This window comes from Nitrobacter sp. TKz-YC02 (assembly GCF_049852135.1).
Lineage (GTDB): Bacteria > Pseudomonadota > Alphaproteobacteria > Rhizobiales > Xanthobacteraceae > Nitrobacter > Nitrobacter vulgaris.
In genome coordinates, this window is sequence record NZ_CP180728.1 from 1293364 (window position 1) to 1408706 (window position 115343).

At 60.3% G+C, this 115343-nt stretch carries 101 protein-coding genes and 5 pseudogenes (2 of these 106 only partly in view); 67 read left to right on the forward strand and 39 right to left on the reverse strand.

The genetic code is table 11. The features are described 5' to 3' along the window. Together ACM561_RS06050 and ACM561_RS06055 are read left to right on the forward strand one after the other, a co-directional pair. Positions 1-755, forward strand: the 3' portion of a protein-coding gene (locus ACM561_RS06050; RefSeq protein ID WP_425908787.1) for a flagellar biosynthesis protein FlgL. It extends 751 nt beyond the left edge of the window; only the last 755 of its 1506 coding nucleotides appear in the window; the start codon falls outside the window, past its left edge; its stop codon occupies positions 753-755. Positions 756-1085: 330 nt separating this feature from the next. Then, entirely contained in the window at positions 1086-2543 is a 1458-nt protein-coding gene (locus ACM561_RS06055) for a pyridoxal phosphate-dependent decarboxylase family protein (RefSeq protein ID WP_425908789.1), read from the forward strand. Positions 2544-2699: 156 nt separating this feature from the next. Here the strand turns inward: ACM561_RS06055 and flbT are convergent, their stop codons facing one another. Continuing rightward, positions 2700-3128: a flagellar biosynthesis repressor FlbT gene (flbT, locus tag ACM561_RS06060; protein WP_425908790.1), complete on the reverse strand. Its 429-nt coding sequence runs from the start codon at positions 3126-3128 to the stop codon at positions 2700-2702. A 357-nt stretch (positions 3129-3485) separates the two neighbouring features. Between flbT and ACM561_RS06065 the strand changes: the two genes are divergently transcribed. The 4 genes from ACM561_RS06065 (at position 3486) to ACM561_RS06080 (ending at position 8279) form a co-directional block, all read left to right on the forward strand. Further along, on the forward strand, positions 3486-5069 hold the full coding sequence (locus ACM561_RS06065; RefSeq protein ID WP_425908791.1) for a flagellin: 1584 nt from the start codon (positions 3486-3488) through the stop codon (positions 5067-5069). Positions 5070-5553: 484 nt separating this feature from the next. Continuing rightward, positions 5554-7170 (forward strand): flagellin, encoded by a 1617-nt coding sequence (locus ACM561_RS06070; protein ID WP_425908793.1) that lies wholly within the window; start codon positions 5554-5556, stop codon positions 7168-7170. 351 nt (positions 7171-7521) lie between these two features. Further along, positions 7522-7887 carry a flagellar biosynthesis regulator FlaF gene (flaF, locus tag ACM561_RS06075; RefSeq protein ID WP_425908795.1) on the forward strand — a complete coding sequence of 122 codons (366 nt, stop codon included), beginning with the start codon at positions 7522-7524 and terminating at the stop codon, positions 7885-7887. A 26-nt stretch (positions 7888-7913) separates the two neighbouring features. Next, positions 7914-8279: a hypothetical protein gene (locus ACM561_RS06080; RefSeq protein WP_079446155.1), complete on the forward strand. Its 366-nt coding sequence runs from the start codon at positions 7914-7916 to the stop codon at positions 8277-8279. Positions 8280-8289: 10 nt separating this feature from the next. Here ACM561_RS06080 and ACM561_RS06085 read toward each other — a convergent pair whose 3' ends face one another. Beyond that, complete coding sequence (locus tag ACM561_RS06085; protein WP_425908797.1) at positions 8290-8655, reverse strand: hypothetical protein; 366 nt, start codon at positions 8653-8655, stop codon at positions 8290-8292. Between the two features lie 228 nt (positions 8656-8883). On the opposite strand from ACM561_RS06085, the gene ACM561_RS06090 reads away from it, so the two are divergent. Beyond that, entirely contained in the window at positions 8884-9006 is a 123-nt protein-coding gene (locus ACM561_RS06090; protein WP_425908799.1) for a hypothetical protein, read from the forward strand. Between the two features lie 26 nt (positions 9007-9032). On the opposite strand, the pseudogene ACM561_RS06095 reads toward ACM561_RS06090, so the two are convergent. The 4 genes and pseudogenes from ACM561_RS06095 to ACM561_RS06110 all read right to left on the reverse strand — a co-directional run. After that, a pseudogene (locus ACM561_RS06095) lies at positions 9033-9548 on the reverse strand (TonB-dependent receptor domain-containing protein); the annotation flags it as partial. A 23-nt stretch (positions 9549-9571) separates the two neighbouring features. Further along, complete coding sequence (locus ACM561_RS06100; RefSeq protein WP_425908801.1) at positions 9572-10063, reverse strand: hypothetical protein; 492 nt, start codon at positions 10061-10063, stop codon at positions 9572-9574. Continuing rightward, positions 10060-10449 (reverse strand): flagellar assembly peptidoglycan hydrolase FlgJ, encoded by a 390-nt coding sequence (gene flgJ / locus ACM561_RS06105; protein ID WP_425908803.1) that lies wholly within the window; start codon positions 10447-10449, stop codon positions 10060-10062. Before flgJ ends, ACM561_RS06100 begins: the two co-directional genes overlap by 4 nt. Then, positions 10449-11573 (reverse strand): flagellar basal body P-ring protein FlgI, encoded by a 1125-nt coding sequence (locus ACM561_RS06110; protein WP_425908805.1) that lies wholly within the window; start codon positions 11571-11573, stop codon positions 10449-10451. The genes flgJ and ACM561_RS06110 overlap by 1 nt, the downstream gene beginning before the upstream one ends. A gap of 306 nt (positions 11574-11879) precedes the next feature. Here ACM561_RS06110 and ACM561_RS06115 point away from each other — a divergent pair, with 306 nt between their 5' ends. Together ACM561_RS06115 and dksA are read left to right on the forward strand one after the other, a co-directional pair. After that, entirely contained in the window at positions 11880-12293 is a 414-nt protein-coding gene (locus ACM561_RS06115; RefSeq protein ID WP_425908807.1) for a flagellar assembly protein FliX, read from the forward strand. 261 nt (positions 12294-12554) lie between these two features. Continuing rightward, entirely contained in the window at positions 12555-12920 is a 366-nt protein-coding gene (dksA, locus tag ACM561_RS06120; protein ID WP_244553437.1) for an RNA polymerase-binding protein DksA, read from the forward strand. A 141-nt stretch (positions 12921-13061) separates the two neighbouring features. On the opposite strand, the gene ACM561_RS06125 is transcribed toward dksA, so the two are convergent. From ACM561_RS06125 to flgF, 6 genes are all read right to left on the reverse strand, one after another. Next, positions 13062-14930 carry a patatin-like phospholipase family protein gene (locus tag ACM561_RS06125; RefSeq protein ID WP_425908808.1) on the reverse strand — a complete coding sequence of 623 codons (1869 nt, stop codon included), beginning with the start codon at positions 14928-14930 and terminating at the stop codon, positions 13062-13064. A 321-nt stretch (positions 14931-15251) separates the two neighbouring features. Further along, positions 15252-15539 carry a hypothetical protein gene (locus tag ACM561_RS06130; protein ID WP_425908809.1) on the reverse strand — a complete coding sequence of 96 codons (288 nt, stop codon included), beginning with the start codon at positions 15537-15539 and terminating at the stop codon, positions 15252-15254. Positions 15540-15795: 256 nt separating this feature from the next. Further along, entirely contained in the window at positions 15796-16554 is a 759-nt protein-coding gene (gene flgH / locus ACM561_RS06135; protein ID WP_425908811.1) for a flagellar basal body L-ring protein FlgH, read from the reverse strand. A 5-nt stretch (positions 16555-16559) separates the two neighbouring features. Then, a complete protein-coding gene (gene flgA / locus ACM561_RS06140) occupies positions 16560-17663 on the reverse strand; it encodes a flagellar basal body P-ring formation chaperone FlgA (RefSeq protein ID WP_425908813.1) in 1104 nt (367 codons plus the stop codon). A gap of 11 nt (positions 17664-17674) precedes the next feature. Beyond that, positions 17675-18463 (reverse strand): flagellar basal-body rod protein FlgG, encoded by a 789-nt coding sequence (gene flgG, locus ACM561_RS06145; RefSeq protein WP_079446165.1) that lies wholly within the window; start codon positions 18461-18463, stop codon positions 17675-17677. A 12-nt stretch (positions 18464-18475) separates the two neighbouring features. Beyond that, entirely contained in the window at positions 18476-19243 is a 768-nt protein-coding gene (gene flgF, locus ACM561_RS06150; RefSeq protein WP_309774245.1) for a flagellar basal-body rod protein FlgF, read from the reverse strand. 517 nt (positions 19244-19760) lie between these two features. Between flgF and fliL the strand changes: the two genes are divergently transcribed. The 5 genes from fliL (at position 19761) to ACM561_RS06175 (ending at position 26801) form a co-directional block, all read left to right on the forward strand. Continuing rightward, positions 19761-20252, forward strand: a complete 492-nt coding sequence (fliL, locus tag ACM561_RS06155) for a flagellar basal body-associated protein FliL (protein WP_425908816.1) — start codon at positions 19761-19763, stop codon at positions 20250-20252. A 123-nt stretch (positions 20253-20375) separates the two neighbouring features. Next, positions 20376-21581, forward strand: a complete 1206-nt coding sequence (gene fliM, locus ACM561_RS06160) for a flagellar motor switch protein FliM (protein WP_425908817.1) — start codon at positions 20376-20378, stop codon at positions 21579-21581. Then, the gene (locus ACM561_RS06165) at positions 21578-22012 is read left to right on the forward strand and encodes a DUF6468 domain-containing protein (RefSeq protein ID WP_425908819.1); all 435 of its coding nucleotides are present in this window, start codon (positions 21578-21580) and stop codon (positions 22010-22012) included. The genes fliM and ACM561_RS06165 overlap by 4 nt, the downstream gene beginning before the upstream one ends. Then, positions 22009-22812, forward strand: a complete 804-nt coding sequence (locus tag ACM561_RS06170) for a MotE family protein (protein ID WP_425908820.1) — start codon at positions 22009-22011, stop codon at positions 22810-22812. The genes ACM561_RS06165 and ACM561_RS06170 overlap by 4 nt, the downstream gene beginning before the upstream one ends. A 263-nt stretch (positions 22813-23075) precedes the next feature. After that, complete coding sequence (locus ACM561_RS06175) at positions 23076-26801, forward strand: tetratricopeptide repeat protein (RefSeq protein WP_425908822.1); 3726 nt, start codon at positions 23076-23078, stop codon at positions 26799-26801. Between the two features lie 240 nt (positions 26802-27041). Here ACM561_RS06175 and ACM561_RS06180 read toward each other — a convergent pair whose 3' ends face one another. After that, positions 27042-27257, reverse strand: coding sequence for a hypothetical protein (locus ACM561_RS06180; protein ID WP_425908824.1), 216 nt, complete (start codon positions 27255-27257; stop codon positions 27042-27044). A gap of 526 nt (positions 27258-27783) precedes the next feature. Here ACM561_RS06180 and ACM561_RS06185 point away from each other — a divergent pair. Together ACM561_RS06185 and ACM561_RS06190 are read left to right on the forward strand one after the other, a co-directional pair. Then, positions 27784-29316: an alginate export family protein gene (locus ACM561_RS06185; RefSeq protein ID WP_425908826.1), complete on the forward strand. Its 1533-nt coding sequence runs from the start codon at positions 27784-27786 to the stop codon at positions 29314-29316. A 737-nt stretch (positions 29317-30053) separates the two neighbouring features. After that, the gene (locus ACM561_RS06190; protein WP_425908828.1) at positions 30054-31625 is read left to right on the forward strand and encodes an alginate export family protein; all 1572 of its coding nucleotides are present in this window, start codon (positions 30054-30056) and stop codon (positions 31623-31625) included. Positions 31626-31784: 159 nt separating this feature from the next. Here the strand turns inward: ACM561_RS06190 and fliP are convergent, their stop codons facing one another. Both fliP and ACM561_RS06200 read right to left on the reverse strand, forming a co-directional pair. Further along, positions 31785-32540 carry a flagellar type III secretion system pore protein FliP gene (fliP, locus tag ACM561_RS06195; protein ID WP_425908830.1) on the reverse strand — a complete coding sequence of 252 codons (756 nt, stop codon included), beginning with the start codon at positions 32538-32540 and terminating at the stop codon, positions 31785-31787. After that, a complete protein-coding gene (locus tag ACM561_RS06200) occupies positions 32537-33421 on the reverse strand; it encodes a flagellar biosynthetic protein FliO (protein WP_425908832.1) in 885 nt (294 codons plus the stop codon). Before ACM561_RS06200 ends, fliP begins: the two co-directional genes overlap by 4 nt. Positions 33422-33795: 374 nt before the next feature. Here ACM561_RS06200 and flgB point away from each other — a divergent pair, with 374 nt between their 5' ends. From flgB to cckA, 7 genes are all read left to right on the forward strand, one after another. Next, positions 33796-34203: a flagellar basal body rod protein FlgB gene (flgB, locus tag ACM561_RS06205; RefSeq protein ID WP_425908834.1), complete on the forward strand. Its 408-nt coding sequence runs from the start codon at positions 33796-33798 to the stop codon at positions 34201-34203. 29 nt (positions 34204-34232) lie between these two features. After that, positions 34233-34658: a flagellar basal body rod protein FlgC gene (flgC, locus tag ACM561_RS06210; RefSeq protein WP_425908836.1), complete on the forward strand. Its 426-nt coding sequence runs from the start codon at positions 34233-34235 to the stop codon at positions 34656-34658. Between the two features lie 14 nt (positions 34659-34672). Continuing rightward, positions 34673-34984 carry a flagellar hook-basal body complex protein FliE gene (fliE, locus tag ACM561_RS06215; protein WP_425908837.1) on the forward strand — a complete coding sequence of 104 codons (312 nt, stop codon included), beginning with the start codon at positions 34673-34675 and terminating at the stop codon, positions 34982-34984. 63 nt (positions 34985-35047) lie between these two features. After that, a complete protein-coding gene (gene fliQ / locus ACM561_RS06220) occupies positions 35048-35311 on the forward strand; it encodes a flagellar biosynthesis protein FliQ (protein WP_079446200.1) in 264 nt (87 codons plus the stop codon). 14 nt (positions 35312-35325) lie between these two features. Next, positions 35326-36096 (forward strand): flagellar biosynthetic protein FliR, encoded by a 771-nt coding sequence (gene fliR, locus ACM561_RS06225; protein ID WP_425908839.1) that lies wholly within the window; start codon positions 35326-35328, stop codon positions 36094-36096. A gap of 10 nt (positions 36097-36106) precedes the next feature. Beyond that, on the forward strand, positions 36107-37186 hold the full coding sequence (flhB, locus tag ACM561_RS06230; RefSeq protein WP_425908841.1) for a flagellar biosynthesis protein FlhB: 1080 nt from the start codon (positions 36107-36109) through the stop codon (positions 37184-37186). 149 nt (positions 37187-37335) lie between these two features. Beyond that, on the forward strand, positions 37336-39888 hold the full coding sequence (cckA, locus tag ACM561_RS06235; RefSeq protein ID WP_425908843.1) for a cell cycle histidine kinase CckA: 2553 nt from the start codon (positions 37336-37338) through the stop codon (positions 39886-39888). A gap of 67 nt (positions 39889-39955) precedes the next feature. On the opposite strand, the gene ACM561_RS06240 is transcribed toward cckA, so the two are convergent. Further along, positions 39956-40921: a DUF2336 domain-containing protein gene (locus ACM561_RS06240; RefSeq protein ID WP_425908845.1), complete on the reverse strand. Its 966-nt coding sequence runs from the start codon at positions 40919-40921 to the stop codon at positions 39956-39958. A gap of 138 nt (positions 40922-41059) precedes the next feature. Here ACM561_RS06240 and ACM561_RS06245 point away from each other — a divergent pair, with 138 nt between their 5' ends. Together ACM561_RS06245 and ACM561_RS06250 are read left to right on the forward strand one after the other, a co-directional pair. After that, a complete protein-coding gene (locus ACM561_RS06245) occupies positions 41060-41263 on the forward strand; it encodes a hypothetical protein (protein WP_079446205.1) in 204 nt (67 codons plus the stop codon). Positions 41264-41302: 39 nt separating this feature from the next. Beyond that, positions 41303-42058, forward strand: coding sequence for a hypothetical protein (locus tag ACM561_RS06250; protein WP_425909660.1), 756 nt, complete (start codon positions 41303-41305; stop codon positions 42056-42058). 80 nt (positions 42059-42138) lie between these two features. Here ACM561_RS06250 and ACM561_RS06255 read toward each other — a convergent pair whose 3' ends face one another. The 3 genes from ACM561_RS06255 to ACM561_RS06265 all read right to left on the reverse strand — a co-directional run bounded on the left by ACM561_RS06255 (position 42139) and on the right by ACM561_RS06265 (position 45728). Next, positions 42139-42717, reverse strand: a complete 579-nt coding sequence (locus tag ACM561_RS06255) for a DUF1254 domain-containing protein (protein ID WP_309774696.1) — start codon at positions 42715-42717, stop codon at positions 42139-42141. Further along, positions 42714-43289 (reverse strand): DUF1214 domain-containing protein, encoded by a 576-nt coding sequence (locus ACM561_RS06260; RefSeq protein ID WP_425908846.1) that lies wholly within the window; start codon positions 43287-43289, stop codon positions 42714-42716. The genes ACM561_RS06255 and ACM561_RS06260 overlap by 4 nt, the downstream gene beginning before the upstream one ends. Before the next feature lie 156 nt (positions 43290-43445). Then, positions 43446-45728, reverse strand: a complete 2283-nt coding sequence (locus ACM561_RS06265) for a transglycosylase domain-containing protein (protein ID WP_425909661.1) — start codon at positions 45726-45728, stop codon at positions 43446-43448. Between the two features lie 329 nt (positions 45729-46057). Here ACM561_RS06265 and ACM561_RS06270 point away from each other — a divergent pair, with 329 nt between their 5' ends. The 6 genes and pseudogenes from ACM561_RS06270 to ACM561_RS06295 form a co-directional block, all read left to right on the forward strand. Further along, the gene (locus tag ACM561_RS06270; RefSeq protein ID WP_425908848.1) at positions 46058-46573 is read left to right on the forward strand and encodes a YcgN family cysteine cluster protein; all 516 of its coding nucleotides are present in this window, start codon (positions 46058-46060) and stop codon (positions 46571-46573) included. A 154-nt stretch (positions 46574-46727) separates the two neighbouring features. Then, entirely contained in the window at positions 46728-48287 is a 1560-nt protein-coding gene (locus tag ACM561_RS06275; RefSeq protein WP_425908850.1) for an MDR family MFS transporter, read from the forward strand. A gap of 169 nt (positions 48288-48456) precedes the next feature. Continuing rightward, positions 48457-48621 (forward strand): Flp family type IVb pilin, encoded by a 165-nt coding sequence (locus tag ACM561_RS06280; protein ID WP_425908851.1) that lies wholly within the window; start codon positions 48457-48459, stop codon positions 48619-48621. A 279-nt stretch (positions 48622-48900) separates the two neighbouring features. Beyond that, positions 48901-49053 (forward strand): hypothetical protein, encoded by a 153-nt coding sequence (locus ACM561_RS06285; protein ID WP_425908852.1) that lies wholly within the window; start codon positions 48901-48903, stop codon positions 49051-49053. Positions 49054-49168: 115 nt separating this feature from the next. After that, complete coding sequence (locus ACM561_RS06290; protein ID WP_425908853.1) at positions 49169-49405, forward strand: hypothetical protein; 237 nt, start codon at positions 49169-49171, stop codon at positions 49403-49405. A 140-nt stretch (positions 49406-49545) separates the two neighbouring features. Next, positions 49546-49701: pseudogene (locus ACM561_RS06295) on the forward strand (phage portal protein); the annotation flags it as partial. Between the two features lie 184 nt (positions 49702-49885). Here ACM561_RS06295 and ACM561_RS06300 read toward each other — a convergent pair. Further along, a complete protein-coding gene (locus tag ACM561_RS06300; protein ID WP_425908854.1) occupies positions 49886-50173 on the reverse strand; it encodes a hypothetical protein in 288 nt (95 codons plus the stop codon). Between the two features lie 163 nt (positions 50174-50336). On the opposite strand from ACM561_RS06300, the gene ACM561_RS06305 reads away from it, so the two are divergent. From ACM561_RS06305 to ACM561_RS06315, 3 genes are all read left to right on the forward strand, one after another. After that, positions 50337-51590 (forward strand): phage major capsid protein, encoded by a 1254-nt coding sequence (locus tag ACM561_RS06305; protein WP_425908855.1) that lies wholly within the window; start codon positions 50337-50339, stop codon positions 51588-51590. Positions 51591-51738: 148 nt separating this feature from the next. Then, positions 51739-52611 (forward strand): hypothetical protein, encoded by an 873-nt coding sequence (locus ACM561_RS06310; RefSeq protein ID WP_425908856.1) that lies wholly within the window; start codon positions 51739-51741, stop codon positions 52609-52611. Continuing rightward, on the forward strand, positions 52608-52985 hold the full coding sequence (locus ACM561_RS06315; RefSeq protein ID WP_425908857.1) for a DUF2019 domain-containing protein: 378 nt from the start codon (positions 52608-52610) through the stop codon (positions 52983-52985). Before ACM561_RS06310 ends, ACM561_RS06315 begins: the two co-directional genes overlap by 4 nt. Position 52986: 1 nt before the next feature. Here ACM561_RS06315 and ACM561_RS06320 read toward each other — a convergent pair whose 3' ends face one another. Then, positions 52987-53109 carry a hypothetical protein gene (locus ACM561_RS06320; RefSeq protein WP_425908858.1) on the reverse strand — a complete coding sequence of 41 codons (123 nt, stop codon included), beginning with the start codon at positions 53107-53109 and terminating at the stop codon, positions 52987-52989. A gap of 239 nt (positions 53110-53348) precedes the next feature. On the opposite strand from ACM561_RS06320, the gene ACM561_RS06325 reads away from it, so the two are divergent. The 3 genes from ACM561_RS06325 to ACM561_RS06335 all read left to right on the forward strand — a co-directional run bounded on the left by ACM561_RS06325 (position 53349) and on the right by ACM561_RS06335 (position 54965). Continuing rightward, a complete protein-coding gene (locus tag ACM561_RS06325; protein WP_425908859.1) occupies positions 53349-54017 on the forward strand; it encodes a hypothetical protein in 669 nt (222 codons plus the stop codon). Continuing rightward, positions 54014-54388, forward strand: coding sequence for a DUF2019 domain-containing protein (locus ACM561_RS06330; protein ID WP_425908861.1), 375 nt, complete (start codon positions 54014-54016; stop codon positions 54386-54388). Before ACM561_RS06325 ends, ACM561_RS06330 begins: the two co-directional genes overlap by 4 nt. 202 nt (positions 54389-54590) lie before the next feature. After that, positions 54591-54965: a DUF2019 domain-containing protein gene (locus tag ACM561_RS06335; protein WP_425908862.1), complete on the forward strand. Its 375-nt coding sequence runs from the start codon at positions 54591-54593 to the stop codon at positions 54963-54965. 113 nt (positions 54966-55078) lie between these two features. On the opposite strand, the gene ACM561_RS06340 is transcribed toward ACM561_RS06335, so the two are convergent. After that, a complete protein-coding gene (locus tag ACM561_RS06340; protein WP_425908863.1) occupies positions 55079-55840 on the reverse strand; it encodes a S1 family peptidase in 762 nt (253 codons plus the stop codon). Positions 55841-55905: 65 nt separating this feature from the next. On the opposite strand from ACM561_RS06340, the gene ACM561_RS06345 reads away from it, so the two are divergent. From ACM561_RS06345 to ACM561_RS06360, 4 genes and pseudogenes are all read left to right on the forward strand, one after another. After that, positions 55906-56943: a head-tail connector protein gene (locus ACM561_RS06345; protein ID WP_425908865.1), complete on the forward strand. Its 1038-nt coding sequence runs from the start codon at positions 55906-55908 to the stop codon at positions 56941-56943. Positions 56944-56954: 11 nt separating this feature from the next. Then, positions 56955-57401, forward strand: coding sequence for an NlpC/P60 family protein (locus ACM561_RS06350; RefSeq protein ID WP_425908866.1), 447 nt, complete (start codon positions 56955-56957; stop codon positions 57399-57401). Continuing rightward, positions 57401-58114, forward strand: a pseudogene (locus ACM561_RS06355) (baseplate multidomain protein megatron); the annotation flags it as partial. The gene ACM561_RS06350 and the pseudogene ACM561_RS06355, both read left to right, overlap by 1 nt. A gap of 46 nt (positions 58115-58160) precedes the next feature. After that, positions 58161-59438 carry a DUF2793 domain-containing protein gene (locus ACM561_RS06360; protein ID WP_425908867.1) on the forward strand — a complete coding sequence of 426 codons (1278 nt, stop codon included), beginning with the start codon at positions 58161-58163 and terminating at the stop codon, positions 59436-59438. A 21-nt stretch (positions 59439-59459) separates the two neighbouring features. Here ACM561_RS06360 and ACM561_RS06365 read toward each other — a convergent pair whose 3' ends face one another. After that, the gene (locus ACM561_RS06365; RefSeq protein WP_425908868.1) at positions 59460-60143 is read right to left on the reverse strand and encodes a class I SAM-dependent methyltransferase; all 684 of its coding nucleotides are present in this window, start codon (positions 60141-60143) and stop codon (positions 59460-59462) included. 64 nt (positions 60144-60207) lie between these two features. On the opposite strand from ACM561_RS06365, the gene ACM561_RS06370 reads away from it, so the two are divergent. The 16 genes and pseudogenes from ACM561_RS06370 to ACM561_RS06445 all read left to right on the forward strand — a co-directional run bounded on the left by ACM561_RS06370 (position 60208) and on the right by ACM561_RS06445 (position 77764). Next, positions 60208-60873, forward strand: coding sequence for a glycoside hydrolase family 19 protein (locus tag ACM561_RS06370; protein WP_425908869.1), 666 nt, complete (start codon positions 60208-60210; stop codon positions 60871-60873). A 14-nt stretch (positions 60874-60887) separates the two neighbouring features. Next, complete coding sequence (locus ACM561_RS06375) at positions 60888-61184, forward strand: hypothetical protein (protein ID WP_425908871.1); 297 nt, start codon at positions 60888-60890, stop codon at positions 61182-61184. Positions 61185-61238: 54 nt separating this feature from the next. Continuing rightward, positions 61239-61334, forward strand: a pseudogene (locus ACM561_RS06380) (hypothetical protein); the annotation flags it as partial. Between the two features lie 163 nt (positions 61335-61497). Next, positions 61498-61890 (forward strand): hypothetical protein, encoded by a 393-nt coding sequence (locus tag ACM561_RS06385; protein WP_079446235.1) that lies wholly within the window; start codon positions 61498-61500, stop codon positions 61888-61890. 3 nt (positions 61891-61893) lie between these two features. Further along, positions 61894-62145, forward strand: a complete 252-nt coding sequence (locus ACM561_RS06390) for a hypothetical protein (protein ID WP_079446236.1) — start codon at positions 61894-61896, stop codon at positions 62143-62145. Between the two features lie 133 nt (positions 62146-62278). Further along, positions 62279-62950, forward strand: coding sequence for a response regulator transcription factor (locus ACM561_RS06395; RefSeq protein ID WP_425908873.1), 672 nt, complete (start codon positions 62279-62281; stop codon positions 62948-62950). Continuing rightward, entirely contained in the window at positions 62940-64337 is a 1398-nt protein-coding gene (locus ACM561_RS06400; protein WP_425908874.1) for an ATP-binding protein, read from the forward strand. Before ACM561_RS06395 ends, ACM561_RS06400 begins: the two co-directional genes overlap by 11 nt. 228 nt (positions 64338-64565) lie before the next feature. Beyond that, positions 64566-65957, forward strand: coding sequence for a hypothetical protein (locus ACM561_RS06405; protein WP_425908875.1), 1392 nt, complete (start codon positions 64566-64568; stop codon positions 65955-65957). Positions 65958-66119: 162 nt separating this feature from the next. After that, on the forward strand, positions 66120-67223 hold the full coding sequence (gene ccmI, locus ACM561_RS06410) for a c-type cytochrome biogenesis protein CcmI (protein WP_425908877.1): 1104 nt from the start codon (positions 66120-66122) through the stop codon (positions 67221-67223). 31 nt (positions 67224-67254) lie between these two features. After that, positions 67255-67743 carry a cytochrome c maturation protein CcmE gene (gene ccmE / locus ACM561_RS06415; protein WP_079446240.1) on the forward strand — a complete coding sequence of 163 codons (489 nt, stop codon included), beginning with the start codon at positions 67255-67257 and terminating at the stop codon, positions 67741-67743. After that, the gene (locus tag ACM561_RS06420; protein WP_425908878.1) at positions 67740-69722 is read left to right on the forward strand and encodes a heme lyase CcmF/NrfE family subunit; all 1983 of its coding nucleotides are present in this window, start codon (positions 67740-67742) and stop codon (positions 69720-69722) included. Before ccmE ends, ACM561_RS06420 begins: the two co-directional genes overlap by 4 nt. A 100-nt stretch (positions 69723-69822) precedes the next feature. After that, the gene (locus tag ACM561_RS06425; RefSeq protein WP_425909662.1) at positions 69823-70293 is read left to right on the forward strand and encodes a cytochrome c-type biogenesis protein; all 471 of its coding nucleotides are present in this window, start codon (positions 69823-69825) and stop codon (positions 70291-70293) included. A 367-nt stretch (positions 70294-70660) separates the two neighbouring features. After that, positions 70661-72211 carry a Do family serine endopeptidase gene (locus ACM561_RS06430; protein ID WP_425908880.1) on the forward strand — a complete coding sequence of 517 codons (1551 nt, stop codon included), beginning with the start codon at positions 70661-70663 and terminating at the stop codon, positions 72209-72211. A gap of 368 nt (positions 72212-72579) precedes the next feature. Next, complete coding sequence (locus ACM561_RS06435) at positions 72580-73272, forward strand: winged helix-turn-helix domain-containing protein (protein ID WP_425909664.1); 693 nt, start codon at positions 72580-72582, stop codon at positions 73270-73272. Positions 73273-73343: 71 nt separating this feature from the next. Continuing rightward, on the forward strand, positions 73344-74804 hold the full coding sequence (locus tag ACM561_RS06440) for an ATP-binding protein (protein WP_425908882.1): 1461 nt from the start codon (positions 73344-73346) through the stop codon (positions 74802-74804). Then, positions 74801-77764 (forward strand): bifunctional [glutamine synthetase] adenylyltransferase/[glutamine synthetase]-adenylyl-L-tyrosine phosphorylase, encoded by a 2964-nt coding sequence (locus ACM561_RS06445; RefSeq protein ID WP_425908884.1) that lies wholly within the window; start codon positions 74801-74803, stop codon positions 77762-77764. Before ACM561_RS06440 ends, ACM561_RS06445 begins: the two co-directional genes overlap by 4 nt. A gap of 7 nt (positions 77765-77771) precedes the next feature. On the opposite strand, the gene ACM561_RS06450 is transcribed toward ACM561_RS06445, so the two are convergent. The 3 genes and pseudogenes from ACM561_RS06450 to ACM561_RS06460 form a co-directional block, all read right to left on the reverse strand. Continuing rightward, the gene (locus ACM561_RS06450; RefSeq protein WP_425908886.1) at positions 77772-80078 is read right to left on the reverse strand and encodes a PAS domain-containing sensor histidine kinase; all 2307 of its coding nucleotides are present in this window, start codon (positions 80076-80078) and stop codon (positions 77772-77774) included. Between the two features lie 204 nt (positions 80079-80282). Further along, the gene (locus ACM561_RS06455; RefSeq protein ID WP_425908888.1) at positions 80283-81665 is read right to left on the reverse strand and encodes a cation diffusion facilitator family transporter; all 1383 of its coding nucleotides are present in this window, start codon (positions 81663-81665) and stop codon (positions 80283-80285) included. Between the two features lie 145 nt (positions 81666-81810). Beyond that, positions 81811-82155: pseudogene (locus ACM561_RS06460) on the reverse strand (VanZ family protein); the annotation flags it as partial. A 279-nt stretch (positions 82156-82434) separates the two neighbouring features. Between ACM561_RS06460 and ACM561_RS06465 the strand changes: the two are divergent. Then, positions 82435-82734 carry an HU family DNA-binding protein gene (locus tag ACM561_RS06465; RefSeq protein ID WP_079446299.1) on the forward strand — a complete coding sequence of 100 codons (300 nt, stop codon included), beginning with the start codon at positions 82435-82437 and terminating at the stop codon, positions 82732-82734. Between the two features lie 120 nt (positions 82735-82854). On the opposite strand, the gene ACM561_RS06470 is transcribed toward ACM561_RS06465, so the two are convergent. From ACM561_RS06470 to ACM561_RS06495, 6 genes are all read right to left on the reverse strand, one after another. After that, complete coding sequence (locus ACM561_RS06470; RefSeq protein ID WP_425908890.1) at positions 82855-85350, reverse strand: glycogen/starch/alpha-glucan phosphorylase; 2496 nt, start codon at positions 85348-85350, stop codon at positions 82855-82857. Between the two features lie 190 nt (positions 85351-85540). Beyond that, on the reverse strand, positions 85541-87304 hold the full coding sequence (treZ, locus tag ACM561_RS06475; protein WP_425908892.1) for a malto-oligosyltrehalose trehalohydrolase: 1764 nt from the start codon (positions 87302-87304) through the stop codon (positions 85541-85543). Next, positions 87301-89379, reverse strand: coding sequence for a glycogen debranching protein GlgX (gene glgX, locus ACM561_RS06480; protein WP_425908893.1), 2079 nt, complete (start codon positions 89377-89379; stop codon positions 87301-87303). Before glgX ends, treZ begins: the two co-directional genes overlap by 4 nt. Then, a complete protein-coding gene (gene glgB / locus ACM561_RS06485) occupies positions 89376-91526 on the reverse strand; it encodes a 1,4-alpha-glucan branching protein GlgB (RefSeq protein WP_425908894.1) in 2151 nt (716 codons plus the stop codon). The genes glgX and glgB overlap by 4 nt, the downstream gene beginning before the upstream one ends. After that, entirely contained in the window at positions 91523-94807 is a 3285-nt protein-coding gene (treS, locus tag ACM561_RS06490) for a maltose alpha-D-glucosyltransferase (protein WP_425908895.1), read from the reverse strand. Before treS ends, glgB begins: the two co-directional genes overlap by 4 nt. A gap of 8 nt (positions 94808-94815) precedes the next feature. Beyond that, positions 94816-96789, reverse strand: coding sequence for an alpha-1,4-glucan--maltose-1-phosphate maltosyltransferase (locus ACM561_RS06495; protein ID WP_425908896.1), 1974 nt, complete (start codon positions 96787-96789; stop codon positions 94816-94818). A gap of 149 nt (positions 96790-96938) precedes the next feature. Between ACM561_RS06495 and malQ the strand changes: the two genes are divergently transcribed. Next, on the forward strand, positions 96939-98882 hold the full coding sequence (gene malQ, locus ACM561_RS06500) for a 4-alpha-glucanotransferase (RefSeq protein WP_425908897.1): 1944 nt from the start codon (positions 96939-96941) through the stop codon (positions 98880-98882). A gap of 124 nt (positions 98883-99006) precedes the next feature. Here the strand turns inward: malQ and ACM561_RS06505 are convergent, their stop codons facing one another. From ACM561_RS06505 to ACM561_RS06515, 3 genes are all read right to left on the reverse strand, one after another. Beyond that, entirely contained in the window at positions 99007-99519 is a 513-nt protein-coding gene (locus tag ACM561_RS06505; RefSeq protein ID WP_079446256.1) for a TIGR02281 family clan AA aspartic protease, read from the reverse strand. Between the two features lie 46 nt (positions 99520-99565). After that, complete coding sequence (locus tag ACM561_RS06510; RefSeq protein ID WP_425908899.1) at positions 99566-101176, reverse strand: sensor histidine kinase; 1611 nt, start codon at positions 101174-101176, stop codon at positions 99566-99568. A 181-nt stretch (positions 101177-101357) separates the two neighbouring features. Then, positions 101358-102227, reverse strand: coding sequence for an NAD(P)-dependent oxidoreductase (locus ACM561_RS06515; RefSeq protein WP_425908900.1), 870 nt, complete (start codon positions 102225-102227; stop codon positions 101358-101360). Between the two features lie 330 nt (positions 102228-102557). Here ACM561_RS06515 and ACM561_RS06520 point away from each other — a divergent pair, with 330 nt between their 5' ends. From ACM561_RS06520 to ACM561_RS06530, 3 genes are all read left to right on the forward strand, one after another. Further along, positions 102558-102947, forward strand: coding sequence for a VOC family protein (locus tag ACM561_RS06520; protein ID WP_425908902.1), 390 nt, complete (start codon positions 102558-102560; stop codon positions 102945-102947). A gap of 148 nt (positions 102948-103095) precedes the next feature. Next, positions 103096-104235 carry a P-loop NTPase gene (locus ACM561_RS06525; RefSeq protein WP_425908903.1) on the forward strand — a complete coding sequence of 380 codons (1140 nt, stop codon included), beginning with the start codon at positions 103096-103098 and terminating at the stop codon, positions 104233-104235. 188 nt (positions 104236-104423) lie between these two features. Further along, a complete protein-coding gene (locus ACM561_RS06530; RefSeq protein WP_079446261.1) occupies positions 104424-105512 on the forward strand; it encodes a TRAP transporter substrate-binding protein in 1089 nt (362 codons plus the stop codon). Positions 105513-105559: 47 nt separating this feature from the next. Here the strand turns inward: ACM561_RS06530 and ACM561_RS06535 are convergent, their stop codons facing one another. From ACM561_RS06535 to gph, 4 genes are all read right to left on the reverse strand, one after another. Further along, positions 105560-107170 carry a TRAP transporter large permease gene (locus ACM561_RS06535; RefSeq protein ID WP_425908904.1) on the reverse strand — a complete coding sequence of 537 codons (1611 nt, stop codon included), beginning with the start codon at positions 107168-107170 and terminating at the stop codon, positions 105560-105562. Continuing rightward, on the reverse strand, positions 107167-107706 hold the full coding sequence (locus tag ACM561_RS06540; RefSeq protein ID WP_425909666.1) for a TRAP transporter small permease subunit: 540 nt from the start codon (positions 107704-107706) through the stop codon (positions 107167-107169). Before ACM561_RS06540 ends, ACM561_RS06535 begins: the two co-directional genes overlap by 4 nt. Before the next feature lie 467 nt (positions 107707-108173). Further along, positions 108174-109205, reverse strand: coding sequence for a GTP 3',8-cyclase MoaA (moaA, locus tag ACM561_RS06545; RefSeq protein WP_079446264.1), 1032 nt, complete (start codon positions 109203-109205; stop codon positions 108174-108176). A gap of 266 nt (positions 109206-109471) precedes the next feature. Next, positions 109472-110170, reverse strand: a complete 699-nt coding sequence (gph, locus tag ACM561_RS06550) for a phosphoglycolate phosphatase (protein ID WP_425908905.1) — start codon at positions 110168-110170, stop codon at positions 109472-109474. 177 nt (positions 110171-110347) lie between these two features. Between gph and rpiA the strand changes: the two genes are divergently transcribed. From rpiA to ACM561_RS06575, 5 genes are all read left to right on the forward strand, one after another. After that, a complete protein-coding gene (rpiA, locus tag ACM561_RS06555) occupies positions 110348-111046 on the forward strand; it encodes a ribose-5-phosphate isomerase RpiA (RefSeq protein ID WP_079446266.1) in 699 nt (232 codons plus the stop codon). 22 nt (positions 111047-111068) lie between these two features. Next, positions 111069-111578 (forward strand): DUF2059 domain-containing protein, encoded by a 510-nt coding sequence (locus ACM561_RS06560; protein WP_079446267.1) that lies wholly within the window; start codon positions 111069-111071, stop codon positions 111576-111578. A 19-nt stretch (positions 111579-111597) separates the two neighbouring features. After that, on the forward strand, positions 111598-112983 hold the full coding sequence (gor, locus tag ACM561_RS06565) for a glutathione-disulfide reductase (protein WP_425908907.1): 1386 nt from the start codon (positions 111598-111600) through the stop codon (positions 112981-112983). Between the two features lie 239 nt (positions 112984-113222). Continuing rightward, positions 113223-114611: a class II 3-deoxy-7-phosphoheptulonate synthase gene (locus ACM561_RS06570; protein WP_425908909.1), complete on the forward strand. Its 1389-nt coding sequence runs from the start codon at positions 113223-113225 to the stop codon at positions 114609-114611. Positions 114612-114636: 25 nt separating this feature from the next. Continuing rightward, positions 114637-115343, forward strand: partial view of an NAD+ synthase gene (locus ACM561_RS06575; RefSeq protein WP_425908911.1) — the 5' end (the start) only. Its footprint extends 1045 nt past the window's final position; only the first 707 of its 1752 coding nucleotides appear in the window; the start codon lies at positions 114637-114639; its stop codon lies off the right edge, out of view.

Genomic DNA, 115343 nt, shown 5'->3' on the forward strand with positions numbered 1-115343 from the left:
CGGACGGCACCAGCGAGACAGTGCAACTGACAGCCTCCAGTGCAGTCCCGACGCCTGCCGGCAGCTTCGCGATCGGCGCGACGCCTGCCGCAACCGCTGCCAATCTCAACGCCGCACTGACGAGCTCGGTCGGAACGCTGGCAAAGACATCGTTGGTCGCGGCCTCCGCTATCCGCGCGACGCATGATTTCTTCGATCAGCCGCCGCAGCGCGTCGACATTACGCCGCCCGCGACACTTGCGACCGCCACGGCCGCGGTGAACGGCACCGCCGCCGATACCGTGCAGTGGTACACCGGCGACGCCGGAGCCGGGTCGGCGCGCGCAACCTCTACCGTGCGGGTCGATCCTTCGGTGACGGTGCAGTATGGTATGCGCGCGAACGAGGACGCCATCCGTTCGCTGATGGAATCCGTTGCGGTTCTCGCGGCGGTGACGACATCGCCGACCGATCCGAACGCGGCTGACCAGATTTCGGCGCTCAACTCGCGCGTTGCGCAAAATCTGACGATCGCGCCCGGCAGCCAGAATATCCGGGACATCCAGGTCGATCTCGCCAACGCGCAGACCGTGATGAAGGATGCGACCGCGCGGCAGAAACTGACGCAAGCGACGATGCAGAATATCATCGACCAGGCGGAGAATGTCTCTACCGACGAGGTTGCGAGTCAGTTGTTGGCGCTGCAAACCGACCTGCAGGCGTCATACCAGACCACGGCGATGCTCTCGCAGCTCAGCCTGGTAAAATTCATCTGACGTTATTAGTTACGTCCGGAGCAGGATAGCTTCAGCCCTGACGAAGGAACGATAAACCCGTTCCAAAACCCGTCATGGTGCGTTACTCATTGGGAATTCCGCGCTGCCGGGACTTGCCCGCCTCCCTATAGCGTTTTCGAACGAAGATGCTCTAAGTGGAACTGGAGCGGGTAGGCGCGACGGTTTATCAGCCTATCGGGAAATGCCGGTCAGAAGCCCTTTTGCGCGCGGCAAGGAAGCACGTTTTATGCGCAGCTTTGAGATTGAATTCGTCCTTCGTCATTTCGATGCGCCGTGCACGATGATCGCGTGCGGTGGGGAGCGCGCATCATGAAGCCTGCATCGCGCGACACGCTGCCGGAAGCCGATGAAACGCTCGATCCAGACGACTGGAACAAGCTTCGAGCGGAGGGGCACCGGATGCTCGATGATATGTTCAATCATATCGCCAAGGTTCGCGAGCGCCCGGTATGGCGGCCGATACCGGCGGAAACGCGCGCCCGTTTTCGCGAAGAGCTGCCGCGAGAGGGCGCCGATGTCGCCGACATTTATCGGGAGTTTGCCGAGTACATCGCTCCGTACACCGCCGGGAATGTCCACCCCGGATTCATGGGATGGGTCAACGGCGGCGGCACGGCTGTCGGGATGCTGGCCGAAATGCTGGCGGCGGGGTTGAATACCAATGTCGCCGGCCGCGATCAGATGCCGATCGAAGTCGAGCGGCAGATCGTTTTGTGGGTACGACAGATGTTCGGCTTTCCCGATGCCGCGAGTGGCATCTTCGTCACGGGAACGTCGATGGCGAACCTGATGGGAATTCTGGTGGCGCGTTCAGCGCGAATCGGCCCGTCCGTGCGCCAGCGGGGCTTGATGGATCGCGGCGCCGGTCTCATCGCTTATACATCGGTTGCGACGCATGGCTGCATTGCACAGGCCATAGACCTCGCAGGCTTCGGCACCGACGCTCTGCGGCGGATTCCGGTTGACCGCTGTCATCGCATCGATGCCGATGCGTTGCGTGCGCAGGTCGCAGTCGATCGCGCCGCGGGACTTGAACCATTCCTCGTGATCGGGTCGGCGGGAACAGTCGACATTGGGGCGATCGACGATCTTGCGGCGCTGCATGGCGTGTGCCGCGACGAGAAACTATGGCTGCATATCGACGGCGCATTCGGCGCTCTCGGGGTCTTGTCGCCGGAGATTGCACCTCGCCTCGCGGGAATTGAGAGCGCCGACTCCATCGCTTTCGATTTCCACAAATGGGGACAGGTGCCCTACGACGCGGGCTTCCTTCTCGTTCGCGACGGCGAGCAGCACCGCCGCACATTTGCGGCGCCGGTCGCCTATCTGCGCCGGGAAACGCGCGGGCTTGCGGCGGGCTCGCCGTGGCCATGCGACTACGGCCCGGATATGTCCCGCGGCTTTCGCGCGTTGAAGACGTGGTTCACGTTGAAAGCCTACGGCACCGAAAGGCTCGGCGCGATGATCGGCCGGACCTGCGCGCTGGCGCGCTGCCTGGAAGCGAAGATCGCGGCCGAACCAAAACTCGAAATGCTCGCGCCGGTGCAACTCAACATCGTGTGCTTCCGCTATCGGGCCGACGATGCCGACAGGGTCAATGCGGAAATCGTCGCATTGCTACACGAGTCGGGAATCGCAGCTCCGTCCACGACCATGCTGGACGGTCGGCTCGCGATCCGCGCGGCGATCGTCAATCATCGCACCGGAATGCGCGACATCGAAGCGCTGGTATCAGCGGTGCTGGAATTCGGCGCGCGCGCAACCTGAAGCCGGGACGGCCGCGCGCCCGCGTCGGCGCGTATTATGGCGTTTTCGAGCGAAGTGGATACCGGTTCGCGATCGAAATACGCGCAGATTGATCGAAAGCATTTTCTTTCGGCTAACCGGATTCCACCTGACCGGAAATGCTCGTGCGGCGTGATGTCAGGCGGAGCGTCGCCTGCTGTCGACGTGATCGGCGGTGCTGTCGCTCATACCCGCCAGCTTCTTTTCGTAGGCGATCAGTTTCTTGACTTCCTTCAGCGCCTTGTAGAGGTCGCCGTTGAGGATGTCGTTATTGATGCCCTCGATGATCGGCCACGCGCCCGGCATGGTGGTGATGATGTCGCGCAGCAGGCTGAAATACGTGCCGTGATTGATCTGTGGCTCCGGCGACAGGTACATCAGTTGCACCGAGAGGTAGATCAGCTTGGCGGGTGTGTCCGCCGTTTCGGGCGTCAAAATGTCCTTCTCGCGAAGGATCGGAATCTTGTCGCCGTCGATCAAAAGTCGCGCGCGCTGGTCGGTGTTGGTGACAACGCAGGCGCCGATGATGATGCGTTCATGCGGCTTCAGTTCGACTTTCAGCGCCATGACGGTTTCCTGTCATTGAATGAAGCGTGCCGGAACGCACGGCACTGCCATTCGCTGCGAAATGCGGCGGACGGCCGCGTCGGCGCGAGCATCGCGGACAGTCTGGCCGTGATCCTTCCCGATTGTGGTTAACGTCGGGTAAACGTCGGCGACGGCCACCGGATAAGGGAATTTCCTTGAATCCCGTCGATACCGGCGCAAATCAAGGCCATGCGCTCGCTTCGACCGCCGGCCGAACAGCCGCGCGAGTCTGCGATTGGCTTCATGCTTTCTTAGAGTCTTCACACCAGTGTGGCGCCTCGCCGAGGATCTTCGGCGTATGGGCGTATGTGTATTCACACCAGAAAGGTATGAAAGATGTCCGAAATCGTTCTCTCCGCATCGGTTCGCCAGAATCTGCTTTCCCTCCAGTCAACCGCTGATCTGCTCTCCACCACGCAGAACCGTCTTGCCACCGGCAACAAGGTCAACTCGGCGCTCGACAACCCGACCAACTTCTTCACCGCGCAGGGCCTCAACAACCGCGCCAGCGACATCAATAACCTGCTCGACTCCATCGGCAACGGCGTGCAAGTGCTGCAGGCTGCCAACACCGGCATCACCTCGCTGCAGAAGCTGGTTGATACCGCCAAGTCGATCGCCAACCAGGCGCTTCAGGCGACCACGGGATATTCGACCAAGTCGCAGGCAACCACTGCCGCCATCACCGGCGCGACGGCGGACAACCTGCTCGGACCGGGCGGCGCTCCGACCGACGCCACCGTTGCCGGCGCAGCATCCAATGGCAAGGACACCAACGCCATCACTGGCGCCACGGCGCTGTCGGGCGCAGCGGCCAGCAACTCGATCACGACCGATTTCGTCGCGGGTGATACGATCACCGTCAACGGTCAGACCCTGTCGTTCGTCGCGTCCGGCGCGGCCGGCGCAAACCAGATCAACGTGACCGACACTGTCACCACCTTGCTCAGCAAGATCGACGGCCTGTCGGGTGGTTCGGGCTCCGCCGCCGCTGCCGGCGTCGTGACTCTGCATACCGGCACGTCTTCGGATCTCACCATCACGAGCTCGAACGCGGCAGCGTTCAATTCGTTGGGCTTCACTGGCGGTGGCGTCACCCAGGCCCGCACCCCCGGCGCTCCGGCTGCGCTCGATGGCAAGACGTTGACGATTGCCGCGACCGACGGCGGCACCGCGACCAGCATCACCTTCGGTACGGGCGGTGTGACGACCCTCGATCAGTTGAACACGGCGCTTGCCGCGAACAACCTGACGGCCTCGATCAGCACGGCTGGCGCGCTGACCTTCACCACCACCAACGATCACGCTCATGCGACGATCGGTGCGTTCGGTGGTACGGCGGTTGCCGCTGGTGCAGGCCTGTTCGGAGCTTCCGTGACGGTGAGTGCGCCGGTGGAAGACGCCAACGCGCAGAACAACCGCGCCACGCTGATCAGCCAGTACAACGCGGTGATCGACCAGATCAAGACCACCGCGCAGGATTCGTCCTTCAACGGCGTCAACCTGCTGAACGGCGATCAGCTCAAGCTGGTGTTCAACGAAACCGGCAAGTCCACCCTGACCATTCAGGGCGTGACCTTCGATCCGGCTGGCCTCGGCCTCGCGTCGCTGGTCAAGGGCACCGACTTCCTCGACAACGCCTCGACCAACAAGGTTCTGGACTCGCTCAACAACGCGTCCGGTACGCTGCGCTCGCAGGCTTCCACCTTCGGTTCGAACCTGTCGATCGTGCAGATCCGTCAGGACTTCTCGAAGAACCTGATCAACGTGTTGCAGACCGGCTCGTCCAACCTGACGCTGGCTGACACCAACGAGGAAGCGGCGAACAGCCAGGCGCTGGCCACCCGCCAGTCGATCGCGGTGTCGGCGCTCGCGCTGGCCAACCAGTCGCAGCAGAGCGTGCTGCAGCTGCTCCGCTGATCGCAAACGCATCTCAGACGACGGAAACGGCGGGGGAAACCCCGCCGTTTTTTTGGGTTTCGAGCGAAGTGGACAGGGGCTCGCGTGAAGAAACCCATCAAACAAAAAAGCTAAGGGTTCGGGTTTGATTTCATCAAAGCGGAATAGCTTTAGCTGGCTGTTCAATTCTCCTGAAAGCGGATTGTCAGTGCTTGTTCATGAAGTCTTGAAAGTACGACGAAATTGCTCGTGGGACGATGCTTCCGAACTGCTGAATTTCGCAGTCAACATAGTAGGACAAAACCCTCATCCGCCTTGCATTCTGCCGCTTGAGTTCAGAAAGCACTGACGCGCCGCGAACGTCACGATTGCTTCTTGTGGCCGCGACGATCGAGCGGGGATTAATCCGGGATTAACCATAAATTAAAACGTCTTGTTCACCTTTCCGACCAGGGACCGGCTCTCGGGGCGAGTTGGCGTCCGCGCAGGTTAGGGAAGGCCAGTCATGTCCGACATCGTTCTCTCGGCATCCGTTCGCCAGAATTTGCTCTCGCTGCAGTCTACCGCCGATCTGCTGGCGCAAACGCAGAACCGTCTTTCCACCGGCAAGAAGGTCAACACGGCCCTCGACAACCCGACCAATTATTTCACGGCAGCAGCGCTTGACAACCGCGCCAACGATATCAGCAACCTGCTCGACGGCATCGGCAACGGCATACAGGTGCTGCAGGCGGCCAATACCGGCCTGACCTCGCTGCAGAAGCTGGTGGACACGGCGAAGTCGGTCGCCAATCAGGTTCTGCAATCCCAGGTCGGCTATTCACAGAAATCGTCGGTGGAAAGTCTTCCCGTAACGGGCGCGACCGCGCTCGATCTCAGAGGTACGACACCGTTCACAAATGTCGCCGCAACGCCCGGCACCGCCCTGAAGACCGGCACCGCCAACGCCGCTGCGACCGGCGCCACCCTTATCAGCGCGCTGACCGACGGCGCGGTTGCGACGCCGACCGGCCCCGCGGCTGGCGAGAGCTTTTCCGTCAACGGCAAGACCATCACGTTTGCGGCGTCCGGCGTGGCGACGACCGACCCTTCCGGAAACGTCACGATCGGCATCGACCAGACACTCAGCGCGTTGACCGGCGTGATCGATACGCTGAACGGCAACACCACGCCTGCCACGGCATCGACAGTCAACGGCAGCGGGCAAATCGCGCTCAACACCGGTATCGCTCATGACCTGACGCTGACGGATTCCACGCCGGCCGGCGTGCTCGCAAAGCTCGGCCTCACCGCGGGAACGACGGCGCGCGGCGGGGGCGCGGGAAACCTCGACGGCAAGACGCTGACGATCGGGGCAACCGGCGGCGGCGTTGCGACCAACATCACGTTCGGAGACGGCACCAACGGTACCGTCAGGACCCTTAACGACCTGAATGCGCAGCTTGCTTCAAACAATCTCCAGGCCACGATCAATTCGGCAGGCGTCATCACGATCTCGACCGCCAACGAGGCTGCCGCCGAGACCATTGGCGCGATCGGCGGGACCGCAGCTGGCGCGGGATATGCGTTCAACGGCCTTGTCGCCGGCGCGCCCGTTCAAGATTCAGCGGTTCAGGCGGCTCGCGCCGGCCTCGTCAGTCAATACAACAATATCATTCAGCAAATAAACACGACGGCAGCGGACTCGTCTTTCAACGGCATCAATCTGCTGAGCGGCGACACGCTGAAGCTCATCTTCAACGAGACCGCAAAGTCCACGCTCACGATCACCGGCACAAACATGAATGCAGCTGGTCTTGGACTGTCGGCCCTGACGGTGGGCATCGATTTCCTGGACAACGGCTCGGCTAACAGCGTGATCGCCAGCCTCGACAGAGCGTCGACCACCCTGCGCACGCAGGCCTCGACGCTTGGTTCGAACCTGTCGATCGTGCAAATCCGTCAGGACTTCTCGAAGAATCTTATCAACGTGTTACAGACCGGCTCGTCGAACCTGACCCTCGCCGACACCAACGAGGAAGCGGCAAACAGCCAAGCGCTGGCCACCCGTCAGTCGATCGCGGTGTCCGCACTGGCGCTGGCCAATCAGTCACAACAGAGCGTCCTGCAATTGCTACGCTGATGACGTAAGCTCGGGCAGGATGTTGCCAGGGTCGCTTTCGAAATTCGCATCCCGCTTCAGCGCATGCTCCGGCGAATGTGAAAATTGAAAGAGCCACTCGCAACGAGGCTTTATAACGTTTTCGAGTGAAGTGGATACCGGTTTGCGTGACGAAAACGCGTCAGAATAACAATCTAGAAACTTTGTTTCTAATTCCAGTCAGGAGCAAAGCGGCACCATTGCAGAACCCGCTGCATTTGCCACTTTTTCGACGCATGTGAAAACACCGGGTAACCCATTTTAAAGGTGGTGCTGATAGACATTCGGCAACGCGAAGTTGCGTGCGCCCTTTCTTTTTCCCCCGAGGTTTAGATGTCGAATGCTGCTCAAGCCTATGCCCGGACGGCTCAAACCTCGTCGTCTCCGCGTGAAATCGAGGCGCAGGCATTACTGAAGGCGGCGCGGCAGCTTCGGGAGATCCAGGACAACTGGAAAGGGCCCGACAATGACATGCAAAAGGCGCTGCTGTTCAACCGCCGTTTGTGGTCGATCTTCATGAGTGCGGCGGACAGCGAGAGTAACCCGCAGCCGTTGGAGGTCCGTCAGAACATCGCCAACATCGGCGTTTTCGTGATGAAGCAGACAGTCGACATGCAGATAAATCCAGACCCTGCAAAGCTGACGGCGCTGATCGACATCAACTGCAATCTCGCAGCCGGCTTGTCGGGTCGAGCGTAATCCCCGTCACAGACGGAGCCGGATCATTGGCCGACGTCCTGAACATCCTGGCATCGAACTACACAACGGTCGGTCAGAACGTCAATCTGAACACCGGAAGGTATGTTAACGTCGATCCCAAGGTTTTCGAAGGCACATGGAGCGGCAAGTACGCCAACCAGAAGCCGTTCTCCGTGACGATTTCGGGCGTCAATGGTTTCCGCGCCAAAGCAAAGTACCAGTATGGAAGCACGATCAAGTATCAGGAAGTTCTGATAAAGAACAATTCGTTCCGGGTCGGCGATTCAAAGTTCGTGCTGACAAAGGCTGGCACCGCGAAGGTCAGCACAGTCATGAGCAACCCGGCGACGGGTGCAAGCACGCTCGAGAACGCCTACGTCCATCAGAACTGAGCATAAGACTCTAGGCTCGCCGGTCGGTGGCGGCCGAGGGTTCGCGCTCAGTGTTCATCAAATCCAGCGTGCGGAAATATGCGCGTCGCCGCAACATCGCCTCTTCGGGAAACTGCTTCACGACGAGGCTCGTCCGGCGATCGACGACCTGGTAGACGAACGAGGCGGCATCACGATCGACCACCACCTGCCGTGACAGCGTATCACCGGAGGTCCGCAGGTCGTTGCGGGCGCGCGCGCTGACGTCCGTCGCCGTGACGCTTTTGCTCGGCGGAAGTTGAGTCGCCACCGCATCGTCCGCGGCCGGGCTCGCCGGCTGAACGACTGGTGCCGCCACCGGCGCGCCAACCGGCTTGATACTGAAATCCGTACCCATGGTCGCCTCCAGGCTCCCGTCGAGTCAAATCCCACCCCCCTTTAGAACGCAAGCCTAGCGCCTGTCTCTCAACGCCGCGTTAGAAAACGTGTTCAATGAGGTGATGCTGTGAGTGCAGAAGTTTGAATCAAACTGGATGGAATATGCGAGGGTAGGGCTTTCGTCTCGTATTTGCGAAGCCGAGCGTTCTTATCGAGCTTGCGTTTGCTACCGATCGGCTAATTGACGTTGAGTCCATCGGCAGCCGCGCTGAACTACCATGTGGGCGGCGGCGACGAGGCAGCAGTGGTGCTTGAGCTGACCACGCCATTCGCGCTTGTGGTCAGAACTGGAAAGTTGTTGAGAGCCTAAAAGTGCGAGGATCGTTGGGGGTGAGGTTACCGAAGGTGCCCCCAATCCAAGCTCTGGTATCGAAAACGTTCTGGACGTTGGCGCGAATTATGATGGGCATGCCGTAACCCCTCGATCGTATAGCGGCCACCAAAATCGACGCGCGTCCATCCCGAAATTTCCTGGGTATTGGCACGATCCACAAACTGAGAGCCGTTGTATATGCGGCCAGTGAAGGTCAGTCCTCTGACGAACGGCGTATCCCACTCTGCGCCGGCAACGAGGCGGTACTCCGGCACACCGACACCTCTCTTTCCTTCAGTTAAGGTGTTCGCGGTGTTTAATTGCACCGACTCGATATAGCTTGCTCCTCCTAGCAGCCGCAACGACTCTGTGTTTCGGCCGCAAGATCGACCGTCGATCCGTCGGCGAGGGTCGCGGTGCGGCGTTCGCCGGTCGATATCCGCATAGGCTTCAGCGTGGCGCGGATCGGCCGCGAGCCACGTCTTCAATGCGTTCTTGTCGCTGCCGGAAGGCTTGCCGCCATGCATCGTGGCGAACCAGACCGCCGCCGCCGGTTCGCGCGTTAAAGCGAACGGCTGACCGCGAGGGGGCTCATGTGCTGACGCGAGGGTGCGCTGCGCTGTCCGCTTGCCGTATAGGTCTGCGGCGTGGCGCGGCGTTGCGCTTCGGCACTGACGCCGCGAACGATTCCTTCCGAAACCGCGTGCGCGGTAGCGAGCACCGTGAGATTCACCTGGAGCATGGCGCGGAATGTGTCGTGGTGGCGTTGCAGCGCCGTGAGCAGGTCAGGCGTCGACTGAGTCATGTAGGCTTGGCTGGTTTTGAATTGCCTGATGGCGTCGACGTAGCGGCGCGACAGTTCTGTCTTCCGGCTCTCGAGCGCCATGCCTTCGCGAATCTTGCCGGCGCGCACCAGCTCGGTCTCGCGCTCGATGACGGCAAGCAGCGCGTTCATGATGTCGAGCATGTCGTCGGCGAGCTTGCGTGCGTCCGCTGGCGTCGATACCGGAGGCGGGACAAGGGACGCCTGCGGATCCCGGGATTTCGGTGTCATGCGCTCTCCTTTGAGCTTGGCTTGGTCTGGCTCGCCTGTTGCATGATCAGGGCGCGGAACACCGCGTCGGAGACGCCGACGCCGCCGGCCTTGGCGAACGATCTGGAATACTGCTCGGTGAGCATCGAGCGCCACACGCCGGTGCCTGGCGTATCGCCGAACGGGCCTTCGCCCTTCAGCCCGGACGTCATTTGCGAAAACATGGAATTGAGGAACATCGCCTCGAAATCCTCCGAGGTTGCTTTGGCTTTCTCGATTGACCGCGGAGGGACGTGTTCCAGCGCTCGCGCGAGTTGCGGATCGGGACGGCCGTTCAGCATCGGCTTCATGCGCGGGATGCTGCGATAAGCGGTGGTTATCAAGTCATTGACAGCGTGAGCTTCCATCACATCACCTCGATATCGGCTTCGATCGCGCCAGCCGCCTTGATCGCCTGTAGAATGCCGATCAGGTCGCGTGGCCCGATGCCGAGGCCGTTGAGTCCGTCGACAAGCTCCTGAAGCGAGACGCCGTTCTTGACCAGCGCGAGTTTCTTGCCGTCCTCGCTCACGCCGACGTCTGTGCGCGGTGTCACCACCGTCCGCCCGCGTGCCAGCGGATTAGGCTGGCTGACCTGCGGGCTTTCGGAAATGGACACGGTGAGATTGCCTTGCGCGACCGCGACGGTGGCGACGCGGACGTCGCGTCCCATCACGATGATCCCGGAACGTTCGTCGATAATGATCTTTGCCGCGATGTCCGGCTCGACCTGCAACTGCTCGATCTCGGTCAGGAGTGCGACGACGTTGCCCTTGTATTCTCCTGGGATGGAGAGTTGCACCGTGGACGGATCGATCGGCTCGGCCGTCTTCGTGCCGAGGAAATCGTTGACTGCGGCGGCGATGCGCTTGGCGGTGGTGAAGTCGCCGTTGCGCAGCGCCAGCCGGACATTCGGCATCCGATTCAGTGCGAATTCGATCTCGCGCTCGACGATGGCGCCGTTGGCGATGCGCCCATTGGTTGGCACGCCCTTGGTGACGCTCGCGGCGGCGCCTTCAGCGGCAAAGCCGCCGATCGCAAGCGAGCCCTGCGCCACCGCATAAACATTGCCGTCGGCGCCGAGCAACGGTGTGACGAGCAAGGTGCCGCCTTGCAGGCTTTTGGCATCGCCCATGGCCGAGACTGTGACGTCCATGCGGGTGCCTTGGGTGGCGAAGGCGGGCAGGTTGCCGGTCACCATGACGGCCGCGACGTTGCCGGTTCGGATGGTGGCGCCGCGAATGTTGACGCCCATGCGTTCCAGCATCGCCTGCAGCGACTGCTTGGTGAAAGGAATATTGTTGAGGGTGTCGCCGCTGCCGTTGAGGCCGACCACGAGGCCGTAGCCGATCAACTGGTTTTGTCGCACGCCTTCGATATTCGCGAGGTCCTTGATCCTCGAGGTGGCATGAGCAGGAGCTCCGAAAAACGCCAGCGCGAAAAGCGCGATGGCGACGATCCGGACGGCGCCCGTGAAAACAACGCCAGACATCCTCTGCTCCCCGCTGAGGTAAGGTTAGGCTGCGCCACTCCCATGACCGCCATTCGCCCATTAACTATGCGAGACGCGTGCCATCGTGATCGTTCGCGTTATCACGTTGTTTCTATTGGATGATTATGAGGTATGGCACGCCGCGTGCAAGGGCGAGAGGGGTGGCGAAGTTGCCCGCGTCGGCAGAATTTGCCGGGCATTCACGCTTCGTTAACCATAACGGCTCACGGTTCCTCTTGCTGGAGTCATCCGGCGCGCACTTCTTGGCCGGCATGGCGCGCCATCAATATTCGGGCGAGATGATCGATGCGAATTTACGGACCGAACGGCACAACGCCGGGAACGCAGGCCCCGTCCGCGCGGCGAACGGGGGGAAGCGAATTTTCTCTGCCGGACATGGCCGCTACAATGGAAAGTAGGGCCGCGGCCGCGCCGAAGGCGCCTGCCACCATCGATGCTTTGCTGGCGTTGCAGGGCGTCGAAGACGATCCGGCGGAGCGGCGCAAGCGCTCGGTACAGCGGGGCAGGGGTGCGCTGGACGTGCTCGACGATCTCAAGATCGGGCTGCTTTCCGGCAACTTCGACGCGTCAACCGTGATCCGGCTGCGCGCTGCCGCTGCCGAGCTGAAATCGTCCTCCGGCGATGCCGGTCTCGACGCGGTCCTGGCTGAAATTGAATTGCGCGTCGAGGTGGAACTGGCCAAGGCGGGGCAATTCTGAAAGCAGCCGGGACGCGATGGAACCCGTTGAAAAGATGGCCTCGATACGCTGCGCAGACCGGGTTCCACATCGGGCAGAGGAAGCAGGAACGCGAAAGCCCCGAGCTGTCAAGGATGGGTTTTGGTGCGACGATATTGTCTGTCACAAACGGCCGCTATATAAGCTCCGCCGCAGCCGGACCGTCCGTCCGGTGCCTTGCACCGAGCAGGAATGCATTTGGAAAAGTTGAAGAACTACAGGCCCTCCGAAAAAGAGCCTTTCATGAACGAGCGCCAGCGCGAATATTTTCGCGCCAAGTTGCTGGCATGGAAGGACGATATCCTCCGCGAATCGAAGGTTACGCTGCAGACTCTTCAGGAAGAGAACGTCAACCTTCCCGACCTCGCCGATCGCGCGTCCTCGGAAACCGATCGCGCCATCGAGCTGCGAGCCCGTGACCGGCAGCGGAAGCTGATCTCCAAGATTGACGCCGCTTTACAGCGAATTGAAGACAATACCTATGGCTATTGTGAGGAAACGGGCGAGCCGATCTCGCTGAAGCGGCTCGAAGCGCGGCCGATCGCGACGCTTTCTGTCGAAGCCCAGGAGCGCCACGAAAAGCGGGAAAAGATTTATCGGGACGAGTAGGGCGGGCGGCGCCTTGGCAGCGCGGACCGCGGTATAGGCGTGAGTTCGCGAGCGAAGCATGTCCTGGTGTCCGATATGTCAGTACCGGTTCGGCGCAAGGAAACGCGTCAGAATAATCGTCGGCGGCTCGCCGGCAACGGCTTACCTGAACATCTCTCGCTGCGCGTCGGTCAGGCCGGCCAGCATCTGCCGGGCCTGGCTGTAGCCGGCGGCGACCATCTCGTCGAAGCGGCTCCAATCCAGCAAGCGGCACTCGGGGACGCGCGGCTGAAACAATAGGTCGGTGAACTTTCCCATCTCCTTTTGTTTGGAGATCGAAGTGATGAACGATGACCGCAGCATCGTCTCGGGCACGCTCGGCAGACGGTAACGCCGCTTCGCACGCGGTTTCAGTTTGTCGCGCAGCAAGGCGAGCGTTCCAGGAACGCAGTCAATGTCGAACACCTGTCCGCGATCGACCGAGAGATCGACGCCAATGATGCGACCGGCGCCGAGCCGAGCCATCACGTCGACCGGGAAATTGTTGAACGTGCTGCCATCATACATCATGTGCCCGCCGACGAAGACCGGCGGCAGCGCACCGGGTATTGCGTAGCTTGCGCCGACGTTGCGGGTCAGGTCGCCTCGCAGCAGGACGGCTTCGCTACCGGCCGAAAAGTCTGACGCGATAGTGAAGAAGGTGGTCCAGCAATCCTCGCTGTCGATTGCGTCCCGGCCTGTTGCATCGCGCACGGCCTGCGTCATCGCGCTTCGCGTGCGCGCACCCTTGATCAGCGACACCAGCGGAATGAAATTGTAGTCGCCGGTGACGTTGCCCCTCGGGTGTTCGAGGAACGCCTTTCGGACGGCGGCTGCGACTTCATCCGCACTGCGCCCGAGCGCCAGTACCATCCCCATGACCGCGCCGATTGAGCTGCCGCCGAGCATGTCGACGGGAATGCCCGCCTCTTCCAGCGCCTTGATGACGCCGAGATGAGCGAAACCGCGCGCGCCTCCGCCCGACAGCACAAGTCCGACACCGCGTCCGGATACGATGCGAGCGAGCCGACGCATGTCCGCAGGCAATTGCGGGCGAATGTGAAAGTGCCGCGCATCCGGCCGCGCGTTCAGCCAACGCGCCGTGCCGGTGGGGATTGTCGTATCGGCCTTGTGCAGCAGAACCAGCGTCTGTCGCGCGATCGAAATGGGAGCGGCGGGTGACAGGAAAGCCTGCTCGACAGCCGAGAGACCGGGATCGTGGCCGGCGTCGGCGAGCAGCAGCACCTCGTCGGCGTGTCGAAGGCAAAACCGGGTCCATGCGGTGTCGCCTCCGTCGGCGGCAAGATACACGCCGCGGCTCTGAGCCTCGATTTCGTCGATATAGCCGGCAAGCGCATCGTTGCGCTGTTCAGACGAGGGATCCCGAGTGATCCCGAAGTGTCTGGCGACGTCATCGGCGGTGACGACCGTCACCGACCCGGCCTTTGCGGCTTGCGCGTTACGCAGGCTTCGCGCAAAATCGGCGGCATCCGCTCCGGACGTGACCGGCAGGATGCAGATGTTCACTGGCACCAGCGGCGCTTGTCGCTCGCGCTCGCGGAATCGCCGGATCACGACCCGCATCATCGACATTTCGATTTCCGGATGTTGCAGGATTGCGCGCTCGATCATCGCGCGCGTTACTTTGACCAGCAGCGTATCGCGCACCGCCACGATGGTTGCCGAGCGTGGCTCACCGGTGAACAGCGCGAGCTCGCCTATGGTTTCACCGCGCCCGATCTCGCCGAGAATTTTTCTCGCGCCGGAGTCTGTCTCGGAAAATGCGTGCAGCCGTCCCGACAGGACGAAGTACACGTCGTCACCGATGTCACCTTGGCGCAGTAGAATCGCGCCGGAGACGAGATCGACATATTCGGCCTCGGACCGAATGGTGTTCAGGATCGCAGCGTTGTCGGACGCAAAGTAGTCGCGAAGCACGGTCTGGAGCAGCGCGTCGCGTTGCTGAAGATCGGGATCGGGTTTTGGCGTCAATACCGCAACTCCTATTGGTTCGTTTAAGAATTTTGCATTCCGTTGCGGCAAAAGCTCTGATTTTGACACTTGCCCACAGGGTTTGCGGCAACGTGAAGCGAATGTGGAATCCGCTCCCTAGAGTCCGATTCAACCGCGTTGAATCAAACTCTGTTTTATTCTTTCATTGAGCATGATCTTGTCCGAAAACTGGTGTCCACTTTTCTGGATCATGTTCTAACGGCGCACGCGCGGCGCGCTGCGGCGAACCCAATCCCGTCCTTTCCCCGGCTTGATCCGAGCATAGCCTTCGGACCCTGCGGCTGAAACCTTCGTTCTGGTCTAGTCGCGCCCGACCCTGCCGGGAAATCCTGGCGTGGTTGGGCTGTCGCCACGCAGGCCGCTTGGCACGGCGCCTGTGCCGATCGTTCCAGGCCACGTTGTGTTCGGCACGCCCGGCATATTGACCCCGCCGGTGCTGAGGCGCGGTGAGGGCGCTGGCATCACGATAATGGGTGCTGAAGGCATAAGCGTGTAGACAGGGCGGTGCCGGTGGCGCGCTTGTGCCGTGTCGGACAAGCCGATCAGGCAGGCGGCAATGACAAGCAGGGTTCGGACGGCGAGGGTCATTGGACGCTCCGGCAGTCTCGACTTGCGGAATGTCACGGATATATAGCCATCGCAAGTGCGACGCACAGACCAAGGGTTAATCAAAATTTCGCTGCTCATTGGCGAACGAACGAGACCTGTTCTCTGTTCTTGAAGATAGACACGGCCTCCGGCAGGGGAGCCGCCGGAGGCCGCATCCCCCGAACGATGCATGGCATCGCCGGGGTCGTCGCCGTCTCGCGCCTGGGATCGCGATCCGGTGGGGAGCTCTCGAAATCTAGAACGGCAGCAGCACGTCCATCACCTGTTGACCGTAGCGCGGCTGCTGGACATCGCTGATCTGGCCGCGGCCGCCGTAGGCGATGCGGGCCTGCGCGATCTTGCTTGAATCGATAGTGTTGTCGCTCTGGATATCCTCAGGTCGCACGATGCCGGCGACGATCAATTCGCGGATTTCGTTGTTGACGCGGATTTCCTGCTTGCCTTCGACCACGAGATTGCCGTTCGGCAGCAGTTGCGTCACGACCGCGGCGACGCTGGTCTGCAAGTTCTCCTGACGTTGGACCGAGCCCTTGCCGTCGCTCAACGAGGTGGAGTCGGTGGTCAGGAGACGGCCAGGCAGGACCGCGGTTGCTGGATTGCCGATGGTTTTGCTGCCAATGAAATCGGTGATGCCGGAATCTTCCTTGCTGGTGCGGCTGCGCTGGGTCTGGTTGGCGATGTTGGCCTTGTCGGTGAAGTTCACGGTCACGGTCAGAAGGTCGCCGACCCGCGCCGCGCGCTGATCCCTGAAGAACGCGCGCGAGCCGTTCCGCCACAGCGAGTTGGCGTTGTAGGACACCGTCTCCGGTTTTGGCATCGGCATCTGCACGGGTTTGTAGCCGGGCTGCGTCGTCGGATTGTCGATCGCGGTCAGCTTGGGTGACTCGCCGATCTGCGAAAGGCGATCGATGGACGAGCATCCGCTGGCGAGGCCGGCGGCTGCTAGCAATGTGCCGGTTAGGACGATGCGGTTGATGCGCGCGAACTTCAACATGAAGGTTACTCGGCTTTTGAAGATGTGGGCGCGCCGTTCTGGGCGGAGATGTGGGCTGTTGCCGCTGCCGACGGCTCGGCGCTCGCCAGCTTGCGTGGTGCAACCGGCGTGATGGGAGACACCGACACCTGACCTCGCCCGACCACCACGCCGGACACGGTGCGCTTCGATTGCAGGTTGAGAACAGTGACGATGTCCCCCTCGGTGCCGGCTTCGGTCGCCTGGCCGCGCACGGTGAGATAAATTCCCGCGGCCTGGTAGATCAGGGTCACCGCCTCGTCGCGTTGCACAAGGTCTGGCCTGGCCAGGTCGGCGCCGTGCAGTGCCTGACCGGCGCGCATCTGCCGCCGCATCTGCATCCCGACGGCGTGGTCGCGGCTCGCGGCATCGTGGCCGACCTCGGCCTTGGGACGACGCTCCATGACGATGTCGGAAAATTTCAGCTGGGCGTTACGGTCCACGTCGCGAGCCAGCACCGCGGTCTCGACAGTCTCGACGGCGACTCCGGTGAAGCGGAGGCGGGCCGGTGCGGCGCCGGTGTCGTTGCCGACCTCGAGCGTGACGTCGAAGCGACCGTTGCGCGGGTCGAACCGGGTTACCATCGGATTGATGGCGCCGTTGTTTGCGGCGTCGAGATGGATTGCCGTAAAATCCTTATCGAAGGTCAGCAGCAGGTTCTTGGCGTCGCCAAGCCCATTGCGGTGTTCGAGCGCGACCGCGATCCGCAATTCGACGTCGTCCGGTTCGAGGGTGCGCGCGAGCCGTGTCACCGCGACGTTGCGGATGCCGTGAGTCTCGACGCCGATTACCTGATGCGCGCGGAGAACATCGAGCACCTGGGTAGCCAACAGGCTGCCCGTGGTGCCGGGGTTGGGAGAGCGGTAGATCGCAACCTGCGCTGCGTCACCGGCGTTATCGACAAGGTCGCCGATTCTCACCACCTCGTCTGTAATGTCGACACGGCCGCGAAGCACAGGGGCCGGAATGGCGGCCGCGGTCTGCATCGTGCTCGCCAGGACGACGCGGCGCGGAGCCACGTCATTGCCGGCCAGCGCCGGAATGGACGCCGCCAGCAGCGCGCCAGCGATGAGAAAGGAGCGGACGGCCATGATCAGTCTCCTTAGCGGAACAGCGCGGCTGCGGATTGCAGCATCTGGTCGGCGGCGCTGACGACTTTGGCGTTCATCTCGTAGGCACGTTGCGCGGCGATCAGGTCGGAGATTTCAGAGACCACCTCGACATTGGCCTGCTCAAGGTTCGACTGCTGCATGTCGCCGAAGCCGTCGATGTTTGCGATGCCGTCCTGAAACGGGCCGGAGGCGGGGGTCTCCTTGAAGTTGTTGTCGCCGACCGGCTGCAGGCCCGCCTTGTTGATGAAGCGAGTCAGGCCGATCTGGCCAAGCACCGTGGGAGTGGTCTGCCCCGGCAGCGTCACCGAGACCTGGCCCTGCGCGTTGATGGTAATGCCAGCGGAGTTTTGGGGAATTGTGATCGTCGGCTGCACCGGATTGCCCTGTGCATTGACGATGCGACCCTGGTTGTCCATCTGGAACGTGCCGTCGCGAGTATACTGAAAGGTGCCGTCCGGCATCTGGATCTTGAAGAAGCCTTCGCCGCGAATGGCGATGTCGAGATCGTTGCCGGTCTGCGACAGCGTGCCTTGACTCATCTGCCGCGGCGTTCCGACTGTTTTCACGCCGCCGCCGAGATCGATGCCTACGGGCAATATGGTGCCCTGAGCTGATGCCTGCGCGCCGACGCGGCGGACGTGGTCGTAGATGAGGTCTTGAAACGCGGCCCGTTGCTTCTTGTAACCGGTGGTGCGCAGGTTCGCGATATTGTTGGAGATGACCTGAACGTTTAGTTCTTGAGCCGCCATTCCGGTTGCTGCGGTATAGAGAGCACGCATGATGTGGTTTCCTTATGCCGGAACGTCGGCGAGTTTTTCGATGGCGGATCGTTGCAGATCGGTTTGCTGCTGCAACAGCGTCGCCATCTGCGTGTAGGCGCGGGACACCTCGACCATGCGGCTCATCTCGGTCACCGCATTGACGTTAGAGCGCTCAATGAAGCCCTGATGGACTTGCGCATTCGTATCCGGCTGAGCGGAATTGCCTGCGCCCGCGGCGTAGAGGTTAGAGCCCTCCTTGATCAGCTTTTGGGCTTGCGGGAAGGAGACCAGCCGCAGCGTGCCGCGGATCGAGTTGGTCGCATTGTTGATGCCCTCGATCACGGTCACGGTGCCGTCGGCGGAAATCGTAATGTCACGGTCGGTTTGCTGGAACCTGATCGGGCCGTTGGAGCCGAGCACCGGAAAGCCAGATGCCGTTACCAGTTGTCCCTGTGAATTGAGCTGTAATCCGCCGTCACGGGTGTAGCGCTCGCCGTTCGGTGTCTGCACCACCAGAAACGCCTTGCCGTCGATGGCGACATCGAGTGGGCTCTTGGTCTGCTCGGTCGGGCCGCCGGCGAAGTCGTGGAAGGTGGCGCGGTCCTGGACAAAGCTTAAGCGGCGGTCGCGGCCCACGAAGTTGTCTTCGTGCGCTCCCGGCATCAGGTATTCCTCGAACAGTGAGCGATCGGCCTTGTAACCGTTGGTGTTGACGTTCGCGACGTTGTTCGCAATGACGTCTATCCGCCGTTCGAGCATCATCTGCCGCGACAGTCCGATGAGGAGCGTATTCTCCATCGGTTGTTCTCCCCTTGAGACTCCGTGTGAAGAAGGCCCTCCCAGGCCGCGACACCGGATCGATCGAACCTCGGGGCTCTCCCAAGCCTGCGGTTCAAGAAAGGGATAGCGAAAGCCGTGCCAGCTTCAGAAGCGATGGATTATCAGTCGTTTATTGAAATCTGCCCCGTGGGGGACCGGGTAATTAAGGCCCTGTTGACCATATCGGCCCGGCAAAATCTTCCTAGTTATGGTTAAAAGAAAGGTTCCGTTAACCATTGCGTACCTAGTGTGGCAGCCCAGAAGTTCTCCGCATTTTCGCCACTACCTCGAAAGCGAACTTCTGACCAAAACACACCAGAATGGATGCTGGTGAACGTCGAATTCGAAGTTCGCTAGCCGTTGCGGGAGCGACGAGCTTCGGATCCGGGCACGAGTGTCAAGGCAATAGGGCGCGTGCGCGCCGGCGGCATCTGTTCTGCGTATCCAGCCTGCTCGGCGGCATCGGACCGACCCTGGGTGAAAGGGCGAGCTGACGATGGCAGAGAATGATCAGGCTGAAAAAGCGGCAGATCGAGACGCGCCGCCGGCCAAGAAAAGGTTCAAGCTGATTGTCGCGGTCGGCGCCGTGCTGCTGATTCTCGTCACCGGCGGCAGCATCTGGTTCTTTTTATTCCGCCATCACGACGGCGTGCAGCTTGCCGAAGCGCCGCCGCCGAAGCCGCCGTCCTTCGTCGACATACCGGACATGCTGGTCAACCTGGTTGGCGCGCCCGGAGAGCGGGTGCAATATCTGAAAGTGAAGGTCGTTCTTGAGGTGAAGGAGGAGCCGCAGGTCGAGAAGATCAAGCCGGCGCTGCCGCGGGTTACCGATCTGTTTCAGACTTATATGCGCGAGTTGCGTCCAAGTGATCTCAACGGTTCTGCCGGGTTATTCCGCCTGAAGGAAGAACTGACCAAACGGGTGAATGCTGTGATCTCGCCTGATCATGTCAATGCGGTGCTGTTCAAGGAAGTCGTCATCCAGTGAGGAGTGCCGCTGTTTTTGAAGTTGCTACATCATATGCCGCAAGCTCGTATCAGGAGCTTCAAATCGCAAGCGGCACTCCAAGGAACGAACTTCGGAAACGGGCGCTAGCGCGGAAAAGGGATCATGGCGGACGACAGTGATCAGATCGATCAGGATGCAATCGCAGCCCAGTGGGAAGCCTCGCTCGACTCGGAGGATCCAGCCGAAGCTGCGAAGTCCGCTGCCGCGAATGAACTCACGGATGCGATGGCGGAACAATGGGCCGCCATGGTCGACGACGGCGGCCGCGATTTCGGCAGCGGCAAAAACGGCGGCGAGCGGGTTCTATCGCAGGAGGAAATCGACAACCTGCTCGGCTTTAGCGTCGGCGAGATCAACATCGACGACAATTCGGGCATTCGGGCGATCATCGACTCGGCGATGGTGTCGTATGAGCGCCTGCCGATGCTGGAGATCGTGTTCGACCGCCTGGTGCGGCTCATGACGACGTCGCTGCGCAATTTCACTTCCGACAACGTCGAGGTCTCGCTTGATCGCATCACGTCGGTCCGTTTTGGCGACTACCTGAATTCGATACCCCTGCCGGCGGTGCTCAGCGTGTTCAAGGCCGAGGAGTGGGAGAACTTCGGGCTGGCGATGGTGGATTCCAGCCTGATCTACTCCATGATCGACGTGTTGCTGGGTGGCCGTCGCGGCCAGACCTCGCTCCGCATCGAAGGGCGGCCCTACACGACGATTGAAACCAATCTGGTAAAGCGGCTGGTGGAAGTTGTTCTAGCCGACGCGGAGCAGGCGTTTCGGCCGCTTTCGCCGGTGTCGTTTTCGATCGACCGTCTCGAAACCAATCCGCGGTTCGCGGCGATCACCCGTCCGGCCAATGCGGCGATCCTGGTCCGGCTGCGGATCGACATGGAAGATCGTGGCGGCACCATCGAACTGCTGCTTCCCTACGCCACCATTGAACCGATCCGCAACGTTCTGTTGCAGATGTTCATGGGTGAAAAGTTCGGCCGTGATCCCATCTGGGAAAGCCACCTCGCCACCGAGATCTCGCAGGCGCAGATCGCCGTGGACGCTGTGTTGTATGAGGCCGAAATCCCGCTCAAGCAGCTTATGACCTTGAAGGTCGGCGACACCCTTGCGCTTGAAATGCGGCCCGATGCGTCGGTGGCGGTTCGGTGCGGCAGCGTTACGCTCACCGAAGGCCGCATGGGGCGGGTCGGTGACCGCGTCGCCATTCGCGTGTCGAGACATTTGCGCAAACCGAACACCACCTTCGCCATGTTCGAGAGAGCGGACGAGCAGACCAAGATGATGGAGGCCCAATGAACCACTCTTTCGGATTAGCGATCGAGAGCCTTGTTGCGGTTCTTCTCGTTCTGACAATCGGTTACTGCATGCTACTGAACAAGCGGCTGAAGCGGCTGAGGTCGGATGAACAGTCGCTCAAGGCGACGATCAGCGAACTGATCACAGCGACCGAGATCGCCGAGCGCGCCATCGGCGGGCTGAAGCACACCGTGCGCGACGTCAACGACAATCTCGGTAACCAGATTTCGTTGGCCACCGATTTGTCGCGACAGTTGGCGAAGCAACTGGCTGAGGGCGATGCCGTCATGCGGCGGCTGACTAGGATCGCGCTTGCGGCGCGCCCGCCGGCGGCCCCGGAACCGGAGGCCGTGACGAGCGATGCCCGCTCTGTCGCAGCCGCGGCGCGGGCATTTTCCGAACGCAAAAGGACGAACGGCCTCGCTGCATGAGTGCTTTCAGGGACATCCGGGTCATTCCCGTCGTAGCGGCTGCGATCTTCGGCCTTGCGGTGCTCAAGGTCGCGGGGCTCGTGATCGACGGCGGCTATGTCTTCGATGTCCGGCGGGATTCAGCCCCTCCATCATGGGCGCAGGAGAATTTGAACTTTCCAGGCGCAGCTCCGGACGCGGGCGACATCACCGGATCGGTCGAGGCGAAGAACAAAGAAGCCGCCGCCAAGGACAGTGCGGGAGACGATAAGGCGAAGCACGAAGAACCCGCCCAGCCAGCAGACACGCCGGGAGTGGCGAAGGTAGACGCTCTCCCCGAGCCGGGTCAGTCTGTGTCGCCCTCCGAGCGGGCCATCCTCGAGCGCCTTCAGAGCCGGCGACAGGAAATCGAAGCACGTGCTCGGGAAATTGACATTCGCGAAAGCCTCTTGCAAGCCGCTGAACATCGCATCCAGGGCCGCGTCGAGCAGATGAAGGACATCGAAGCGCGGATCGCGACCGCGACCGAGGAGAAGAACGAGGCCGAGATTGCCCGCTTCAAGGGTCTCGTGACGATGTACGAGAACATGAAGCCGAAGGAGGCGGCCAAGGTGTTTGACCGGCTGGAAATGCCGGTACTGTTCGAGATCGCCTCGAAGATCGCGCCGCGCAAGATGTCGGAGATTCTCGGTCAGATGTCTCCCGAAGCTGCGGAACGATTGACGGTTGAACTGGCGCGCCGTGCGAGCGGTGGCAACGCCACCGCGGCCTCCAATCTTCCGAAGATCGAGGGCCAGCCGACGCAGTCGACTCGCAACTAGTGGCCCGATTCTAATATTCGCATTCTGCTTCAGCGAGCTTCCTTGCAAAGGTTAGAATCAAAGGACCGCTAGCAACTATTGGGTTTCTAATGGAGTTTTTGAATTTGACATTCGCTTGCCGGCTTTGCTGCGACGTGGGTAGCGAACGTCAAATTCACTCCACGAGGATCGTTGTTTAAAAGTCCTTAATTCCACAATCCTAGTGTTGGTCTGACCGGCGTGCGAGCGTCCGGTCACGGATTCGAGTCGAGAGACTATCTGGAATGGCGCGGACGATTGCCGCTCGATGTTGGTCGCAAGCGCGCGCTTGCGCGCGGCGGCTTCGGCGCGACTTTATTCCGGTGGTCGCGACAGCCGTGCTGCTGCTGGCCGCGGCGTTTCCCGATGCAAGTCGCGCGCAGGTGGTCCAAGGAGAGGCGAGCTTTGTGGCGGCGAACGGTTTCGCGCGCCTCGTGCTTACGCTCGAGGATGATGTCGATTCCGAGGTGACGGTGGCGGGAACCGTCCTTCTGATCCGATTCAAGCGGCCGGTGGATATTCCCGTCGACAGGATCTCGGACGCGGTGCCGGACTATGTCGGCTCGGCGCGCCGCGATCCGGATGGTTCGGCCATTCGTCTGGCGCTGGCGCGCAAGGTCACCGTCAATACAATGACCGCCGGCGAGCGCGTCTTCATCGATTTGATGCCTGACGGCTGGAAGGGGCCGCCGCCTGAATTGCCCCAGGAGGTGGTTCGAGAACTGGCGGAACGTGCCCGCGCCGCCGAGCGCGCCTTGCGCGAACAGCGCAGCCTCGAAGCGGCGAAGAAGCGGTCACCGGTTCGCGTGCGCGCTTCGTTGCAGCCGACCTTCGTGCGCTATGTTTTTGAGCTGCCGGACGGCAGCGGCGTATCTTCCAACCTCAATGAGCAAACGCTTGCGCTGTTGTTCAAGCCTGTGCTGACGTTCGATCTGGCGGATGCGAAACTGGTGGCGCCGGCCAATATCGGCTCGATCGCGCAGAAGGTCGACGGCGAGGGCTCGCGGATCGAAATAAAACTGATCGGCGATGTCGATGTGCATTCGTTTCGTGAAGAGAAGAACTACATCGTCGATATCGGCTTTCAGCAGACCGGCAAACCGATACTGCCGGTGCCGCTCGCGTCAACCGAAGCTCGGCCGCAGGGCGCTTCCGCCGGAAAGGCAGTCGAGATTCCGCCGCCGACCTCTCAGACGATTGCGGAGCAAGCCGGGTTGACGGTTCGGCCTCCGGCGTCTGATGTCAAACCCGCGCCGGCGGCAAAAACTTCCGAAGCCGCGCCGGCTATCGCTGCACCTCTCGCGTCTGTTCAGTCTCCGGTCGAAAAGCCGGTTGCCGCCGCAGCGCCCTCCACCGCTCCTTCAAAGGCGGACGTTTCAGAAGCGAAGCCGGTAGAGGAGAAGCCAGCAGAAAATATTGCTATCAAGCAGGACTCCGTAAAGGCCGCGGCGTCGGAGCCTGGGATCGCTCCGGCGCCATCAAGAAAGGCAATCGCGCATGACGCTGTGACCCTCGACGCTGAGAGACGCACCGAGGGTTTTCGTCTGACGTTCGGATTCGGCGCGCCGGCGCCGGCCGCGCTGTTCCGGCGGGCCGATACGGTGTGGCTGGTGTTCGATTCCGAGCAGCCGATCGATACCGGCGCGATTCAAAAGGAGGGCGGGTCGCTCATCACCGACATCGATCGCCGTCCCTTGAACAACGGGCAGGCAATTCGTATCCGCCTGGCTCGTCCGCAATTGGCCTCCCTCTCGGCCGGAGACTCGAAGGGGTCTGCATCCGCCGCGGCGGGCGAGAGCTGGATCGTGACGTTTGCCGATGCCGTGCAACAGCCATCGCGCGCGCTTTCTGCACAGCGCAATGTGATCGATCGGGCTCACGCTAGCGTCACTGTGCCGCTCGCAGGCCCCGGCAAGCTGCACCGGATCGTCGATCCCGACTCGGGCACTGCCCTGATGGTTGTGACCGCGCTGCCACCGGCGCGTGGCTTTATCAGGCGTCAGCAATTCGTGGAGTTTTCGCTGGGTGAATCGATCCATGGCGTGGTGGTCGAGCCCAAGTCAGACGATATTGCCGTCGAGGTCGCGTCCGACAAGGTCACGGTGACCCGACGGGGCGGTCTTACCCTGTCGGCGGCCAATGCTGCGCCCGAGCGCGGCGTGACCGCGGCGCAGCCGATCTTCGATGTCGAGCAATGGCAGAAGGACAGCAAGGCCGATCTCTTCAAGCGGCTCGATGAACTGGTCGACGCTGCGTCGACGGCGGGTGACGATGATGCGCGGACCACGGCACGGATCGACCTCGCCCGGTTCTACATGGCGCGCGGCTTCTATCACGAAGCCAGGGCGGTTCTTGACCTCGCATTGTCCGAACGGAATCCCGGACAGGAAGATCCGGTTCTGCTGATCCTACATTCAGTTGCGAGTTCGCTGACGAACTATACGGCGTCGGCTATGCGGGATCTGGCTAATCCGGCGATCGGAGCCAACTACGATTCTCAACTCTGGAAGGCACTTGCGCTCGCGGAGCAGCATAAGTGGGCGGAGGCACGGGAGAAGTTCAAAAACGCTCATTTCGCCATATCGGTATTGCCAATCGATTTGCAGCGCGAGATCGTCGCTGCTGCGATGCGAGCCTCGCTCGAGGTCGGGGATTTTTCCGGGGTCGCTTCGTGCAGCAGCGATCTCGACGCGCTCGGCATTCCCGACGAGTTGAAGCCGCGGATTACAGTTATGCGCGGACGGCTGTCGGAAGCGCTCGGGCGCGACAAGGATGCGCTTGCTCAGTACAAGAAGGTGATGGCCTCGCCGGACCGCGAAGCCGCCACCGAGGCGCAGCTTCACAACATCGCGCTGAGACAGAAGCGCAACGAGATCAAACCGGAAGATGCGCTGCGCGATCTCGAAACGCTGTCGGTGATGTGGCGCGGCGATAGGCTGGAAGTGCAGACGCTGAAGATGCTGATGGCGCTCTACATCGATACCCGCCGCTATACGGAGGCGCTGGCGGCGTCAAGGACGGCCACGCGGTTGGAACCGGACTCCGCGGTGTCGCGCCAGATTCAGGATGACGCGGCGGCGCTGTTCGCCCAGCTCTTCCTCAGCACGAAAGGCGACAATCTTCCGCCGGTCGATGCGTTGGCGATGTTCTACGACTTTCGCGACCTGACTCCGATTGGCCGTCGCGGCGACGAGATGATCCGGCGGCTCGCGGATCGTCTGGTCGCCTTCGATCTGCTCGATCAGGCGGGCGAACTCCTGCAATACCAGATCGATCATCGGCTGGAGGGTGCAGCGCGCGCGCAGGTCGCCGCGCGGTTGGCAATGGTCTATCTGATGAACCGCAAGCCGGACCGGGCAATCGCCGCACTTCGCACGACGCGGATCGCGGATCTCGCCGGTGAATTACGTCAGCAGCGCTTGCTGCTCGAAGCGCGCGCGCAGAGCGATGTCGGCCGGCGCGATCTCGCGCTCGATATCATCTCAAATCTCGCCGGGCGTGAGGCGGTTCATCTGCGGTCCGATATTTACTGGGCGTCTCGGCGCTGGCGCGAGGCGTCCGAACAGATCGAGCTTTATTACGGCGAGCGCTGGCGCGATTTCAAACCGCTCAAGCCGAACGAGAAGAGCGACATCATTCGCGCTGTCATCGGCTACGCGCTCTCCGAGGACGCGCTTGGGCTTGCGCGCTTCCGCGAAAAATATGCACCGCTGATGAACGGTAGCGCGGATAAGGTCGCTTTTGATACCGCGAGCAAGCCAGCGGCAGGCAACAGCGCCGAATTCGAGCAGATCGCCAAGATGGCGGCGAAGGTGGATACGCTGAGCGGCTTCCTGCGCGAAATGAAATCGCGCTTTCCCGACATGACGACAAAAACGTCACCGCCGCCCGAAGAGGCAGCGGCAGATCCGTCTCCCACGGGCACGCTGCCGCAGATCGTCGGATCTGAGCGCGCCGAGGCATCACGCTGACGGATGTGTGTACCCGACGCAGGGTCACCGCCGCATGAGCAGGCCGACTTGGACGAATGGGATGCCTTCGTCGCCTACCGCCCGCTCGATATTCAATGACGCATGGAAGCAGCGGAGGGCACAGACAGAGCGATCAACGCCGTCTATCGTCGCGAGCGCGATCCTGCGGGAACGAGATAGGGTTCTTTTCGTGACGAAGGCCGCTGCCGCCGGAAGAGGCGGAGACAGATCCGCACGCGCTCAAGATCTGCTTTCGCCTTTGATGAAGTGAGAAGCGATGCTCCATCTTTTGTTTGATGTGTGGATTTCAATCGCGTCGAGCGCTTCGCCGAGATCAACTACTATCGCACGCAGTCCTACGACAAACGATGACACCGCCATCGAGTTTTCTTTCAATTGATGCTCGAAGCGAAATCGCGAGGGGGTATAGAATTCTGTGCAGCCGCCCTTGCGCACTCAAGATCTTCTTTCGCTTTTGATGAAGTGAGAAGCGATGCTCCATCTCTTGTTTGATGCGTGGACTCTAACCGCGTCGAGCGCCTCGTCGAGATTCACTGCGATCACACTCGTCCTACGACAAGCGATGACACCACCATCAAGTTTGTCTTCAATTGAAGCCAAAAAGCGAAGCCGCAAGGCGGTACAGAATTCTGTGCAGCCGCCTTTGCGCACTCAAGATCTTCTTTCTCCGCTTATGATGGAGTCAGAAGTATTCTTATGTTTTGTTTGATGCTCTCTGCGTGTTGACACCATGCAATGTCGGCGGATACCGATTGCAACATCGACAGGCTATCGGCCTGGGACATCACGAGTCATCCTGTTTTTAGATGGTCGCTGTGAGTGGTCGCATCGTTCCTCATTGATGGGGAGTGTGCGGCAAACGCTGACGGCTGCGTCGATCAAAGACTGCGCGAAACGTTTTTCGAATGTTGCGGCTCAGCGGATCCGAACCCGCTATGACAGAGCAACTTTGGGGTTCGATATGAATTTGATGAAGAGTTCTTTCCTCGGCTCGACGGCGGGACTGGTTTTCCTGTCCACCGTCCTGCTTGTCGTCATCCCACCGAATCTTGCGCATGCACAGGGCGACGAAGGCCAGGGTCCTGGCCATGGCCATGCCATAGCTCAGAACGGAGATGCTCAGACTGAGGCGAAGCCGCAGATCTGGCCTCAGTTCAAGGCGACCACCTCAACGCCGGTGTTCTCGCTCTACGACGCACTCGGCCGACCCGACAATCTCACGGTCCGCGGCATGTTCCGTGCCCGTGGCGAAGGGCTCGTCAACCAGTTCCGCCCGGCGCCTGCCGCGCGGGACGATTATTTGGCCTCGTTCTTCACCGACATTTTCGCCGAGTACAATCTCGGAACGGTGAAGATCGGCGCGGAGCTGTTCGACAGCCGCGGCTACTTCCAGCCGCTAAACTCGGCGACCTCCGCCACTGAGGTGAACACCCTCGAATTCGGCCAGGCCTATCTCAACGTTGATCTCACCGGTGCCCTGCAAGATGGATCGAGGAGCAGCGTCACCGCCGGCCGGTTCACGAAGGACATCGGCTCGCGTCGCCTCGTGTCGCGTCAGCTGTTCCGCAACACCACCAACGCTTTCACGGGTCTCTCCTACGACTGGAAAGGTGCAAACAAGGATCAGATGACCCTGCTCTGGACGATGCCGCACACCCGGTTGCCCGACGACGCGCGCGGCATCCGCGAGAATACGATCGAGTTCGACCGGGAGAGCCCGGACCTGCAACTGTTCGGTGGTTCCTATACTTTTGCGAACGTGTTCGGTGGATCGCTGGAGACCTATGGCTACGGCCTGTACGAGCAGGATTCCGGGACGGGTGCGGGATCGGTGCAGACCCGGAACCGTCGCCTGTTCACCCCCGGCGTCCGGCTGTTGCGGGCGAAGAAGCCCGGGCAGTGGGACTACGAATTCGAGGCGATCTACCAGAGGGGTCTCGTCCGGGAGACGACCGCCATAACCGACACCCGCGACCTCAGGGTCTCGGCCTACTTCTTCCACGGGGAGGCGGGCTACACCTTTGCTGCGAACTGGCTGCCGCGGGTCGTGCTGCAATACGATCACGCCAGCGGCGACAGCAGCAACCCTAATACCTTCACCCGTTTCGATACCCTGTTCGGCGTCCGCCGCGAATACAACCCGCCCAGCATCTATGGACCGCTGCAGCGATCGAACATGATCTCGCCGGCGATACGCTTCGAGGTCACGCCGAGTCCGATCTGGGATGCCTTCGTCGCCTACCGCACGCTCTTCCTGGCGGATCGCACCGACAGCTTCGCCCTCACGCAGGTGCGGGACCGTACCGGCCGATCCGGTAACTTCGCCGGCCATCAAATCGAAGGACGCCTGCGATACTGGGTCGTCCCCGATGCCATGCTGCTCGAAACCGGGGCTGCCTACCTGTTCAAAGGCAGGTTCCTGGTGGACGCCCCCAACGCGCCCGACACGCCCGACACCTTCTACGCCTATCTCGCCACGAATATTTTCTTCTAAAGGCCGTGCCGATCCAACAGCAAATGCCCCTAGGCTGTTAGCACCACTTGTGATGCTGTCTCAGGCGGCGGAGTAGCTCCGGGTGGTTGTCGGGTGAATTCACGGATCATCCTGTTCAATCCCTGCGTGGCGATACCAGCCAAGGGATCCGACCTCGGCCGGACGAGCGAGCCGTCGCCAGTCGATTCCGCGCAAGAATATGTTCGAGGCGTCGCTCGCATCTTCCGCGCCCCGCGCTGTACCTGTTCGCGCTCGTGCGTCGATATCCCTTGTTTGATGCGTGGACTCCAACCGCGCCGAGCACTCGTTCGAAAATCGATTACTATCGAACGCGTCCTATGACAAAGCGATGACAGCCCGCATCAAGCCTGCTTTTCATTGATGCCCTAAGCGAAACCGCAAGGTGACGCAGAGTTTTGTGCAATCTACTTTACTCAAGACCTTCTTTCTTCTCATTTATCTCTTGTTTGATGCAGCCTGCATGTTGACACCGCGCCATACGATGTATAGCGAGAAACATATCGATAGACTATCGACCGGGGGGCATCCCGAGTTGTCCTGTTTTTAGATGATCGCTGTTCTGGGTGGTCGCGCGCGTTCCTCGTTAATGAGGAGCGCCCCGGCATGCGCGGACGGCTGCGGTCAGCCAACGACTGCGCGAAACGTTTTTCGAATGTTGCAGCTCAGCGGGGATCCGAACCCGCATGACACAGCAACAGGGGAACATGGGGGGTGATATGAATTTGATGAAGAGTTCTTTCCTCGGCTCGACAGCAGGGCTGGCATTCCTGTCCACCGTCCTGCTTGTCGCCACCCCATCGAACCCGGCGCAGGCACAGTCCCAAGCCGAGCGGCAGGCGCAGGGAAGGCGGGACTATGCCCCACTCGCCGCCCCGAGCTGGGCGGATACCTATGCTCAGGGTTGGACGGAAAGCCAGGTTCAGGCGCTGACGTTTCCTTACTTCAAGGCGAACACGACGAAGCCGGTGTTCACGCTCTACGACGCACTGGGACGACCCGAGAATCTCAAGATCGGGGGCAGTTTCCGGGCCCGCATGGAAGGGATCAACAACCAGTTCCGGCCAGCGCCTGCCCCACAGGACGACGTGTTGCTCGCACTCCGCACCAACATTTTCGCCGAGTACGATACCGGTCACAAGATCAAGATCGGCGGCGAAGTGTTCGACAGCCGCGGCTATCTGCAGAAACCGAATTCGACGGCCTCCACCACGGAGGTGAACGCCCTCGAGCTCACCCAGGCCTATCTCAACTTCGATCTCTCCGACCAAACGGGCAATGGTTCGAAGAGCAGCATCACCACCGGCCGGTTCACGAAGGACGTCGGCTCACGCCGCCTCATGGCGCGTAACGACTACCGAAACACCATCAATGCCTTCACCGGCGCGTCCTTCGACTGGCAGGGCGCGAACAAAGATCAGATGACCGTGTTCTGGACCATGCCGCACAATCGGTTGCCCAACGACGTGCCGGGCATCCTCGACAATGCGATCGTGTTGGATGAGGAGAACCTGGATCTGCAATTTTACGGCGGTTCCTATACCTTCGCGAACGTATTCGGCGGAACCCTCGAGCTCTATGGCTACGGCCTGTACGAGGATGATACCGGGTCAGGCCTGCGATCGTTGCAGACCCGTAACCGTCGCCTGTTCACCCCCGGCTTCCGGCTATGGAAGGCGCCGAAGCCTGCGCAGTGGGACTGGGAGGTCGAAACGACTTACCAGACGGGTCGCGCCCGGGAGACGGCCGCCATCACCGACAGGCGCGATCTCCATGTCTCGGCCTACTTCTTCCATACGCAGGCAGGCTACACCTTCAATACGGCGTGGCTGCCGCGGGTCTCGTTTCAATACGATCAAGCCAGCGGCGACAGCGCCAACCCTGCCACCTTCACCCGTTTCGACACGTTGTTCGGCGCCCGGCGCTGGGAATACGGTCCGACCAGCCTTTACGGCGCGGTGCAGCGGTCCAACCTGATCTCGCCGGGCATACGCCTGGAGGTCACGCCGAGCCCGATCTGGGATGCCTTCGTCACCTACCGCCCGCTCTTCCTGGCGGACGCGACCGACTCCTTCGCCACCACAGGAGTACGGGACCGTACCGGCCGATCCGGCAACTTCGCCGGCCAGCAGATCGAGACTCGCCTGCGGTACTGGCTCATCCCGAATGCCTGGCTGCTCGATACCGGGGTCACCTACCTGATCAAAGGCAGATTCCTGCAGACCGCCCCCAACGCGCCTGCCACAGCCGACACCTTCTACGGCTATCTCCAGACCAGCTTCTTCTTCTAAAACGAGTTTCTTCTTCTAAAGACCACGCCGGCCCAACAGCAAATGCCTGTGGGCCGGCACCTATTTTTTCGGCCGTGTGAAATTTCGTCCCTAGCATTCCTCAATTGAGGAAAGAGTAGGCGATCAAGTCTGGCATCAAACGCCAGAGCGCGTACCGCTTTAAGTCCCGTAGCTCTGCACGAGACTGCCGGCCACCAGCGCCCAGCCGTCGACCAGCACGAAGAAGATCAGTTTGAACGGCAGCGACACAACGACGGGCGGCAGCATCATCATGCCCATCGACATCAAGACCGATGCCACCACGAGATCGATGATCAGGAACGGCAGGAAAAGCAGGAATCCGATCTCGAAAGCGCGCTTCAGTTCGGAGATCATGAAGGCCGGCATCAAGATGCGCAGCGAGAGTTCAGCGGGCGTACCCGGCGACGGCTCGCCGGACAGATCCATGAACAGTTTGAGATCCTTTTCCCGCACGTTCTTCTGCATGAAGCCGCGCAGTGGAACGGATGTGCGCTGCAAAGCGTCCTCAACCGTGATTTCGTTGGCGACCAGCGGCTTGATGCCATCGTCGTAGGATTTCTGCAGCGTTGGTCCCATTACGAAGGCGGTGAGGAACATCGCAAGTGCGATGATGACGGAGTTGGGCGGTGCGGTCGCGGTGCCTAGCGCGGTGCGCAGCAGTGAAAGCACCACCACGATGCGCGTGAACGACGTCATCATGATCAAAATCGACGGTGCAATCGACAACACGGTGAGCAGCGCGATCAGCTGGATCGCACGCTCGCTCACGCCGCCGTTGCCGGCGCCGCCAAGATTGATGCTGATATCCTGCGCGAACGCCGGATCGGTGAGCGATCCGGCGGCTATCAGAATGAGAAGGAATGAAACTCTACGCGGGTGGGTCGCCGCACTCACGAAGGGGACTTCGAGCGCCCGAGCAGAGACGCCATCTCGTTCTCAAGGTGCTCGAACCCGGATTTCGGACCGGGCGGGGCGACCGGCGGTGCCCCTGACGGTTCGCTACGGGATGCGGGACCGGGTGTAATTTCCGTACTGCGCGGACGAGGCGGTGGTTCGGAGGTCACGGGCGCCGCGGCCGAAGGCTTGCTGTCGCCCGTCGGGCGCCGGAGTGCGGCCTCGAGACGTTGCGCCATCTCCGCGAGATTTTGATCCGCGTTGGAGGCAGAGGGAGACGGTGAGGGCGTCGGCGCAGGAGGCGGCGCTGGACGCAGCGGCATCACTGGTTCCTGTCGCGCCGGACGGGCGCCGCGAATGTCGGTTCGGCTCATGGGCTCGGGCGTGAAACCGGCCAACGGATCGCTGCGGCGCTCGGCGGCAATCGGCCGGCGTGGGGCATCGGCGAAGGGCGGGCGGGCCGGGGGAGGCGATTCCGGGATTGGAGGCTCGGGATGGCCGGACGGATCGGAGCGAGTGCCGTCGGACTCCACCCAGCCAGTCTCGGCCAGCGGTGGCAGTCTCGGCATTTCAACGTTCGATAGCGGGCGTTGCGGAGCCTGATCGCGTCCGGGGCTGGCGGCGCGAACGATGTTGTGCTCCACGACAATGTCGGTCGGTCCTCCGATCATCAGAAGGTGCTCGACATTGTCCCGGCGCACCAGGACCAGTCGCCGACGTCCGTCGACTGCGGCGGCATCGATCACCGCCAGACGGGGCATGCGTCCGCGATTGGCATTGACGCCGAGACGATCTCCCGCGAATCGCCGCACGAGCCAGGCGGCCCCGGCGATCAGCGCCAGGACCACAATGAATGCGATGACGAATGTGACTGCCTGCATGCTGTGTTCCTGACAGAAAGCGCCTTTAATTCAGCTTCGGATCGTCGAATGCCTTCCGGCATTCCTCCCGTGACGATCGAGCCTTGGCCCAGTCTATTAATCCCGCCCGGCAAAAACTGCCGCCGACAGCCTTAATAACCTATGAATCGAAGAGACCAAAACAACTTCTGCGCGTCGTCCGCTCCGGTTAACAAAGGTGGTTAACGCACTCGTGGCAAGTATCTGGGCAATCCGAGATTTTAACGTGCGCCTGAGCAGAAAGCCGGCTTAGGCAAGATCCGCCGCTTTGCCGTTCTTAACCCGCTGTTAACCATGAGGGGGGCAAATTCTGCCTACCTCGGCGGCGCCCCGTCCCGAGGCCGGAGCGAAGACCCGTGCCCCTCAACGATATAACCTCGCTGGCGGCGCTGCGCACCCGGATGCAGTGGCATCACGAGCGCCAGCGTGTCCTGGCCGAAAACATCGCTAACTCCGATACCCCGAACTTCAAGCCGCACGATCTGGTGGAACCGAGGTTCGACGCACAAGGCGGCAATGCCTCAAGCGGTGCAGCGCTGGCGATGATCCGCCCCACCTCAGGTCAGAGTATCGCCGGTTTCGAAGCGTTCTCGCACTTTGGACGAAACGGCAATGGCGGCTTTCAGACCCGTCCGGCTGGCAACGCCGTCAGCCTTGAGGATCAAATGCTCCAGGTGTCGGCTAACCAGATGGACTATGCCGCCGCGACCTCGCTCTACAGCCGCAGCCTGCGGCTGCTGAAGATGGCTGTCGGCAAGGCGTGACGCAGGGCTAAACGGAAGGAGACCGCATCATGGCAGACAACGGCGCCGACTTCATGCGATCGATGAGCATCGCCACCTCTGGTCTGCGAGCGCAGGCCGGGAGAATGCGGGTGATCTCGGAAAACATCGCCAACGCCGACTCAACCGCGCAAGGGCCAGGCGGCGATCCTTATCGCCGCAAGGTGCCGACCTTTTCTTCGACCCTCGATCGTGCGCTCGATGCGAAAGTGGTGACGCTCGGCCGGGTGAGGCCTGACACGTCAACGTTCCGCGTCAAGCACGAGCCGGGCAATCCGGCCGCAGACGCCAGCGGCAACGTCAAATATCCCAACGTCAATTCGCTGGTGGAGATGACCGACATGCGCAACGCGCAGCGGTCCTACGAGGCGAACCTCAACATCATCAGCGCAACGCGCCGGATGATCCAGCGCACACTCGATATCCTCAAGTCCTGATCGGAGAATCTGCCATGGCGTCGCCCACAGTTGCAGCAAATGCCTATGCGAGCCTCGTGAGGATGATGGATTCCGGCGCCGCCGGTGGCAAAGCACCGAGCGGTGATGGTCCCGCGTTCAGTGCGGTGCTGAAAGATGTACTCGGCGGCGTGAGGGAAGCGGGGCGGGCGTCCGATGCGCAGACGGTGGCGATGGCAACGGGCAAGGCCAACCTGATGGATGTGGTGACCGCGGTCGCGGATACCGACGTCGCGGTGTCGACGCTGGTGTCGGTGCGCGACCGCGTCATCCAATCCTATGAAGACATCATGAGGATGCCGATCTGATTGGAGCGCACATCAGCTCGCTGATGCTGCGTCCTCCCTTATCTGGCCGAAAAGAGGTTTGTTATGACCGGCGCTGAAACACTGGATGTCGCACGTGACGCGATCTGGACCATCGTTCTGGTCTCCGGACCGCTGCTGGCGGTCGGCCTCATCGTCGGCGTCGCGATTTCGCTGGTGCAGGCATTGACGCAAATTCAGGAGCAGACGCTGGTGTTTGTGCCGAAGATTCTAGCGATCTTCGTGACGCTGGTGTTGGCGCTACCGTTCATGGCCGATGCGCTGCACGCTGAAATGATACGGATTTCATCGCGAATCATCGGCGGCTGACGCACAGTCGCGAGATGCATATCGATATCTCGCTTCTACCCGCTCTCGCCGCCACCTTCATGCTGGTATTCGCCCGCATTGGCGCGATGGTGATGCTGTTGCCTGGGTTCGGCGAGGGCTTCATCCCGGTGCGGGTGAAGCTCGCCATCGCTCTGCTTTTGACCCTCATCATCCTGCCGCTGCATCGTGCCGCCTATCACGTTGACATGCAGTCGATCGCGCCACTGGCGGTCTTGTTGGTGCACGAGATCATTATCGGCGTCGTGCTGGGCGCTACGGCACGCGTCACGCTTGCGGCCTTGCATGTGGCAGGCTCGATCATCGCACAGCAGCTCGGGCTTGGATTCGTCACGTCGGTGGACCCGACGCAGGGCCAGCAAGGCGCGTTGATGGGAAACTTCCTGACCCTTCTCGGGATCGCGCTGCTGTTCGCAACCGACACCCACTATCTGGTCATCGCCGCGCTCAACGACAGTTATAAGATATTCTCGCCAGGCGAACTGATGCCGAGCGGCGACGTGGCGGCGCTGGCGACGCGTGCTTTTTCCGGCGCTTTCAAGATCGGCCTGCAACTGTCAGCTCCGTTTCTGGTGTTCGGACTGGTCTTCAATATCGGGCTTGGCGTGCTCGCGCGGCTGATGCCACAGATGCAGGTCTATTTCGTTGGCGTGCCGCTCTCGATTCTTATCGGCTTCATGATCTTCGCCGCCGTGCTGGCGTCCATGATGGGAACCTACATGGATTATCTGGTCGGCGTGATGCAAGACCTGACGTCGCTGAACTGAGGTCTCCGCGATGGCCGACGAGAGCGACGATACCGAGAAAACAGAAGACCCGACGCAAAAGCGCCTCGACGATGCGCTCGAGCGCGGCGACGTCGCCAAGAGCCAGGAGATCAACACCTGGTTCGTGATCGCGGGTGCGACACTGGTACTTTCGACGTTTGCTGGCTCGATCGGCGACGGATTCCAGACGCCGTTGCGCAATCTGATCGCCAATTCCTGGCAAATTCGGACCGACGGCCCCGGTCTTTTGGCACTGACCGAGCAAATCGGGTATCGCCTTGCTGCCGTGCTGGGCGTTCCGTTGCTTTTGCTGATGATGGCCGCCGTCGCCGGCAATGTCATTCAGCACCGCTTCGTCTGGTCGGGGGAATCGCTCAAGCCGAAGCTGAGCAAGATTTCAGTGGTGTCCGGCGCCAAGCGGATTTTCGGCAAGCAGGCTGCTGCGAACTTCGCCAAGGGACTTTTCAAACTGATCGCGCTGGGCGCGGTCATGACGGCGGTGCTTTGGCCGGAGCGCTCGCGGCTCGATGCGATGGTGCGGCTCGATCCGGACGCCCTTCTCGGAATTACGAAAAGCCTGACGCTGCAATTGCTCGGCGCCGTGGTTGTGATGCTCGCGCTGGTCGCAATCGCAGACTACTTGTTCCAGTACCGGCAATGGTTCGAGCGACAGAAAATGTCGCTGCGGGAGATGAAAGAGGAGTTCAAACAGTCAGAGGGCGATCCGCATATCAAGGCTCGCATCAGACAGTTGCGCCATGTCCGCATGAAGAAGCGCATGATGGCCGCCGTCCCCAAGGCTTCGGTGATCATCACCAATCCGACGCACTATTCTGTCGCTTTGTCCTATGAGCGTGGCATGTCGGCGCCGGTCTGCGTAGCCAAAGGCGTGGATAACATCGCGCTCAAGATCAGGGAAATCGCCCGCGAGCATGACATTCCAGTCGTCGAGAACGTGCCTTTGGCCCGCGCGCTGTATGCCGTTGTCGAAATCGACGACGAGATTCCGGCCGAGCACTATCACGCCGTCGCCGAAATCATTGGTTACGTCATGGGCTTGAAGCGCGGGTTTTCGGGGCACCGGATCTGAGGCCGGTAGCCTGCATCGGAAGAGCATCGGGGTGGGGGAAATGGCGGGAATGAGCCCATGAGGTGCTTGCGCTGCCGGGTCCGATTCAGGCACTCAGGACCCGGCGCATGCGCATTCCGCGCCCGCCGCGATAGGCCCCGCCGGATTTCATGACGCCAGATCCCGACATCGATTTACCGCAGGTGGGGCAGGAGCCGGCGCGGCGGAGCGGCAGTATCCTCCTGGTTCTGCTAGTCGCGGGTTCGATCGTCGCGGCCGCCGTGGCGTTTATGACGCTGGGGAGCACTGACGCCCAGCCTTATATTCTGGCGCTATTGGCCTCGCTAGCGATGGTCGGGCTGTTCACGCTTTTCGCGTTCGCGGCCGGGATCGTCCGCTTTGCCGACCGTACCGTTGACGATCCGCTGATGCGTCCGATAGCGGATCACGCCTTCGACGGTATCGCCGTCACCGATTCCGGCGGGCACATCGTTTATGCCAACTCCGCTTATCTCACCCTGACCGGAGCTACGTCGATGCAGGACGTGCGGCCGGTGGAGCGCGTATTCATCGGCAATCCCGACGTTTCCGAGGCGGTGTTCCGCCTTTTGAAGGCTGCGCGCGAGGGTAAACGCCAGCAGGAAGAGGTCCGCGTTGCCGCCGCCGACGGCACGAACGGTCGCTGGCTGCGGCTGAGGGTCCGCCGGCTCGCACAGGCAAAGCGGTATTCTCGATATGCCGTGTGGTCGATCGCCGACATCACCCGCGACCGCGAGCGGCAGGAAGATGTATTTCAGGAACTGCGCCATGCGATCGAATATCTCGATCATGCGCCGTGCGGATTCTTCTCTGTCAACCAGTCAGGCGATCTTGTCTATGTCAATGCGACGCTTGCCAACTGGCTGGATCACGATCTGGCGGAGGTCGGCTCGGGTGGCCTGAAGCTCGCCGACATCGTTTCGGGGGACGGCGCGTCTTTGCTGACATCGATTATTGCTGCGCCCGGCGAAGTCCGCACCGAGGTCTTCGATATCGATCTGCGGATGCGCAATGGCAAGACGATGCCGGCGCGCCTGTATCACAAGTTAGCATTCGGCGCCGACGGTGTGCCCGGTCCCTCGCGAACGCTGGTGATCAGCCGCGCCCGCGACGAGCGCGTCGATCCGCAGCGTGCGGCGGAAGTACGCTTCATGCGCTTCTTCGACAACACGCCGATGGCGATCGCGACGGTCGATAAATCCGGCGCTGTTGGTCGCGCCAACGCGCGGTTTGCGAAACTCGCGCAAAGCCTCAGTCCGGACGGCGCCGTCGCCAAGTCGATTCTTGCGGCGGTCAAGGAGCGCGATCGTGGTCAATTGAGCGCGGCTATCCACGCTGCGGCGGACGGGCAGGGTGATATCCCTCCCGTCGAGGTGATGCTGGAGGGCGCGCGCGAGCGATGGGGACAGTTTTTCGTCACCGCGGTGGAGGACGATCGCGACGCGGAAGCAGCCATCGTCTACATGCTTGAGACGACCGAGCGGCGCACGCTCGAGAGCCAGATCAATCAATCCCAGAAGATGGAGTCGGTTGGCCAGCTTGCCGGAGGCATCGCACACGATTTCAACAACGTGCTGTCCGCCATCATGATGGCAAATGACTTCCTGCTGAACGCGCACAAGCCGACCGACCCGTCTTTCCAGGATATCATGCAAATCAAGCAGAACGCCAACCGCGCCGCAGCCCTGGTGCGGCAATTGCTGGCGTTCTCGCGGCGACAGACCCTGCAGCCGAAAGTGCTCGATCTCGGCGATACCCTGAGCGACATCGGCATGTTGCTTAAACGTTTGATCGGCGAGAAGGTTACTTTCCCCGGCGTCGTGCACGGGCGAGACCTGTGGCCGGTCAAGGCCGACGTCTCGCAGTTCGAACAGGTTATCGTCAATCTCGTGGTCAATGCGCGCGACGCCATGCCAAATGGCGGCAAGCTCGCGATCCGCACCGCGAATGTCGCGGCCGCGGAGGTCGCGGCGTTCGGCCACAAGGGAATGCCGGCCGCGGACTATGTGCTGGTCGAGATCGGCGACACCGGTACAGGAATTCCGCCCGAGATCGTCGATAAGATTTTCGAGCCGTTTTTTTCCACAAAAGAGGTGGGCAAGGGCACCGGGCTCGGTCTGTCCACGGTCTACGGCATCGTCAAGCAGACCGGCGGTTTCATCTACGTTGACTCCAAGGCGGGCGAGGGCACGACGTTTCGTATTTTTCTGCCGCGCCATCATCCCGAAGCCGAGGCGCCGCCGGCGTCGCCCGGCGTGATCGGCGCGGCAAAGGAGTCTTCTCCACCGACCAAATCGGTCAACACCGATCTGACCGGCCAAGGCACTATTTTGTTGGTGGAGGACGAAGAGGGGTTGCGTTCGCTCAATGCCCGCGGCCTGCGTTCGCGCGGCTACAGCGTGATCGAAGCATCCAACGGCATCGAAGCGCTGGAAGCGCTCGACGAGAATGGTGCCGTCGATCTGGTGGTCTCCGACGTTGTTATGCCGGAAATGGACGGGCCAACTCTGTTGCAGAAGATGCGGGTGCGCAATCCCAATCTCAGAATCATTTTCGTGTCGGGTTACGCCGAAGAAGCATTCGACAAGAGTCTGCCGGAGAACGAGCAGTTCGCTTTCCTTGCGAAGCCTTTCGCGCTCAGTGCGCTGATTGCCAAGGTCAAGGAGACGATGACGGCATCCTAGCCTCGATGTTTCGGTCTGCCGTTGACCGCTCGGCCTTCAAGGACCGGGTGGAGGCTAATCCGCCCATCTACCCCTTTATTGGATTGCGTCCGGTTCCGCGCGCGGCAGGTGCCGTGGCGGGTTGTACAGCGCCGTGACGCCCGTGCGCCGGCGCTGTCCGCGTGCGGTTGCGCCCGTCATCGTAAAGGGTGGAGCGATACTTCGCCCGCGCTTCCGTCATCGTGGCACCGCGCCAGGCGGCCAGCATGATTCGCGCAGAGCGTTCACTGAGCGCGTCATAGAGGCGCGAGAGCCGATAGACCTCAGTGACGGACGTGCCGATGGCCGGATCGAGAAACAGCAAAATCTGCTGGAAAATTTCAGAGGGAATGCCGATGGCCTTGGCGGCGCAAACGAGCGGCTCGCCGCCCGGATCCTTCACCACCTGTTCGGAAATCGCAGCGGGAAGCATCAAGGTTGCGCTGAGTTCGGTCGCGAAGCTATCAACGTCGGACGCGAATGCGGCCATGTGCAAAATCTCGATCGCCCGCAGGGCACGGGACGGATGAATATGCGGCGACGGCCGCAGCGGGGCCGTGGACAGGTTGTGCAGGATCAAAGCGCGATCTTTAGAGCTTGCGCCAAAGAACATCTCACTTATTTCGGCGGCGTCACCTGGTGCCATCGATAGCGTTGCGACCGTGTGCGGTTTCGTCGCTGGGGCCGCCGTCGCGGGCGGCGATGGCGGCGCGGGGCTACCAGCCTGCGGTGGGGTGACGGACGCGTCGAGCCGCAACTTGCTCATGATCGCCGCCGGCGTCCGCGGGTAGATCGACAGGCGGGCGCGCACTACGGCGCGGGTGGCGTCGTCGACATGATCGATCAGGCGTGAGGTGAGTTCGACGAAGTGTCGTTCCTCTTCGACAGAGTGTGTGCTGGTCTGCACATAAAGGTCGGTCAGGACCCGTAGCAGAGTCGGACGGATGTCAACGCCGTCCCGGCGGGACAGCATCAACAACCCGTCGAAGCCGGGAAACATCGGAGGTGTGGTCATGGCGGCTTACGCTTACGGAACCAGTTTGTTCTCAACCTAGCGCGGCCGCTTTAACAGGCCGTTAACCATGCGGGGTTCTAAATCCCGACGCGTCGCTGCCCAAACAGCGACGAGCGCTGGGGCGAGGAGAGACTGAGCATGGGCACCGTTATTGCGTTTCCGGCAGATGCGGCTTCGCGGCTGGGATCAACGGTAAATCGCTCTTCGGATCAGATGAGGGGAACGGTGGTGATCCTGCCAGTCATACGCATCGACCGCGAGACCGACGAAACCAGCGGTGGAAGCGGTCCCGAGCAGGGCACGGCTGCCGGGCGGCGGCGCCGCCGCCGTGCCCGCTCCTGATTTTTCCGGACACGCCCGATGCAGGAGACGTCGCTTGCGATGCCAGGGCTGAAACGTTCATCTCTCACTTCGCTTGTTTCCGTGATTCTATTAGGCACTGCGCTCGCAGCATGCAGTGGCGGTGACTTTGGCCGCGTTCGTCAGGATGCACGCAACGACGACATGCACCGCTGGATGGGCGCGGAAGCGACCGGCAGCATCGGTCGTCAGCCGTCGCGGTTTCAACTAACCGAGAGCGAGCGGATGTTGCGCGATCTCGCCTATCCGCTGGTCGAGCCGCCGCATTCGCGGCCGGCCTGGAAGAGTGTGTTCGGCGACTACGACCCGCTCGCTACGCCATGGCGGCAAAAGCCTGCATTTGATCGCTCCGCTTACGGCCGCCTGCTCATCGACGAGCCGCATCGTTCTCACACTTCGCGCTATACGCAATTAATCGATGACGTCCGCGACGACATCACCCGTTTTGATCCGTTCTTCAACACCGCCCGGCAGGTCTTCGTTCTCGACGGCAAGCGCAACGCCAGCCTGAGATTGGTGTCCGACCTATCGCCGCGTGAGCACGCTGACGCCGTCGCCCGCATGGAGGAAAACACCCTGATCGTGCAGTGGGTGCAGCAATGTCTCGAGCAGCGGATCGCGTCCTATCGCTGGGCGCTCGAGCATCTGGTGGTTCAGGCGCCGGATGGTATGGCGGCCGACGCAGACCGTCTGATCGGGCAACTCGCGATGTTGGCCGCCAATCCCCCTGTGACCGCGGCCCCCGTGATCGGCCGCGCCCTGCGTACGCGCGGGTAGCGCGTCCTTGATTGTAGCGAACGCTTGACGAGAGCAAAACCGACCAAGCCTCGTTAACCCGGATTTTCCTCGCAAACGTCCTATCGTTTCGCTTCCGGTTTCACCACGGGCGGCTCAGTTTGCAGCCGGCATTTTGCGGCGGCGAGAGATGATTTCGCCTGCTCCGTCATGCCGGACTCAGGCGCCAGCGCCTTCAGAACGATCAGCCCTGTCGTCGAGGGGGAGTCGATGATGAGCCGGTCCGCGGCCGTCACGTCCTCTTCTTCGGGCAGCTCTGCGTGCTGTGCTTCGGTCATCAGATTGAGTTCGATCACCTTGCGTCCAGCTGAACGGTCGTTGATGGCGTAATAGGCGACGTTGCTTTGGGTGTAAAATGACACCGACGTGTAGGCCTCGCTCACGGGTACCGTGAGCTTGATCGATCCGTCTGACAGGTCGTAGCGGCAGACCGCGACGGCAAACGCAGGGTCCATGAAAGGCATCAGCGAATTGGCGGGATCCGCCGGCGGCAACGGCGTCACGGCGTTCAGTGTCGTCATTTCCGTTAGTCGCGAATAGGCGTCCTGCGAGGCAATCCGCGGCAGCGCCAATACGCTGACGAGATGCACGATCCCGCCGAGCAGAATGCCGCCGACGATTGCAAACAGCAGGCGGATCATGAACACCTCTCTGTCGCGATGGAAGGCATTGGGGCGTCGCGTCGGGTTCGCGTGCCCACTCCGACGGGCGTGTCATAGAGTCGAAGCATCAGCACATAGCTCTCGATGCCGCCGGTCGGCAGCCAGTTGCCGGCACGCGCGCGAGATGCCACATGCACCACGAATGAGCCGTCGGAATTCCGCACAATTTCCTGGCTGGTGAACCCATAGCGTTGCAGCGAGTTCGCCACCAGATGGCCCTTGCGGTCGTGGAGCGTCAGCGTCCAGAACCGCGCCGCCGGTGTGACGCCGCTGATGATGACGTCGCATCGGCCATCGAGCGGTCGCTTGGCGTCGTCGGCCGTGGCAAGAAATGCTATGCCATCTCCCGCTCCGATCGGCAGCTCTCCACTTCGCGCAATTGCGGCGCTGGAGTAAGGGTCGATCTCAGCAGATCCAATCCTTGGTTTTGCCGTCCATGCGCCGATGGTCAGCGTGCCGAGATTGGTGCCGCGCGTTGCGGTGATCCAGGTAGTTCCGAGGCCTATCGCGGTGGCGAGACCGAGGCCTAGCAAAATGATAATCAGCCGCACGTGTCGGCGCTCCAGTGTTGAAGCCATTCGAGTCGCGCATCTGTAATGCGAATGTCGGAAACACGCCACGTTTGGATCAGAAAGATCCAAATCATAACCGTGATCGATTCCATTGTTTATTGCGGTCGCAAACCGTACACACTTCCGTATCCCGCTTTAGTTCTTGCTTGGCGCCGGGGCGGCTCGGTCGCTGGACGTCGCGGCCGCCAAGTTTTCTGCGCCGCCTCCGGAGGAGGTGGGACTAAGGGCGCCGGAGCGAGCCGGATTGACCGGTTCTCCGGCCGAGGTTTTTCCGATTGTCTTGGCTGCTTGATCCAGCATCTTTTCCACGCGGACCAGGATGTCGGCTCCGCGCTTGGTCAGGATCGGCGGGGGGGCCGGTTTTGCATCGTCGTCGCTGGCAGCGGTTTTGGCTGCCACGTCGGCGGTCGGTTTCGCTGGCGCTGCAACACCGGGGAGGTCTTTGACTTCGATACCGCGATGTGCGGCCGTCATGATGTCGTGCCAGGTCTGGGCGGGCAACGCGCCGCCGGTCAGGCGGTTGGTTGGCGAATAGTCGTCATTGCCGTACCAGACTCCACATACAAAGTTGCCGGTGTAGCCGACGAACCAGGCGTCGCGATAAGCGTTTGTGGTGCCGGTCTTGCCTGCGGCCGGAATGCCGTCGAGGATCGCGCGGCGTGCGGTGCCTTCGCTGACCACATGACTCATCATGCCTGCCATGTCTGCGGCGACCGAAGGCGGAATGATCTGGCGCGGTTGGGGACCGTCGCGGTCGTAGCGCCACACCAGATCGCCGGCGCCGGTGCGGACTTCCAGGACCGCATGCGGCGTAACCGCCTTGCCCTTGTTCGGAAATGCCACGTAGGCGACGGCGTGTTCGAGCACGTTGACCTCGTCGGCCCCGATCGGCAGCGAGGGCGTGTCGGGCAGCGGTGTGACAATGCCGAACTTGCGGGCGACCTCGACGATCTTGGCGCGGCCGGCTTTAGCGGGATTCTTTGCCCCCTTGCCGAGCGCGATCGAGAGTTTGACCGGCACAACATTGATCGAGCGCGTCAGCGCCTGGGTTAGCGTCACCGTCCCGGAGTAGGAATGGCCGTAATTCTGCGGACACCAGTTGCCGAGGCAGACGGGGCCGTCGACGATCTTGGATGTCGGAGTGAAGCCGTTGAGCAACGCTGTGGTGTAGACATACGGCTTGAACGACGATCCGGGCTGGCGCAGGGCATCCGTCGAGCGATTGAACTGGCTCGCGCCATAATCGCGCCCACCGACCATTGCGCGCACGCCACCATCGAGATCTGCGACGACCGTTGCCGCTTGCGTCGCGTGATAGTCGCGTCCGAACTGGCGCAACTGGCTCTCGATCGCTTCTTCCGCCGCTTGTTGCACATTCATGTCGATTGCGGTGCGGACGACGAACACGCGCTCGGTGTAGGAGCGCGGAAACGTGTCGACCAGCTTGCGCATTTCTTCGAATGCCCAGTCGAGATAATAGTTCGGCGAGTTCTCGTCGCGGCGGTCGACCGCGGTGGCGGGATTGCGCCGCGCACCGAACACCTGGCCCTCGGTCATGAAGCCTGCATCGACCATGTTGTCGAGCACCTGGTTGGCGCGGGCGCGGGCGGCGGGCAGGTTGATGTGCGGCGCGTATTTTGTCGGTGCCTTGAACAGGCCGGCGAGCATCGCGGATTCGGCGAGGTTGACGTCACGCACCGACTTGTTGAAGTAGAAATGCGCCGCGCCGTCGACGCCGAAGGTTCCGCCGCCCATGTAGGCGCGGTCGAGATACAGTTTAAGGATCTCGTTCTTGCTCAGTCGGGTTTCCAGCCAGACGGCAAGGAAGGCCTCATTGACCTTGCGCTCGATGGTGCGCTCGTTGGAGAGAAACAGGTTCTTCGCAAGCTGCTGGGAGATCGAGGAGCCGCCTTGCCGCACGCCACCAGCCTGTGCGTTGGTCACCAGCGCGCGGAAGGTGCCACCAATGTCGATGCCGAAATGATCGTAGAAGCGGCGATCTTCGGTCGCAAGCGTCGCCTTGATCAGGTTGTCGGGAAATTCCTCCAACGGAATCGAATCGTTGTGTTTGATGCCGCGGCTGCCGATCGGATTGCCGTAGCGATCGAGGAACGCCACCGCGAGATCGGATTTCTTCAGCCAGTCCTCGTCGGCGGTTTCGCGGAACGCCGGCTGTGCCAGCGCCAGCAGGAGGATGAGACCGCCGAGGCCCAAGGTTGCAGCTTCAGACAGCGGCTCGACGATTACCCAGCGCTTCCAATGGCCGACATAGAAGCGGTCCATGAACGTGGAGAAGCGCTCATAAAGTTCCCGCGCGCCGGCCGCCGAGGAGAACAGGGTCGAATCGATGCGCGAATCGAGATCCAGCAGGATATGCCGGATTCGCTTCTTCCAATCGGAGGGCAGGTTGTTGCGCACCAAGGCCTGTGACCGATCTGCGGCATCGCAGCGCCTTCTCTAAGGCGCCATCTCGCCACCCTCATGCAAGAACGTTACGGCAAACCCAAGGCACTCGAGAAGGCATCTCAAAACCCACGCTGAAACATCATCTTGGCATCCTCGGGAAAGCCGATTTTCTTCTATCCGAGCGCGGAAGATAAACCAATGGCCGGTCGCGATTTCAGCCCGGCATAGCCGCTATTGGCATCCCAGATCCCCTAGGGCGCTTGCGCGAGGTGCCGGCGAAGCCCATAGACGGAAAATCGGCTTCTTCGGCGCAACCTCTGGCACACCCCTTGGCTCACTCCATGACCCAACTACCCGCGCGATCATCGGAACAAAACGGGTTCTTCTGGAAGACCAAATCCTTGGATGAAATGTCCAGCGCCGAATGGGAAAGCCTGTGCGATGGTTGCGCGCGCTGCTGCCTGGAGAAGCTGGAGGACGAGGATACCGGCGACATTTATTTCACGCATGTTTCCTGTCGGCTTCTGGATGCTGGGCTTTGCGCCTGCAAGGATTATCCGAAGCGTTCCGAACAAGTTCCGGACTGCGTCCGCCTCACGCCGGACAATGTCCGGACCTTGAACTGGTTGCCGCCGAGCTGCGGTTATCGCCTGGTCGCGGAGGGGCGCGATCTCTACTGGTGGCATCCGCTGATTTCCGGCAATCCTAATACCGTCCACGAGGCCGGTGTTTCGGTGCGTGGCCGGGTCCGCGGCACCGAGGATGAGATTCCCGATTCTGAACTGGAGGATCATATCGTGCAGTGGCCGGTTCGGCTGCCGAAGCGCGCCCGGCTTCGGAAACCGCCGAAGGGTTGACCGGTCTCCCATCACAAATTTGCGATTTTGCATTGGAGGATTTTTATTCCGTCGGTCGCTGTCCGAACGCGGGCCTCAAGCGTTAATGTTCACAAAGCAGCGAACCGCACCGGCCTCCGCCTCTTGTTAGCCAATTCATATTTTGTCTGTCCGCATGAATACATTCGAGCGTCTGGGGCGGGGTCCGTCGGATCCCCCGATTCTGTCCGGCGACGCCGCGCCAGAAGCTGCGGCGCGTTCCGGCAAGGCTGACGGTGACGCCAGTGCGCCGCCGGTCGTGACGCCCGCGCCGCTAAGCCGGAGCGAGGTGCGCACCATTCTGGTCAGCCTGATGCTGACCATGTTCCTCGCCGCCCTCGATCAGACCATTGTCGCAACCGCGCTGCCGACCATCGGCCGCCAGTTCCACGAGGTCACCACCCTGTCGTGGGTCATTACGGCGTACCTGTTGGCGTCCACAGCGGTCGCGCCGTTGTTCGGTACCTTGAGCGATATCTACGGTCGCCGTGCCATGATCGTCACCGCGCTCGGTTTGTTCGTTGCGGGTTCGGTCCTGTGCGCGCTGGCGCCGAACATGACGACGCTGATCGTGGCGCGCGGCGTGCAGGGCATCGGCGGCGGTGGCATCCTGCCCGTGGTGCAGACCGTGATCTCCGATGTGGTGACGCCCCGGGAGCGTGGTCAGTATCAGGCATATTTCAGTGGCGTATGGACTGCGGCAGGCATCGCGGGGCCGGTGCTGGGGGGCGTTTTCGCCGAGCACTTGCACTGGTCGATGATTTTCTGGATCAACGTGCCGCTCGGCTTTGTCTCGCTGGCGTTGCTGTTGCCGAAAATGGGTAAAATTCCGGTGTTCCACCGCCGCCGCAGAGTGGACTGGACCGGCGGCCTGTTGCTGATGGCATCCGCCGTCGTTTTCCTGCTGGTGCTGACATGGGGCGGTAACCGCTTCGCCTGGGCGTCGCCGCAAATCGCCGCTATGCTTGGCGCCTCGCTTGTGCTTGCCACGGTCTTTGTCCGGCACGCGCGCAAGACGTCCGAACCATTCCTGCCGCTATCACTGATGGGCGGCCCGGTGGTTCCGTATGCGATAGCCGCGGGTGCTTTGGCGCTCGGCGCGATTATCGGGATCACCGTGCATTTGCCGCTGTACTATCAGGTCGTCCACCATCTCAACGCGAGCGAATCCGGACTGGCATTGATTCCGATCGCGGCGATTTCGACCGGCGGGGCGGCGCTTGCGGGCCGCACCATGATGCGTACCCTCCACTACAAGCGCGTCGCGGTACTGGGAACCACATTTGCAGCCGTCGTGGCCGCGATTCTGGCTGTGGTGACGCCGCCGCTTTGGCCGCTGCTTGCATTGCTATCCTTGTTCGCCTTCGGTCTCGGCACGATATTTCCCGTCAGCGTGGTATCGCTGCAGAATGCGGTGGCGCGTCAGCAGGTCGGAACCGTCACCGGCGCGATGAATTTTTTTCGCGCGTTGGTTTCCTCGTTCGCTGTCGCTGCATTTGCCGCCATCCTGCTGATGGCGCTGGGAACCGATGCCTCGACCGGCAATGAGGGCGGCGGTCGGGTCGGTGTAATCTCCGCCTCCGACCTCACGACCGCATTTCGTTATGTATTCGCCGCCACAGCCGCGATGCTGGCGGGCGCCGCACTGCTGCTGGTGCGAATGGAGGAACGGCCGCTCACCGGCCCCCCGGCGTGATCCGCACGCAACTTTTGCTATCGCTCTTAAGCATTCTTTCAGAGTGTCGGTTAGGCTCCGAGAAATCTTTCAACTCTAGCATCCCAGTTTTGAAAGGTCGTCGCGCTGCGCCCGATCACTATTGGAGCATCCGCGGGGATTCAAAGGCTGGAAGTTGGCGTTGCACCTCATGGCAAAACTTGCGTCGGATTTTCTGCGGGACGAAACAGGCACCACGTCGATCGAATATGCCCTGATTGCTTCCGGCATCAGCATCGTCATCGTGGCCGCGGTCACCGGCATCGGCAGTGGGCTCAAGGATCGCTTCGACGCGCTCAACGGGCTGCTGAAATAAGGTCCGAAAACAGGTAAATTTTTCTAGGAAAATATACCTTGACAGCGTGACGCTGCCGGAGTAGGTTTACGCCATGCTCCACAGTTGCGCCGAGACATCACGGCGATGCTTCCTGATCGCGCGGCTGACGAAACCGGCAAACGAACATTGCCGGGAATCCCCGGATGAAAGCTCATAGCGAGTCGTAACCACGGCTCCTTTATTGCAGGGAACATCGCAGGGAGTCTGCTGTTGTCCCGATCAATTGGCATGCGATGGCGGACCGTGGGGAGAACGAACATGACGACGGAAAAACGCAGTCAAACTGTGGAGACCTCCATGGAGGTGCGACGGTCCGAACCTGAGCTTCCCGCCCTTTTGCTGTCGACCATCAGCACCGGTCTGGTCGCGCTGATCCTTTGCGTAACGTGGCTCGTATTCGTCCATCAGTAAGGTCGGACTTAAGGTCTACATAATAAACGGCTTTGGTCGGCGGGGATGAAGCCGGCCAGGGGACCCGAAATCTTCATCGTAATCCAATCCAGGAATTCAGCGGCATTGGGTCCGCTTGAAGGGAGTTCTTGATCTTCATGTCTGCGACGCGAACCGGCAAGCCGGCACGAAAGTCGGCGGCGGGGCGTGTTGCCTCTCGCTCAAAGCTGACGCCATCCAGGACCGGAACGTTCTCAGCATCGAAGAAGAAAGCGTTGCCGTTGTCGGCTGGGAGCAAGCGGGTCGCGCCGGCATCGCGATCGAAGGCGCAAAAGGCGAAGGCCGAAGCGGCGACAAATCAAAGCGCGGTTAGAACGTCATCATCCGGCAAGACCCGGGCCGCCGTTCTCGCGCGCAAGGCGACAATCGCTGCCACCGCACGGTACGTTGATGACGTCCCCGTTATAGTTGATGAAGGCGACGATGCGGCAAAGGCCGGATTGAAGCGGCAGCGCACGCGGCGGATATCTAACCAATCCTATCGTGCATCGCGCGGTGCGGCTGATTGCGGAGAACGTTGCGTCATGCAGCTACCTCGTGTTCGAGGGCGCGCAGGAACACGAAGCGCATCCGCTGTCGCTGCTGCTCGCGCGACCCAATACACGGCAGCGCGAATGGCGGAGCATGACGGAGGCCGACGATGAATCGGCGCCGCGGCTCCGCCCGCGCCCGGTGGTGGCGTCGCTGCGCGGAAGGGAAGGGCGACGCTGCGCGTTGAGCGCCGTGTCGCGCCGCGGTTCGTTGCCGTTATGACGTCGTGGCGAGAAAATAATCTTCGTAATGCACCGGTCGCTCACCGTTTGAACGCCAGCGCCAGTGCGAGGCCCGCGATGGCTCCGACGCAGATCGCCGCGCCGCCGGTGGCCATGCTCCAGTTCAAAAGATAAAGCGCAATCGATAGCAGCGATTTTTCGGCGCTGGCGCTCAGCATTACGAAGGATATCCCGAACGCCGCCAACAGGACGACGCAGGCGGCGATCGAGAACCAGGCGACGACCCGCCTCAAGGGCTGCATCGCATACCACGCGCTTCCGGCAGCGGCGACGGCCAGAGTTATCCAGACAAAGATCAGAAATCGCATGGTTCGCCTCAACGTGCTGCCGTTGCCGGAAGCCACTGTAGCGCACACCCGCGCGCAAGTCTTGGGTGTCAGAGAAACCTTCGGGTCAACAGGTCTTGCGGTCAAACAAGCCTTAAACATCAGACACGACGGGGCGAAATTATTATCACCGAGGAGAGCATGAATGGACTTCGATATCACCGACATCGCGCCGGAGCATAAATCCGGCGGCGCCGTTCGCGGCGGCTACGACGACTTCCGCGTCACCTTCGAGGAATTCAAGGCGGCCAACGACGAACGCCTGGCACGGCTGGAGCAAAAGCGCGGCGACGTGCTGCTGGAGGAGAAGGTCGATCGCATCAATGCCGCGCTCGATGCCCAGCACAGGCGCATGGATGAACTGGCGCTCAAGAACGCCCGCCCGGCGCTCGAAGGCCGCACCGGAATCCTCAGGGACGCTGGCTCCCGCGAGCACAAAAGCGCCTTCGAGGCTTACGTGCGTGGCGGCGAGACGGGCGCCTTGCGCGCGCTCGAGACCAAGGCGATGTCGGCCGGCTCCAATCCGGATGGCGGCTATCTCGTCCCTGTCGAACTCGAACACGAAATCGGGGAACGTTTGGCGGCTATCTCGCCGATCCGCGCGCTCGCGTCGGTTCGCACCATCTCGGGCAATGTTTACAAGAAGCCGTTCATGACCGCGGGTCCAGCCACGGGTTGGGTCGGTGAGACGGACTCGCGAACGCAAACCACATCGCCGACGCTGGATGCCTTGAGCTTCCCGGCGATGGAGCTTTACGCCATGCCCGCGGCGACTGCGACGCTGCTTGACGATTCCGCCGTCAACATCGACGAGTGGATCGCGCAAGAAGTCGAGCTGACCTTCGCGGTTCAGGAAGGCGCGGCGTTCGTTAACGGTGACGGCACCAACCAGCCGAAGGGCTTTTTGCAATCCGACACGGTTGCGAACGGCTCGTGGGTGTGGGGCAAGCTGGGTTACGTTGCCAGCGGCGCGGCTGGCGCGTTCGCCTCGAGCAACCCGTCGGATGCGCTGGTTGACCTGATCTATGCGCTGAAGGCTGGCTATCGCCAGAATGCTGCTTTCATCATGAACCGCAAGACGCAAGCCGCGATCCGCAAGTTCAAGGATACCGGTGGGGCCTATCTGTGGCAGCCGCCGGCGCAGGCTGGCGGGCGCGCCTCGCTGATGACATTCCCGCTGGTCGAGGCCGAGGACATGCCGGATGTCGCGGCAAATTCACTCTCGATCGCGTTCGGTGATTTCCGCCGCGGCTACCTCGTGGTGGACCGCGCCGGCGTGCGCGTGTTGCGCGATCCCTATTCGGCAAAACCTTACGTGCTGTTCTATACCACCAAGCGCGTTGGCGGCGGCGTGCAGGACTTCGACGCCATCAAGCTGATGAAGTTCGCAGCGAGCTGAGGAAGGTCGCTGGTCCTGCATCGGCGTCATGGCCGGACAAAAACGCGAAGCGCGTCCTCACGCTAGTGATCCGGCCATCTATCTTTCAAAGCAAGACGAATGCGTGGGCATGCCCCACTCATGAGCGGAAATTCAGCGGCGCGCTTCTTTGGCGCGCCGCTTTCTTTTTTGGAGCGCATATCGTTCCTCAAGGACATACTTCCATGCCATCGCATCACGAAGCCTGGCTACGCCACAGCAATCACTATGGCTGCGGCCGGATGCGGCCCGCTGGGTTCGCCCGGACGCCGCGCGATTCCTTCCGCCCGGCGCGGATGTCGCCAAAGCCTTTCCCGCACTGGCCCGGAAATACAATCCGAACCAGCTGCGCGTGCCGGCGGGCAATCCGGACGGAGGCCAGTGGACGGACGACGGCGAAGGAGGAGGTAGCCTCGGTTTCTTTGAGATCACGCCGCGCGACAACACGATCGACGGTGTTCAACTCGCGGGAGATTGGCGGCCGGGGATTGGGCACAACCAAGGTCCGCCACTGGACGAGCCCCCGGAGATTCCGAAACAGCGGCCAACAACCAGTGCCGAAAGAACGAAATATCTTCGCGCGGCGGCAGGCTGGCTGGCGAGAAACAGCGGGCCGGCCGCAGTTGCGTATGCCGGGATGATGAATAATGTAGAATGGCTCAAAGACTATCACGCCCTCATTCAGGCTGCGCGCGACGAACCGAAATCGCTTGAAGAGTTGCAGCAGGGCGTGGGGCAATATCGGCCGGGTTATGATGATCATCACATCGTCGAGCAAACCTGGGCCGAACGGTTTGGCTTCGCGCGCAGCGAAATCGATGATCCGTCCAATCTTGTCAGCATCCCGCGCCTGACGCATTATCGGATTACGGGATGGTATGGGACGAGAACTGACAACTACGGCGGTCTGTCGCCAAGGGAGTATTTACGCGATAAGAGTTGGGATGAACGTCGACGGGTCGGTCTTGATGCGTTGGTGATGTTCGAGGTTCTCAAGCCATGATCTTTAGGAAAATCAGACTCGATGAGATGCTCGTCGATCAGCTGGTCGGTCGATTTGCGGCAATCACTGCCGCACAGGATGATGCGCTTCTCGGCCACGAACTCACGAAATTCAATCGTCTGTATGAACGGATGACGGAAGTCAGGGATGAATTGAAGCGGCGTCCGGGCGATCAACGGCGCGCGCTGATGGCGCTTTACGACTATCCCAACATGCAAGTTCAATTGCAGGCCGCCCGGTCCACGCTCGCTGTTGCGCCCGACGAGGCTCGCAGGAAAATTGAGGCTATTGCATCTTCGCGATGGTTACCTCAATCCGGTGATGCCGGCATGTGCTTGCTTAACCTTGATCGTGGAATTTTCAAGCCGACGTAGCTCACGGCCTTCTCCAGCTTCGCAACGTCATAGCCATCAAGTTGCGATAGAGCGGAGAATGCGGCGTGACGCCGGTGAGGCCGCCGTAGCTTGACGCATTGTTCGCGCCTGTCGACCAGCTCATGAAGTTGCCGCGCGTTTCGCGCCTACATTCAGGCATGACCGGAAATTCAGCGGCGCGCTTCTTTGGCGCGCCGCTTTTTTGGAGCGCATATCGTTCCTCAAGGTTCCATAACATCGCATCACGAAGCCTGGCTGCGCCATCAGCAATCACGATGGCTGCGGCCGGATGCGGCCCGCTGGGTTCGCCCCGACGCCGCGCGGTTTCTCCCGTCTGGCGCAGACGTAGCCAAAGCGTTTCCGATGCTCGCCCGGAAATACAATCCAAACCAGCCGCGCGTACCGGCGGACAATTCCGACGGCGGGCAATGGACGGATGGCGGTGCAGGAGGAGCAGGTAGTCTCGGTCTCTTTCAGATCACGCCGCGTGACAACACCGTTGATGGTGTGCAAGTCGCGGGAGAACCGCCGTCCATTGAAGAACCGCCGGAAATTCCACTCGCTGCCCGGAAGCCTGAGGAGCGACCGATCGAGTTTATTCGCCGAGTGATTAAATACCTTCGCGTCGTCGGTCCTATGTCGCCGGCCGCTCACTCAGTTTTCGAGGCGCTGCGGCAAGCCGAGGGACTTAGGGGAGAGACGGCGGCGATCAAATCAGCAAATGATCCGCCGCGCACGCTGGAGGAGTTGCAAGCCCGCGCGCAGCTGCCCAGCGAGCCCGGCTACGAGGATCATCACATCGTTGGTCAATTCGCACAAAACAGGCTGCAATTCGGGCGCGTGCGGATTGACAGCCCTGAAAATACGGTGCGGATTCCTGTCGTGAAGCACGTCGATATCAACGGTTACTATTCAAGGGCCAACGAAGACTACGGTGGTCTGCCGCCCAGAGACTATCTCCGCGGCAAGAGTTGGGACGAGCAGATGCAAGAGGGATTGAAGATTCTGAGGGACAAAGGGGTGCTTCAATGATTTCCACCGATCCGCTCGACCATACCCGATTGCGAGATCTCGTCACTCAGTTCGTCGAGATCGGCATAGCGCAATATCACGCGATGTATGTGATCGATAATGCAAAATACAATCGGCTATTCGCAAAGATGAATCTTATCAGGAAGGAACTCCAGGAAATGCCTGGCGATCAGCGAAGGGCGCTGTTGCCGCTGCTTTCACATTCCAACGTTCAGGTTCGTTTGGCAGCGGCGCGTTCGCTCCTCGCGCTCTATCCGGATTTAGCTCGCAATGCCCTTGAAAGTATCCGTGAATCCGGCACCGAGCCACAGAACGGAGAGGCTGCGACGGCTATCAGAAGGCTCGATGAAGGCAGCTACATTCCGAAGTGAAGGGCGTCCTTTTCAAAATTCCGTGCTCCAGGCTCTCGCTGTCTTCAAAATCCAGTCGCGATAGAATGCGAATGGCTCGATATTATTCGACGCCTAATGTTCGGTTCGACGGTTTATCGCCGCGGGATTACCTCCGGGGCAAGAGCTGGGATGATCAGATGCGGGAGGGGCTGACGATCCTACGGGATAACGGTGTGCTCCGATGAAGACAGTGCAAGTAGACGAACGTCGTGTGCGCCTTCTTATCGCGCGGTTTGTTGAGGTCTGTTTGGAACAGTATGAAATCATCTACAGCCTCGGCAGCACCTCAAGATACAACCGCCTTTTCGTCGAAATGCAGCGTATAAAAGCCGAACTCCAGCAGATGCCTGGCGATCAGCGTCGAGCACTGTTGCCGCTGCTTTCACATTCCAACGCTCAGGTTCAATTGCAGGCAGCACACTCGCTTCTGGTGCTCTTTCCCGAAGCCGCCCGCAAATGTCTTGAGAGTATTCGTGATTCCGACGTCATGCCTCAAAACGCCGACGCAGCCGGTGCTTTGCGCGGCCTCGACGAAGGAACCTACATTCCTCGTTGATCTACTTGCAAAGTCCGTGCGACGGGCTCGTCAGTGGCCCTTTCGATAAGGTCGTTGCGATCCAATATGGTGAACTTCCCGATTTCTCCTCCGGGAAATTGGCCCGTGCTAGCTCATATCCCCGCGCCCCAGCTTCGCGCCGTTGTCAGAATCCAGTCGCGATAAAGCGCGAGCGGCGTGACGCCGGTGAGGCCGCCACAGCCCGACGCATTGTTCGCGCCCGTCGACCAGCTCACAACACCGATGATGACAGCGCCGCCGCTGGAGTCGAGAATTGCCGGCGCGCCGGAATCGCCGGTGCAGGCGCCAAGGCCCGCGCGCGCGTTGTTGGTTGAAGGATCGACCAGACGGATCTGCAAGGTACCGGGCCGCCCCGTCACCGCAAGACTCGCGGTGCGCGCCACGCCGCCGCTGCGACCGTCGCCAACGGTTGCGATGCCCATGCCCACGACGGTGAGGCGCTGACCGACGTTGATCGGCATCAACGCGCCGCCGACTCGGAAGGGTTGCACAGCGAGCGGCGCGGCGAGTTGCAACAAGCCGACATCGGCGGTGGCGCGGTGCGCGAGCACGCTCTGCGGGTTGAACTGCGGGTGCGTGGCCACGCGCTTGATATCAAGTAGGCGCGGCGGCTGGCTCGTGTAGTCCACCATCTTGGTGGTAACGCCGGGTGCGATGCAGTGCGCGGCGGTCAGTATGATATCGCGTGCGATAAGCGTGCCGGTGCAGGATGAGCCACGCGAGCCGACGATGGTGACGACTGCGTTCGCCATCGCAGGCGAAGGCGCGCCGCCGCCGCCGACCATGGCAAGGGCAGGGTGCGTCAGCATCACGAGCGTCGCGGCTGCAGCTAAACGAATGAATTTTTGAATCATGCAGCGATGTGAGCCATCGCGTCGCGTGTCTGTCAACATTTGCATCGTCACAGCGAGGACATCCGATGCCGTCGATACTGCTGACTGGACCTGCGGTCGAACCATGGTCGGTCGAAGAGGCCAAGAGCTTCCTGCGCGCCGAGAACGATGACGACGACGCGGTCATGGCATCGCTGATCGCGGCGGCGCGAAGCCATGTCGATCCGCACGTGAGAAGCATTCCCTCCGCGCTTCAGGCGCAACTCGATTCCGGCGCGACCACTCTGGCGCGCTGCTGGATTGTGACGCGGCGCGACGGCGTCGTGCTTGGATTCACCGATCACGATTGCGATCTGACGATCGGCAGCGTCGTCTGTCGCGCCGCAACTGGTTTTACCGCGTCGGAAGCCACCAGCCGCTTCGATCTGGCTGTCGATGGCGCCGAGATATCGGGTGCATTCTCGGACGATACTCTGAGCGAAGCCGATCTCTCCGCCGGACGTTACGACGCCGCCGAGGTTTCGACCTGGCTGGTTGATTGGAGCAACGTCTCGCTGAAGATCCTGATCGCCCGCGGCACCATAGGAGAGGTCCGGCGCGAGGGGGCCGCGTTCACCGCGGAATTGCGCGGGCTCGCGGATGCGCTGACGCAGGATAGCGGACGCCTGTTTACGGCACGGTGCGGTGTCGATCTCGGCGACGGGAAATGCCGTGTCGATCTGACCAGCTCAACCTTTCGCCGTAGTGGGACGGTCACGGCAATCGAAGGAACGTCGATCCTTGCCGTCTCGGGCCTTGCTGGCTTTGCCGGCGGCTGGTTCACAGCGGGGCGATTGAACTGGACCGGCGGGGCCAATGCCGGTCTTGCGATTGAGGTCAAACAGCACCGCATCGTCGCGGGCGAGGTGCTGATATCGCTGTGGCAGGCGATGGCGGAACCGATAGCTATCGGCGACAGCTTCGTGATCACCACCGGCTGCGACAAGAGTTTCGCGACCTGTCGCGACCGCTTTGCCAACACCGACAATTTTCGCGGCTTTCCGCAGATTCCCGGCAACGATTTCGTCGTCAGCTATCCGCTGCCCGGTTCGCCCGACAATGGCAACGGCAGCAAGGCGCTGTGAAGGAGCCGCTCGTGACTTGCGCGTCTTCGACCCGCGCGGCCATCGTCGCGGAAGCCCGTGCCTGGATTGGCACGCCCTATCGGCATCAAGCCTCGCTCAAGGGGATCGGCTGCGACTGTCTCGGCCTCGTGCGCGGCGTCTGGCGCAATTGCGTCGGCGATGAGCCGGAAGTGCCGCCGCCCTACGCGCCGGACTGGGCCGAAGCAAAAGGCGACGAGACACTGGCCGCGGCGGCGCTGCGCCATCTCGTTCCGGTCACGTGCGACGGTTTCGAAGCGGGCGACGTGCTGCTGTTTCGGTGGCGGGACGGGTTCGTCGCCAAGCATGTCGCGATCGCATCGAGCGAGCGCACCATGGTTCATGCGCATGACGGCGCGGCCGTCTGCGAAATCGTCCTCGCGCCGTGGTGGCGGCGGCGGCTGGCTTATGCATTTCGTTTTCCCGGAGTTTCAGTCTGATGGCAGCGCTTGTTCTTTCCGTCGCAGGCGGCGCCACTGGCGCGTTGTTCGGGCCGGCCGGTGCAATTGCCGGACGCCTCGCCGGCGCGCTGATCGGAAATGTCGTCGATCGCAAGCTGTTCGGGCCAGGCAATCAGACGATCGTCGGGCCGCGCCTCGCCGATCTCGATGTGATGGCCTCGACCGAGGGCGCGCCGATTCCGCGCGTTTACGGACGCGCGCGGCTGTCGGGTCAGGTGATCTGGGCGACGCGGCTCGAAGAAGCCGTCAACAGCGAAACCTCGTCGTCCGGCGGCAAGGGCGGCCTGTTCAGCGGACCAAGTACGACGACCACCACTTACAGCTATTTCGCTAACTTCGCGGTCGGTCTTTGTGAAGGCGTCATCGGCCGTGTCGGCAGGATCTGGGCCGATGGCAATCCGCTGGATGTTTCCGGCCTGACCTTTCGGGTCCATCGCGGCACCGAGGATCAGGCTCCGGACGATCTGATCGTCGCAAAAGAAGGGGCGGGCAACGCGCCGGCCTATCGCGGGCTCGCCTATGTCGTGTTTGAGCGGATGCCGCTGGCAAAATTCGGCAACCGCATTCCACAGCTCTCGTTCGAGATCATCCGCCCCATAGGCCAGCTCGAACGGATGGTCCGTGCCGTGACGCTGATCCCCGGCACCACCGAGTTCGGCTATCGATGGCAGCCAAGCCCAGAAGCACGTCACTCACAATGAGGCGCTGCGCATTCTCGACGCGGCGATTCAGATCGGCGTGCTCGATCTGACGCTCACCGCGCCGCCCTCCAGTCCAGCGGAGGGCGAACGTCATGTTGTGGCAAGCGGCGCGACCGGCGCGTGGGCCGGGCAGGACGATACAATCGCGACCTGGCAGGACGGCGCCTGGGCCTTCCTCGTGCCGAAGACCGGATGGTGCATCTGGTCGGCGGCGGACAGCGGCCTGTTCGTGTTCGATGGCGCGGCATGGCAGAGCGCGGGCGGTCCGTCGGCGCTCGATAACCTGGCGCATCTCGGCGTCAACACCGCCGCGAGCAGTCCCAATCTGCTCGCGGTCGAATCCAATGCCGCGCTGTTTGCCGCCATCGACGCTGCCGACGGCGGCACCGGCGACATGCAGCTTCGGGTCTCGAAAGAAGGTTCGGCCAACACGGCGTCAGTATTTTTCTCGAACGGCTTTTCGGGGCGGGCTGAATTTGGTCTGATCGGTGCGGACACTTTCAAGCTCAAGGTGTCGCCGGACGGCTCAGGCTGGATCGAGGCCCTCGATATCGATCAGGACACCGGCAACGTGACGCTGCCACGCGGGCTGGCGCTGACCGGCGTGATTTCGCCGGCGCAAATCACCGCCGATCAGAACGACTATAATCCCGCGGGCCTTGCGGCGGCGTCGGTGCTGCAAATCAGTTCGGACGCTGCGCGCAACCTGTCGGGCCTTGCGGGCGGAGCCGAAGGGCGTTGTCTCATCGTCATCAACGTGGGCAGCCAGCCGGTCACGCTGCTGAACGAAAACGCATCGTCGTCGGCATCGAATCGTTTGTCTCTCGACAATAACCTTACGATATCGGCGAAGCAGGCCGCGATCCTTCGTTACGACGGCACCGCCGCGCGCTGGCAAGTGATCGCGCGCGGGACGGGGGCGGCTGCAACCAAGTCGCAGCAGCAGGCAGGCGCTGACAATACCGTGGCGGTAACGCCTGCACATCAGCAGGATCATGACAGTGCGGCAAAGGCATGGGGCTATTTCACCCAGTCTGGCGGCACATACACCTTGTCGGCCGGCTACAATATCGCAAGCATCAGCAAAAATTCGACGGGGAATCTCACGATCGGCTTCACGACTCCCTTTGCCTCGACGAGTTTTGCAGTCGTTGCCACCGTCAACCAGTTCGGAGGGGTGGGAACCACGGAAACGGTTCAGGAGGTGTTTGCGAGCCGCTCAGCATCCAGCGTGACGCTTGCCATCACCGGGACTGGCACCGGCGGCAGCGCGATCGATCGCACCATCAGTGTCGTCGCCTTCGGTCGTCAGTGAACTTGCGAAAAGCATCAGATGCTAAAAGCTGTCAGTGACCTTACGCCACGTCGCGATCGCATGCTGGAGCTTTAGCGGATGATCGGCGTGCATGCGGTGTGTCGAAGCTAACCTGAAGCCGTTCCGCTCCATCGCTTCGGAAAAACGAGTCCCAAGCAATCGTGTCGGCGGGACACGTAAATAGACAAGGCGTTCGACGACGCTGGTGTCTTTCAGGATCGATGAGACGGCTGATCCTATCCATCGATCGAGCCGCTGCGGCATCGCGCTCCAAAGCCGCCTTTGAAACGCAAGAAGCCTGTTATGTGCGGTGTCGATAGGCATGGCCGCCACCAACAGTCCGTGCGGTCGAATGGTTCTTGAAAGGGTGGCCGCGACAGTGGTGTTCGGACCGTCGATCAGATGCAGGACGCTATTCGCGAAAACAACGTTGAACTGGCCGCCGTCGAACCGAAGGAAGTCGGCGCAATGAAACTCGGCGCCGCCGGAGGCCTTCGCAGTTTCGATATTGGGTCGAGAGATATCGACGCCAACAAATGAAACTCCAGGACGCTGAGCGCGCCGGATCAAGTCACCAGACCCGCAACCGATGTCGAGGACGCGAGAGCCGGCCGGTAGGCTTTGGATGGCATCTAGTGCCGCCGCTGCAAATTCATCAGCATGCGCAGCGCGCGGCGTGAAAAGCTCTTCTGCGTAGGCGCTCATCGTTCGAACCTATCACATAACTTCGCCGGGTGAAGCCGGCTCCGTTGCCAAAAGGACCGATCCAATGCCCAACGCAGCCTCGGCCGCGAACGCTTCCGCCGTGCCTGATTTCGGAGCCGCGCTTCGCATGCTCTGGCCGCGCGGCAATAGCAGAATTGCCGGGCTGGTCGAGACCATCACGGCAACGGCGCCGGCCGTATTCGATGAACACGAGATCGCCACGCCGCTGCTGATTGCCCATGTCATGACCCAGATCAGCCATGAATGCGGGGCCGGGACTGCTGTGATTGAGAACCTGAATTATTCGGCGGGCCGAATGACCCAGGTTTGGCCGTCGCGGTTTCCGAACGCGTCCAGCGCCGCGCCTTACGCGCATAACCCGCGTGCGCTCGCCAACAAGGTCTACAACGGCCGCATGGGCAATCGCGCGGGCTCTGACGACGGCTGGAATTTTCGCGGCCGAGGCGCTGTTCAAACAACAGGAAGGGACGGCTATCGGCGACTAGCAGCGGCGACCGGCCTCGATGTCGTGACGCATCCCGACCTGGTGAACGATCCGGCGCACTTTCTGAAATGCGGAACCGCAGATTTCGTCAATTGCGGATGCCTTCCGTTCGCTCGGAAAGACGACGTGCGCGGTGTCACAAAGCGGCTGAGCGGCGGTTACGTCGGGCTGCGAGATCGTGAGGCGTGGCTTTCAAGATGGAAGCGTAGCCTCGGAATCCACTAGAGGGAAAATCTCTCATGCTTTCTCAAGTCGTTGGGCCGGTGGATTTCAACTCCGCCGCCGTGCTTTGCGTTGCCTTCATCTGCCTTTCAGTCGTTGCGTCGCTCGTGGTCACCCGGCGCAACCGGCTGGCCCTCGATCAGGAATTCGAGCTCGCGAAGATCCGGCTCCAGAACGAGGACGAAGCCAGCAAGCGGCAGACCGACGCCAAGCGGGACTACGAGCTGGCCAGAATGGCGAGCGAGCGCGAAATCGAGTTCAAGCGCATCGATACCAATCTGATTACTTCGCACGCGCGGGTTGCGCGTGAATAGAACGACCGCCGCGCGACGGTCTCGCAATCCTCAAAACATCACTGGAGACAACACATGACATCGGATTCGGTGTGGCAGATCGTGCGCTACCTGCTGATCGCGGCGGGAAGCTTCGCTACCGGCAAGGGATGGGTCACCGCTGACCAGGTGACCGGCATCATCGGCGCGATCGGTACGCTCTTTACGGTGGCATGGGGCTTTACGTCAAGGCCGACACCAGGACGGTCCGCTCGGCCACCGCTGCGCGTCCCGACGTGCCGACCGTCAGCAGCGCGACCGGCGCGGTCAAGTGATCCAGACAACAGGAGCTTTCATGCGAAAACTTGTCGCCACGATAGCGGTCGTTTCCGGTCTGGCGCTGGCAGGTTGCCAGACCGTCGCGCTGCCGTCGCTGAATCTGAACACCGCCGTTTCGCTCAATACGGTGTACGGCATCGAGAACGCCTTTGGCGTCGCGGTGAATGCCGCCAATGCCTATAAGGCACTGCCGCTTTGCCGGACGGGAACCGAGCCGGGGGTTGCCAACATCTGTGCCAAACGTTCGGTGATCGAAAGGTTGCAATCGGCGATGCGCAAGGCGCGCCTCGCCGTGAACAATCTGGTCGCGTTGCAGAAGGCCTATCCGTCCGTCGACATCACCAACGCACTCGCGGCGGCGCGGTCGGCGCTGATCGTCGTCCAGCAAATCCTCTTATCAGGAGCATAGCGCATGGTCACCGCAGCAGAAGTGACAGCCGGCCTTGCGGCCGCTGAAGCCATCGTCAGCGCCATCGTCAAGGTCGCCCCCGCGATCGAGCAAGGCGTGGTCTCCTCTATCCCCTACGTTCAGGCCATCGCCGGCCTGATACGCGGCAGCAATGCAACCGCCGAAGAGATCGATGCGGTGCTGGCCCGGATTAACGCCGAGGCCGACGTGTTCCTGAGTCCGCTGCCGCCTGATGATGGCTCGACCACGACGTGACCTGGTAGGTTGGCTCGGCGGCCAGCGCAGGCGTGCCTGCCCGGGCGGAAATAAGGCGTAAGCGGGTTCTCGCTGTTCATTTGCCATTCACGCGGTGACGGTTCATCTTGACGGGAGGAATCAGGAGTCCGCTTTGCGCCTTCTCGTCGTCGAAGACGATCCCGACCTCAATCGCCAGCTTACGACCGCGCTGACCGACGCCGGCTACGTGGTCGATCGCGCGTTTGACGGCGAGGAGGGACATTTCCTTGGCGACAGCGAGCCTTATGACGCGGTGGTGCTGGACATCGGCTTGCCGAAGATGGACGGCATTTCCGTGCTGGAGGCTTGGCGACGCGGGGGGCGGACCATGCCCGTCCTGATTCTCACCGCGCGAGACCGCTGGAGCGACAAGGTTCAGGGATTCGACGCCGGCGCCGACGATTATGTCGCGAAACCGTTCCATCTGGAGGAAATCCTGGCACGGATGCGCGCGCTGCTGCGACGGAGCGCAGGACACGCCCAGTCCGAACTGACCTGCGGGCCGGTGACGTTGGATACCCGCACGGGCCGCGTCAGCGTCGGCGGCAATCCGGTCAAGATGACGTCGCATGAATATCGGCTGTTGGCCTATCTCATGCACCACACCGGTCGGGTGGTGTCGCGCACCGAGCTGGTCGAACATCTTTACGATCAGGATTTCGATCGCGACTCCAACACCATCGAAGTTTTTGTCGGCCGCATCCGCAAAAAGCTGGACGTCGATATCATCCAGACGGTGCGCGGACTCGGCTATCTGCTCACGCCGCCGGCAAATGCGCGCTAGGCAGTTTCCGGGCGTCCGTTCCAATTCGCTGGCTACGCGGCTGTTTCTCTCCGCGACCGCGTGGGTTGTGGTCGTTCTGCTCATCACCGGCGTGGTGCTGTCGTCGGTCTATCGCTCAGCGTCCGAGCGTGCCTTCGACCGTCGCCTCAACCTCTATCTTCGCACCCTGATTGCCGAAGTGACGGCGCCTGACGAGCCTGCCGATCATCAGTTCCAGTCGCTCGGCGAGCCGCTGTTCGATCTGCCGTTATCCGGCTGGTATTGGGAAATTGACCGCAGCGATCCGGACAAAAAGGAAGCCCGCGCGTCACGCTCGCTATGGGACAATAAGCTGCCGAAGCTGGAGGATCAGGGGATTGAGCTTTCCTTATCCGGAGTCCGCGTCGGATATGTCGACGGGCCAGAAGGGCAGGCCCTGCGCATGGTGGAGCGGCCGGTCGATCTTGGCGCCGACGGCAAGTTCCGTGTCGCTGTGGCCGGAGACGCCAGCGAAATTTTCGATGAATCGCGGACTTTCGACTATTATCTCGGCGGCACATTTGCCGCGCTCACGATCGGACTGCTTTTCACCACGATCTTTCAGGTGCGGTTTGGTCTTGCGCCGCTGAAACGCATCTCAGACGCGATCGCGGATATCCGGTCCGGCCGTGCCGAACGACTGGAGGGTGAATTCCCCGTCGAAATCGCGCCGCTCGCCCGCGAGACCAATGCGCTGATCGATGCCAATCGAGATATCGTCGAGCGTGCCCGCACCCACGTCGGTAACCTCGCGCACGCGGTCAAGACGCCGCTTTCGGTTATCATCAATGAGGCCAGCGCGCATGAGCGCGATCCCTTCGCCGCGAAAATGCTCGAACAGGCCGAGATGATGCGCAATCAGGTCGCTCATCATCTGGAACGAGCCCGTATGGCTGCGCGGCTCACCGTCGTTGGAACGGTGACCGATGTCGCGCCCGTCGTCGAGGCGCTGCGCCGGACCATGGAGAAGATTCACCGCGACCGCGATGTCGCCATCGATGTCGGCGTCAGTCCGGCGGCGAAGTTTTGCGGGGAGCGCCAGGATCTCGAGGAGATGGTTGGCAATCTCGTGGACAATGCCTGCAAGTGGGCGCATTCGCGGGCGTTCATCAACGTCTCGGTCCGTCCGCCTTCCGGAGCGGAACCCGCGATGTTGCGGATTATTGTCGACGATAACGGTCAGGGACTGTCGGATGCCGAGCGGCTGCAGGCTTCGCAGCGCGGGCGCCGCCTTGACGAGACCAAGCCAGGTTCCGGACTGGGTTTATCGATCGTCACCGATCTAGCGGCTCTCTATGGCGGTCGCCTGACGCTCGATACGGCGCCGATCGGCGGATTGCGCGCCGAACTGTTGTTGCCTGCGGTTTGAGTTCCCTTTTTCGCAGGCCCCATGCCGACTCCATATTGCGCAAAACTGCTTGCCGGAATGCCGACGGGGGATTGTGATTTGATTGAGGTATTTTCTTCACGCGAACCGGTATCCCGTTGTCTCGAAAGTCCTCTGGCCTTCTGCAACGCATCCTTAAGACCGTCTCTGATATGACACGCTACGGGCTTTCCGGTGCCCGTGCGATCGTTCGCGCGAAGATGTGCGTGCATGGACCAGACCTCGATTGAACGGCTGAAAGACTATCTCGCGCAGCTTCCGCCGAAATCGCAGGCGTTGCTTATGCGAGAGTTCGAGCGTGCGGCGGAGCGCGGCGAAGACGCCGCGGTCGCCAACCTTGTACTCGATCAGCTGCGCCGGATCGTCCGCAGATCGGGTGACGGCGAGCAGCGGAGTGAAGACCCGGCTCAACATCTGTTCCGTCATCTGAATCCGTTTCTTGTGGAGGACGGCGTCGTGTTGCGCCCCGGGCAGATCCGGCGCACCTCGCTCATGCCGGTCTGGCAGTGGTTGTCGCGCGAGGGTGCACCGGATGCCGCGCGCGGGTTCGAGGCTGCGTTGGCGACTCAGATTGGATCGACATCCGATATCGAGGCAGCCGCGCGGACTTTTCAGCTGGCCGCGGCAGCCGCGATCCAGCGGACCCTCACGGATCGTTCCGATATGGATCGCCAGCGCGCACTTGGTCGCATCGGAGCCCCCAGCGTCGTTGAAGATCTGGCCGCAATCGGAGCGGTTCTGAACGCGCGCGATGCTCTCGATACCCTGAATAGCCGGCTGCCGAGTTTTCTGCACATCTTCGGCGAGTCGCAGATCGCCTCCGTGATGGCGGCGCTTAATGTTCCTTCCCTGCAAACGCCGCTGGCCTTGCCGTTTGCATTGTCGCTGGTGATGCAGCGGTTGTCCGCATCGTGGCAGATCATCCGCCTGGCGGTCCGGGTAGCGGGTTCGGACGACGAGATACGAGTGGCGGCGACGCCTTATGGCGTGGCGGTCAAGATGGCGCTCGACGATCTGTCGCAGACGTCCGCAGGCTTACGGACCGATATCCGGCGCGGCCGGTTCGAGAATGTCTCCCAACACTTGAAGACCTTGCACGATGGCGTTCGCGGGCTGCGGACCGAACTCGATATCCGCGCCGATTCAAACTGGGGCCGTCAGCTCGCGGCGATCAGGGTCAATATTTCCGAGGTTCTGCAATCGGAAATCGAGGGCGTCTCCGGCCGCGTGCGGCGTCTGCTGCGTCAGCGGCCCGACAAGGACATTCCATCCGGTGCGCAGCTCGACCCGATCGAGGTCGAGGAAACCGCCGCGTTGATCGATTTCGTCGCGGTGTGCCGGAACTACGCCAGCGAGCTGGCTATCAACGAAGTCACCATGCGGACCTATTCGGATTTGCAGCATTACGTCGAGCGGACCGCCGAAACCCTGGTCGAATCGCTTCGCAACGGTGATGAGCGTGTCCGCGCGTTCCGCCAGCAACAGGTCAGGGCGGTGATCTGCTTCTGCGAGGTTCTGTTTGGTCAAGACTATTCGTCGCTGATGAGCCGGGCGGCAGAACAAGCGCTCACGGTCGAGCGCAAATCATCGCGGGCGGGGTGAGCAGGCAGGGGCGTTTCTGAATAAACTCCATCAAATCATGCTGTTGTGGATGTTTGCCGCCGATTGTGCCGCAATTGTCAATTGCGTCCTTTTCCCAGTCGTGATGTAACCCGGCCATCGGATCGGCCGTTTCCGTCGCCGGTCCACCGGAACCCTGATGAGATGACGTTGTGGTTTGTGTTCGCGCTGATGACCGCCGGAGCGGCGTTTGCGGTGCTGTGGCCCCTCGGCCGGTCGAGCAAGCGGCGAACCTCGGGTGGCAGCGAGACCACAGTTTACCGCGACCAGTTGGCAGAGGTCGGACGTGATGCCGCCGCGGGCCTGATCGGCGAGCCAGAGGCGGCTGCGGCGCGAGTCGAGATCGGACGGCGGCTCCTGGAGGCGGCTGATGCGGAAAGCCATCAGCCCCAAGAGTCGAAACTCTGGCTGCGTCGTGGGGTGGCGGTCGTAGCGCTGGCCGGGATACCGTTGCTGGCGTTCGTGATCTACCTTCCCCTGGGATCGCCCCAACTGCCCGATTTCCCCCTTGCGGCGCGCCTTCAAACGGCCGATTCATCGCAATCCCTCGACAACCTCGTGGCGCAGGTCGAATCGCACCTGGAAAAGAATCCCGCTGACGGCCGGGGCTGGACCGTTTTGGCGCCGGTGCTCGCAAAACTCGGTCGCTTCGATGAGGCCGCGCGCGCCTATCGCAACGTGATCACGTATGAGGGCGAAACCGCGCAACGCCGCGCCGAACTCGGCGCAGCGATGACCGGGGCCGCCAATGGCATCGTCACCGCCGACGCGAAAAACGAGTTCGAGCGGGCGGTCGCGCTCGATCCCCAGGAGGTGAAGGCGCGCTTTTTCCTCGGAATGGCAGCGGAGCAGGACGGCCGCACGACCGACGCAGTTAAGATATGGAAGGCACTGTTGGCCGATGCGCCTGGGGATGCGCAGTGGCGTGCGACCGTACAGGAGGCGCTGGCGCAGGTCGGGGACGGCGCGCCTCGTCCGACGGACGAAGCGGTGGCCGCGGCGAAAGACATGAATGAAGCGGATCGCACCGCAATGATTCACAGGATGGTCGACCGGCTTGCTACGCGCCTGAAGCAGGACAGCAACGATGTTGAAGGATGGTTGCGGCTGGCTCGCGCCTATATGGTGCTCAATGAGCCGGAGAAGTCGCGCGCCGTGCGCGATGACGCGCGCCGCGCGCTCGGGCAGAATGAAGCAGGTTTGCGCCAGCTCAACGAAGGGTTCAAGGCGCTCGGGATAGATGGATGATCGGGGTATTTGCTTTGCGCGCAGGTGAAACATGACTCGCAAGCAGCGGCGCTTGACGATGATCGGCGGATCGCTCGTGGTGCTCGGTATCGCAGCCGCGCTGGTGCTGAATGCACTGCGCGACTCCATTGTGTTTTTTTCGACGCCGATGATGGTGTCGGAGAAACACATTCAGCCGGGGCAACGCTTCCGGCTGGGCGGACTGGTGCAGACTGGCTCGTTGGTCCGCGGTGACAATCTCGCAGTGACATTCCAGGTGTCTGACGGAAGCGCGACTCTCCCGGTGACCTACAAGGGCATTCTACCCGATCTGTTCCGCGAAGGGCAGGGTGTGGTCGCCGAGGGGGCGCTCGATAGGTCGGGTGTGTTCCAGGCCGACACCGTGCTGGCTAAGCACGACGAGACCTACATGCCGAAGGAGGTCGCCGATGCCTTGAAGAAGCAGGGGCATTGGAAGGACGATTATGGCGCACAGGCCGGAGCTGTTGAGGCCTCGGGCAAGCCGGAGGTGTCGCAATGATCGCCGAGGTCGGACATTACGCGCTGGTGCTGGCGCTCGGGCTCGCCTTGATCCAATCCGTGGTTCCGATTATCGGTGCGAGACTGCACGACGGCGCGTTGATGAACGTGGCGCGCTCGACCGCGCTTGCGCAATTGCTGTTTGTCGCTGGTTCGTTTTTTGCGCTGGCGACACTGTACGTCGTTTCCGATTTCTCGGTCGTCAATGTCTTCCAGAATTCCCATTCGCTGAAGCCTTTGATCTACAAGATCACCGGCGTCTGGGGCAATCACGAAGGCTCCATGCTTTTGTGGGTGACGATCCTCGCGCTGTTCGGCGGACTGGTCGCCGCATTCGGCAATAATCTCCCGCTGACGCTGCGCGCCCATGTGCTGGCGGTGCAGGGCTGGATTGCGACCGCGTTCTACCTGTTCATCCTCTTGACATCGAACCCATTCATGCGGATTGCCAACCCGCCGATGGAAGGCCGCGATCTCAATCCGGTGTTGCAGGATATCGGGCTCGCGGTGCATCCGCCGATGCTGTATCTCGGCTATGTCGGATTCTCCATCGCGTTTTCCTTCGCCGTCGCCGCCCTGATCGAAGGCCGCATCGATGCCGCCTGGGCGCGCTGGGTGCGGCCATGGACGCTGGTGGCGTGGATTTTCCTCACCCTCGGGATCGCGATGGGTTCGTACTGGGCCTACTACGAACTTGGCTGGGGCGGCTGGTGGTTCTGGGATCCGGTCGAGAACGCTTCGCTCATGCCGTGGCTGGCGGGAACGGCGCTGCTGCATTCTTCGGTGGTGATGGAAAAGCGCAACGCGCTCCGGGTATGGACCATCCTGCTCGCGATCCTGACCTTCTCGCTATCGCTGCTCGGCACCTTCCTGGTGCGCTCGGGCGTGCTGACGTCGGTCCACGCCTTCGCTACCGACCCGACGCGCGGCGTCTTCATCTTGCTGATCCTCTGCACTTTCATCGGCGGCAGCCTGACCCTGTACGTCTGGCGTGCCTCCGCGTTGAAGCAGGGCGGACTGTTCGCGCCGATCTCGCGCGAGGGTGCGCTCGTGCTCAACAATCTGTTCCTGACCACCGCCTGCGCCACGGTTTTCATCGGCACGCTGTATCCGCTTGCGCTCGAGGTCATCACCGGCAACAGGATTTCGGTCGGCGCGCCGTTCTTCAACCTGACGTTCGCACCCTTGTTCGTTCCGCTCCTGATCGCGGTGCCGTTCGGGCCGCTGCTGGCGTGGAAGCGGGGTGATCTGCTCGGCGCTTCGCAACGGTTGGTCGCCGCCGGTGTTGGCAGCGTGATCGCAGTGGCCGTGCTGTTGGCGTGGACACGGGGCGGCAGTACATTTGCGCCGCTGGCGATCGGGTTGGCGGTGTTCGTGATTCTCGGGGCCCTTTGCGATCTCGCCGAGCGCACCAACCTGTTCCGTGCGTCGCTGGCGGTGTCCTTGCGCCGGGCGAAGGGGCTGCCGCGCTCGGCCTGGGGTACGGTCTTCGCCCACGCCGGCCTCGGAGTGGCCTTGATCGGCATCGTTTGCGAAACCACCTGGAACACTGAATACATCGCCTCGATGAAGACGAACGATGTGGCGCAGGTCGGTGGCTACAGTCTGACGTTCGAGGGTACGACGCAGCAGCAGCGATCCAACTATCTTGAACAGATCGCGCGCTTCACCGTCAGTCGAGACGGCCAGCCGATCGCGGTGATGACGCCGTCGAAGCGTAACTTCACGACGCGCCCGGCTTCGACTACCGAAGCGTCGCTGCTGACGCGTGGCGTGAGCCAGCTCTACATCTCGCTCGGTGATGCCTCCGCCGATGGATTGATCGCGGTGCGCATCTACCACAAACCAATGGTGCTGTTGATCTGGTTTGGGCCGGTTTTGATGGCTTTTGGCGGCGTGCTATCGCTGTCAGACCGCCGTTTACGGGTCGGGGCGCCGAAACCGGCGAAGTCTGGCCACGCCCTCCAGCCGGCGGAGTAAGGCCGCCATGCATGAACTCGTGCAAGCATTATCGTTGCTACGCAGACGGTTCATTGCACCGAGCAGGTTCCTGCCTGTTTTCGGCGCCGCCTTTTGTTTTATGCTCCTGGTGGTGTCTTCCGCTCATGCGGTGCAGCCTGACGAGATCATGTCCGACCCCGCACAGGAATCGCGCGCGCGCGACCTGTCGCGCGGGTTGCGCTGCATGGTGTGCCAGAATCAGTCGATCGACGATTCTTCGGCGCCGCTGGCCCGAGATCTCCGTCTGCTGGTGCGCGAGCGCATCGCCGCTGGCGACAGCGATCAGCAGGTGCTGGGTTTTCTGGTGGACCGTTATGGCGACTTCGTCCTGTTGAAGCCGCCTTTCGAGACGAGCACGCTGCCGCTTTGGCTTTTGACGCCCATACTTCTGGTCGGCGGCGGACTGGCGCTTTGGGGATACAGCCGGCGGCGGTCGAAAGCGATAAAGGCGGCCCAGGATACGCCGCCGCGATTGAGCGAGGAAGAAGAGGTCCGGCTCGCGAAGCTAATGGCGACGGAACGCCCCGCAGGTGAGAAGTCCAAGACTTGAGTCGACTTCAACCCCATCTGCGTTGACATGATCGCACCCTAAACCGACTTACGATTTTTCGGATCGTGCTCCAGCGAGCGGTTTTTAGCTTTGTGCCCCGGACCGCAACGGTTAACGACCCAGTCAGCTCACAGTGGCTCCGCGCAAAGTGTCAAAGGGTTCGCGAGAAAAAGCGGAGAACTCACTTCAATTCCAACAGAAGCGGAAACTCCTTGATGTGCGCCAAACCGCCGCATGAGGGCGCTTGCTGTTGTTACGAAACATTAATTTCACGGCCAGCGTGCCGTAAGGTGCAAATACCCATCTTCAGGGACATGAAGTGCTGGTTTTCAGCACCTATATCAAATCTGTCTCTGGAGATTTTCGCATGATCGACTTGCCGACCTCTCAGTTAAACCCCGCTCGTTCTGGAGTCACCGCGCGCAAGTTCGCGTTGATGGCGTCGGTCGTCGCGGGCGTCGGCGTAGCCGTATACGGGTTTAACCCTTCCGCAGACAAAGCCGAGTTCTTCACCAGTCCCGCCCATGCGCAGGTGAACACCGACGTTAGCAAGGTCGCGCAGCCTATCGGCTTTGCCGACATCGTCGAGCGCGTGAAACCATCGGTGATTTCGGTCAAGATCCGTATGAAGGAGAAGACGGAAGCCGGCAGCGAGGAATGGTCGTTCCAGCCGGGTTCGCCGATGGAACGTTTTTTTCGCCGCTTTGGCGGACCGGATGGTCTGCCTCCAGGAGTGCGTGGCCGACGTGGCCATGGCCTCGTAACAGGGCAGGGCTCCGGCTTCTTCATTTCGGCTGACGGGTATGCGGTAACCAACAACCATGTGGTCGACGGCGCCGACAAGGTCGAAGTCACGACAGACGAAGGCAAGACCTTCACCGCCAAGGTGATAGGGACCGATCCGCGCACAGACATTGCGCTAATCAAAATCGAGGGCGGCTCTAATTTCCCGTTTGCAAAACTGTCGGACGACAAGGTGCGGATTGGCGATTGGGTTCTCGCGGTCGGTAACCCGTTCGGTCTTGGTGGCTCGGTGACCGCCGGCATCGTATCCGCCAGCGGCCGTGACATCGGCACTGGCCCGTATGACGACTTCATCCAGATCGACGCCCCGGTCAACAAGGGCAACTCCGGCGGCCCGGCTTTCAACATGAAGGGCGATGTCATCGGCGTGAATACCGCGATCTATTCGCCGTCCGGCGGCAGCATCGGCATTGCGTTTTCGATTCCCGCAAACACGGTGAAGAGCGTCGTCGCTCAGCTTAAGGACAAGGGCTCGGTGAGCCGCGGATGGATCGGCGTCCAGATCCAGCCGGTGACGTCCGACATCGCCGATAGCCTCGGTCTCAAGAAAGCGGAAGGCGCGCTGGTGGCGGAGCCGCAGCCCAACGGCCCGGCGGCCAAGGCGGGTATCCAATCCGGCGACGTGATTACAGCCGTCAACGGTGACCATGTCAGGGATGCGCGCGAACTGGCACGAACCATCGGCAGCTTCGCACCGGGAACGTCCATCAAGCTGAATATCCTGCACAAGGGCACGGACAAAGTCGTCAATCTGACGCTCGGCACTCTGCCTAACACTGTGGAAGCCCGGGCTGATGTCTATGGTGATCGTGACTCATCGCACGACAGCGACGTTCCGAGACTTGGCTTGAGCGTTGCGCCGGCGGCGTCAGTGGCGGGTGCTGGAACGGAGGGTGTTGTTGTCGTCGACGTGGATCCAAAAGGCGCTGCGGCCGATCGCGGGTTCAAGGAAGGCGACGTGATTTTGGAAGTTGCAGGAAAGAGTGTGTCCAACTCGGCCGACGTACGCGAGGCAATCAAAGCGGCACGCGCGGACGAAAAGAACAGCGTTCTGATGCGGGTTCGCACTGGCAGCACGGCGCGATTCATCGCGATACCGATCGCGAAGGGTTAAGCCGGATGCCGAAAAGTGAATCTGGTTTTTGAATAGGATTATGCCCGATCGATAAGGCTCAGTCTGGTTCAGCGCAGTTCAATCAGACTTGAGGTACGAGCCTTGCAGGAGATGGGAAGCGTCGTCGGCATCAGTCGCCCCCCCGCCGACGGCACTTTCCGGGGGACGGGTCAAAAGCCCGTTCCCTTGAGTTACCTTCCGATGGGAAAAGCCCCCCTCCGTCGGAAGGACTAGGGCGGTGAAGCTGCCCCAAGCTTCACCGCCCGTTTTTTGCGTGGTGGGGGCTGGGTCTTGCGGTCTTGCGCACGGGGCATGAGCACGCCATGGTGATGGAAAGACAATACCTCTTGGACAATTCCAGTAGCCAGATGCGCCTGCTGATCATCGAGGACGATCGCGAGTCCGCAGACTACCTCGTGAAGGCGTTTCGCGAGGTCGGACATGTCGCGGATCTCGCCAGCGATGGTGAGGAGGGGCTCTCCCTTGCCGATGGTGGGGATTACGACGTGCTGGTGATCGACCGGATGCTGCCCAAGCGCGACGGGCTTTCCGTGATCGGTTGCCTGCGCGACAAGGGTATCCGGACTCCGGTGCTCATCCTCTCTGCGCTTGGCCAGGTTGACGATCGTATCAAGGGCTTGCGCGCTGGTGGCGACGACTATTTGCCGAAACCCTATTCCTTTGCCGAGTTGCTGGCGCGGGTGGAGGTTCTGTCGCGCCGTCATGGCGGCCGGGCTGAGGAGACCGTCTATCGCGTCGGCGATCTCGAACTCGACCGGCTGTCGCACCGCGTCGCGCGGGGTGGGGAGGAACTGACGCTGCAGCCGCGTGAATTTCGTCTCCTGGAGTATCTTATGAAACATGCGGGTCAGGTCGTGACCAGAACCATGTTGCTCGAGAACGTCTGGGATTATCATTTCGATCCGCAGACCAACGTTATCGACGTGCATGTTTCGCGGCTGCGCTCCAAGATCGACAAAGGCTTCGCGCAGCCTCTGCTGCACACGATCCGAGGCGCTGGATACATGATACGCGATGGTGTTCACTCATCCCGAGCTTGAAATCATCGACATCCGTAACAGCGTTTCGATCAATGGACGGCAGTAACCCTATGGTCCAAGAGTGACGATCCGTGACGGCGTTCGGTAAGCTGTTCCGTACCACGGCGTTCCGGCTGACGTTGGTCTATCTGCTGTTGTTCGCGCTGTTTGCTGCCTCTCTTCTCGGGTACTTCGCCTGGAATACCCGACGCCTGATCACCGATCAAATCGCCGCGACAGTTGGCGAGGAAATCGACTTGCTCACGGGCGTGTTCAACCGCCGCGGCTTGCGCGGATTGATCGGCGCTATCGAAAATCGGGCGCTGCGGCCGGGCTCCAATCTTTACTTGGTGACGACGCCGGCAGGACTGGCGGTCGCGGGCAATGTCGGGTCGCTTCAGCCTGGCGTGATGGAGACCATTGGCTGGGCCGAAACCGCCTATCGCCGGTTGGACGAGCAGGACCAGGCCCATCATCACGCGCTGGTGCGCGTGAGCGAACTGTCGAACCGTTTCCGGCTGCTGATCGGCCGCGATCTCGAGGAGCGTCATCGCATTTTCGGCGTGGTTGCCTCCGCCGCGCAATGGTCGTTGCTGATCGTCGTGGTTCTCGGCCTTTGCGGCGGCATCTTCGTGGCGAGGCGGGTGCTGCACCGGATCGACGCTATGACCGGGACCACGAAGCGCATTATGGCCGGCGACTTGAGCGGCCGGCTTCCGGTCGGTCGTAGCGGCGACGAACTGGACCGGCTGGCGGAAAACCTCAATGCGATGCTCGAACGCATCGAAGCGCTGATGAATGGATTGAGGGAGGTGTCCGACAATATCGCCCACGATCTCAAGACGCCGCTCACGCGGCTACGTAATCGCGCCGAGGAAGCGCTCGCTAAGTCCGGCAATGAAGGCGATTATCGCGCGGCACTGGAACAGACTATCGAGGAATCCGATGGCTTGATCCGCACTTTCAATGCGCTCTTGATGATCGCCCGGGCGGAATCCGGACATGCGCGCGACAACATGGCCGATTTCGATGCGGCAGTGGTCACGCAGGGAATTCACGAACTCTACGAGCCGCTAGCCGAAGACAACGGGCTGAAACTCCGCGTTCAGACCGAGTTTGCGCCGCTGCATGGCAATCGCGAACTGATAAGTCAGGCGCTTGCAAACCTCGTCGAAAATGCGATCAAGTACGGGCAGCCGGCCCAGGCTGCGCAGCCGCCCGGGGCGGATGAGGCCGCAGCCGACGATACGATACTGATCGAAGCTCGCCATGACGGCGATCGGATTATTCTCGCCGTAACCGACCATGGCTGCGGAATTCCCGAAGCTGACCGCAAGCACGCGGTCGAACGGTTTGTGCGGCTCGAGACCAGCCGGACCCTGGCGGGATCCGGGCTCGGTCTGAGCCTGGCGTCAGCGGTAGCCAAGCTGCACGGCGGCGATCTCACCCTTGAGGATGCGTGTCCCGGTCTGCGCGCCGCGCTGTTGCTCCCCGCGCGAAGCGCCTCAGGGCTTGCAGCGTCGACGGTGGACGTGCAACAGATTGATGCATGATTTCATCCGTTAAGGGCGACGCGGACGCGGCCTGTCTGGCGGCGCGTCTTGCGGACGGACCAAAGCTGTTCGCGCGTATCGAGACCGAACGCCGGCTGGAAGATTGGCTGTCCGATCTGACACCGCAGCAATCGGGCGATATCAGGACGCTGGCCGGTACATTTCCGCAGGTCAAAGCCATCCTGCTCGGCATCGCGGAGTCCTCGCCCTATCTTTTTGATCTGGTGTGCTCCGATCCCGACCGGATGTTTCGCCTGTTACAAGGCGATCCCGAAGACCGTCTCGGGCGGCTGATCGCCAAGATCTGGGAAGCAGCGGAGGCCGCCGATGAATCCGAAGCCATGCGGCGGCTTCGGGCGGTCAAGGCGGAGGCCGCGCTGTTGATTGCGTTGTGCGACATCGGCGGGGTCTGGCCGGTGATGCAGATCACGGCGGCATTGACCGACATTGCCGTCGCCGCGGTTCAGAGCGCGTTGCGATTCCTGTTGCGGCAGGAGAGGGGGCGTGGCCGCTTGAACCCTCCTGATATCGACCATCCAGAAGGCGGTAGCGGCCTGGTGGTGCTCGCAATGGGCAAGATGGGCGCCGGCGAACTTAACTATTCCAGCGACATCGATCTGATCGTGTTTTTCGATCTTGCGGCTCCGACGCTCGCGAGCGGGATCGAGCCGCAGCCCTTCTTCGTGCGTCTGACGCAGGGACTTGCGCGCCTGCTGCAGCAAAGGACCGGTGACGGTTATGTTTTCCGGGTCGATCTGCGCCTGCGGCCGGATCCCGCGTCAACGCAGGTCGCCGTTTCGACCGCGGCCGCGCTCGACTACTACGAGCGGGAAGGGCGGACCTGGGAGCGTGCCGCCATGATCAAGGCACGGCCGTGCGCCGGCGACCAGAAGGCTGGCGAGGTCTTGATCGCGGAGATATCGCCCTTTGTCTGGCGCAAGCATCTCGATTTCGCGGCTCTTGCTGAAGTTCACGACATGAAACGGCAGATGCAGACCTTCCGAGGGCAAAGCGAGATCGCGGTCGAAGGCCATAACGTCAAGATCGGACGCGGCGGTATCCGCGAGATCGAGTTCTTCGCGCAGACGCAGCAGTTGGTGGCTGGTGGGCGGCATCCCGAATTGCGGGTGCGTCCCACGCTCGATGCGCTGAATATTCTCGCCTCAAGTGACTGGATCACCCATCAGGCTCGCGATGAACTGACCGCCGCATATCTGTTTCTGCGAAGGGTCGAGCACCGCATCCAGATGGTCGCCGACGAGCAGACCCACGCTCTGCCCGCGGACGCCGACGCGATGGAGCGGTTCGCTCGCTTTCTGGGGTTTGAGGATCGGGCGAGTTTTGCTGCAGAACTGCTGGCGCACCTGGATTGTGTGCAAGGGCACTACAGCCGGTTGTTCGAGGGCGACTCCGCGAGTGCGGCAAAGCTCCAGGTCGCGGATTACAGGTCCGGACCCGACGACCCGCGACTTCTCGATCATCTGACGAAGCTCGGTTTTAAGCAGCCGAGAATGGTTGCCGACACCATCCAGCAATGGATGGCAGGCGGATATCGAGTCCTCAAGGCCGAGACGACGCGTATCGCGTTTGAAGCATTCGTGCCGACGCTGATCGACGGTTTGGCCCGTGCCGAGGAGCCGGATAGCGCCGTGGTCACGTTTGATCGTTTCCTGCAAGCGCTGCAGCGCGGCGGTCGGCTGATATCGCTGCTGAGCCAGAACAGGGATCTCGTCGCGTTGGTTGCACTTGTACTCGGTGCGGCGCCACGTCTCGCTGACATGCTGGCTCGACGGCCCCAGATCATGGACGGGCTGATTGATCCTCGTTTTTTCGGCGCCATGCCGGATCGGCTTGAGTTGTCCACGCGGCTCTCGGCCACGCTCCAGGACGCGGATTCCTACGAGGAATTTCTCGACCGGATACGGCTGTTCGGCCAGGAAAGCCTTTTTCTAATCGGCACTCGCATCCTGTCCGGCACCGTATCTGCGCGGCAGGCGGGACATGTGTTTGCCGATGTTGCCGAGGGTATCGTTGATACCGTGCATGGGCTAGTGAATCACCAGTTCGTAAATCAATACGGCCAGATCTCCAGGCAGGAGACTGCGATTGTTGCGATGGGCAAGCTTGGCGGTCGCGAAATGACTGCATCGTCCGATCTCGATCTCATCCTGCTGTATGATTTCGATTCCGATCATCCGGATTCCGACGGGACGCGGCCGCTGCAGGGCGCGCAATACTTCGCGCGCTTCACCCAGCGTCTTATCAGTGCATTCACCACAAGAACGAACTACGGCGTTCTCTACGAGGTAGATATGCGGCTGCGCCCGTCAGGGCGTTCCGGTCCCGTTGCCTCGCATATCGATTCATTTGCCGAATACCAGGAGCATGAAGCGTGGACCTGGGAACATATGGCGCTGACGCGGGCACGTGTGATTTCGTCGTCACCCGACTTTTGTGAGCGGATCGAGCGAGTCATTCGCGATATCCTGATGCGACCGCGCGACGCCCGTCTTATCGCCAGCGATGTCGCGGAGATGCGCCGCGCGATCGCGCTGGAAAAAGGCGAGGACGATATATGGGATCTGAAAAATGCCGCTGGAGGCATGGTCGATATTGATTTCATCGCGCAGTATCTTCAACTCGTCCACGCTGCGGACATGCCGGACATTCTCAACGTTGATACCCAGCAGGCCCTTGATAACGCGCAGCGGCTTGGCGTGCTGTCGTTGCCGGATGCGGAAATCCTGCGGCCAGCAGCGCGGCTCTATCACGACCTGACCCAAATCCTTCGGCTCTGTGTCAGCGACAAATTCAAGCCGGAAACGGCAGGCGATGATTTGTTGCCGGTGCTGGCACGAGCGGGGGACGCTCCCGATTTTTCGGCGCTCGAAGCGCGCGTTCGCGATACTCAGGCAGATGTGCGTGCCGTATTTCTCAGATTGTTAGAAGGCAAGACTTGAGCTGCGCTCAGGCTGCCGTTCGCTCTTGGCAGTGACGGGGCAGGGTGACGCGAACTACCGTCCCCGCACCGGGTTTCGAGCGAAGCCGCATCGAGCCGCTGTGCAGGCTGACCAGCGACTTGGCTATAGCAAGGCCAAGGCCAGATCCCGCATGGATTTTGGTCAATTGGCTTTCGACCTGCTCGAACGGTTTGCCAAGTTTGCGGAGCGCGTGTGATGCAATGCCGATTCCCGTGTCGGCAATCGTCAGAGTTATAGAATTCTCGAATATCTTGCTTCGCGCCACGACTCGCCCGCCGTCCGGCGTGAATTTGACTGCGTTGGAAAGTAGATTGACGATGATCTGCTTGACCGCGCGACGATCGGCATGGATGGAGATGTCATCATCGCTTCTGACGTCGAAGGTCAGGCCCTTGTCGCTGGTCCGGCCCGAGACGACCCGCAGCGATTCGTCGAGCACCCGGGTGAGATCGAGCGCCTCCAGGTCAAGATTTATCCGGCCGGCTTCAATCTTGGACATATCCAGGACGTCATTGATGACCTCAAGCAGATATTGGCCGCTAGCCAGAATGTCGCGGCAGTATTCGCTGTACTTCTTCGAGCCGAGGGTTCCGAACATGCCGTTGCTCATGATCTCGGAGAACCCGATGATGGCATTAAGCGGCGTTCGCAGTTCGTGACTCATGTTGGCGAGGAATTTTGATTTCGCCCGATTGGCGTCTTCGGCGCGATTTTTCTCGTCCGCGTACTTCTGTGCCAGGTCCGCGAGTTCGATGGCTTGTTGCTCAAGCGTTGCCTGCGTCCGTTTAAGATCGATAACTGTGGCCCGCAGTCGGAGGTCGTTTTCGACAAGCTTTTGCTCATGCTCCTTGATGCGGGTGATGTCCGTTCCAACCGACACATAGCCGCCGTCCTTGGTGCGGCGTTCGCTGATGTGAAGCCAATTACCGTCTGCGAGCTGCGCATCAAAGGTGTGCGCCTCCAATATCACCGTCCCGGTTTCGGACTGCCGTGCCCTGATTTCGGGCATGCGGCCGACCTCGACCACGGTCTCGTAGGGGGTGCCGACCGCGACCGCGGTGTCTGGAAGCTTGTGGAGCCGCTGGAAGTGAGAGTTACAAAGAACCAGGCGGTCGTCTGCATCCCACAGCACAAAGGCCTCGGGAATGGATTCAATCGCGTCCCGCAGCCGGAGATCGGCTTCAACCGATCTTTCCGCGAGGCTCTTCTGTTCCGTGATATCGACGGCAATTCCGATCAGATGAGCGCCGCCGCTCGCATTGCGACTGAGTTCGCAACGGACGCGTAACCAGATCCAGTGTCCGCTGTTATGTCGCATCCGGAAACTTTGATCGATATGACCGATCTTTCCCGAGATGAGCTGGTCCGCTATTTCGAACAGGTCGATGTCTTCGGAATTCACCAGTGAGGTCACCTCGCCGAAGGTGAGTAGATCGCTGCGACTTTCCAGTCCGAGCAAGGTGAACATCGATTGCGACCAGAAGATCCGGCCGCGCGACAAATCCCAATCCCAAAGTCCGCATCGGCCGCGATTGAGCGCGGTATCGATGCGACCACGAACCGCATCATTGATCAGATCACCTTCGCGAGCTCTGGTAGATTGCCAGTGAAAGGCAAAGCCCAAAATCAGGACCACGAACCCGGTCGTGGCTGACAGGGTGATCGACAACGCGGTGTCTGGGCGCCACACTGTGTCGGCTTCCTGAACGACAGTGACCTGGCCCAGCAATGATCTGACGACTCGCTGGACCGCAAGCGCGCTGCTGCCATCCAGCAGGACGATGTCGGCGACGCTCGCAGGCGACGTGCCGCGCAAGGCCGGCGATTGTGTGATGCTGATGAGTTCGAATATCCGGCCGCTTTCGCCCGACTCGGTCCCGATCGGTACTCGCGCGAGAACGCGTTGATCGGCGCCGGTGACGATGACGTGGCGGCCGGCGGCAACGCCCCAGGATGGAATGAGCTTTGGCAAAAGGTTTTGGAGGCGCTCGATAGAGGCGGGGCGCTTTTGATCGACGACGCCGGCATGCTCAAGCTGTTCTGCCAGAAGATCGGCAAGTGCCAGCAGATCATGTTTCGTCATTGCCTGCTTTTGCCGCGTCTGATCGATGACTTGCACCAGTGCGCCAACGCATATCGTCACAAGGAAAGCGATGATCAGGGTTGGGACGGCACGTCGAAGCAAAGGCTCGGCGGTCAGCAGTCTACGATAGGCTGGTTTCGCGATCGATTGCGCTAATCCTTTGATCGAATCGGATTGAGCGCAAGCGCTCGCCGCCTGAGCGCGCGCCATGCCTTTAGCCCCCGTGTGAATTTTTCCGCACATCGGAGTAATTTTTGACTTCTCCGAATCACTCCGATTTGAATCCACTTTTTTGAATCTGTCGAGAGTCAACGATTCGTTAACGCGAAGAATTTTGTCCAACAGAGAACTTCAGTAACCTAGCGGCCGCCGCTGGTTGAGTCCGAAACAGGAACGTGGGGGCAGCGAGAACTTTCAGCTTTCGCGCGGTGGCTCCGCGTGGCTGATGACGCGCTTAACGCTCGGAAACGCGCGGCGCAGAGCCCGTTCGATCTCATCGACGTTTTCGTGCACCTTGGCGACACTCATCGACGGCGCGGCGCGGCAATGGAAGTTGACGATTTCGCCGGCTTCGGTGTCTCTGACTCGTACGTTGTGAATGTCGTGGATCGCTCCGCCGGCGGCGAAACCAGACAAGGCTGTCCGGATGGCGTGGATACGGGTGGGGACAGCGTCGGTCCCAAGCGGAAGCTCAGGCTCCAACGGCTCGATGTGCGTATCCACTTCGACATCTGCACCGAATTCGTGACGAATATCATGCTCCAGCCGATGCGCGATTGCATGGGCCTCCACCAGCGGCATTTCGCCGTCGACCTCGAGGTCGATGCTGACCGTCAGCTTTTCTCCAAGGTCATGCACCGTGACGTGATGAATCGCGAGACCTGAATTGCGGGCAATCACCATGATGCGTTCGCGTACGCTTTCGTTGTCGCGAGCGACCGGTATCGCAGTAAACGTCAAATCAGCATCGCCGAGAGCGGCGGACACTGCGTTCTGCGCCTGCTGTTTGATGGCGTCGATGCGGTCGATCGGATAGGTTCGGGGGACTTCGGCGGTTACATCGACGAAATGTCGGGGACCGACCATTCGCACCCTTAGTCTCGCGATGCCGACGACATCCGGCAGCGCTCTGATCGCCGCGTCTGCTCGTTCGGCAACACCATCCGGCGCACGGTCCAGGAGTGTTTCGATGGTGGCGCGTCCGAGCCGTAAACCCAGAATGGAAATCAGGACGGCGACGCCGATCGCAGCAGCGGCGTCGCCCCACGCGTAGCCCAGTCCGGACAGCGTTAGCCCGATGATGACCGCGACGGATCCAAGCACATCGGAGGCAAAATGCAGGGCGTCGGCCTCCAGCGCCTGACTGCGGGTGTCGAGTGCGGTCCGGTGCAGCGCACGGGCGCGCCAGGCATTGACGACAATGTCCGCGACCAGCACGACGAATGGAATGGCGGATAGGGTCGGCGGCGGCACGCCTTCACGCAGATGAGCGTAAGCCTGCACCACAATGCCTCCGGCAAGGACATAAAGCATCGCAATAACACCGAGGGCCGAGAGGCTTTCGATTTTGCCATGGCCATAGTGATGTTCGGCATCGGCGGGACGGTCGGAAATCCGCACCACAATCCACGTGACGATCGTGGCGACCAGATCGATCGAACTGTGGAGCGCCTCGGAAATCAACGCCAGACTGCCGATCGCTATGCCGACCACGAGTTTGATCGTCGCCATGCTGGCGCTGGCGATCATCGAGATGGCGGCGACTTTCGTTTTTGACTTGGAGGCAAGGCGTGACATCTGCGGGGTTTAGCAGCCTGTCACCCAGGATAAAAGACGGCCCGATTGCGCAAGCGCCTTTCATTGCAGACGCTGCTTTTGCGAATTGTTCTGATTTTAAAGCGGTTGAGCTGCGGTTAACGACGCTCATGTGATATCGGGATACTGATCCACGCAATCGCGCGGTAAGCCAGCCGATCGCGGCAGCGCCGACAAGGCCGAGACATGCCGCCGCGGCATCAACCAGAAAATCCTCCAGCCGCGCATGGCGGCCGGGCACCCACAGTTGCATGATCTCAAGAAGCCCGATCAGGAGGATGGCTACCGCCGCGACGCGTAGCCGTCGCTGGGGAAACGAAAAGCCTACCGCGAGACCAAGCAGAACGAAGGCTAGCGCGTGTTCGCCATCTTGTCCGAGCGGGGCATGCGGACGATAGCGCGCCGGCCCAAGTGTTGCGAATACGACCGCCATGATCAGAACGAAAGCGCCGATGCGGACGAGAATCTTCATCGCTGGCGCATAGCACAATTTGTCGCCGCGGGAAGGCCGCATGAACCGCAGCCGCGCTTTACATCTGCGGCCGCGCCGACCCGAGTCGAAGCGTCCCTGAAGGCGGCTGCGGGCAATTCCTGCTCATCAAACCGCCCCCGACCGCGGTTTTGCCTGCAAATCGCTGGGGGAAGCCAGCCCTGCGGTCGAAGTAAGCTGTTATAAATCCCACAAGGCGTGTTTTTTTCGTTGGATTTGGAAATATTGTTTTCTGGGCCGAATCAACAGACAGGATCGATGATGGCAACCCAGATGACGAAATCGCAGCTCGTTGAGAAGATCTCGGCTCAGGCCGGATTGTCCAAAAGTGACGTAAAGGGCGTTCTCGAGGCGCTTGCGACGACAGGTTATAAAGAGCTCAAAAAGACCGGTGTCTTTTTGGTTCCGGGTTTTGCGAAGTTCGTGGTTATCAAGAAGCCGGCGACCAAGGCGCGCAAAGGAACCAACCCTTTCACCGGTGAGCCCATGACTTTCAAGGCGAAACCCGCCCGAAAGATCGTCAGAGCGCGGCCGGTCAAGGCTGCGAAAGACGCGGTGTGATGCAGGGGCCCTTCGGGGCCCTTGTTTTTCCAGACGCTGGTTCAACGTTGAGGCTTGCCTACAGCTCATCCCCAGGTGCTCGATTGGGTCGAGGTTATTGCCAGTGTCTTGGTAACGGTATCAGGCCACGGGTACGTTCCAGATGTCCTCGGCGTATTCCCGGATTGTGCGGTCCGACGAAAACCAAGCCATGCGCGCGACGTTGAGTATGCTGGAGTGAGTCCATTCCGGACTGTCCCACTTTGTGTCGACAGCGCGCTGCGTGCGGTAATAATCGTCGAAATCGGCAGATACCAGATAGTAGTCCAGAAACCGCAGTGCGTGAGCAATGGGCACGAAACGCGAAACGTCATCCGGCGAAAATACACCGCGCTCGATGGCCTCGATCACGCCAGCCAGTTTCGGCGACGACGCAATGACATCGGTTGCATCCAGCCCCATGGCACGGCGCCGCACAACTTCATCCGCTTTCAGGCCGAAGATATAGATATTTTCTTCGCCGACATGTTCGGCAATTTCAATGTTGGCGCCGTCGAGCGTTCCGATGGTGATTGCACCATTCAGCGCGAGCTTCATGTTGCCGGTGCCTGACGCTTCCATGCCTGCGGTAGAAATCTGTTCGGACAGATCGCTCGCCGGGACGATTACTTCGGCAGCGCTGACATTGTAATTGGGAATGAAGACGACCTTGAGAAGATCCCTGATTCGAGGATCGTTATTAATGACATTACCAATGTCATTGATGAACTTGATGATGAGCTTGGCCTGCCGGTAGCTCGCGGCGGCTTTTCCGGCGAAAATCTTGACGCGCGGCGTCCAGTTGCCTTGGGGGTCCGCCAGGATGGCCTGGTAAAGGGCGACTATCTCAACCGCGTTGAGAAGCTGGCGCTTGTACTCGTGGATGCGCTTGATCTGGACGTCGAACAGTGCCGACGGATCGGCGACTATCCCGAATTGTCTGGCTATGATCTGGGCGAGCGCGATCTTGTTCGTTCGTTTTATAGCGCGAAATTTCTGCTGAAACGCAGGATCATCCGACAACCTCTCCAGCATCCGTAACCGCTCGGGCTCATCGAGAACTGCGGCTCCGCATGCCTCTTGCAGCAAGGAGGTGAGTTCCGGATTGCATTGATGCAGCCAGCGGCGGAAGGTAATTCCATTGGTCTTGTTCGTAATGCGATCCGGATAAAGGTTGTTCAGATCGGCAAATACGGTCTCACGCATGAGTTCGCTATGCATGGCTGAAACACCATTGATGCGATGAGAACCGACGAACGCAAGATGACCCATGCGGACACGACGGCCACCGGTCTCGTCAATCAGCGACACCGAGGCTTGGGACCGTGTGTCTGCTCCAAAATGTTTCTCCGCAGTTGCAAGATGATTTACATTGATCCGGTAAATAATATCGAGATGCCGCGGCAACATTCGTTCGAACAGTTCGACCGGCCATGTCTCGAGCGCCTCGGGCAACAGCGTGTGGTTGGTGTAGGAGATTGTCTTCGTTGTGATGTCTAAGGCATCGTCCCAGCCAATGTGATATTTATCCATCAGCAGCCGCATCAGTTCGGGGACGGCCAGGCTGGGATGGGTATCGTTGAGCTGGATTGATGCATGGGACGGCAGAGACCGGAGATCTCCGTCGGTGTAGAGATGGCGGTTGAGAATATCCTGCAACGATGCGGAAACAAAAAAGTATTCCTGACGCAGGCGCAACTCGCGTCCGGCTGGTGTCTCGTCGCTTGGATATAGAAATTTCGATATCGCTTGTGCCCGCGCCATCTCGGACATCGCGCCGAGGTGATCGCCGCTGTTGAAGGTATCGAGGCGCATCGGATCGACCGCGCGCGCGGACCACAGCCGCAGCGCATTGACGTGACGGCCGCGCCAGCCGACGATCGGCGTATCGTACGCGATCGCCTGGATGGTCTCATCGGGTATCCATCGTGTCTGGCTTTCCTGCCCGTGCTTCTCAATGCGATCGAGATGTCCACCAAACTGGATGTCGAACACGACATCACCGCGTTCGAACTCCCACGGGTTTCCTGAGAGTAGCCACTGCTCCGGAAACTCTTCCTGCCATCCGTCTGAAACGATCTGGCGAAACAGCCCGTGTTCATAGCGGATGCCATAACCTCGTGCTGGAATCGCGAGCGACGCCATGCTTTCCATGAAACATGCGGCAAGTCGGCCGAGGCCGCCGTTTCCGAGCGCAGCATCCGGTTCGACATCACGTAACTCGTCGAAGTCGATACCGAGGTCCTCGATCGCCGTTCGAAATGGTCCCATCAGCGACATATTCGTCAGCGCGTCGGTCAGCAACCGTCCGATCAGGAACTCAAGCGAGAGATAGTAGACGCGCTTAGCGCCATGATTCTGAGTGGCTTGATCGGATTTGAACCATTGGTAGACGATACGATCACGCAGCGTCAGCGCCGCCGCTATGTACCAGTCGTGGATGTTGGCATGTTTGACGTCCTTTCCCGCCACCAGAACGATCTTGGACAGGATCGCACTCTTGATTTCCGCGACGATGTCATCGTTTTCAAGCTCGGGCCACGCCGATGCGTCCTCTTGGAGGCGACGAAGTCGCTTTGGCGAAATCTCTAAAACCATCCAATCTCCCGATCTGTTTCCGCCTGGATCACTCGTAAGCCGCAACTGGCACGACTTAGAGTATGTGACGCCTTCTGCAGTCCGGGATCAACTGGCGGTTTTGCGGCGTTGACCTTTCGTTTTCGACTATATTGTTCCTGTTCTGTCTGTGGAACCTTTGTTCACCGCTTACGCGCGGAATACCTGTTCATCAGGCCGCTCCCATGGACCAGAAAACTGACCATGCCGGCAGGCGTGCCGGCAACTCACCACCCCAAATCGGTCGCCCCGGCATCGGGGATGTGTCATCAGTCACGTTATGATCCGAAATATTGGCGCGAAGGTGCAACTGCGCGCCGTTGCCCAGCGACCAGCGTGCGATCAGCAGACGGTCGTTCTGGCAAAGCTCAGCGGAAGCGAACATTGCGTTGCCAAGCTGCGGCATGAGTTCATTCCGGCGGACCTGCAATAGCCGCTTGACGAGTGCATGACGCGGTAGGCGCTGGCCTGGGTCGGGCCAAGCAAGAACCGCCGCTTCGAATGTGGACAGCGCCAGGGGATCCGGCACGTCATTGCCGAACATTTCGTAGGCGCTGGCGAATTCCCTCCGCCGGCCTGTTCGTACCGCATCGGCGAGATCGCCTTTAAAGTCGCAGAAAAAAGGGAAGGGCGTGGTTGCTCCCCATTCCTCGCCCATGAACATCAGTGGCGGCATCGGCGCTAGCAATGTGATCGCTAGCGCCGCCTCGATAGCACGCGCGTCAGCGGACCATTCGAGGCGATCGCCCAGCGCGCGGTTGCCGATTTGATCGTGGTTCTGAAGGAAGTTCACGAAAGCGGCTGGGGGCAGGCCGCCGATCAATTCTCCGCGAGCTCGCCCGCCGCGATGAGCAGAGGCCTCGCCCTGGTAGGCAAAACCCGCCCGGAGTGTTCGCGCGAGAAGATGGCGTGGATGGATGGCATAATCTTCATAATAGCCGTGGGTTTCCTGAGTGAGGATGACGTGCCAGACGTGATGGTAGTCGTCATTCCACTGTGCGCGATACTTCCCGTTCGGCACACCTGAAGAAGGATCGAGCAGACCCGCGCGGTTATCGTCGTTCTCCAGCACGATGTGAATATGGCGTCCATCTTGCCGCGCCAGAATCCCGACAGCGCGGCTGATATCGTTCAAGATTGACGGCTCGCCTGGCTCGGGGATGGCATGCACCGCATCAAGGCGAAGACCGTCAAATCGATAGTTGCCTAGCCAGTGCAATGCATTGTCGACGGCGAACGCGCGAACCTCGGGAACGCGATAATCAATCGCCGCTCCCCAGGGGGTCTTCACATCACAGAAAAACTGCGGTGCGTAGCGCCCCAGATAATTTCCCTCCGGCCCGAAGTGGTTGTAGACGACATCGAGAAAGACCATCAGTCCACGCAGATGAGCCTGATCGATAAGTTCTCTCAGATCGTCCGGCGTGCCGTAAACATGATCAGGCGCATACCACAGCGCGCCGTCGTAACCCCAATTTCGCGATCCCGCGAAATCGGCGAGCGGCATTAACTCGAGAGCGGTGATTCCGGTTGACGCCAGATGATCGAGCTTGTTGATCATGGCACGATAGGTGCCCTCAGGCGTAAAGGTGCCGACATGGCATTCTAGGATGACCGTTTCATGCCATGGCCGCCCGCGCCAGTCGATTGCCTTCCAACGAAAATGGCGGTGGTCGATAAGTTCGCTCCGACCGGACACATCATCGCGTTGATAGGATGACGCCGGGTCCGGTACGTCTAGCTCATCATCGATCCGGTAGTGATAACGCGTACCGGCGCTTGCTGCGGCCACTTCCGCGACGAACCAGCCGCTACTGTCTTTTTCCATCATATGTGCGGTATCGGTAACTATGGCCACTTTGCCGGCTGCCGGCGCCCACAGCCGGAACGTTGCGCCGTCTAGCGTGAGAGTAGGGCCGAAGCGGCCGACGCTCATGGCTGGCCTGCGAACGCGATGACGCTGCGAGGCGGTGCCTGCATGGTCGCGTTAGGGTGGTGCGAGGCGATGTCGATGTCGTCGTTCGTGGTATGAAGCACGATCGACCACGTCTTGTACTCTTCCAGGTTCGGAATTTTAAACTCGATCGGCTCCGGCGCCGCGTTGAGGACGATGTAAAGCGCGTGCTGGTGTGGCTCCGTGGGTCCGAGCACGTAGGAAAGAAACCTTCCTTCGGGGAAACTCCAGTCAGCCTCGATCATTTCGTTGCCTTCCGGCGTGAGCCACAGCACGCCGTAGGAACTGTCTATCCTTTTCCCTGTCACCCATTGTCTTGACCTGATCTGGGCAAAGCGCCTTCGGATTGCGGTAAGGCGTCCGATGAGGTCAGTCAGGTCGTTGTCCTTGTCGCCAAGATTACTCCAATCGATCCAGCCGATTTCGTTGTCCTGACAATAAGCGTTGTTGTTTCCACTCTGGCTGTTGCCGACCTCGTCGCCCGCAAGAAGAATCGGCACTCCTTGGGCTAGCAGCAGGCACGAGAGCTGGTTCTTGCGAAGCTGATGGCGGAGCGTCAGGATTACAGGATCGTCAGTCGGCCCTTCGTGTCCACAATTGTTGCTGAGATTATCATTGGAGCCATCGCGATTGTCCTCGCCGTTGGCTTCGTTGTGCTTCTCGTTATAGGAAAACAGATCCGCCATGGTGAAGCCGTCATGGACGGTGACGTGATTGATGCCGGCGCGCGGCGCGCGGTCGTCATGATTGAAAAGGTCGGATGATCCTGTCATGCGGCCGCTGACATCGCCGATCAAATTTCCTTCGCCGGCCCAGTAACGGCGCATTGTGCTGCGATACCGGTCGTTCCATTCCGACCATTGTGAAGGAAAGCCGCCGACCTGATAACCGCCGGGGCCGACATCCCACGGTTCCGCGACCAGCTTGACGTTAGCGAGAACGGGATCCTGCCGGATTGCATTGAAAAAGGCGCTGTTGCGGTCGAAACCGTGGGATCCTCGCGCCAGTGTGCTTGCGAGATCAAAGCGGAAGCCGTCGATGTGACAGACTTCGACCCAATAGCGCAGCGAATCCATAACCATCTGGAGCACGCGCGGATGGGTCAGATTTAGCGAATTGCCGGTTCCTGTGAAGTCGTCGTAGTAGCGGGGATTGTCCGGCATCAGCCAGTAGTAGGAGGCGTTATCGATGCCGCGGAATGACAGCGTCGGGCCAAGGTGATTTCCTTCGGCGGTATGATTATAAACGACGTCGAGCATGATCTCGAAGCCAGCGTCATGAAGACGGGCCACGGACATGCGGAACTCGTCCAGCGCTGCGTCCTTCGCGTACCGCTGCTCCGGCGTGAAGAACGAGATGGAGTTGTATCCCCAGTAGTTGCTTAGCTTGCGCTCGACAAGGTGGCGATCGTCGACGAAGCCATGAATCGGCAGAAGTTCGATCGTGGTGACGCCCAGGCGTCGAAGGTGATCGATCATGGCCGGCGCAGCCAACGCACCGTACGTGCCCCGGAGTTCAGGAGGGATATCCAAGCGCGTCTTGGTCAAGCCTTTGACGTGAGCTTCATAGATGATCGTGTCTTCCCAAGCGACACTGGGCCGCGGTTCACGCCTCCCCCAGTTGAAGGTCTCGTCGATGACGGTGGCTTTAGGCATGGCGCGGGCGTTGTCGCGTCTGTCGAAGGATAAATCCTCACGCGGACTTCCGGCGCGGTAGGCGAAATGTGCATCGCTCCAGACCAGTCGCCCGCTGATCTTCCTCGCATAAGGATCGAGCAGCAGCTTGTGAGAATTAAACCGATGGCCGCGCTGAGGATCGTAGGGGCCATAGACGCGATAGCCATAGAGCTGCCCGGGCGCGATATCGTTCAGGTAGCCGTGCCAGACGTTTTCGGTGTGTTCGGGTAGGGCGATACGCTCGATCTCCCTGCGGCCCTTGCTGTCGAACAAGCAAAGCTCGACTTTTTCCGCGTGAGCGGAAAAAAGGGCAAAGTTCGTTCCGCGACCGTCCCAAGTGGAGCCGAGGCGGACATGTGTACCTTCTGAAATTCTCGTCATGCAGTTTCCGGAACCAGAAAAATCACCCCAAGAGGCGGCAACGTCAGCCTGAGCTCGGGGATGATGTCCCCTGATGTCTCGACCACGCCATCATTTCCGACGTTGGTCCCACCATAATGAGCGGAGTCGGTGTTAAGCGCTTCGCGCCACCGCCCGGTGAAGGGTACGCGCACGCGATAATCACGATGGACCGTCGGTGTAAGATTCGCGATTACCAGACAGCGTTCCCGTCCGCTCTCACCCTTTCGCATCCATGCGAAGACGCTGTGATCTGCATCGTCGGCTACAATCCATTCGAAGCCGGCTGGATCGCAATCGAGTTCGTGCAACGCCGACACATCGCGATAGAGCGCGTTGAGATCCCGAACAACAGCCTGGACCCCTTGGTGACGAGCTTGATCGAGAAGATGCCAGTCGAGCGAGTGATCGTGGTTCCATTCGCGCTCCTGGCCGAACTCAGCCCCCATGAACATCAATTTCTTGCCGGGGTGGCCGAACATGAAGGCGTAATAGGCGCGCAAGTTTGCGAACCGCTGCCAGTTGTCGCCCGGCATGCGGCCAAGGATGGAACGCTTGCCGTGCACCACCTCGTCGTGCGACAGCGGCAGAATGAAATTTTCCGAGAACGCATAGTGTAGTCCAAACAAGATTTGATCATGGTGGTGCTTGCGGTGAATGGGGTCCTTGCCGAAGTAGCTCAACGTGTCATGCATCCAGCCCATGTTCCATTTGTAGCCGAACCCTAAACCGCCGAACTCGGTCGGTCGTGAGACCTGTGGCCATGCCGTCGATTCCTCAGCCACGGTTGTAGCGTTCGGAAATCTGCCAAATACTTCTCTGTTGAACCGGCGCATAAATTCGATGGCTTCCAGATTCTCCCGGCCGCCGTGCTTGTTCGGAATCCATCCGCCTTCGGGGCGGCTGTAATCGAGATAGAGCATCGACGCGACAGCATCGACGCGAAGACCATCCACGCCATAGCGTTCGAGCCAGAATAGTGCGTTGGCGACGAGAAAATTGACAACTTCGGTGCGCCCGTAGTTGTAGATGAGGGTATCCCAATCGAGGTGACGGCCCTGCAATGGGTTGGCGTGTTCGTAGAGAGCCGTTCCGTCGAAACGGCCGAGCCCGTGCGGATCGTCGGGAAAATGACCTGGCACCCAATCCAGCAGGAGACCGAGTCCTTCGCGATGGCAGGCTTCGACCAGATATGCAAAATCGGCGGGCGTGCCGAAGCGGCTGGTCGGGGCGTAGAGGCCGGTTGGCTGGTAGCCCCATGAACCGTCGAACGGATGCTCGTTCACCGGCATCAGCTCGATATGCGTAAATCCGAGGCCGCGTGCATAGCGCGGCAGGGTCTCGGCAAGCTCGCGATAGGATAGCCAGCGATTGCCGTCGCCACGGCGCCATGATCCAAGATGAACTTCATAAATCGAGATAGGCGCGTTACGTGCATTGATCGTGGCGGCCGTCGGTGTCGGGCGGGGCAAGGCTGTTTCGTCGAATACGATCGACGCCGTGTTCGGTCGGACCTCGGCAGCGAACGCCATCGGATCGGATTTCAGCGGGAGCAGAAAGCCATCTTGAGTCGTAATCGCGAATTTGTAGCGATCACCCACCTGCGCACCGGGGATGAACAGTTCCCAATATCCGTTACCCCGTACACGCATCGGGTGTCGGCGCTGATCCCAGCAGTTGAAATCGCCGACGACGGCCACGGCCCGAGCGTTCGGCGCCAGCACGACGAATCCTGTTCCGTCCACCCCCTCCATCGTTATGGGATGAGCGCCAAGCTTGTCGTACAGCCTCTGGTGCGTGCCTTCTCCGAGCAAATAAAGGTCGAAATCATTTAGGATGGGCGCAAAGCGATAAGGGTCCTCAAGCTCAACCATGTCGGAACCATACCGAGCGCGGAGACGGTAGTGCTGCGCCCCGTCCGGCAAATTTCCAAGGAAAAGTCCGGCGTCATGAATACGTGTCAGAGAAACCTCTTCGCCGGTCTCATCGACCAGGCGCACTTCGGATGCCTCGGGTAGATAAACGCGAACCACGTTGCGATCGGTCTCGCGATGACAGCCGAGATAGTGAAAGGGGTCCGAATGTCGCCCTTCAACGATGGCGCGTGCTTCGGATGACAGTTCGGTCATGCCCGATCTCGCTTCCTGTTCCGCAGCACCCGCAGTGTGCCATCCAGCGCGACCCGCAGCCAATCCGGGCGATGGGCCAGCTCGTAGTCGATCTCATAAAGCGCCTTCTCGAGCAGGAAGAATCGCAGCATCCCGTCTTTATCGTCCTGCTCCTCCGGCCATAATCGCGAATCGGACATCGCTTCTCGATAAGCGGCCATAAAGGTCTGCGTCGCCTCGTCACGCCATGCCGACAGGGCCTCCGTCAATCGTCCATCGTCGTCCGCTCCGGTTTTTAGAACGCGCTCTTGCGCCGAGGTCACGGAATAATCGATGGATCTGATCAGCCCGGCGACGTCGCGAGCTGCCGGCGCCTTCATCCGCCGCTCGGCAAGGCTTCGTCGCGGTTCGCCTTCGAAATCGATAATAAAGACGTCGTCGCGAACGACGAGAACCTGCCCTAGATGAAAGTCGCCGTGATGCCGGATATTGTGCAATTGAATCGATGACGGCAGCAACTCGGTGAGCAAGCCATGCAAATCTGGGCGGAGACTCTGGATTTCGTCGACAAGAAGCCGATCCGATTCCGAAAGCTTAGCTTGAGCGAGTCGATCAAACGTTTGCTCCGAACGTGCCATCAGTCGATCGATGAAATGTGCGACGTTCGAAGCGGTGACAGGCTCAGGACTGAAATCCTCGATATCGTCGCGGCTGGCCAGTGCCACGTGCATTTCCGCGACGCGCTTACCGATTTGCATCATGTAACGCTGATAGGCCGCTTTTTCTTCAAGCGCTGGAGCTGAATCGTTCGCCCCGACGAGCCGCTGCTCGTCGACGAAACGATCCAGTGCGGCGCTGCTGACGGTCCATGCGTCACCCTGGTTACCGACAAAGGCGTGGACGATAGCGATGGCGGCCTGGATGTCAGGTCCTGTCAACTCCACGCTGCCCAGTAGGGCGGGCGTATTGGTAAATCCAGCAACGTCCGTCAGGAAGCGTCCCACTTCCACTTCGGGATTGATGCCATTCTCGAGCGTTCGGTAGAGTTTGACCACAAATTTTTGGTCGACCAGCGCGGTGCTGTTCGACTGTTCTGTCTGAACTGCTCGCACGTTCTCAATGGGCTCTTCCGCAATCGAAGCCAGCCGCTCAGTAGGAACGTAAGCAAGCCTCAAGTAGCCTTCCTCAAAGGTTGCACAGTGGCGCAGATCGTCGATGATGTCCGCGATCAGATCACTCTCATAGGCGGCGTCGATCAGCGTTCCTTCGCGCGAGCCTTGCCGCACGGCGGCGAGGTTTTTGGCGTCATAGTTTCGGCGGTCCAATCGATCCCACCGGATTCGGATCGGTATCGCGTATCGCCCTGATTGTCCGCGATGGGCTGCGTCGAAGATCACGAGCCACGGTCTGGATTCCTGATCCTTCGTGAGTGGTACCGCCGCCGGCACGCGCGCAGTGATGGCGCCAGCGGATCGCTCCGGAAACCAGCGCGCGCGGGCGAGATGGGATGGCAGCACATCACGCTCGAAGATCGAGCGTGTCCGTGCCAGCGACATCCAGGTCGCATTTAGCGGTACGACCAGCGTCTCGTAGTCAGGTACGGTCGCGGTCGCAACGTTCGGGGACGGCGGCTTTTCATTCAGCCGGAACCAATAGAATCCATAAGGCGCGAGCGTGATCAGGTACGGCAGCTCGCCGATATCGGGAAAGGTCGTTCGTCCCAGCATTTCAAGCGGTGAACGGCCTTTCCAGTGCGACAGATCGAGTTCGGAGGCTTGCGCTGATCGCGATAGGTTGGCGACGCAGAGCACGACCTCATCGTCGTATTGTCTCACATAAGCGAGAACGCTTCGGTTCGAAGAGCGCGCAAATGACATAGTTCCCCGGCCGAAAGCGTGGCTCGATTTTCGTACCGAGATCAGCTTCTTCATCCAGCTCAATAACGAAGAAAGGCTTCGCGACTGGGCCTCTACATTGACAGACTCATAGCCGTAGACGGCATCCATGACAGGAGGAGCATAGAGCCGCGCCGGATCGCATCGAGAAAATCCACCGTTACGATCCGGAGTCCATTGCATCGGGGTGCGAACGCCGTTGCGGTCGCCGAGGTAGATGTTGTCGCCCATCCCGATTTCGTCGCCGTAGTAGATGATCGGCGTCCCCGGAAGCGACATCAGCAACGAATTCATCAGCTCAATTTTGCGTCGGTCGTTATCCATCAAGGGCGCAAGGCGGCGACGAATACCGAGATTGATGCGCGCGCGAGGATCTGCGGCATAGGTCGACCAGAGATAATCACGCTCGATATCAGTCACCATCTCAAGCGTCAGTTCGTCATGATTTCGTAGGAACATCGCCCACTGACAACTGTCGGGAATGTCGGGCGTCTGCCGCAGAATGTCGGTGATTGGAAAGCGATCCTCCTGAGCTATCGCCATGTAGATGCGCGGCATCAAAGGGAAATGATAAGCCATATGGCATTCATCGCCATCCCCGAAATAGAACTGAACATCTTCCGGCCATTGGTTGGCTTCGGCAAGGAGTACCTTCCCCTTGGCGTAAGCATCGAGTTCAGCGCGGATATGTTTGATCACCGCATGCGTTTCAGGGAGATTTTCGTTGTTGGTGCCCTCGCGTTCGCAGAGATACGGAATCGCATCCAGCCGAAACCCGTCGACACCCGTGTCGAGCCATCGCTTCATCACCTGAATGACAGATCGGACGACCCGCGGGTTGTCGAAATTAAGATCCGGCTGATGACTGAAGAAGCGATGCCAATAGTAAGCATTGGCTTCGGCGTCCCAGGCCCAGTTCGATTTTTCCGTGTCTGTGAATATGATCCTGGTGCCCTGATATTTTTTGTCTGTATTGCTCCAGACATACCAGTTGCGGGCGCTGGATCCTGGCGGACTGCGCTGGGCTCGCTTGAACCATCGGTGCTGATCGGATGTGTGATTTATGACGAGTTCGGTAATCACGCGTAAGCCACGCCGCTTCGCTTCCGAGATAAACCGGCGAAACTCTTTCATGGTTCCGAAATCGGGATTGACTGAGCCGTAATCGGCAATGTCATATCCGTCGTCGCGCCCTGGCGAGGGATAAAACGGCAGCAACCACAGAGCGGTAACGCCGAGCTCCTGAAGGTAATCAAGCTTGTTGGTCAGACCTACGAAGTCGCCGATGCCGTCGTTGTTGTTGTCGGCGAATGCCTTGACGTGAAGTTGATAGATAATAGCGTCCTTATACCAGAGATCGTCGGTCTGGACGTATCTGTCGGCATCTATCTGCGACATTTCGTTCATAACGGACCTCACGCCAGACATTGAAACAAGAGCGCGGGATCGCGTAATGGATTAAGTCTCAAGCGTACCCCGCCCCACTCGATGGCGTGACGCTCGCAGGTCATCAGGTTTTCAATTGCGACGGGAGGCTTTGATCCGTTTGCGGTCTCCATTCGGATCGAATCAAGCGGCAACCAGAATTCACGACTCTCGCGCGAAAGCGCGATGGCGCCGACGATCGTGTTGGAACCATCGTCGGATTGCTTGGTGAAAGCGATGATCTGATCGTCGTCGACAGGGAGAAACCTCAGATTACGAGTTTGCAGAAGCGCGGGATTGGCGCGTCGCGCCCGATTGAGCGCAGCGATGTAGGGTTTGATATTCCCAGGCGCGTCCCAGTTGCGAATCTTGATCTCGTACTTTTCCGAGTTGAGATATTCTTCGCGCCCCGGAATGGCCTCGTGCTCCAGAAGCTCGAAGCCGTTATAGATTCCGTAGGTACTCGACAGCGTGGCTGCCAGGGCAACTCGAGACTTGAACATCCACGGCTCGCCACTTTGCAGGTGGTAAGGCAGAATGTCCGGTGTGTTCACGAAAAAGTTGGGCCGGTAATAATCGCGCTCAGGATACCCCGTCAGCTCGTTGAGATAGGATTCGATCTCCCATTTCTGGGTTCGCCAGGTAAAGTACGTATACGATTGTGTGAAGCCGAGCTTGGCGAGACCCTTCATGACCTTGGGTCGGGTGAACGCTTCGGCAAGGAAGATGACGCCGGGATCCTTGGTCTGGACCTCGCGGATTAGCCATTCCCAGAAATTGAACGGCTTGGTGTGCGGATTGTCGATTCGAAAGATGCGCACGCCCTGATTGATCCAGAACAGGATCACATCGCGAAGCGCGTTCCACAATGACCCGGCGTCCTCGCAACCGAAATCTGGATTGACAATATCTTCATATTTTTTGGGTGGATTTTCCGCATAACGCATCGAGCCGTCCGGACGCCGCTTGAACCAGTCGGAATGCTGGGTGAGCCAGGGATGATCGGGCGAACACTGCACGGCGATGTCGAGCGCGATCTCCAGGCCATGAGTCTTGCAGGCTGCTATCAACTCCCGGAAGTCGTCGAAAGTACCGAGATCGGGGTGAATCGCGTCGTGCCCACCTTCCTTGGCCCCGATGGCGTAGGGGCTGCCAGGATCGTCGGCGGCGGCCGTCAGCGCATTGTTGCGCCCCTTCCGATTGGTTCTGCCGATGGGATGAATTGGCGTGAAGTAGAGGACGTCGAATCCCATGGCCGCGATATCGGGCAGCCGAGCAATACAATCCCGGAACGTGCCGTGCTGGCCGGGGACGGCACTCTGGCTGCGTGGCACCATCTCGTACCACGCTCCCGCGACGGCGAGGGTGCGGTCGATCGTCAGCGGGTAAGGCCGGGAGCGTGTGAGATCGGACCGGACGCAACCTTCGGCCATGGCGCTCGTCAGTTCAGGCACGAGCAGGCTGGCGGGGTCACCCTTGTGAAGAAAGTCTTCGCATTGACGGAGGATGATCGCGGTCGCGTCCTTGCCGCCATACTGCGCGCGCGTTAGCAGCGCGGCGCCTTCGAGTGCGTCGAGGGTGATGTCCTGACCGGCCTTCTGCTTGAGTTCGAAATCACGCTTCCAGGTGGCGAATTCGTCGGTCCAGGCCTCTATGGCATAAACGTAACGTCCTGGTTCGGCCGGCGCGAAGATTCCAAACCAACGATCATTGTCTTGCAGGGTCATAACCGACCTTTGCCAGTCGCGATCCTGCTCATGGCGCCATATCAACTGTGCGACGATGACGTCATGCCCGCTTCGGAAGATGTCGGCCCAGACATCGATCCTATCGCCAGCGAGGCGCTTAACGGGAAAGCGTCCGGCGTCGATGCAGGGATAAACGTCTTCAATATGAAATGCGCCGGCGGTTGCGCCTCTTTCGTCTGCACGCAACGGCATGTTTTTTTGCGTCGATACGGACATCACGCGCCGTTAACCTGCTGATGAATAATGAAAGACTCGAAAGCTAACCCCGGCGCAGCCGCAAAGTTCCCGATGGAACTGCCCTTTTGTTCCCGAGTTTGTTCAGTCCGAGAGGGCCTGCCGCTCATGCCCGGGTTCGGGGTACGGGGATGGATATCTATTCAAAAGCACGCGATTTGGGCATCAATCTGGACTTTGTCGACGGACTAGGCCGCCGTCATCTCCTGGAAAACGATCGATTGCGCGCTTTTGTCGAGAGTTTGCCATCGCCTCCGCGCCATCGTTTCTTGAAACAGCCCGTGGTCATCGTCGCCGACAGGGCAAAGTCTTGCATTCCTGTCCAAGCCGAGGCGAACGGCATCGCTTGGCGACTTCTGCAACGTGATGCGGTGCTCGCCCAAGGTTACATCGCTTCGGCAACAATCGATATCCGCCGTTCAATAGCGGTCGGTACTTATCGACTGGAGCTCGAAAGTGGCAACGGCATCATCATCGATTCAGTTCCCTTGCTGGCCACGCCTGAAAAAGCCTTTCAAGGCTCGTTCGATCGCGTCTGGGTCTTGTCTGTTCAACTGTACGCGCTGTCATCGTCGCGTAACTGGGGAATGGGTGATTTCACCGATCTTGCATCGCTGATCGAACTGTCCTCGGATTGGGGATGCCACGGCATCGGCCTCAATCCGCTTCACGCCCTGTTCGATGACCGCCCTGTTGAATGCAGCCCCTATGCGCCAAACAGCCGACTGTTCCTTAATCCGCTTTATGTCGATCCCGAGCGGATGCCGAATTTTTCGAGCGCGTGGCTGAGGCAATACCGCGAGCAACTCGATCGGGTCCGGGAAGGCAAACTGGTCGATTATGCGGCGGTTGCGAAACTGAAATACGCCGTATTCCGGCAGGCTTTTTCGGAGTTTCAGCATGATCAGGCCGCGCAAGCCGAATTCGAAATCTTCAGAAAGGAGAGAGGCGAACTGTTAAAACGCTACGCCTGCTTCGAAGTGTTGCGGCGGAAATTCGATCCGTCGCCTTGGTGGCTGTGGCCGGAAGAGTGGCGCCGCCCGACTGATGCTGGAATTCAAGCCATATGCAACGGCCTACAGCGCGAGGAGGTGAAGTTCGTCGAGTTCGTGCAATGGTGCGCGGCGGCCCAGCTACAGTCATGCGCTGATCTCGCTGCTAAACGCGGAATGGCGATCGGGCTTTATCTGGATGTCGCCGTCGGTGTTCAGGCCGGTGGGTTCGACGCCTGGAATGAGCAGAATGCCATCTCGCGCGCGCTTTCGGTTGGAGCGCCGCCCGATCAACTCAACACGTCGGGGCAGGACTGGGGATTGGCGGGATTCCATGCCGCTGGCCTCGAGGCGAGCGACTTTGCACCGTTTCGGGAGATGCTGCGCGCTTCGATGCGTTTTGCGGGAGCCATACGGCTGGATCATGTGCTCGGTCTCAGCCGGCTTTACTTGATACCGGCCGGGGCATCGCCTCTACAGGGGGCATATGTGGAGATGCCGTTGCAGGCGATGCTCGGCGTTATCGCGCAAGAGAGCGTCGGCCAACGTTGTATCGTCATCGGCGAGGATCTTGGAACGGTACTGGAGGGTTTTCGCGACAGTCTCGCGGCATGGGGTGTGTGGTCCTACAAGGTGATGATGTTCGAACGCGGCAATGATGGTGCTTTTATTGAGTCGTCGAAATATGCCGCGAATGCGCTTGTCACCTTCACGACGCATGACCTTGCGTCCTTCGCCGGCTGGCAATCGCATTCCGATCTCAGGGTCAAGCGGGAGCTTGGGATCGATCCCGGCGAAACCGACGCGGAGCGGACGAATGCGCGCCATGCGTTCGAATGGAAGCTCGGCGAAGAACATATCGCAGCGAAGAATTTTATCGGGGCCGTTGAATTTCTCGCGCGCACGCCGTCTCGCATTCTAGCGGTCGCGCTCGACGATCTGATCGGGTTGACGGATCAGCCGAATATTCCAGGTACGGTGGATGAGCATCCCAACTGGCGGAGGCGAATTCCGGTCAAGTTGGAGGATCTGGACCGACGCATCGACCTCGACGCGCTTCGACACGCGCTCCGTGATCGCTGAAACAGCGCTTAGGATAATCCCGATGCTCAATGTGCTAAGGCGGCGACGACTTATCAGCTAAAGAATGGGCTGTCAGGAACGGGTGACCTTAGAGCCATAACTATAAGGACGCAGTCAGAGCGGCTCAGGGATAGCCGCGCAGCATCAACCGGTCCGCGCGAACTTCCCAGCTCTCGAGTCGATTGAGGAAGCTCATCCCTAAAAGGTTAGCTTTCATCTGGCCGCGCGGCACGACGAGCGCAGGCACGGATCGCTCCACAAGTTTCCCAACTGCGAGCCTGTCGAGCGTCAGGCGAGCTGCGCGCGCTCGCCCGCCGGCGGTCTCGACATCGACATCGTAGTTCAGCAATTCCAGCGGCAATCCGGCAGCCTTCGCCGTTTCGTAGGTGAGGACGACGGACGTTGCGCCGGTGTCAATGATCATTGGCGTCTTCACGCCGTTGATCTTTGCGTGAAGTGTAAAATCGCCGTTCTCTGTCCGAGGAATCTGGACACTCCGTGGGGGGCTCGCGGCGGCCTTGTGCAGCATCGTCGACACCAGTTTTCCCGCAGCCGATATTCGTGCGGGATCCCCATAGGCGACCACCGCTCCGGCGGTTGCCACCAGCATTCCGATCACGAGCAGGATGCGGATCATAACGTACCTGCCGCGTTTTCGGCCAGACCTGGAGTGCGAGCCGCCATCATGCTCGAAGACCCGTGCCGGCGTTCATGATCGGTGTGTTTCGCAGACGGCGTCTTTCGTCGGCCATGTGATCGTCTGCTTGCCCAGGTTGAAGCCGCGGACTTTCCTCCGCCATGGGCGCCAGAGCAGACATCACGCGTTCTGGCGGAAAGGTAACGATGACCTCCGTGCCAACGCGAAGCTTGGATTTCAGCGTGAACGTACCGCCGTGCATGTCGATCAGGCTCTTAGCGATCGGCAAACCAAGACCCGCGCCTTGCTCTGCGGATTTGATCGAATTCGATCCTTGTCCGAACGAGGCAAGCACAATCGGGATTTCGTCTTCCGCGATCCCGGAGCCGTTGTCCTTGACACTGAGGTATTGCCCGCCTGAAGCAGTCCATCCGACCTTCAGCAATATTTCTCCGCCCTGTGGCGTGAACTTGATTGAGTTCGACAACAGATTGAGCACGATCTGGCGCGTGGCGCGCTCGTCACTCCAGATGCGTGGCATATCTTGTTCGAACACGTCGTAAATTGTGATGCCGCGGTTCGAGGCTCGTAACTTCAGCAGATGGTGACATTCGGTCACGACATGGACCAGAGATACGGCTTCTTCGTTGAGTTCATAACGGCCGGCTTCGATCCGGGATAGATCAAGAATCTCATTGATCAAATTCAGGAGGTGAACGCCGGAGTTATGAATGTCGGCCGAATAGGTCTTGTAAACTGCAATCGCATGCTCGCCGAAAATCTCACTCTTCATGACCTCGGAAAATCCGAGAATGGCATTCAAGGGCGTCCGCAATTCGTGACTCATTTGAGCCAGAAACCGTGATTTTGCGACGTTGGCCGATTCCGCGCGATGCCGCGCTTCGTCCGAAATAGCCTTCGCCTGCTCAAGTTCGCCGATTAGGGCGTCCTTCTCCGCCCGCGCTTCGAGTGTCGCCAGCGTCGTGGAATGCAAACGATGCGCGAGCAGGGCGAAGAAGCCCTCCGCAGTCAGTGCCAGAATGGCAAGGATGTAGTTATTGAAGCTGCCGCCAGTCGCGAACTTCAGCGCGATTGCCGAGGTTACGGGGGCGGTTGCGGCAAGGGCGGCAATCGGCAGACTGGCCGAGAGCATACTCGATACCGCCACGACCAGCAGCATCAGAAACATCATCAGGGTATTTGTGACCTGATCCGAGCCGGCAGGATGCACCAGAATCGTCGTCCAACACAGGCCGTACAGAAGATCGAGCAAAATGAAACGCGCGCGCCATTTGCGTGTGCTATTGGCCGATGATGGTGCCTTGAGATAATTCCTGCAGTTGTAGATGATGACTGTGTGGAGGCAGAGCATTCCGAACGTCCACGCCGCGGCGGCGGTGGGGGCTATCCAGAAGCCGAAGAGCACGCCAGTTGCAACCAAGAGCAGCATCACGACAAACGATGCCGACAGTCGTGTTTGCGCATATTGCCGGAGCAGTTCGTGATCGAACGCTGGCCTTGTTCCGCTGGTCGAAGTCAGGCGGTCGCGCGCTTCGCGGACGCGCTGCGTGGTGGCGCGGCGATGACGTGCGGACGGTACAATCGCGGGAGCGACCGGAAGCTGGACGACTTCAGGTTTATCGGCGGGAGTACTCATCAACCAGACACAAATCCTGTACGCGGCCGCGCGAGTCGTTACTGATCCATTTCTCGCGCCAAATCCTTAAAGGCGGCCTTAAAAAGCAGGATAATCCGGTTAACGGGACGTTAATCGCTTTCGACGCCGCTTTCGACGGCGACCGACCGGGGCAGGGGGAGCGTCGTGAATCGGACAGCCGTTAACGTTCGAGTCGCGCCAGAAGGCTGGACGTGTCCCAGCGGCGGCCGCCCATCTTCTCGACTTCTGAGTAAAAGGCGTCCACAAGGCTTGTGACCGGCAGGCTTGCGCCGTTGCGACGGGCCTCGGAGATGCAGATTGAAAGGTCCTTGCGCATCCATTCGACGGCGAAGCCGAAATCGAACCTACCTTCATTCATCGTCTTGGAACGGTTCTCCATCTGCCAGGATTGCGCGGCGCCCTTTGAAATCACGTCGACAACTGCATTGACGTCAAGTCCTGCCTTTTTGGCGAAATGGATACCTTCCGACAATCCCTCCACGAGACCGGCAATGCAGATCTGATTGACCATCTTGGTCAATTGACCGGCACCCGCTGGGCCGAGCCGTTTGCACATCCTGGCATAGGCCGCAATGATCGGTTCGGCGCGAGTGTAAGCGTCCTCTGTTCCGCCGCACATCACGGTCAAAAAGCCGTTCTCGGCGCCGGCTTGGCCTCCGGAGACTGGAGCGTCCACAAAGCCGAACCCGCGCCTGGTTGCTTCGGCATCAAGTTCGCGTGCGACCTGAGCGGAGGCCGTCGTATGATCGACGAAGATTGATCCTGGTTTCATTCCGGCAAAGGCACCGCCTGCGCCGATTGTGATCGCACGCAGGTCGTCGTCGTTGCCGACGCACGCCATTACGAAATCCTGACCTCCGGCGGCCGCTTCCGGCGTCGCCGCGGTTTTCCCGCCAAATTTCTCGGCCCATGCCTTGGCTTTGGCCGGCGTTCGATTGAACACGGTTACCTCGTGGCCGCCCTTTGCGACGAGATGTCCTGCCATGGGGAACCCCATGACGCCGAGACCGAGAAATGCGACTTTAGTCATGACCGAGCCTTGTTCAAATCCTGAGGTTTCATTGGAATTAAGAGTGATGAGCGCGTTGCGATGAACTATAGCGTTTTCGAGCGAAGTGGGCACCGGTTCGCGTGAAGAAAACGCGTCAAATCAAAACCATAGAGCACCGCTTCTGATTCATCAGAAGCGGAAAGCTCGAGTTGCGAAATCTCGCCATCATCAACATAGCTCTTGAGATCGCAGCGGCAAAGGTCCGAAAGCCTGAAGGAGGCGACGGGTGTGACGAACGAATTCCAACGCGATTCAAAACGCGTTAGAGTGGAATAGGACATCATTTCCGGGCCGGACAAGGGAGCGCGCATGAGCGTTGGGATGCTCGATCATTTCAATATCCGGACCCGCAAACTTGCCGAGACGGTACGGTTTTACGAGGAGATTCTCGGTCTGACGAACGGGGATCGACCAGATTTCGCGTTTCCGGGCGCGTGGCTCTACTGCGAGGGCAAGCCTGTGGTCCACCTCGTCGACATCGCGCCGACCTCCGAACCCCAAAAGCCGGATTCTGGTGTTGTCCATCATATCGCCTTCGCAAGCCGCGATTTCAGGGGCATGAAACAGCGCCTTCAGTCGAAAGGGTTCACGTTCAGGTCTCGCGAAGTCCCCGGCGGAGCCATCTGGCAGATTTTCGTCAGCGACCCGAACGGCGTGTTGATCGAACTCAACTATGATGCTGTGGCTGAACGGGTCTGACTTTTCCGACCTTGACGGGATGAGGCGGGCTGCGGCCGTTCGTTCGCCTCTTCTCGATTAGCCACGGTACAGGCGTTGACCCGACTGCGGCGGGTAGCCATGTAGACCCTGCTTTCGAAGCAGAGAGCGCCGACTCAGGAGAGACGACTTGAATGTAACACCGCAGCAAGTTCTCGACCGGCTGGCCGGTGTCCTCTCTCCCCACGGCGTGGCGCTGACCGTCGCCAATGTGCTGTCGGAGATCGCTGTCAACGGCGACAAGGTATTTTTCTCTATCAACGTCGAGGCGCCGGAAATCAAGGTCTGGGAGGAGGTTCGCGCCAACGCCGAAGCGGCCGTGCGCGCGATTCCGGGAGTGTCGGTCGCGATGGTGGCTTTGACAGCCGAACGCAAGCCAGACAGCACGACGCCAAGTTTATCGTCGCGGTCGGAGCGAGGGATTCCGCACGTGTCAACACGTCGGTCGCCGCAAAATCCGGCATCAACTTCACCGATGGCGCGACAGGCGGATATTCCCGGAGTAGCTGCCATTGTTGCCGTTGCTTCCGGCAAGGGCGGTGTCGGCAAGTCGACCACCGCGCTCAATCTCGCGCTGGGCCTACGGGATCTCGGTTTGCGTGTCGGTCTGCTCGATGCCGATATCTACGGGCCATCAATTCCGAGATTGACCGGTATTCGCGAAAAGCCGCAATTGACGGATGACAAGAAGATAGTACCCATCGGACGGTTTGGCCTTACTATCATGTCGGTCGGCTTTCTGATCGAGGAAGAAAGTGCGATGATCTGGCGCGGTCCGATGGTGGCCTCGGCGATCAGGCAAATGCTCCGCGATGTGGCTTGGGGCCAGCTCGACGTTCTGGTCGTGGACATGCCGCCCGGAACCGGCGATGCTCAGCTGACGCTGGCTCAGAATGTGCCGCTTAAGGGCGCCGTCATCATTTCGACACCGCAGGATTTGTCACTGATCGACGCACGGCGCGGACTTGCCATGTTCAGAAAAGTCAACGTGCCGGTTTTCGGCATTATCGAAAACATGAGTTTCTTTCAGTGTCCGCATTGCGGGGGGCGAAGCGATATCTTTGGCCATGGGGGCGCGCGACACGAGGCGGAACGGCTGGGAGTACCGTTCCTTGGTGAAATCCCGCTTCATATGTCGATTCGCGAGACTTCCGATTCCGGTCATCCGGTAGTCGAGAGTCAGCCTGACGGCTCCCATGCGGCGATCTATCGTGCCATCGCCGAAAATATTCGTGACCGGCTCCACGACGCGGTCGCTGTGGCCCGGTGATCCGATTCTAAGATTTGCATTTCCGTCACGGCAGGAGGCTTGCAAATTTCAGAATCAAAGTACCACTAGCAACAGTTTCAAGTTTCGAGTTTGAGATTTGGTTCGCTGCAACGCGATCAGCGAGGGGCAAATTCGCGTCACTACAGTCTTCGCTGGAATCTCAAGAACTATCGTCAAAGGGGTATCTAATGAAACGTCGTGATTTTTTGAAAGGTTCGGCCGCGGGTGCCGCTGTCTCGGCCGTTGCCTCACCGGCGATTGCGCAATCGGCACCGGAGATCAAGTGGCGTATGACGTCGAGCTTCCCCAAATCGCTCGACACGATCTATGGCACTGCCGAGGTCTTTACCAAGCAAGTTGCGGAAATGACCGACAACAAATTCCAGATCCAGGTTTTCCCGGCCGAGGAGGTCGCCCCTGGATTGCAGGCGCTCGATGCGACGGCCAACAAGACGGTCGAGATGAGTCATACCGTTTCGTATTATTATGTCGGAAAGGATCCCACCTTCGCGGTTTTCGCGTCGGTCCCGTTCGGGCTCAATGGGCGTCAGCAGAATTCCTGGCTGGTTCAGGGCGGCGGTAATGAGCTTGCAAACGAGTTCTTCAAGAAATTCGGCGTTATCGGGTTTCCTTGCGGCAACACCGGCACGCAGATGGGCGGTTGGTTCCGCAAAGAGATCAAGACCGTGGCTGATTTGTCTGGCCTGAAGATGCGGATCGGCGGCATTGCCGGTCAGGTGTTGCAGAAGGTCGGTGTGGTACCGCAGCAGCTTGCCGGGGGTAACGTTTATCCTTCGCTTGAGAAGGGTGCGATCGACGCGGCCGAATGGGTTGGCCCCTACGACGATGAAAAGCTGGGCTTCCAGAAAGTCGCCAAATATTATTACTATCCGGGTTTCTGGGAGGGCGGGCCGACAATTCATGCGTTCTGCAATCTCGAGAAATGGAACACGTTGCCAAAGACCTATCAGGCGATATTGATGAATGCGGCGGCGACGGCCAACACCTGGATGGCAACGCGCTATGACATGCAAAATCCTGCCGCCCTCAAGCGGCTCGTTGCAGGTGGCGCCCAACTTCGACCGTTCAGTAATGATGTTCTCGACGCCTGCCTGAAAGCCACGAACGAATTGTGGGACGAGATTTCAGCGAACAACCCGGACTTCAAGAAGGCGATCGACGCGATGCAAGCTTATCGATCGGACCAGTATTTGTGGTGGCAGGTGGCCGAGTATACCTACGACACTTTTATGATCCGATCGCGGACGCGAGGTTGATAACATTCAGACATCGAGTGTTAGGCGCGAATACCCTGAAGTTGCATCTATTGTCGGTTTGTTGGTGCTGGACCCAAATCGAACGGCGCTACATCGATAATCGGAACCTCGATCTTGATCTTGTTGAGGTCGACGGTTGTCGATTTTCCGAGCAGGCTTGTCACGCTCGCGGGGACCGCGATCACAAGAACGACCATGATAATTTGCAATCCAATCCAGGGCACCGCGCCCCAGTAGATGTCGGAGCTCTTTACCTCTCGCGGGGCGACGCCGCGCAGGTAGAACAGCGCAAAACCGAATGGTGGGTGAAGGAACGAGGTCTGCATATTGACGCAGATCATAACGCCGAACCAGATCAATGCCGCGTCCGCACCGACGATGGGAGCGAGAAGTTTCTGGGCCACCGGAGCGATCATTGGCAGGATGATGAAGGCGATCTCGAAGAAATCGAGGAAGAACGCCAGGAAGAAGATGAAGACGTTGATGAAGATGAGAAAGCCCCATACGCCACCTGGCAGCGATGTCAGCAGGTGTTCGAGCCACTCACCGCCGGATACCCCAAGAAACACCACCGAAAAACAAGTCGATCCAATCAAAATGAACGTCACCATGGTGGTGAGGCGCATCGTCGATTGATAACCCTGTTTGATGAGGTCGCGAAGTCCCGGGATACGGACGGATTCCAGACAAATCCACACGACTGCGAGATAGGTAAAAGCGAACGCGATCTTGAAGACCAATCCTTTGGCCACGAAAATTCCGACGAGTGTTCCGATGCCTCCGGTGATCGTGCCGATGATCAGGAGTTTTTGGCCGGTACTGCTGAAATCTTTGTGGTGAATGGTCGCCAGTACGATAGCGCCGACAGCGCCCATCGCACCTGCTTCCGTCGGAGTCGCAAGGCCCAACATCATGGTGCCGAGCACGACGAAGATCAGAACAGCGGAGGGAATGATGCCCATCAGGCACTTGCGCCAAAGCGGCCAGCCAGCGAGCGTGCGGGATTCCTGTGGCACCGGAGGGACGTGATCGGGCTTGAAGACACCAAGCAGGAAAGTATAGCCGGCGAACAGCACGATCTGAAACAGCGAAGGCCCCCACGCGCCGAGATACATGTCGCCGACCGATTTTCCGAGTTGATCGGCCAGGACGATCAACACCAGGGAAGGCGGAACGAGTTGAGTGATGGTGCCGGATGCTGCCAGCACGCCTGTGATGTAGCGAATGTTGTAGCCGTATCGCATCATCACGGGCATCGAGATGAGCGCCATGGCGATCACCTGAGCAGCGACCGTGCCGGTGATGGCGCCGAGGATGAACCCGACAAGTATGACCGAATAGCCAAGGCCACCGCGGATTGGTCCAAACAGTTGGCCCATCGAGTCGAGCATGTCCTCCGCGAGGCCGCAGCGCTCAAGCACCGATCCCATGAACGTAAAAAAAGGAATCGCGAGCAGCAACTCGTTAGACAGCACGCTCCCGAACACGCGCCCTGGTATGGCCTGAAGGAAATTCAGATCGAAGAAGCCAAGATGGATCGCAAGGAATCCGAACGAGAGCCCCACCGCAGCCAATGTGAAGGCGACCGGAAAGCCGATCAACATCGCCAGAACCAGGCCGCCGAACATCATCGGCGGCATCATTTCCAGCGTGATCATTGAGTCGGTCTCTCGTACGTCGCATCGATCGTGACAACGCCGAGTAGCGCCGCGACTCGCTTAATTACTTCTGAGGCACCTTGAAGCGCGAGCATGACGAATCCGAGGGGTACGACGAGCTTGATCGGCCAGCGGACGAGACCACCGGCATTTCCTGACATTTCGCCGATCGCATAAGACTGCATGAAGAAAGGCCAGGACAGGTAGCTGAGCAACAGGCAGGCCGGAATGAGAAGAAAAAGGGTCCCGATGAGATCAAGCCAGAGCTTGCCGCGCTCGGACAGGAACAGATAGAAGATCTCGACGCGGACATGTTCGTTGCGTTTGAAGGTATAAGATGCACCGAACATTACGAGGATGGCGAACATGTACCACTGCAATTCGAGCCAGCTGTTCGAGCTATAGTCGAAGGCATATCGGATCATCGCATTCCCGGCACTCACCAGCACGGCAAACAGCACAAGGATATTGCATACGTAGCCAACCTTTTCATTGAGCCGGTCGATGGCTGTGCTAAGCGCCAGTAACGGACGCATCAATTCCTCCTGGCGGCTGCCGACCGCGATCACTGAAGCCGGACTTCAGAAGGCATCTCTCCGAAGCCGCAACAGCGGTTGTTTGTGCCAGATTGTGGAATACGGCGGCCTGTCGGATGCTGGCTACATGAAGGGCGTCGCACCATTCCAATGCTACGTTGCCGCAGTCAACCGGGCCGTTGATGGTTTTGGGGTGTGCCGGACCACTGAGCGGTTATAGCGTTTTCGAGCGAAGTGGATACCTGTTCGCGTGGAGAAAACGCGTTAGATCAGAGTCATAGAGCAGCTTCTGATTTCGTCAGAATCAGAAGGCTCCAGGAAATCATGACTTGGATAATAGCCTTCGAATGTCATTGCGGGCATGGGGTGTCGGATCAAACCCAAGCACAATGGATCACCGATACCGTCAACGCAGGTCCGCTAACCTTCGCCTCGGGATACGGCCAGACGGGCGGATACCTAAATCGCTACCCGCCGGTTACACTCATGTGACGGCTTACACTCGGACGGTTGTGACGGTCGATAATAAAATCGTGGCCTTTCGGCTTGAGGCCGATGGCGCGATCGATCGTTTCGTACAGCAGATCGTCGGTGGGTGATGCGCGGAGCGGCCGGCGCAGATCGGAGGCGTCTTCGTGTCCGAGGCAGGTATGCAGGGTGCCCGTGCAGGTGATACGGACGCGGTTGCAGGATTCGCAGAAATTGTGGGTCATCGGCGTGATGAAGCCAAGTTTGCCGCCGGTCTCACTGACCCGAACGTAGCGGGCGGGACCGCCTGTACTGTCATCAAGGTCCGTGAGGGTGTATTGACCTTCGAGCCGAGCGCGCAGCATGGATAGCGGCAGGTACTGATCGGCGCGGGATGCGCCGATATCGCCCATCGGCATGACTTCGATGAGAGTCAGTGCCATGTCTCGACTGTGCGCCCATTCCATTAGAGATGGAATTTCGTCCTCGTTCAGGTGTTTAAGCGCAACCGCATTGATCTTGACCGCGAGGCCCGCGGCTTGCGCGGCGTCAATGCCTGCCATGACTTTCTGGATGTCGCCCCAGCGCGTGATCTCACGAAATCTGGCAGGGTCAAGCGTATCGAGCGACACGTTGATCCGTCGCACGCCGCAATCCTTAAGCTCGTTCGCGAAACGGGCCAATTGCGATCCGTTTGTCGTGAGCGTCAGTTCCTTCAGCGCCCCTGTTCCGAGATGGCGAGACAAGGAGCGGATCAGCGACATCACGTTGCGGCGAACCAGCGGCTCCCCACCTGTCAGCCGCAGCTTGCGCACGCCCTTGGCGATGAAAGCGGAGCACAGACGATCAAGCTCCTCCAGCGTGAGCAGATCCGCCTTGGGCAGAAAAGTCATATCCTCGGACATGCAATAAAAGCAGCGAAGGTCGCAGCGATCCGTGACCGATACGCGCAAATAACTGATGTTTCGGCCGAACGGGTCGACCATTTTCCGGGAGCCCGAAGTCTCGGCGGGGGCAGAACAACCGGTCATTTCATTTGCCTTGTTGCAACGGCGCAGGAGGTATTTGGTTCTTTTCTAATGTAGGCGTGTTCTGGCCGGGGCACAATGTACCGGCTCTGCTGCAGTGCGCAAGAAATCCATTGAGATTAACGCACCGGAGCAGGCCGAGACGGCGCGTGATCCCTCGAGGCGGCGAACCGTCCCACCATCGCCGGCTGGACCATGTAGCGGGGAAGATCGCCCGCTACGGCCTCGGTCGCGATAATATCTCAGACCAGCTCGACCGGACCGATTGATCAGCCGGTTACGTTCAGAGTCGCAGCTTGCAGTGCGGCGACCGCGTCCGGTAGCTCCCTCATGTGGCTGATAACACGGTCGGGTTTGAGTTCTGCGACCGGGACTTCGGTATAGCCGAATGTGACCCCGATAACGGGGATTCCAGCCCGGCGCGCCACTCCTATGTCGGGGCCTGCATCGCCGACCATGATGGTGGACTGCGGGCTTCCGCCCGCCTGCGCGATGGTTTGCCGCAAGATCGCGGGATCCGGTTTGGATACGCCGAAGGTGTCACCGCCACAGATTGCAGAAAACCGCGAACTCAACCCCAGTTGGTCCAGCAGCAGCTTGGCAAGCGCTTCCAGCTTGTTGGTGCAGACGGCGAAACGATATCCTCGCGCCGACAACTCGTCGAGCGCCTCGATAAGTCCCTCAAACGGACGCGATGCGTCAGCGATATGCGCCGTATAGTAGTCGATGAAGTCGCCCATCATCCGCGTGACCTCATCGGGTGTCGCCGAGCGATCCTCATGCTCAAGGCCACGTTCGATCATGCGGCGAACCCCTGCGCCAATCATCGAGCGGGCTGTCGGCAATGACACCGTGCGCAGGCCCTCGCGGTCCAGGACGAAGTTGAGCGCGGCGGCGAGATCGGGCGCGGTATCAACCAGCGTCCCGTCGAGGTCGAACACGACCATGGGAGGAGGGGAAGATGTCATGATGGAGGATCGGTATCCGCCTCCCGCCGGACATGCAAGGGTGAAGTGCGACTGGCCTCGGCTCTTGGAACGCTACGAAAAACACCCGACGCCCTGTTCCTTCCGGCCAAACGCCGCTAGTAACCATCCCGGAAATGCCTCGCAGCCAGGGCGAGGCGGCGCAAGATCGAGGTCCTCATGACGTTGGATGCATTGAAACGACAGGCTGCGGCGCGTGCCCTTGAATATGTCGAGGACGGCATGAGACTGGGTCTCGGAACGGGATCTACCGCCAAGCACTTTGTCGAGCTTTTGGGCGAGCGCGTGCGCGACGGGTTGAAAGTTGTGGGCGTGCCGACATCAGAGGTCACGCGAGCCGACGCGGAGCGGTGCGGCATTCCCCTGACCACCCTGGACGACCTCGACAGGCTCGATCTGACGGTTGATGGCGCCGACGAAATCGACCCCGATCTAAATCTGGTCAAGGGCGGCGGCGGGGCGCTTCTGCGCGAGAAAATCGTGGCTGCAGCGTCGGACCGCATGATCGTAATTGCGGATGAGACAAAGTGGGTGGCGCGGCTGGGCCGCTTTCCCCTGCCGATCGAAGTCATTCCGTTCGGGCTCGCCGCAACGCGACGTGCGATTACGGAGGTGTTTGCAAAAGCCGGCGTGTCGGGTGAACTGGTCATCAGAAAGGGACCGGATGGTCATGCTTTCGTCACTGATGGCGGCCACTGGATTTTTGATGCCCATCTTGGGCAAATACCCGATGCATCCTATCTGGCCGGACTGTTGAATCCGATACCTGGCGTCGTCGAACACGGCCTTTTCATTGGCCTGGCAGGCGTGGCGATGCTGGCGGGTGCGCAGGGAATTCGCATTGTCGAGCGGCGATAGCGCCGCAATAAGGAGAATTGAGATGAGGTGTCTTTCAAAGTTTCTGCCAGCAGCTTGTCTTGCCGTGGCGCTGGCGTTCCCAGCCCTTGCACAAGCTCAGCAAGCCAGCCAGCCGACGGCCGCCGCCGTCGCTTCGGCCAAGGAACTTCTGACGCTGAAGCACGCGGGGGCGATATACGCAAATGCCATTCCGGGCATGGTCGAGCGGACCAAGACCACGCTGCTTCAAGCCAACCTGAACTATCAGAAGGATCTCAACGAGGTTGCCCTGATCGTTGCCAAGTCGCTGGCGGGCCGTGAGAAGGAGATCGGCGACGGCATGGCAAAGATTTATGCCAGTCATTTCACGGAGCAGGAGTTGAAGGACCTTGTCACGTTCTACAAGTCTGCGCTGGGGCAAAAGCTGATCACGGAGGAGCCCAAGGCGATCGAGGCGAGCATGAAATACATGAACGAATGGGCACAGCAGTTCGCGGATGTCGTCAATGGCGAATTCCGCGCGGAAATGCGCAAGCGCGGCAAGGAAATCTGAGTTCGGCTGGCTCCTCAGCGTGGCTAATTTCGACGTCGATCTGATCGTCATAGGCGGTGGGTCGGGCGGCGTTCGCGCCGCGCGCATCGCCGCCGGGTATGGCGCGCGCGTCATGATTGCGGAAGAATACCGGATGGGCGGTACCTGCGTCATCCGGGGGTGCGTGCCGAAGAAGCTATTGGTCTACGGCTCTCATATCCGCCACGACATCGAGGATGCCGCTGGTTTTGGCTGGTCGATTTCGTCCGCAACGTTCGATTGGCCGACGCTGATCGCTAACAAGGACAAGGAGATTGCCCGGCTCGAGGCGGCTTACACGTCTACCCTCGAGAAGGCGGGCGTGCGGGTCGTCAAGACGAGGGCGGTCTTTGAGGATGCGCACACGCTCCGACTAACGACTGGTGAGACGATCCGTTCGAAGCATGTGCTGATCGCAACAGGGGGCGCGCCCAACCACGGACGTGCCATTCCCGGCATCGAGCACGTGATCTCTTCCAACGAGGTGTTTCATCTCGCGGAGCTGCCGAAGCGAATTGCGATTCAGGGCGGCGGATATATCGCTCTCGAGTTCGCCTGCATCTTTGCCGGGTTCGGCAGCGATGTGACCCTGATCTATCGCGGCGATAATATCCTGCGCGGCTTCGACCATGACGTCCGCGCTCATGTCCGCGCCGAAATGGAAAAGAACGGCATCACGATCCTGACGGGTTGCATCGTCGAAAGGGTCGATCGGCACGGCGACGAGTTCACGTCTCATTTATCGAATGAGTCGAGCATTGCCTCCGATCAGGTGCTGTTTGCAATCGGCCGGCATCCAAACGTTGCAAATCTCGGCCTCGAGAAGGCAGGCGTTGCCGTCAACCCGCAGAACGGCGGCATTGCCGTTGACGGCTTTTCGCAAACGAACGTGCCGCATATCCATGCGGTCGGTGATGTCACGCATCGCTTCAACCTGACGCCGGTTGCCATCCGGGAAGGGCACGCGTTTGCGGATACGGTGTTCGGGAACAAGCCCACGCGCGTGGATCATGCGGATGTTCCGACTGCGGTCTTTTCCCAGCCCGAGGTCGGCACGGTGGGTTTGACCGAAGCGCAGGCTCGCGCGCAGTTCACCCACGTCGATATCTACAAGACGACCTTCCGTCCGATGAAAGCGACATTGTCTGGTCGCGATACCCGTATCCTGATGAAGCTTGTCGTGGATGCGACGACGGATCGTGTGCTGGGTTGCCACATCGTCGGCGATAGCGCGGCCGAGATGGTGCAGGTTCTCGGCATTGCGATCAAAATGAAGGCGACCAAGTCCGATTTCGACGCCACCATGGCCTTGCATCCCACGGCGGCCGAAGAACTCGTGACGATGCGGACGCCCACTGAACGCCATGTGCGTGAAAGCAGCGAGTAAACGTTCGGACCAAACCCCGTGGGTATTGAGGACTTTGATCCGGCAACATACCTGGAAGCAGCTGTTGTCCGACGCTGATCAGGGTCGGGGTCTTTCTCGATAAGTCGGAAGAAAGTATTCCTTTTATCACAACGCCTTGTGCGGCAAAACTTAATGCCAACTGGCGCGGCCCGGCCGGTGAGTGTATATACCGGTCTTCATCCCCGTTAAGTGACGGTTTTTGCTCAGGAGTTGACCTTATGTCCGAGCGCTGGGCACCCGATAGCTGGCGCACCAAGCCCGTGCAGCAGGTTCCGGTTTATCCGGACACGAAGGCATTGGGCGAAGTCGAGGCGCAGCTTGCTACGTTTCCGCCGCTGGTGTTTGCGGGTGAGGCGCGCAACCTGAAGAAAGCCTTGGCCCGAGTCGCAAACGGCGAGGCATTTTTACTGCAGGGCGGAGACTGCGCCGAGAGCTTCGCCGAGCACGGTGCCAACAACATCCGCGACTTCTTCCGTGTGCTGCTACAGATGGCGGTGGTTCTGACTTATGCCGGCGCGTTGCCGGTTGTGAAGGTCGGCCGGATTGCCGGCCAGTTTGCCAAGCCGCGCTCGTCTCCGATGGAGAAGATCGACGGCGTCGAATTGCCGAGCTACCGCGGCGACATCGTGAACGACATTGCGTTCAGCGCTCAGTCGCGAATACCCGATCCACACCGTCAGATCATGGCTTATAGGCAGTCGGCGGCGACGCTAAACCTGCTGCGTGCCTTCGCGACCGGGGGGTTTGCCAATCTTGGCAGCGTGCATCAGTGGATGCTTGGTTTTCTGAAGGACTCCCAGCAGTCGCGCCGCTACAAGGAGTTGGCCGATCGTATTTTCGACGCGCTCAATTTCATGCGCGCCTGCGGGCTCAACCTTGAGAGCCACCCGGAACTGCGGTCGACCGACATCTATACCAGTCACGAAGCGCTGCTGCTTGGTTACGAGCAGGCCTTGACGCGGGTCGATTCCACGACCGGCGACTGGTACGCGACGTCAGGCCACATGATCTGGGTCGGCGATCGCACCCGCCAGCTTGATCATGGCCACATCGAGTATTTCCGCGGCATCAAGAATCCGATCGGGCTGAAGTGTGGCCCGTCGCTCAAGCCGGACGAACTTTTGAAGCTGATCGACGTGCTAAATCCTGAGAATGAACCGGGGCGCTTGACGCTCATCGGCCGCTTCGGCTCGGACAAGGTGGCCGATTATCTGCCGCAACTGATCCGCACGGTGAAGCGCGAGGGCCGTGCTGTCGTGTGGTCATGCGATCCGATGCACGGCAACACCATCACGTCGACGAGCGGCTACAAGACCCGTCCGTTCGACCGCATCCTGTCGGAGGTCAAGTCGTTCTTTAGTATCCATGCCGCGGAGGGCACGCACGCTGGCGGCGTTCATCTGGAGATGACCGGGCAGAACGTCACCGAGTGCATCGGTGGCGCGCGCGCGATCACGGACGAGGATCTTAACGACCGCTATCACACCGTCTGTGATCCGCGCCTGAACGCCGAGCAGTCGATCGACATGGCATTCCTCATTGCCGAGTTGCTGAGGCACGATCGGAACGGAAAGGTGAAACCTATTCCGGCGGTCTCTGGTTTCTGAGACGCCGGGCGGGTAACAAGCGTCCATGACCGAAACAACCTTCAAGATCACGCTCGGCCAATTGAATCCGACGATTGGAGACATTGCCGGCAATGCCGCCAAGGCTCGCGCGGCGCGCGCCCAGGCCAAGGCCGACGGGGCCGCGCTGGTGGCGCTTCCGGAGCTGTTTATTGCCGGCTATCCGCCCGAGGATCTGGTTCTGAGGCCAGCGTTCCAGGCTGCCTGCCGCGAGGCGATCGAAGGTCTCGCGCGGGAGACCTCCGACGGCGGCCCGGCCATGCTGATCGGTACGCCATGGGTCGATGGCGGCAAACTCTATAATGCGTATGCGTTGCTGGACGAGGGGCGGGTCGCGGCGATCCGCTTCAAGGTCAATCTGCCGAACTACGGCGTGTTCGATGAAAAGCGCGTATTCGCGCGGGGACCGGTTGGGGGACCCCTGAAAATTCGGGGCGTGCGGATCGGCGTGCCGATTTGCGAAGATACCTGGGTCGAAGAATCCGCCGAGTACGAGAACGTCGTCGAGTGCCTGGCGGAGACCGGCGCGGAAATTCTCGTCGTTCCCAACGGCTCGCCCTACGCAAAAGGCAAGAGCGACATCAGGCTGTCGATCTCGGTCGCGCGCGTGACAGAGAGCGATCTGCCGCTGGTCTACCTCAATCAGGTCGGCGGTCAGGATGAGTTGGTGTTTGACGGTGCATCTTTTGTGCTGAATGCTGATCGCTCGTTGGC

Bases quoted from the DNA above. Each gene is read 5' to 3' on its own strand.
- treS (WP_425908895.1), bottom strand. From the start codon at position 94,807: ATGAACGAAATGTCGCAGATAGATGCCGACAGATACGTCCAGACCGAC.
- ACM561_RS06285 (WP_425908852.1), top strand. From the start codon at position 48,901: ATGACGACGGAAAAACGCAGTCAAACTGTGGAGACCTCCATGGAGGTG.
- ACM561_RS06390 (WP_079446236.1), top strand. From the start codon at position 61,894: ATGGTCACCGCAGCAGAAGTGACAGCCGGCCTTGCGGCCGCTGAAGCC.
- ACM561_RS06315 (WP_425908857.1), top strand. From the start codon at position 52,608: ATGATCTTTAGGAAAATCAGACTCGATGAGATGCTCGTCGATCAGCTG.
- ACM561_RS06245 (WP_079446205.1), top strand. From the start codon at position 41,060: ATGGGCACCGTTATTGCGTTTCCGGCAGATGCGGCTTCGCGGCTGGGA.
- ACM561_RS06325 (WP_425908859.1), top strand. From the start codon at position 53,349: ATGCTCGCCCGGAAATACAATCCAAACCAGCCGCGCGTACCGGCGGAC.
- flgJ (WP_425908803.1), bottom strand. From the start codon at position 10,449: ATGGAAGCTCACGCTGTCAATGACTTGATAACCACCGCTTATCGCAGC.
- ACM561_RS06110 (WP_425908805.1), bottom strand. From the start codon at position 11,573: ATGTCTGGCGTTGTTTTCACGGGCGCCGTCCGGATCGTCGCCATCGCG.
- fliE (WP_425908837.1), top strand. From the start codon at position 34,673: ATGGCGTCGCCCACAGTTGCAGCAAATGCCTATGCGAGCCTCGTGAGG.
- ACM561_RS06370 (WP_425908869.1), top strand. From the start codon at position 60,208: ATGCCCAACGCAGCCTCGGCCGCGAACGCTTCCGCCGTGCCTGATTTC.
- ACM561_RS06250 (WP_425909660.1), top strand. From the start codon at position 41,303: ATGCCAGGGCTGAAACGTTCATCTCTCACTTCGCTTGTTTCCGTGATT.
- ACM561_RS06505 (WP_079446256.1), bottom strand. From the start codon at position 99,519: ATGATCCGCATCCTGCTCGTGATCGGAATGCTGGTGGCAACCGCCGGA.
- ACM561_RS06425 (WP_425909662.1), top strand. From the start codon at position 69,823: ATGCTCCTGGTGGTGTCTTCCGCTCATGCGGTGCAGCCTGACGAGATC.
- ACM561_RS06465 (WP_079446299.1), top strand. From the start codon at position 82,435: ATGGCAACCCAGATGACGAAATCGCAGCTCGTTGAGAAGATCTCGGCT.
- ACM561_RS06340 (WP_425908863.1), bottom strand. From the start codon at position 55,840: ATGATTCAAAAATTCATTCGTTTAGCTGCAGCCGCGACGCTCGTGATG.
- ACM561_RS06165 (WP_425908819.1), top strand. From the start codon at position 21,578: ATGAACCACTCTTTCGGATTAGCGATCGAGAGCCTTGTTGCGGTTCTT.
- ACM561_RS06570 (WP_425908909.1), top strand. From the start codon at position 113,223: ATGTCCGAGCGCTGGGCACCCGATAGCTGGCGCACCAAGCCCGTGCAG.
- flgH (WP_425908811.1), bottom strand. From the start codon at position 16,554: ATGTTGAAGTTCGCGCGCATCAACCGCATCGTCCTAACCGGCACATTG.
- ACM561_RS06255 (WP_309774696.1), bottom strand. From the start codon at position 42,717: ATGATCCGCCTGCTGTTTGCAATCGTCGGCGGCATTCTGCTCGGCGGG.
- flhB (WP_425908841.1), top strand. From the start codon at position 36,107: ATGGCCGACGAGAGCGACGATACCGAGAAAACAGAAGACCCGACGCAA.
- ACM561_RS06300 (WP_425908854.1), bottom strand. From the start codon at position 50,173: ATGCGATTTCTGATCTTTGTCTGGATAACTCTGGCCGTCGCCGCTGCC.
- ACM561_RS06530 (WP_079446261.1), top strand. From the start codon at position 104,424: ATGAAACGTCGTGATTTTTTGAAAGGTTCGGCCGCGGGTGCCGCTGTC.
- ACM561_RS06185 (WP_425908826.1), top strand. From the start codon at position 27,784: ATGAATTTGATGAAGAGTTCTTTCCTCGGCTCGACGGCGGGACTGGTT.
- ACM561_RS06540 (WP_425909666.1), bottom strand. From the start codon at position 107,706: ATGCGTCCGTTACTGGCGCTTAGCACAGCCATCGACCGGCTCAATGAA.
- ACM561_RS06375 (WP_425908871.1), top strand. From the start codon at position 60,888: ATGCTTTCTCAAGTCGTTGGGCCGGTGGATTTCAACTCCGCCGCCGTG.
- ACM561_RS06100 (WP_425908801.1), bottom strand. From the start codon at position 10,063: ATGACACCGAAATCCCGGGATCCGCAGGCGTCCCTTGTCCCGCCTCCG.
- ACM561_RS06450 (WP_425908886.1), bottom strand. From the start codon at position 80,078: ATGGCGCGCGCTCAGGCGGCGAGCGCTTGCGCTCAATCCGATTCGATC.
- flaF (WP_425908795.1), top strand. From the start codon at position 7,522: ATGTCGAATGCTGCTCAAGCCTATGCCCGGACGGCTCAAACCTCGTCG.
- fliM (WP_425908817.1), top strand. From the start codon at position 20,376: ATGGCGGACGACAGTGATCAGATCGATCAGGATGCAATCGCAGCCCAG.
- ACM561_RS06170 (WP_425908820.1), top strand. From the start codon at position 22,009: ATGAGTGCTTTCAGGGACATCCGGGTCATTCCCGTCGTAGCGGCTGCG.
- ACM561_RS06510 (WP_425908899.1), bottom strand. From the start codon at position 101,176: ATGAGTACTCCCGCCGATAAACCTGAAGTCGTCCAGCTTCCGGTCGCT.
- moaA (WP_079446264.1), bottom strand. From the start codon at position 109,205: ATGACCGGTTGTTCTGCCCCCGCCGAGACTTCGGGCTCCCGGAAAATG.
- ACM561_RS06190 (WP_425908828.1), top strand. From the start codon at position 30,054: ATGAATTTGATGAAGAGTTCTTTCCTCGGCTCGACAGCAGGGCTGGCA.
- ACM561_RS06175 (WP_425908822.1), top strand. From the start codon at position 23,076: ATGGCGCGGACGATTGCCGCTCGATGTTGGTCGCAAGCGCGCGCTTGC.
- cckA (WP_425908843.1), top strand. From the start codon at position 37,336: ATGACGCCAGATCCCGACATCGATTTACCGCAGGTGGGGCAGGAGCCG.
- ACM561_RS06495 (WP_425908896.1), bottom strand. From the start codon at position 96,789: ATGTCCGTATCGACGCAAAAAAACATGCCGTTGCGTGCAGACGAAAGA.
- ACM561_RS06420 (WP_425908878.1), top strand. From the start codon at position 67,740: ATGATCGCCGAGGTCGGACATTACGCGCTGGTGCTGGCGCTCGGGCTC.
- flgG (WP_079446165.1), bottom strand. From the start codon at position 18,463: ATGCGTGCTCTCTATACCGCAGCAACCGGAATGGCGGCTCAAGAACTA.
- ACM561_RS06535 (WP_425908904.1), bottom strand. From the start codon at position 107,170: ATGATCACGCTGGAAATGATGCCGCCGATGATGTTCGGCGGCCTGGTT.
- ACM561_RS06365 (WP_425908868.1), bottom strand. From the start codon at position 60,143: ATGAGCGCCTACGCAGAAGAGCTTTTCACGCCGCGCGCTGCGCATGCT.
- ACM561_RS06515 (WP_425908900.1), bottom strand. From the start codon at position 102,227: ATGACTAAAGTCGCATTTCTCGGTCTCGGCGTCATGGGGTTCCCCATG.
- fliR (WP_425908839.1), top strand. From the start codon at position 35,326: ATGCATATCGATATCTCGCTTCTACCCGCTCTCGCCGCCACCTTCATG.
- gph (WP_425908905.1), bottom strand. From the start codon at position 110,170: ATGACATCTTCCCCTCCTCCCATGGTCGTGTTCGACCTCGACGGGACG.
- ACM561_RS06335 (WP_425908862.1), top strand. From the start codon at position 54,591: ATGAAGACAGTGCAAGTAGACGAACGTCGTGTGCGCCTTCTTATCGCG.
- ACM561_RS06200 (WP_425908832.1), bottom strand. From the start codon at position 33,421: ATGCAGGCAGTCACATTCGTCATCGCATTCATTGTGGTCCTGGCGCTG.
- ACM561_RS06055 (WP_425908789.1), top strand. From the start codon at position 1,086: ATGAAGCCTGCATCGCGCGACACGCTGCCGGAAGCCGATGAAACGCTC.
- ACM561_RS06320 (WP_425908858.1), bottom strand. From the start codon at position 53,109: ATGAGCTGGTCGACAGGCGCGAACAATGCGTCAAGCTACGGCGGCCTC.
- ACM561_RS06305 (WP_425908855.1), top strand. From the start codon at position 50,337: ATGGACTTCGATATCACCGACATCGCGCCGGAGCATAAATCCGGCGGC.
- ACM561_RS06280 (WP_425908851.1), top strand. From the start codon at position 48,457: ATGGCAAAACTTGCGTCGGATTTTCTGCGGGACGAAACAGGCACCACG.
- ACM561_RS06405 (WP_425908875.1), top strand. From the start codon at position 64,566: ATGGACCAGACCTCGATTGAACGGCTGAAAGACTATCTCGCGCAGCTT.
- ACM561_RS06400 (WP_425908874.1), top strand. From the start codon at position 62,940: ATGCGCGCTAGGCAGTTTCCGGGCGTCCGTTCCAATTCGCTGGCTACG.
- ACM561_RS06345 (WP_425908865.1), top strand. From the start codon at position 55,906: ATGCCGTCGATACTGCTGACTGGACCTGCGGTCGAACCATGGTCGGTC.
- rpiA (WP_079446266.1), top strand. From the start codon at position 110,348: ATGACGTTGGATGCATTGAAACGACAGGCTGCGGCGCGTGCCCTTGAA.
- ACM561_RS06275 (WP_425908850.1), top strand. From the start codon at position 46,728: ATGAATACATTCGAGCGTCTGGGGCGGGGTCCGTCGGATCCCCCGATT.
- glgB (WP_425908894.1), bottom strand. From the start codon at position 91,526: ATGACCGAACTGTCATCCGAAGCACGCGCCATCGTTGAAGGGCGACAT.
- ACM561_RS06115 (WP_425908807.1), top strand. From the start codon at position 11,880: ATGCGAATTTACGGACCGAACGGCACAACGCCGGGAACGCAGGCCCCG.
- ccmE (WP_079446240.1), top strand. From the start codon at position 67,255: ATGACTCGCAAGCAGCGGCGCTTGACGATGATCGGCGGATCGCTCGTG.
- ACM561_RS06085 (WP_425908797.1), bottom strand. From the start codon at position 8,655: ATGGGTACGGATTTCAGTATCAAGCCGGTTGGCGCGCCGGTGGCGGCA.
- flgF (WP_309774245.1), bottom strand. From the start codon at position 19,243: ATGGAGAATACGCTCCTCATCGGACTGTCGCGGCAGATGATGCTCGAA.
- ACM561_RS06240 (WP_425908845.1), bottom strand. From the start codon at position 40,921: ATGACCACACCTCCGATGTTTCCCGGCTTCGACGGGTTGTTGATGCTG.
- ACM561_RS06560 (WP_079446267.1), top strand. From the start codon at position 111,069: ATGAGGTGTCTTTCAAAGTTTCTGCCAGCAGCTTGTCTTGCCGTGGCG.
- ACM561_RS06130 (WP_425908809.1), bottom strand. From the start codon at position 15,539: ATGACCCTCGCCGTCCGAACCCTGCTTGTCATTGCCGCCTGCCTGATC.
- ACM561_RS06270 (WP_425908848.1), top strand. From the start codon at position 46,058: ATGACCCAACTACCCGCGCGATCATCGGAACAAAACGGGTTCTTCTGG.
- ACM561_RS06445 (WP_425908884.1), top strand. From the start codon at position 74,801: ATGATTTCATCCGTTAAGGGCGACGCGGACGCGGCCTGTCTGGCGGCG.
- dksA (WP_244553437.1), top strand. From the start codon at position 12,555: ATGAACGAGCGCCAGCGCGAATATTTTCGCGCCAAGTTGCTGGCATGG.
- ACM561_RS06435 (WP_425909664.1), top strand. From the start codon at position 72,580: ATGCGCCTGCTGATCATCGAGGACGATCGCGAGTCCGCAGACTACCTC.
- ccmI (WP_425908877.1), top strand. From the start codon at position 66,120: ATGACGTTGTGGTTTGTGTTCGCGCTGATGACCGCCGGAGCGGCGTTT.
- flgC (WP_425908836.1), top strand. From the start codon at position 34,233: ATGGCAGACAACGGCGCCGACTTCATGCGATCGATGAGCATCGCCACC.
- ACM561_RS06070 (WP_425908793.1), top strand. From the start codon at position 5,554: ATGTCCGACATCGTTCTCTCGGCATCCGTTCGCCAGAATTTGCTCTCG.
- ACM561_RS06470 (WP_425908890.1), bottom strand. From the start codon at position 85,350: ATGGTTTTAGAGATTTCGCCAAAGCGACTTCGTCGCCTCCAAGAGGAC.
- treZ (WP_425908892.1), bottom strand. From the start codon at position 87,304: ATGAGCGTCGGCCGCTTCGGCCCTACTCTCACGCTAGACGGCGCAACG.
- ACM561_RS06520 (WP_425908902.1), top strand. From the start codon at position 102,558: ATGAGCGTTGGGATGCTCGATCATTTCAATATCCGGACCCGCAAACTT.
- ACM561_RS06065 (WP_425908791.1), top strand. From the start codon at position 3,486: ATGTCCGAAATCGTTCTCTCCGCATCGGTTCGCCAGAATCTGCTTTCC.
- ACM561_RS06455 (WP_425908888.1), bottom strand. From the start codon at position 81,665: ATGTCACGCCTTGCCTCCAAGTCAAAAACGAAAGTCGCCGCCATCTCG.
- glgX (WP_425908893.1), bottom strand. From the start codon at position 89,379: ATGACGAGAATTTCAGAAGGTACACATGTCCGCCTCGGCTCCACTTGG.
- ACM561_RS06330 (WP_425908861.1), top strand. From the start codon at position 54,014: ATGATTTCCACCGATCCGCTCGACCATACCCGATTGCGAGATCTCGTC.
- malQ (WP_425908897.1), top strand. From the start codon at position 96,939: ATGGATATCTATTCAAAAGCACGCGATTTGGGCATCAATCTGGACTTT.
- fliL (WP_425908816.1), top strand. From the start codon at position 19,761: ATGGCAGAGAATGATCAGGCTGAAAAAGCGGCAGATCGAGACGCGCCG.
- ACM561_RS06430 (WP_425908880.1), top strand. From the start codon at position 70,661: ATGATCGACTTGCCGACCTCTCAGTTAAACCCCGCTCGTTCTGGAGTC.
- flbT (WP_425908790.1), bottom strand. From the start codon at position 3,128: ATGGCGCTGAAAGTCGAACTGAAGCCGCATGAACGCATCATCATCGGC.
- ACM561_RS06385 (WP_079446235.1), top strand. From the start codon at position 61,498: ATGCGAAAACTTGTCGCCACGATAGCGGTCGTTTCCGGTCTGGCGCTG.
- flgA (WP_425908813.1), bottom strand. From the start codon at position 17,663: ATGGCCGTCCGCTCCTTTCTCATCGCTGGCGCGCTGCTGGCGGCGTCC.
- fliQ (WP_079446200.1), top strand. From the start codon at position 35,048: ATGACCGGCGCTGAAACACTGGATGTCGCACGTGACGCGATCTGGACC.